General features: G+C 70.4%; 79 protein-coding genes and 1 pseudogene. 46 read left to right on the top strand and 34 right to left on the bottom strand.

Annotated features, from left to right (window positions below):
* Positions 1-128: 128 nt before the first annotated feature.
* The 3 genes from ID574_RS49435 to ID574_RS49425 all read right to left on the bottom strand — a co-directional run bounded on the left by ID574_RS49435 (position 129) and on the right by ID574_RS49425 (position 3,179).
* Entirely contained in the window at positions 129-695 is a 567-nt protein-coding gene (locus tag ID574_RS49435) for a dihydrofolate reductase family protein (RefSeq protein ID WP_188196023.1), read from the bottom strand.
* Between the two features lie 167 nt (positions 696-862).
* On the bottom strand, positions 863-1,777 hold the full coding sequence (locus ID574_RS49430; RefSeq protein ID WP_188196022.1) for an SDR family oxidoreductase: 915 nt from the start codon (positions 1,775-1,777) through the stop codon (positions 863-865).
* A gap of 613 nt (positions 1,778-2,390) precedes the next feature.
* Positions 2,391-3,179: an ion transporter gene (locus ID574_RS49425; RefSeq protein WP_188196021.1), complete on the bottom strand. Its 789-nt coding sequence runs from the start codon at positions 3,177-3,179 to the stop codon at positions 2,391-2,393.
* A gap of 118 nt (positions 3,180-3,297) precedes the next feature.
* On the opposite strand from ID574_RS49425, the gene ID574_RS49420 reads away from it, so the two are divergent.
* Positions 3,298-3,615 (top strand): DUF4190 domain-containing protein, encoded by a 318-nt coding sequence (locus tag ID574_RS49420; RefSeq protein WP_188196020.1) that lies wholly within the window; start codon positions 3,298-3,300, stop codon positions 3,613-3,615.
* A gap of 155 nt (positions 3,616-3,770) precedes the next feature.
* On the opposite strand, the gene ID574_RS49415 is transcribed toward ID574_RS49420, so the two are convergent.
* Positions 3,771-5,129: a S8 family peptidase gene (locus ID574_RS49415; protein ID WP_188196019.1), complete on the bottom strand. Its 1,359-nt coding sequence runs from the start codon at positions 5,127-5,129 to the stop codon at positions 3,771-3,773.
* A gap of 187 nt (positions 5,130-5,316) precedes the next feature.
* Here ID574_RS49415 and ID574_RS62090 point away from each other — a divergent pair, with 187 nt between their 5' ends.
* The 3 genes from ID574_RS62090 (at position 5,317) to ID574_RS49400 (ending at position 10,172) form a co-directional block, all read left to right on the top strand.
* On the top strand, positions 5,317-7,353 hold the full coding sequence (locus tag ID574_RS62090; RefSeq protein ID WP_188196018.1) for a spermine/spermidine synthase domain-containing protein: 2,037 nt from the start codon (positions 5,317-5,319) through the stop codon (positions 7,351-7,353).
* Between the two features lie 223 nt (positions 7,354-7,576).
* Positions 7,577-8,905 carry a hypothetical protein gene (locus ID574_RS49405; protein WP_188196017.1) on the top strand — a complete coding sequence of 443 codons (1,329 nt, stop codon included), beginning with the start codon at positions 7,577-7,579 and terminating at the stop codon, positions 8,903-8,905.
* 79 nt (positions 8,906-8,984) lie between these two features.
* Positions 8,985-10,172 carry a cytochrome P450 family protein gene (locus ID574_RS49400; protein WP_223167875.1) on the top strand — a complete coding sequence of 396 codons (1,188 nt, stop codon included), beginning with the start codon at positions 8,985-8,987 and terminating at the stop codon, positions 10,170-10,172.
* A gap of 45 nt (positions 10,173-10,217) precedes the next feature.
* Here ID574_RS49400 and ID574_RS49395 read toward each other — a convergent pair whose 3' ends face one another.
* Together ID574_RS49395 and ID574_RS49390 are read right to left on the bottom strand one after the other, a co-directional pair.
* Positions 10,218-11,879 (bottom strand): LCP family protein, encoded by a 1,662-nt coding sequence (locus tag ID574_RS49395; RefSeq protein ID WP_223167874.1) that lies wholly within the window; start codon positions 11,877-11,879, stop codon positions 10,218-10,220.
* A 132-nt stretch (positions 11,880-12,011) separates the two neighbouring features.
* Positions 12,012-12,983 carry a neutral zinc metallopeptidase gene (locus tag ID574_RS49390; RefSeq protein ID WP_223167873.1) on the bottom strand — a complete coding sequence of 324 codons (972 nt, stop codon included), beginning with the start codon at positions 12,981-12,983 and terminating at the stop codon, positions 12,012-12,014.
* A gap of 577 nt (positions 12,984-13,560) precedes the next feature.
* On the opposite strand from ID574_RS49390, the gene ID574_RS49385 reads away from it, so the two are divergent.
* Positions 13,561-14,430 (top strand): LysR family transcriptional regulator, encoded by an 870-nt coding sequence (locus ID574_RS49385; RefSeq protein WP_188196015.1) that lies wholly within the window; start codon positions 13,561-13,563, stop codon positions 14,428-14,430.
* Between the two features lie 343 nt (positions 14,431-14,773).
* Here ID574_RS49385 and ID574_RS49380 read toward each other — a convergent pair whose 3' ends face one another.
* The gene (locus ID574_RS49380) at positions 14,774-16,120 is read right to left on the bottom strand and encodes a sensor histidine kinase (protein WP_188196014.1); all 1,347 of its coding nucleotides are present in this window, start codon (positions 16,118-16,120) and stop codon (positions 14,774-14,776) included.
* Entirely contained in the window at positions 16,113-16,787 is a 675-nt protein-coding gene (locus ID574_RS49375; protein WP_188196013.1) for a response regulator transcription factor, read from the bottom strand. The genes ID574_RS49380 and ID574_RS49375 overlap by 8 nt, the downstream gene beginning before the upstream one ends.
* Positions 16,788-16,914: 127 nt before the next feature.
* Between ID574_RS49375 and ID574_RS49370 the strand changes: the two genes are divergently transcribed.
* From ID574_RS49370 to ID574_RS49345, 6 genes are all read left to right on the top strand, one after another.
* Entirely contained in the window at positions 16,915-18,060 is a 1,146-nt protein-coding gene (locus ID574_RS49370) for a LolA family protein (protein WP_188196012.1), read from the top strand.
* Positions 18,057-19,046, top strand: coding sequence for an ABC transporter ATP-binding protein (locus tag ID574_RS49365; RefSeq protein WP_188196011.1), 990 nt, complete (start codon positions 18,057-18,059; stop codon positions 19,044-19,046). Before ID574_RS49370 ends, ID574_RS49365 begins: the two co-directional genes overlap by 4 nt.
* A complete protein-coding gene (locus tag ID574_RS49360; RefSeq protein WP_188196010.1) occupies positions 19,033-20,016 on the top strand; it encodes an ABC transporter permease in 984 nt (327 codons plus the stop codon). The genes ID574_RS49365 and ID574_RS49360 overlap by 14 nt, the downstream gene beginning before the upstream one ends.
* Before the next feature lie 147 nt (positions 20,017-20,163).
* Positions 20,164-20,979 (top strand): ABC transporter permease, encoded by an 816-nt coding sequence (locus tag ID574_RS49355; RefSeq protein ID WP_188196009.1) that lies wholly within the window; start codon positions 20,164-20,166, stop codon positions 20,977-20,979.
* The gene (locus ID574_RS49350; protein ID WP_188196008.1) at positions 20,972-21,760 is read left to right on the top strand and encodes an ABC transporter permease; all 789 of its coding nucleotides are present in this window, start codon (positions 20,972-20,974) and stop codon (positions 21,758-21,760) included. Before ID574_RS49355 ends, ID574_RS49350 begins: the two co-directional genes overlap by 8 nt.
* Before the next feature lies 1 nt (position 21,761).
* Positions 21,762-22,511 carry an ABC transporter ATP-binding protein gene (locus ID574_RS49345; RefSeq protein WP_188196007.1) on the top strand — a complete coding sequence of 250 codons (750 nt, stop codon included), beginning with the start codon at positions 21,762-21,764 and terminating at the stop codon, positions 22,509-22,511.
* Here ID574_RS49345 and ID574_RS49340 read toward each other — a convergent pair.
* Positions 22,505-22,972, bottom strand: coding sequence for a hypothetical protein (locus ID574_RS49340; RefSeq protein WP_223167872.1), 468 nt, complete (start codon positions 22,970-22,972; stop codon positions 22,505-22,507). The genes ID574_RS49345 and ID574_RS49340 overlap by 7 nt on opposite strands.
* Positions 22,973-23,102: 130 nt before the next feature.
* On the opposite strand from ID574_RS49340, the gene ID574_RS49335 reads away from it, so the two are divergent.
* Together ID574_RS49335 and ID574_RS49330 are read left to right on the top strand one after the other, a co-directional pair.
* The gene (locus tag ID574_RS49335; RefSeq protein ID WP_188196005.1) at positions 23,103-23,636 is read left to right on the top strand and encodes an MFS transporter; all 534 of its coding nucleotides are present in this window, start codon (positions 23,103-23,105) and stop codon (positions 23,634-23,636) included.
* A 46-nt stretch (positions 23,637-23,682) separates the two neighbouring features.
* A complete protein-coding gene (locus ID574_RS49330; RefSeq protein ID WP_188196004.1) occupies positions 23,683-24,417 on the top strand; it encodes a YcnI family copper-binding membrane protein in 735 nt (244 codons plus the stop codon).
* A 165-nt stretch (positions 24,418-24,582) separates the two neighbouring features.
* Here ID574_RS49330 and ID574_RS49325 read toward each other — a convergent pair whose 3' ends face one another.
* Positions 24,583-24,978 (bottom strand): DUF3052 domain-containing protein, encoded by a 396-nt coding sequence (locus ID574_RS49325; protein WP_188196003.1) that lies wholly within the window; start codon positions 24,976-24,978, stop codon positions 24,583-24,585.
* Positions 24,979-25,084: 106 nt separating this feature from the next.
* On the opposite strand from ID574_RS49325, the gene ID574_RS49320 reads away from it, so the two are divergent.
* The 5 genes from ID574_RS49320 to ID574_RS49300 all read left to right on the top strand — a co-directional run bounded on the left by ID574_RS49320 (position 25,085) and on the right by ID574_RS49300 (position 30,513).
* Positions 25,085-26,062 (top strand): alpha/beta hydrolase fold domain-containing protein, encoded by a 978-nt coding sequence (locus ID574_RS49320; protein ID WP_223167871.1) that lies wholly within the window; start codon positions 25,085-25,087, stop codon positions 26,060-26,062.
* Positions 26,063-26,152: 90 nt separating this feature from the next.
* Positions 26,153-26,989 carry a siderophore-interacting protein gene (locus tag ID574_RS49315; RefSeq protein WP_188196002.1) on the top strand — a complete coding sequence of 279 codons (837 nt, stop codon included), beginning with the start codon at positions 26,153-26,155 and terminating at the stop codon, positions 26,987-26,989.
* 53 nt (positions 26,990-27,042) lie between these two features.
* Positions 27,043-28,119 (top strand): sensor histidine kinase, encoded by a 1,077-nt coding sequence (locus ID574_RS49310; RefSeq protein ID WP_188196001.1) that lies wholly within the window; start codon positions 27,043-27,045, stop codon positions 28,117-28,119.
* A complete protein-coding gene (locus tag ID574_RS49305) occupies positions 28,116-28,784 on the top strand; it encodes a response regulator (protein WP_188196000.1) in 669 nt (222 codons plus the stop codon). Before ID574_RS49310 ends, ID574_RS49305 begins: the two co-directional genes overlap by 4 nt.
* Positions 28,785-28,992: 208 nt before the next feature.
* A complete protein-coding gene (locus ID574_RS49300) occupies positions 28,993-30,513 on the top strand; it encodes a protein kinase domain-containing protein (RefSeq protein ID WP_188195999.1) in 1,521 nt (506 codons plus the stop codon).
* Positions 30,514-30,765: 252 nt separating this feature from the next.
* Here ID574_RS49300 and ID574_RS63165 read toward each other — a convergent pair.
* From ID574_RS63165 to ID574_RS49285, 3 genes and pseudogenes are all read right to left on the bottom strand, one after another.
* Positions 30,766-31,860: pseudogene (locus ID574_RS63165) on the bottom strand (PP2C family protein-serine/threonine phosphatase); the annotation flags it as partial.
* Between the two features lie 203 nt (positions 31,861-32,063).
* Positions 32,064-33,404 (bottom strand): 6-phospho-beta-glucosidase, encoded by a 1,341-nt coding sequence (locus ID574_RS49290; RefSeq protein ID WP_188195998.1) that lies wholly within the window; start codon positions 33,402-33,404, stop codon positions 32,064-32,066.
* Complete coding sequence (locus tag ID574_RS49285; protein ID WP_188195997.1) at positions 33,401-34,159, bottom strand: DeoR/GlpR family DNA-binding transcription regulator; 759 nt, start codon at positions 34,157-34,159, stop codon at positions 33,401-33,403. Before ID574_RS49285 ends, ID574_RS49290 begins: the two co-directional genes overlap by 4 nt.
* A 133-nt stretch (positions 34,160-34,292) precedes the next feature.
* Between ID574_RS49285 and ID574_RS49280 the strand changes: the two genes are divergently transcribed.
* The 6 genes from ID574_RS49280 (at position 34,293) to ID574_RS49255 (ending at position 42,231) form a co-directional block, all read left to right on the top strand.
* The gene (locus ID574_RS49280) at positions 34,293-35,489 is read left to right on the top strand and encodes a carbohydrate kinase family protein (protein ID WP_223167870.1); all 1,197 of its coding nucleotides are present in this window, start codon (positions 34,293-34,295) and stop codon (positions 35,487-35,489) included.
* Positions 35,490-35,493: 4 nt separating this feature from the next.
* Positions 35,494-36,858: an extracellular solute-binding protein gene (locus tag ID574_RS49275; RefSeq protein WP_188195995.1), complete on the top strand. Its 1,365-nt coding sequence runs from the start codon at positions 35,494-35,496 to the stop codon at positions 36,856-36,858.
* 7 nt (positions 36,859-36,865) lie between these two features.
* On the top strand, positions 36,866-37,750 hold the full coding sequence (locus ID574_RS49270) for a carbohydrate ABC transporter permease (RefSeq protein ID WP_188195994.1): 885 nt from the start codon (positions 36,866-36,868) through the stop codon (positions 37,748-37,750).
* Positions 37,747-38,547 carry a carbohydrate ABC transporter permease gene (locus ID574_RS49265; protein WP_188195993.1) on the top strand — a complete coding sequence of 267 codons (801 nt, stop codon included), beginning with the start codon at positions 37,747-37,749 and terminating at the stop codon, positions 38,545-38,547. The genes ID574_RS49270 and ID574_RS49265 overlap by 4 nt, the downstream gene beginning before the upstream one ends.
* A gap of 15 nt (positions 38,548-38,562) precedes the next feature.
* On the top strand, positions 38,563-41,331 hold the full coding sequence (locus ID574_RS49260; protein ID WP_188195992.1) for a sugar-binding protein: 2,769 nt from the start codon (positions 38,563-38,565) through the stop codon (positions 41,329-41,331).
* A 441-nt stretch (positions 41,332-41,772) separates the two neighbouring features.
* Positions 41,773-42,231 (top strand): hypothetical protein, encoded by a 459-nt coding sequence (locus ID574_RS49255; protein ID WP_188195991.1) that lies wholly within the window; start codon positions 41,773-41,775, stop codon positions 42,229-42,231.
* A 915-nt stretch (positions 42,232-43,146) separates the two neighbouring features.
* Here the strand turns inward: ID574_RS49255 and ID574_RS49250 are convergent.
* Complete coding sequence (locus ID574_RS49250) at positions 43,147-44,826, bottom strand: TROVE domain-containing protein (RefSeq protein WP_188195990.1); 1,680 nt, start codon at positions 44,824-44,826, stop codon at positions 43,147-43,149.
* A gap of 998 nt (positions 44,827-45,824) precedes the next feature.
* Here ID574_RS49250 and ID574_RS49245 point away from each other — a divergent pair.
* Together ID574_RS49245 and ID574_RS49240 are read left to right on the top strand one after the other, a co-directional pair.
* The gene (locus ID574_RS49245; RefSeq protein ID WP_188195989.1) at positions 45,825-46,574 is read left to right on the top strand and encodes a hypothetical protein; all 750 of its coding nucleotides are present in this window, start codon (positions 45,825-45,827) and stop codon (positions 46,572-46,574) included.
* A gap of 243 nt (positions 46,575-46,817) precedes the next feature.
* Entirely contained in the window at positions 46,818-47,960 is a 1,143-nt protein-coding gene (locus tag ID574_RS49240; protein ID WP_188195988.1) for an NAD(P)/FAD-dependent oxidoreductase, read from the top strand.
* Between the two features lie 284 nt (positions 47,961-48,244).
* On the opposite strand, the gene ID574_RS49235 is transcribed toward ID574_RS49240, so the two are convergent.
* The 3 genes from ID574_RS49235 to aceA all read right to left on the bottom strand — a co-directional run bounded on the left by ID574_RS49235 (position 48,245) and on the right by aceA (position 52,521).
* Positions 48,245-50,365 carry a TerD family protein gene (locus ID574_RS49235; RefSeq protein ID WP_188195987.1) on the bottom strand — a complete coding sequence of 707 codons (2,121 nt, stop codon included), beginning with the start codon at positions 50,363-50,365 and terminating at the stop codon, positions 48,245-48,247.
* A gap of 97 nt (positions 50,366-50,462) precedes the next feature.
* The gene (locus ID574_RS49230; protein ID WP_188195986.1) at positions 50,463-50,990 is read right to left on the bottom strand and encodes an STM3941 family protein; all 528 of its coding nucleotides are present in this window, start codon (positions 50,988-50,990) and stop codon (positions 50,463-50,465) included.
* Positions 50,991-51,231: 241 nt separating this feature from the next.
* Complete coding sequence (gene aceA / locus ID574_RS49225) at positions 51,232-52,521, bottom strand: isocitrate lyase (RefSeq protein ID WP_188195985.1); 1,290 nt, start codon at positions 52,519-52,521, stop codon at positions 51,232-51,234.
* Positions 52,522-52,769: 248 nt separating this feature from the next.
* Here aceA and ID574_RS49220 point away from each other — a divergent pair, with 248 nt between their 5' ends.
* The 4 genes from ID574_RS49220 to ID574_RS49205 all read left to right on the top strand — a co-directional run bounded on the left by ID574_RS49220 (position 52,770) and on the right by ID574_RS49205 (position 56,860).
* Positions 52,770-54,242 carry a helix-turn-helix domain-containing protein gene (locus tag ID574_RS49220; protein ID WP_442939428.1) on the top strand — a complete coding sequence of 491 codons (1,473 nt, stop codon included), beginning with the start codon at positions 52,770-52,772 and terminating at the stop codon, positions 54,240-54,242.
* Positions 54,243-54,285: 43 nt separating this feature from the next.
* Positions 54,286-55,212 (top strand): glucosyl-3-phosphoglycerate synthase, encoded by a 927-nt coding sequence (locus ID574_RS49215; protein WP_188195984.1) that lies wholly within the window; start codon positions 54,286-54,288, stop codon positions 55,210-55,212.
* A gap of 92 nt (positions 55,213-55,304) precedes the next feature.
* Entirely contained in the window at positions 55,305-55,592 is a 288-nt protein-coding gene (locus ID574_RS49210; RefSeq protein ID WP_188195983.1) for a hypothetical protein, read from the top strand.
* A 59-nt stretch (positions 55,593-55,651) separates the two neighbouring features.
* The gene (locus ID574_RS49205; RefSeq protein ID WP_188195982.1) at positions 55,652-56,860 is read left to right on the top strand and encodes an acyl-CoA dehydrogenase family protein; all 1,209 of its coding nucleotides are present in this window, start codon (positions 55,652-55,654) and stop codon (positions 56,858-56,860) included.
* A gap of 518 nt (positions 56,861-57,378) precedes the next feature.
* Here the strand turns inward: ID574_RS49205 and ID574_RS62080 are convergent.
* Together ID574_RS62080 and ID574_RS49195 are read right to left on the bottom strand one after the other, a co-directional pair.
* Entirely contained in the window at positions 57,379-60,966 is a 3,588-nt protein-coding gene (locus tag ID574_RS62080; RefSeq protein ID WP_262496151.1) for a LamG-like jellyroll fold domain-containing protein, read from the bottom strand.
* 228 nt (positions 60,967-61,194) lie between these two features.
* Positions 61,195-62,211 carry a LacI family DNA-binding transcriptional regulator gene (locus ID574_RS49195; RefSeq protein ID WP_188195981.1) on the bottom strand — a complete coding sequence of 339 codons (1,017 nt, stop codon included), beginning with the start codon at positions 62,209-62,211 and terminating at the stop codon, positions 61,195-61,197.
* Positions 62,212-62,440: 229 nt separating this feature from the next.
* Here ID574_RS49195 and ID574_RS49190 point away from each other — a divergent pair, with 229 nt between their 5' ends.
* Genes ID574_RS49190 through ID574_RS49175 form a run of 4 tightly spaced genes read left to right on the top strand, consistent with a single transcriptional unit; the run spans position 62,441 to position 67,176 of the window.
* Complete coding sequence (locus ID574_RS49190; protein ID WP_188195980.1) at positions 62,441-63,718, top strand: sugar ABC transporter substrate-binding protein; 1,278 nt, start codon at positions 62,441-62,443, stop codon at positions 63,716-63,718.
* A gap of 4 nt (positions 63,719-63,722) precedes the next feature.
* A complete protein-coding gene (locus ID574_RS49185) occupies positions 63,723-64,685 on the top strand; it encodes a carbohydrate ABC transporter permease (protein ID WP_188195979.1) in 963 nt (320 codons plus the stop codon).
* Positions 64,682-65,488, top strand: a complete 807-nt coding sequence (locus ID574_RS49180; protein WP_188195978.1) for a carbohydrate ABC transporter permease — start codon at positions 64,682-64,684, stop codon at positions 65,486-65,488. Before ID574_RS49185 ends, ID574_RS49180 begins: the two co-directional genes overlap by 4 nt.
* A 17-nt stretch (positions 65,489-65,505) precedes the next feature.
* Positions 65,506-67,176 carry an amylo-alpha-1,6-glucosidase gene (locus tag ID574_RS49175; RefSeq protein ID WP_188195977.1) on the top strand — a complete coding sequence of 557 codons (1,671 nt, stop codon included), beginning with the start codon at positions 65,506-65,508 and terminating at the stop codon, positions 67,174-67,176.
* Between the two features lie 104 nt (positions 67,177-67,280).
* Here ID574_RS49175 and ID574_RS60930 read toward each other — a convergent pair whose 3' ends face one another.
* The 5 genes from ID574_RS60930 to ID574_RS49155 form a co-directional block, all read right to left on the bottom strand.
* Positions 67,281-68,060: an RICIN domain-containing protein gene (locus ID574_RS60930; protein WP_223167869.1), complete on the bottom strand. Its 780-nt coding sequence runs from the start codon at positions 68,058-68,060 to the stop codon at positions 67,281-67,283.
* A gap of 93 nt (positions 68,061-68,153) precedes the next feature.
* Positions 68,154-68,411, bottom strand: a complete 258-nt coding sequence (locus tag ID574_RS60925; protein ID WP_223167868.1) for a hypothetical protein — start codon at positions 68,409-68,411, stop codon at positions 68,154-68,156.
* Positions 68,412-68,856: 445 nt separating this feature from the next.
* Positions 68,857-69,078, bottom strand: coding sequence for a hypothetical protein (locus ID574_RS49165; protein ID WP_223167867.1), 222 nt, complete (start codon positions 69,076-69,078; stop codon positions 68,857-68,859).
* Positions 68,997-69,227, bottom strand: a complete 231-nt coding sequence (locus ID574_RS63160) for a transposase (protein WP_442939430.1) — start codon at positions 69,225-69,227, stop codon at positions 68,997-68,999. Before ID574_RS63160 ends, ID574_RS49165 begins: the two co-directional genes overlap by 82 nt.
* A 48-nt stretch (positions 69,228-69,275) precedes the next feature.
* On the bottom strand, positions 69,276-69,725 hold the full coding sequence (locus ID574_RS49155) for a hypothetical protein (RefSeq protein WP_188195976.1): 450 nt from the start codon (positions 69,723-69,725) through the stop codon (positions 69,276-69,278).
* A 488-nt stretch (positions 69,726-70,213) separates the two neighbouring features.
* On the opposite strand from ID574_RS49155, the gene ID574_RS49150 reads away from it, so the two are divergent.
* The gene (locus tag ID574_RS49150) at positions 70,214-70,759 is read left to right on the top strand and encodes a pyridoxamine 5'-phosphate oxidase family protein (protein WP_188195975.1); all 546 of its coding nucleotides are present in this window, start codon (positions 70,214-70,216) and stop codon (positions 70,757-70,759) included.
* Between the two features lie 96 nt (positions 70,760-70,855).
* On the opposite strand, the gene ID574_RS63155 is transcribed toward ID574_RS49150, so the two are convergent.
* The 3 genes from ID574_RS63155 to ID574_RS49135 are packed head-to-tail and all read right to left on the bottom strand — an operon-like array spanning position 70,856 to position 71,972.
* Entirely contained in the window at positions 70,856-70,990 is a 135-nt protein-coding gene (locus tag ID574_RS63155; RefSeq protein WP_223167878.1) for a sigma factor-like helix-turn-helix DNA-binding protein, read from the bottom strand.
* Positions 70,991-71,028: 38 nt separating this feature from the next.
* Entirely contained in the window at positions 71,029-71,550 is a 522-nt protein-coding gene (locus tag ID574_RS49140) for an ATP-binding protein (RefSeq protein ID WP_188195974.1), read from the bottom strand.
* Between the two features lie 50 nt (positions 71,551-71,600).
* Positions 71,601-71,972 (bottom strand): hypothetical protein, encoded by a 372-nt coding sequence (locus tag ID574_RS49135; protein ID WP_188195973.1) that lies wholly within the window; start codon positions 71,970-71,972, stop codon positions 71,601-71,603.
* Positions 71,973-72,187: 215 nt separating this feature from the next.
* Between ID574_RS49135 and ID574_RS49130 the strand changes: the two genes are divergently transcribed.
* From ID574_RS49130 to ID574_RS49115, 4 genes are all read left to right on the top strand, one after another.
* Positions 72,188-73,324: a CHAT domain-containing protein gene (locus tag ID574_RS49130; RefSeq protein WP_188195972.1), complete on the top strand. Its 1,137-nt coding sequence runs from the start codon at positions 72,188-72,190 to the stop codon at positions 73,322-73,324.
* Positions 73,325-73,639: 315 nt separating this feature from the next.
* Positions 73,640-76,954 carry a LamG-like jellyroll fold domain-containing protein gene (locus tag ID574_RS49125; RefSeq protein ID WP_188195971.1) on the top strand — a complete coding sequence of 1,105 codons (3,315 nt, stop codon included), beginning with the start codon at positions 73,640-73,642 and terminating at the stop codon, positions 76,952-76,954.
* An 89-nt stretch (positions 76,955-77,043) separates the two neighbouring features.
* The gene (locus ID574_RS49120) at positions 77,044-84,015 is read left to right on the top strand and encodes a polymorphic toxin-type HINT domain-containing protein (protein WP_188195970.1); all 6,972 of its coding nucleotides are present in this window, start codon (positions 77,044-77,046) and stop codon (positions 84,013-84,015) included.
* A gap of 181 nt (positions 84,016-84,196) precedes the next feature.
* Positions 84,197-84,367 carry a hypothetical protein gene (locus tag ID574_RS49115; protein WP_188195969.1) on the top strand — a complete coding sequence of 57 codons (171 nt, stop codon included), beginning with the start codon at positions 84,197-84,199 and terminating at the stop codon, positions 84,365-84,367.
* 71 nt (positions 84,368-84,438) lie between these two features.
* Here the strand turns inward: ID574_RS49115 and ID574_RS49110 are convergent, their stop codons facing one another.
* Positions 84,439-87,468 carry an AfsR/SARP family transcriptional regulator gene (locus ID574_RS49110; protein WP_188195968.1) on the bottom strand — a complete coding sequence of 1,010 codons (3,030 nt, stop codon included), beginning with the start codon at positions 87,466-87,468 and terminating at the stop codon, positions 84,439-84,441.
* Between the two features lie 478 nt (positions 87,469-87,946).
* Between ID574_RS49110 and ID574_RS49105 the strand changes: the two genes are divergently transcribed.
* Positions 87,947-88,135 carry a hypothetical protein gene (locus ID574_RS49105; protein ID WP_188195967.1) on the top strand — a complete coding sequence of 63 codons (189 nt, stop codon included), beginning with the start codon at positions 87,947-87,949 and terminating at the stop codon, positions 88,133-88,135.
* Positions 88,136-88,214: 79 nt separating this feature from the next.
* Positions 88,215-88,370 carry a hypothetical protein gene (locus tag ID574_RS49100; protein WP_188195966.1) on the top strand — a complete coding sequence of 52 codons (156 nt, stop codon included), beginning with the start codon at positions 88,215-88,217 and terminating at the stop codon, positions 88,368-88,370.
* 195 nt (positions 88,371-88,565) lie between these two features.
* Here the strand turns inward: ID574_RS49100 and ID574_RS49095 are convergent, their stop codons facing one another.
* Positions 88,566-89,729 carry an MFS transporter gene (locus ID574_RS49095; RefSeq protein WP_262496154.1) on the bottom strand — a complete coding sequence of 388 codons (1,164 nt, stop codon included), beginning with the start codon at positions 89,727-89,729 and terminating at the stop codon, positions 88,566-88,568.
* 39 nt (positions 89,730-89,768) lie between these two features.
* Entirely contained in the window at positions 89,769-90,962 is a 1,194-nt protein-coding gene (locus ID574_RS49090) for an MFS transporter (RefSeq protein WP_188195965.1), read from the bottom strand.
* Positions 90,963-91,108: 146 nt separating this feature from the next.
* Here ID574_RS49090 and ID574_RS49085 point away from each other — a divergent pair, with 146 nt between their 5' ends.
* From ID574_RS49085 to ID574_RS49070, 4 genes are read left to right on the top strand one after another with little or no spacing between them, the layout of a single operon-like run.
* Positions 91,109-91,390 (top strand): metal-sensitive transcriptional regulator, encoded by a 282-nt coding sequence (locus ID574_RS49085; RefSeq protein WP_188195964.1) that lies wholly within the window; start codon positions 91,109-91,111, stop codon positions 91,388-91,390.
* Between the two features lie 43 nt (positions 91,391-91,433).
* Complete coding sequence (locus ID574_RS49080; protein WP_188195963.1) at positions 91,434-91,643, top strand: heavy-metal-associated domain-containing protein; 210 nt, start codon at positions 91,434-91,436, stop codon at positions 91,641-91,643.
* A complete protein-coding gene (locus tag ID574_RS49075; RefSeq protein WP_188195962.1) occupies positions 91,640-92,641 on the top strand; it encodes a hypothetical protein in 1,002 nt (333 codons plus the stop codon). Before ID574_RS49080 ends, ID574_RS49075 begins: the two co-directional genes overlap by 4 nt.
* A gap of 23 nt (positions 92,642-92,664) precedes the next feature.
* Positions 92,665-94,884 (top strand): heavy metal translocating P-type ATPase, encoded by a 2,220-nt coding sequence (locus ID574_RS49070; RefSeq protein ID WP_188195961.1) that lies wholly within the window; start codon positions 92,665-92,667, stop codon positions 94,882-94,884.
* A 106-nt stretch (positions 94,885-94,990) separates the two neighbouring features.
* Here ID574_RS49070 and ID574_RS49065 read toward each other — a convergent pair whose 3' ends face one another.
* Both ID574_RS49065 and ID574_RS49060 read right to left on the bottom strand, forming a co-directional pair.
* Positions 94,991-95,521, bottom strand: a complete 531-nt coding sequence (locus tag ID574_RS49065; protein ID WP_223167866.1) for a hypothetical protein — start codon at positions 95,519-95,521, stop codon at positions 94,991-94,993.
* A complete protein-coding gene (locus ID574_RS49060) occupies positions 95,518-95,697 on the bottom strand; it encodes a hypothetical protein (protein ID WP_188195960.1) in 180 nt (59 codons plus the stop codon). The genes ID574_RS49065 and ID574_RS49060 overlap by 4 nt, the downstream gene beginning before the upstream one ends.
* 111 nt (positions 95,698-95,808) lie before the next feature.
* On the opposite strand from ID574_RS49060, the gene ID574_RS49055 reads away from it, so the two are divergent.
* A complete protein-coding gene (locus ID574_RS49055) occupies positions 95,809-96,381 on the top strand; it encodes a TetR/AcrR family transcriptional regulator (RefSeq protein WP_188195959.1) in 573 nt (190 codons plus the stop codon).
* On the opposite strand, the gene ID574_RS49050 is transcribed toward ID574_RS49055, so the two are convergent.
* Positions 96,374-98,746 (bottom strand): heavy metal translocating P-type ATPase, encoded by a 2,373-nt coding sequence (locus ID574_RS49050; protein ID WP_188195958.1) that lies wholly within the window; start codon positions 98,744-98,746, stop codon positions 96,374-96,376. The genes ID574_RS49055 and ID574_RS49050 overlap by 8 nt on opposite strands.
* A gap of 254 nt (positions 98,747-99,000) precedes the next feature.
* A complete protein-coding gene (locus tag ID574_RS49045; protein WP_188195957.1) occupies positions 99,001-99,879 on the bottom strand; it encodes a F510_1955 family glycosylhydrolase in 879 nt (292 codons plus the stop codon).
* Positions 99,880-100,263: the final 384 nt, after the last annotated feature.

Here is a 100,263-nt window from a genome sequence, read left to right as displayed (position 1 = left end):
GCGGACATGCCGATCAGCCGAGCCCGCTCAGCCTCAGTCAGATGGATCTCCACTGCCGTCGGTCCTGAATGCGCCATGTCCGCCAGCATATGAACTTAACCGACGGATTTCAGGCGTATGACACTAGGTCAACCCTGTGTGTACGTCGTCACAGTGGTCCCGGCCCCGAAGTGTCCTACGGTGACCCGGTCGAAGGTGTGCGGGTTGAACCCGCCGTTGAATAGTGGGATGCCGGCGCCGGTCACCACGGGGTAGCGCTTGAGGATCAGTTCGTCGATCTCGGGCAGCAGGCTCGCGGCGAGTACGCCGCCGCCGGAGATCCAGATGTCGCCGCCGTCCTGGGCCTTCAGTCGCCGGACGAGGGGCAGGGCGTGGTCGGAGAGTTCGACGCCTGGGCCGGCTGCGGCGAGCGTCGTGGAGACGACGAACTGGCGTAGATGGGACCACGGGCTGTCGGTGCCGCTGTTGAGGCCCATCTCGTAGGTGGCCCGGCCCATGAGGACGGTGTCGAAGCGCTTGTTGGGGGCGTCTTGCAGTCCGGCGGCTTCCCGGTACGCGGTCGGGACGGTTTCGGGATGGCGCTCGTTCATGGCGGCCATGAGGTCGAGGTTGACGGGGAAGAAATCGGCGGCCCCGTCGGGGGCCGCGATGAAACCGTCCAGGCTGACAGCGGCGTAGTAGACGAGCTTTCGCATTGATGTCCTCCACCCGTAGTACTCTACGCATAGTGGTATGAAGGTAGTACTTTGCTTGTAGTGGTGTCAAGCATGGACTTTCGATGCGGCAGAACCCTGAGCGGCGCGCGGCCATTTATCGGCGTACGGGGGCCGCGTGCACAGTCAAGTGCGGATGAGGTGCGGCCTCACCGGTAACCTGTCGCGTCTGCAGGCTGGCCCCGGTCCTGGACCTCGACCGCGTACCGCCAGTAGTCCGGCCGCGAGCCGTCCAGGTCGGTGAACCCGTACACGGCCGCGAGCTGCCCGCTGGACAGCGACTGCCCGCTCCAGCGCAGCACGTCCGGGTCCATGGCCAGGGCGGCGACCGCGCGGCCGACGTAGCGGGGCGTCTCCGACATCACGAAGTGCGGCTCGCGGGCGAGGGCGTCGCGCCAGTTCTCCTCGCCCACCCCGAACAGCTCCAGCATCATCTCTGACCTGATCCAGCCCGGCGTCAGCGTCACCGCCGCGCAGCCGTGCGGGCGCAGGTCCTGTGCCTGGGCGTAGCCGAGCCTGATCACCGCGCTCTTGGCGTGGTCGTAGAAGAAGGAGACGCGGTAGTTGTGGTCGTTGTACTCCTTGGTGCCGTCGGTCATCTCCACCACCAGCCCGCCCGGCCGCTTGATCAGCAGCGGGAGGGCGTAGTGGCTGGTGATGATGTGCGTCTCGACGGCGAGCCTGAGCAGGCGCAGTCCGCCGTCGAGGTCGTGCTCCCACAGCGGGGTGCCCCACTGGGCCAGATGCTCACCGCCCCAGATGTCGTTGACCAGCACGTCCAGCCGGCCGTGGTCGCGTTCGATCCGCTCGACGAGGGCGCGCACCTGCTCGCGCTCCAGATGGTCCACCCGGACGGCGATGCCCTCGCCGCCGGCCTCGTTCACCCGCTCCGCGGTCTCCTCGATGGTCTCCGGACGCCCGGACTCCGAGCGGTGCTCGCGGGTGGTCCTGCCGGTGACGTACACCGTCGCCCCCACCGCGCCCAGCTCCACCGCGATGCCTCGCCCGGCACCCCGCGTGCCCCCGGCCACCAACGCGACCTTGCCCTTCAACGTGTTGTGCATGGGTCCTTCCCCTTGTCCGCGGCCGCGTCTGGTAACGCTGATCGGTCAAATAGCACACCAGGGATAAGCGATCGAAGGGGTAATCAGCGTGAGGGTTGGCGAAGGCAATAAACCCCCTATCGCTCGCAGGTCAGGGACGTTCTTCTCCGGCGGTGATTGGACGATCTTTTCGCGGCTATTGAACGAGAGGGAGGTCGAGAAAGGTCCAACCGCGATGGAGAGGGGTACGTCCCGCAGGGTTCGAAAAATTTGTTCGGCCTGAGGTCCTGGTCGGTGAGCTCCCGCCGGCCCGGCGGTGCTGATGACGTCCATAACCCCCTGCCAGACTGTTGTCGTCGCCGGGGTCGGCCAAGCGTACTGCGACACGCACTCACACCAGCACATGGCGATTTCATTATCGCTTCACATCGGCGTCATCCCTGCTCATCTGGAAGAGAGAAGAGCCCGTCCTTAGCGTTGTGCTCACTCTCGCGCTCGTTTTTTCACGCCCGGTCACCGCTCGACGGCTGCCAAAGCGTCTTCCATGCGGGCAGCACGGCCCATCCGCGCCTCTCGGAAGGACATCTGTCGGCAGCGCGGGCCGCTGCGCGGTGCGGGTCCGCGGGCTAGGCTCTCAGCCGAGTGAGCCCGACCGGCGTAATTCCGCCACTTCTTTGCGCAGCTCGGCCAGCTCCTCCAGGATCCGCTCGGTGTGGGCCGTGGTGTCCTCGATCGCGGCCAGCTCCTGGGCGTTCTCCTCGTCCATGGCGCTGACCACGACGGCCATGAAGAGGTTCAGGATCACGAACGTGCACACCAGGATGAAGATCGTGAAGAAGATCCAGGCCGACGGGTGCCGGACCATCACCTCCCTGGCGATGTTGCCCCAGTCGTCGCCGGTCATCGTCTGGTAGAGCGTGAACAGCGAGGTCGGCAGGCTGCCGAAGCGGTCGGGGGAGGACTGGCCGTAGAGCTTGGTGGCCATGACCGCGGCCACGTACAGCACCAGGGCGAGCAGCACCACGATCGAGCTCATCCCCGGCATCGCCCGCAGCAGCGCCGACACCACCCGCCGCAGGCTCGGCACGACCGACAGCAGCCGCAGGGCCCGCAGGATGCGCAGCGAGCGCAGCACCGACAGGCCGCCCGTGGCGGGCGCGAAGGCGATGGCCACGATGAGGAAGTCGAAGATGTTCCACGGGTCGCGGAAGAACGACCAGCGCTCGACGTAGAGCTTGGCCGCCAGCTCGGCGGCGAAGATGTAGAGCGCGACGTGGTCGACCACGGTCAGCAGGGCGCCGTGGCGCTCGACGACGGACGGGAAGGTCTCCAGGCCCAGCGTGCCCGCGTTGATCAGGATGACGCCGACGATGAACCGCTGGAAACTCCGGTGGGCGATGATGGCTTGGGTGCGTTCGCGCACGAGGGCAGGCTCCTAGGGGGATCGATCAGGTGCCGTACCATGATGACGTAACATGATCAAGAGGGAGTCTGTGGTATAAATCCCACCTGACTGTCGGACGTGAGGGGGCTGCGCGATCATGTCGTATCCGAATTATGGTCCGCCGCACTACGGCCCGCAGTACACCCATCCCAACGGCACGACCATCCTCGTGCTCGGCATCCTCAGCCTCGTGGTGTGCGGCCTGCTCGGCCCGTTCGCGTGGTCGATGGGCAACAAGGCGCTGCGCGAGATCGACGAGAGCGGCTATCCCTACGAAAACCGCGGTTATGTCCAGGCCGGGCGCATCTGCGGCATCATCAGCACCGTCCTGCTCATCATCGGCTTCGCGTTCGTGATCCTCATGTTCGCCATTATGCTGATCACGGGCGGTCTGGCCGCCAGCAGCAGCTTCTAGCGTCCGCGGCGGAGGGGTGTGGCCGGTGCCCGTCCAGGCTCCGGCCACCGTGCGGGGCGATGGCCGGAGAGACCCCGGGCGGAGGGATCCCGCAGCCCTTCAGATCCTTTCCCCCGCAGGACCCCAGCCGGAGTGCGGAGGGGTGTCGCAGGGGATCAGGCGGCGGCCTTGGAACGGCGATCGAGGGCGGCGATGATGCCGGCCGGGTCCACCGTCCCGTAGCCGTAGTCGTAGTCGAAGCCCACCTCGCTCCGATCCTCCGCGGTCCTGCGCAGCAGCGCCCGCAGCTGGGCGGGCGACAGCTTGGCCGACGGCCACGCGGTGCGCACCGCCGCCACGAGCCCCGCCACCACCGGCGTCGCCGCGGAGGTCCCCGAGTCGGGGGCGCTCTCGCCGAACGCCTTCGACCCCAGGAAGTGCGTGTACGCGCACACGTCGGGCTTGCGCGCGGTCAGCCGCCCCGGCCCCTGCGAGGAGTAGCCCACCCGCTCCCCGTTGACGTCGATCCCGCCGATCGACAGGGCCTTGGGGTGGGAGTTCGCGCCCGCGATGGGCCGGTTGGGGTAGGCGCAGCGGCCGTCCGGGCACTCCCGCCCGCAGTTGCCCGCCGCGAACAGCACGTCGGCGCCCGCCCGGTCGAGCGAGGCCACCATCAGGTTGAACGGATGGGCGGCGTTGTCGGAGTAGTTGCCCGGATGCCCGACGGGGAAGTCCCACTCCGGCGAGAACGACCCCCACGAGTTGCTCACGACCAGCGCCCGCGACTCGGCCGGCTGGGCGTCCAGCACGGTACGCAGGTGCGCGAACGCGGACACCGCGTCCGACAGCAGCCCGTCGAGCGCCGAGCCGCCCGGCCGGGTGGACAGCAGCAGCGGGATGTCGATCAGCGAGGCCTGCGGGGCGGCGATGAGGGCGTCGAAGGCGCACATCGTCCCGTGGTCCACCTCGAACTCGCCCGGCTTGCCCGACACGCCCGGCGGGCTCCAGCACCGGTCGGCGTCGAGCGTGACGCCCCTGCCCAGCTGCCTGGCGGTGTGCGCGGCGTTGACGCCGGTGTCGAGCACGGCCAGCGCCACGCCGGCCCCGTCGAGGCCCTCGGCGTGCAGCCCGGCGACGTTCATGAGCCGCTCGACGTCGCGCCAGTCGCCGACCGGCGGATCGCCGCCGCAGGTGGGGGAGGACTCGATGACGGGGTCGGCGAAGATCCCGACCACGTCGGGCCGGAGCGAGGACAGCAGCGTGACCCTGGAGGCCAGCTCGTCGTCGGAGATCGTGCCCCGCACCAGCACGGAGGCGTCCTCGGCGGCCAGCGAGAAGTCGAGCGGCTGGTTGAGCGACAGGGGATCGCCGCCCACGGCGGGGACGGGGCGCGGCAGAGCCACGGGGACGAAGGCCGGGTCGAGCTCGACGCCCGGCAGTCCGTCGGCGACGTCGGCCGTGGTGGCCGTCTGGCCGGGGTCGGCCACCGCCGCGACCAGATCGGGGGAGGGACGGAGCTGGATCAGGACCCGCATGTGTCACCACCGAAAGGTTGTCTGGAGGGAACGAGCCTTCCAACATTCCTGCATCCACGGGTCAACCGTCCAGTGCATTCCAGCGGTTTTGACCTGCGAGAACACCCCAAACTACGCGAGGCGGACGACATTCGTTCTGGCCCGTCGGACTTCCTTGTTTTCGGTCCGTTCACTACGGTGAGGCAGCATGACGCTCCAGGCCCAGAAGCCGGTCGACGACGGAGAGAAAGCCCACTGGCTGGCGGTGCGGCCGAGGCTCATCCTCGCCAGTGCCTTCATGCTCTTCCTCGAGCTGGCGCTGATCCGGTGGACCGGATCCAACATCGTCCACCTCAGCTACTTCACGAACTTCGTGCTGCTCGGCTCGTTCCTGGGCATCGGGCTCGGGTTCCTACGCGTGGGGCGCTCGCGGCGGCAGCCGTTCTACTCGCCGCTCGTGCTCGCGATCCTGGTCGTCGTCGTGCTGACCTTCCCGGTGACCGTCGACCGCAACACCGAGGGCGTCCTGTACTGGACGAGCCTGTCCACCAGCGGGCCGCCCGCGTGGCTGATCCTGCCGGTGATCTTCTGTGCGGCCGCGCTGATCCTCATGGGCCCCGCCGAGCTCGTCGGCCGCTGCTTCCCCGAGCTGCCGCGCCTGGAGGCCTACCGCTACGACCTGATCGGCAGCCTCACCGGCATCGCGGCGTTCACGGCCCTGTCGTTCCTGAGCGCGCCGCCGGTGTTCTGGGGGATCATCGCCGCCGCCTGCTACGGCGTGCTGCTCGTGCCCAGGCCGCGCTCGCTCTACGTCGGGCTCGTGACCGTGCCGTCCCTGGCCGTCGTGGGGCTGCTGCTGGCCGAGACGCTGACCGCCGGCGCCATCTGGTCGCCGTACTACAAGGTCACCTTCAAAGCGCTCCAGCAGTTGGGCGTGCCCGTCACCGACATCGCCGTCAACGGCATCCCGCACCAGCAGGCCGTGCCCGCCTACGCCCGGCTGCAGTGGGAGCGCCAGTACGGGCTGCCGTACGAGCGGACCGCCAAACCCCCGAAGGACGTGCTCATCGTCGGCGCGGGCAGCGGCACCGACGTGGCGATCGCCCTGTCCAAGGGCGCGAACCGGGTCGACGCCGTCGAGATCGACCCCAAGCTTCGCGAGCTGGGCGAGTCGGTCCACCCCGACCGGCCGTACGACGACCCGCGCGTCACCACGCACATCACCGACGGCCGCGCCTTCCTGGAGCGCACCGGCGGCAAGTACGACCTGATCCTCTTCGCCCTGCCCGACTCGCTCACCCTCGTCTCCGGGGCCAGCTCGCTGCGGCTGGAGAGCTACCTGTTCACCGAGGAGGCCATGCGGGCCGCCCGCGACCACCTCAAGCCGGGCGGCACGTTCTCGATGTACAACTACTACCGCGAGAGCTGGCTCGTCGACCGCCTGGCCTCGACCATGCAGCAGGCCTTCGGCCACAAGCCCTGCGTCGACGTCGTCAGCACCGCCGGCCAGCAGGCCGTGATCACCGCCGGCCTGGCCGTGTCCGACCAGCGCTGCGCCTCCGAATGGCCCGGCGCGGCCCCCGGCACCCCGCAGCCCGCCGACGACGACCGGCCCTTCCTCTACCTGCACGACGCCACGATCCCGCCGATCTACCTCATCACGCTCAGCCTGATCCTCATCGTCAGCCTCCTCGCCGTGCGCGTCGTGGCGGGCCCGTACCAGCGGATGCGTCCCTACGCCGACCTGTTCCTGCTGGGCGTGGCGTTCATGCTGCTGGAGACCAAGAGCGTGACCGGCTTCGCGCTGCTGTTCGGCACCACGTGGGTGGTCAACGCGATCGTCTTCGCCGGCGTCCTGGTCGCGGTCCTCGCCGCCGTCGAGGTCACCCGCCGCTTCCGCACCCCGCCGCTGCCGGTCATGTACGGGGTGCTGTTCGCAGGACTGCTGCTGGCCTGGCTGGTGCCGAACGAGTGGCTGCTGTCGCTGCCGCTGCCCCTGCGCGCGGTGGCCGCCGTGACGGTGGCGTTCCTGCCGATCTTCGCCGCGAACGTCGTCTTCGCCAAACGCTTCGCCGACACCGCCGACGCGACCACCTCCTTCGGCGCCAACCTGCTGGGCGCGATGGTGGGCGGCTGCCTCGAATACGTGGCCCTGGTGATCGGCTACAAGGGCCTGCTCGCCGTCGCCGCCCTGCTGTACCTCGGCGCTTTGGCGCTGCTGCCCCGCAGACGCGCGCTCGTGTGACGCCAGAGACGGAGAAATGGCCGTGACCCGCGGCATGGCGAGTGGTCAGGTTAATTGTCTCCATCGCGGGTTGATTTGTCGGAGGATGCGAGGTGAGCTGGAGATATCGGCATGCCGCCATCGCATGGATCGTTGAATCCGAAAAGGGAAAGCGGCCTTTTCGAAAGGAGGCTTGAGTATCGGGGGTGACGTCCGGTAAACCCGCGAGAAAAGGTGAATAATCATGGCGACGCAAAGGGCGGCCCGGATCGACGTCGAGCGTGTCCTGCGGGAGGAGCCGGCGCCCGCCGGCCGCGCGGATCAGGTCGCCCAGGTCCTCCCCAGGGGAATGCTGTTCACGACACCGGAACCGGGAACGGCGGGGCCGGCACCCGTGCCCGACACCCAATGGGCGCTCACCTCCGCCTGGCCCTATCAGGGACGGACCGCCACGGGGACCGCCGCCGTCCACTACGGCTCGGGCCACGACCGCCTCGTCCGGCCGATGATCATCGCTGACGGATTGGGGCACGGGCCCAGCGACCTTCCCGCGCTGTGGCGCCGGCTCGACGCCCCCTACCCGCCCCGCCAGCACCGCCTGCTCGACCAGCTGCTCGACCAGGGCATCGACGTCGTGCTGCTGGGCTTCGCCGCCCGGCACACCCACATCCAGGTCAACGCCGGCGTGGCGGCGGCGTGCGTCCGCCGGGCCGTCGCCGAGCGGGCCGGCGACGCGCCGCTGACCGTCGCCGGCGTCGGCGTCGGCGGACTGATCACCAGGTACGCGCTAGCCGCGATGGAGCACCGCGGCGAGGACCACCAGACGGCGACGTACCTGTCCTACGACTCGCCGCACAACGGCGCGTGGATCCCGCTCATCCTGCAGCAGCTCGCGTACTTCGTCCAGAGCCTGGCCCCGGCCGGGCAGGCCGGCCTGATCCGCAGCCCCGCCGCCCAGCAGGTGCTGTGGGCGTGGGTCGAGAGCGGCCACTACTCGGGACCCGTCGCCACCGCCAGTCCGCTGCGCGTGGCGTTCCTGGAGGACCTGCGGCGCGTCGGCTGGTTCCCGGCCCGGCCGCGCAAGCTCGGGGTGGCCAACGGGGCCGCCGACGGCACCGGCAGGAACGTGCCGCCCGACGAGGTCGCGTTCGAGTGGAAGGCGCTGGACGGCCTCGTCGGGGCGACCGTCCGCACCCAGGCGGATCGCGGCGTCAACCGGCTGGTCGGTGGCATGCGGGCGGTGCCGATGTGGGAGAGCAGGAGCTACACCAGCGACGTCCCGGCGTTCGACGGCGCACCGGGCGGGACGCTTCCTTCGTACGGGATGGTCGCCGACAGACTCGGCGCGCCGATCGAGAGCCGCTACCGCTCGGCCTGCTTCGTCCCTTCCGTGAGCGCCGTCGCCCTCCAGTACGACCCGGTGGAGTGGCCGGTGGATCTCTACACCGACATCACGTCCCTGTCGCCCGAGCAGAGCCAGCTCGACGACTACCACTGCGACTCCCACAACAGCGAGCACGGCCAGGTGACCGCCACGCTGGCCGAGTGGATCCTGGGGCAGGTCGGGAAATAGGGCCGGCACGGGCCGGGTGCGAGGGGTGCGCCACGAGGCATCCCTCGCACCCCCAGGGGGAACGCGGTAGGACGGGAGCATGCTCGACGACGAACGGATGCTCGCCGATCCCTACCCGGCCTACGCCGGCCTGCGCGAGTCGGGCGGGCTGCGGCGCGTCGACCTCCGCAGCGGGCTGTACGGATGGCTCGTGACCCGCTACGACGACGCCCGCGCCGCGCTCGCCGACCCCAGGCTCAGCAAGGACCCGCGCAACGCGCCGCCCGACTGGCAGGAGGCGGGACGCGGCCGGCCGCTGGAGGACCGCTCCGGGCTGGGCACCCACCTGCTCACCACCGACCCGCCCGAGCACACCCGGCTGCGGCGCCTGGTCTCCCGCTATTTCACGCCGGGCCGGCTGGACGCCCTGCGGCCGGGGATCGAACGACGGGTGGACGCGCTGCTCGACGGCCTCCCGAAGGGCGCCGAGGTGAATCTGATCGCGGACTTCGCCTCGCCGCTGCAGCTCGCCGCCCTCTGCGACGTGCTCGGCGTGCCCGCGGCCGACCGCACGGACTTCCAGCGGTGGACGACGGCCGTCGTCTCCTCCGACGAGGACGGCGAGGCCCGGCCGGAGGCGCTGGGGCTGCTGGGCGCGTACGTCGGGGAGCTGGTCGAGGCCAAGCGGCGCGTGCCCGGGGACGACGTCATCAGCGCGATCACGGCCGCGGCCGATGACGGGGAGCGGCTGAGCGAGCCCGAGCTGATGGCGATGATCTTCCTGCTGCTGGTGGCCGGGTACGAGACGACGGTCGGGCTCGTCGGGCTGGGCGTCTACACGCTGCTCCGGCACCCCGACCAGCTCCGGCTGCTGCGCGAGCGTCCCGGGCTCCTCGACGGCGCCGTGGAGGAGCTCCTGCGCTACGACAGCCCCGTCGAGCGGGCCACCTGGCGGTTCGCCACCGAGCCGATGGAGATCGGCGGCGTGCCGGTGCCGGCCGGGCGGCCGATCCTGGTGGCGCTGGGGGCGGCGAACCGGGATCCCGGGCGCTTCCCCGAGCCGGACCGGCTCGACATCACCCGGGAGGACGCCGCCGGCCATCTCAGCTTCGGTCACGGGCCGCACTACTGCCTCGGCGCCATGCTGGCCCGGCTCACCGGCCGGGCCGCCCTGGGCGGGGTCGTCCGCCGCCTGCCGGGGCTGGCCCTGGCCGTGCCGCCGGAGCGGCTGCGCTGGCGGGCCAGCCTGACCGTCAGGGGCCCGCAGCGGCTCCCTGTCGTGGTCTGACGGTCTCGCCGGCGTCCCGGCGGCCCAGTGTGACGACGGTCGCCGCTAGAGGCCGCAGAGCTCGTCGAGGGACTTGGCGCCGCCCTTGTCGGTGTTGCGGGTCGGCGTCTGGGTGGGCGAGGCCGCGCGGGTCTTCGTCGGCGTCGCCCCCGTGACGCTGGGGGAGGCGCTGACGCCGGCCGTCTGGGCCTGCTTGCGCGGGCGCATCGAGTCGTTGATCGCCTTCTTCGCCGCCTGGCGGATCTTCGCCCAGTCCGCGCTGCCCGGCCAGAACTCCGGCGGCACGAACTGCAGGCTCGTGATCTTGGCGTCCTTGACCTTGACGGCCACCTGCACGAGGGGCTGCACGAGCGGCTCCGGGATGTTCGTGGAGGCCATGCGCTTGGCCGCGCCGGCGATCTTGCCGAAGTTCGTCAGGATGACGGTGGGTGTGGCCTGCTGGGCGAAGGCGCCGATGACGCAGCGCTGGCGGCCCATACGGGAGAAGTCGTCGCTGTTCACGCGGGAGCGGCCGTACCAGAGGGCCTGCTCGCCGGTCAGCTTGCGGTAGCCCGCCTTGATCGTGCCCGCGGTGCCGTACAGACCGCCCCACTTGATGTCCTGCTCGACACGGATCTTCAGGCCGCCGATGGCGTCGACCAGCGCCGCGAAGCCGTACATGTTGATCAAAGCGTAGTAGTCGATCTTCAGGCCGAGGGTGTGGCCGATGGCGTCCATCAGGGCGCGCGGGCCCTTGTTCTTGCCGCCCATGATGTCCGGGTGGTCGTTGGCGTACTGCCAGACCTCGTTGAGCAGGCCGCCGTTCGGCAGCTCGGCCATGAAGCCGTTGGGGAACTGCCGGGCCAGCGGCGAGGAGGGCGGGAAACGCACGTGCTGGAGGTTGCGCGGCAGGCTGAACAGGACCGTGTTGCCGGTCTTGATGTCCACGCTCGCCACCGTCATGCTGTCGGTCCGCATGCCGGTGCGGTTGCCCGCCGCGTCGCCGCCGACCAGCAGGAAGTTCACCCGGGTCCGGCCTCCCCACGGGTCCGCGGCGTTCTGGGCGATGGGCGGGACGTCGGAGTCAGGCGCGGAGGGGAAGACCGCCTGGATCGCGCCCCGGGCGGTCCCCACGGTCTGGGCGACCAGCGCGAACGGCGACATGACCGCCACGCACAGCACGCCCACCACGATGCCGGTCACCACCTGGCCCTGCTGGTTCAGCCGGTTCGGGCCGAGGACCACGTAGGAGACGACCATCAGCGCGAACCAGGCGAGGCCGAGCACCGAGGCGACGACCATCACCGTGATCATCATGCTGGAGTCGGCGAAGGCGGTGAGGCTCTCCAGGAGGTTCGCCCGGGTCAGGGCGAAGGCCAGGGCGCCGAGCAGGATCACCGCGTACACGATGACGAGGGTCATCCCGGTACGGCGATGCCCGGCCCGCAGGTGTGCGGCGCCGGGCACGATGGCGGACAGGGCGGTCCAGCCGAGTACGGATGCGGTCGTGAGCGGTTTGGCGAAGCGTGGGGCGCGGGGGCCGCGCCCGCCGGGGCGGGACGGGCGGGAGCCGGGCGCGCCGGAGCCGGACGGGCGGGACTCGGACGGCCGGGACTCGGACGGGCGGGAGCCGGATGCGCCGGAGCCGCCCGATGCCGGACGCGGGCGGCGCGAGGGGCGCTTTTTCCTGCCTCCTGGCACGGCATCGACCCCATCGCGCTTGCTCACACCGGCTCCTTCACATGCCTACCAGGCAAAACCGTCGTTGCCCCCCGTTGGGCACAAGATTGCCAGGATTCTAGTCCCCATATATGGACATCCGAGACATGTACTCAACATGAGATGAACACCACGTGCATTTCAGGAGGTCGTTGAGGACGGCGCCATCCACGTGTTGCACTGGTACGCCTTGCTCCGCTCCCACCCCTGGCGGAACCAGCGGTAGTTGTTCTGGGGCGAGCCGTGGTCGCGAGGATAGCCCGGGTAGTCGCCCACCTGGCCGTAGAACGAGAACAGCCGCGCGCGGTTGGCCGTGTTCACCGGGTACGACGCCGCCACCGACCGCATCCACATCGCGCCGAAGCAGGTGGCCTGCAACTCCAGCCGCCGGCTCAGCGCCAGCTTGCCGCTCTGGCTGGAGGACTCCAGCGTGCTGCTCCACCAGGAGTTCATCAGGCCCGTGACGTTCTGGACGTGGTGGCCGTACTCGTGGGCCATCATGCTGATGATGCCGCCGTGCCAGGAGATGATGTCCCCGTAGCCGCGGGAGTTGCCGTTGCCGCTCGCCATGGCCGACGTGGAGGCGTAGATCGTGCTGTTGCGGGGGCAATAGTACGGCACCATGCCGCCCGGATGCGGGTAGTCGCCGCACGCGCCCCTGCCGCGCCTGGCCGCGATGGCATAGCCGGGCGGCCGGAACGGGATGCCCTGCTTCTGCAGGATCGGCCCCCAGGCCCGGTCCATGCACCGGCCGGTCTTCAGGATCAGCGCCTTGAGCTGGGAGTGGTTGTAGATGCTGACGTTGCCGGCCGGGCAGTTCAGCCGCGGCAGTGCGCCCGCCCGGTAGACGGTGTTGTTCTTCAGGCTCGTGTTGACCTGTCTCTGCGGTGTGACCGTCTCGGGCTCCTCGCGCTCCTCCTGCGTCGGCTCGCGGGTTGGCCGCGTCCTCGTCGGGAAGGGCTCGGGCTCGTCGGTGTCGTACGTCGGGATCGCGACCGGATTCGTCGTCTCCGACCTCGTCGCGCTCTTGAGCATCGCCGCCCCCACGACGATCAGCACGAACAACGCCGCCATCGACCCGAACACGATGCCGAGCACCCCGACGACGCCCATGCCGGACTTCCTGCGCGGCGGCGGCTGGTGCCAATGCCGCGGCGGCATCGGCGGCGGCGGTGGTGGCGGTGGCGGCGGGGGAGGAGGAAACGGCTGCCGGTACTGATGGCCGTACGGTGGAGGCGGCGGCGGGACCTCGGGCTCGAACTTGCGCGTGCGCCCGTCACGAGGACCGCCCGGCGGGTACGGCTGGCCCTGCGGGGGATAGACCGGCCCCTGAGGCGGAACGCCTTGGGGGTGGGGAGCCGGGGGGTACGGGCTCCCGCCCTGAGGCTGCGGCCGGCGGTGACCCGGTGGCGGCCAGGGCAAGGAAGGTGGCCTGTGTGGCTGTCCTGGCCCTTGTGGCGGGGGTGGATATTGCCCGTTCCCTGTCACCGTGTCGCCCCCTTCACCCGGTTGTCTGGAATGACTAGCTTTGTGCCGCGACTTGACGGACCCTTGGCAAATTTGGGGCAAAAGCATACTGATTTATCACCCGTCACGGATGTAGCAGCACTCGGTTACAGTCCGAAATCATTCGAGGTGATCTGCGTTATCTCCCGGTCCGCGGACCGGGTGGTGTCCTAGCTTCTTTGGCATGAATCTCCAGCAGCTCCGCTATGTGGTCGCGACTGCGGAGCACCGCACCATGACCGATGCGGCCAGGTCGCTGTACATCGCGCAGCCTGCGCTTTCCCGCGCGATCCGCGATCTCGAGCGAGAGCTCGGCATGACCCTGTTCGCCCGTTCCGGCCGTGGCGTCGTCGTCACCGCGCAGGGCCGGCGGGTGGTCAAGCTGGCTAGGGAGGCGCTTGACGCCGTCCACGAGATCGAGGGCCTGGCCAACCACGGCGGCGTCACCGAGGCGGAGCTCCGCATCGCCGCGACGCCCAGCCTCGAGCCCGGACTCGCGGGGCGGCTATTGCCCGCCTACGCGGCCGAGCACCCCGGTGTGCGCGTTCAGATCGTGCGTTGCGACGGCCGCGAGGGCGTCGTCACCGCGATCCGGGATCAGCGAGCCGATCTCGGGCTCACCGATCTGCCCGTGCCCGCCGACCTCATCACCCACCCGCTCGAGCGCCAGGAGATCGTGCTGATCTCCCCGCCCGGGCTCGACCTTCCCAACCCGGTGCCCATGGGCAAGCTGCACGGCATGCGCCTGGCGCTGCCGGCCCGCGGCAGCACCCGGCGCAGGGAGCTCGACGCGATGTTCGGCAAGTACGCCGTCACCCCGACGGTCGTGCTCGAAACCGACGAGCGCAACGGCTGGCTCAACGCGGTCCGCGCCGGCCAGGCCTCACTCCTGTGGTACCGCGGCATGGCCGAGCAGGCCGCCCGCGCGGGCCTGGTGGTGCGCTCGCTCGAACCCGCCGTGCGCCGGGTCATCGCCGTCGTGCACGCCCGCCGCCGCCTGCCGCTGATCGCCCAGGACTTCCTGGCCACCGCCGAAAAGGGGACAGCCGCCTGACCACTTTTCGGAACGCTCCATCTCCGTTATCCGCCTCCAACCAACCCCCCGAACCCACTGACGCATTTTGGGCCCGGACCAACCGAGCCCGAGGGGCCCGGCGCCGAAGCCGTGCCCCTGAGGGCCGCCACGATATGAGCCCCCCGCTCAGCCCCTGATCCTCCCCCGGCGACGAGCGTCGCCACGCTCGCCGCGTTCGCCGCGGGACAGATCTCCAGCTGGACAGCAGCCCCTTGACGGCGATCTCCAGCCCAGCACGCGCCACACTCGTGGGTGCCGCGCGCCTCGGGCCCCCGATCCGCCGGCGAGGGAGGCGGTCGCCTGTTCGCGGCGACCGCCGGTTTCAGCGGGACACCGGCAGCCGCACCACGGCCCGCAGGCCCGGCGCGGCGTCCTCCAGGGCGACCGTGCCGCCGTGCGCGCGCACGGTCTCCCGCACGATGGCCAGGCCCAGCCCGGCGCCGCCCTCGTCGCGGCTGCGCCCGGAGTCGAGCCTGGTGAAGCGGTTGAACACGCGCTCGCGGTCCTGCTCGGGAATGCCGGGGCCGTCGTCGGTGACCGTCAGGACGCCGTCGGCGGTCAGCGCCACCTCGACCTTGGAGGTGGTGTGGCGTACCGCGTTGTCCATGAGGTTCGTCAGCACCCGGCTGAGGTCGAGGGCGTCGCCGCGGACCATGACCGGGTCGCACACGGTCAGCCGGGCCTCGCCGTACCGGTCGACGGTCTGGCGCACGACCTCGTCGAGGTCGACCGGCTCGCTCCTGGCGGGGACGCCGCCGCGCTCGTCCAGCCTGGCCAGCGCCAGCAGGTCCTCGGCCAGCCTGGACAGGCGCATCGCGTCCTCCAGGACGCCCTCGGCGGTCTCGATCCAGTCCTGGCCGTCGGGGTGGCCGAGCGCCACCTCCAGCTGCAGCCGGATGCTGGCGAGGGGGCTGCGCAGCTCGTGCGCGGCGTCGGAGACCAGCGCCCGCTGGCGCTGCTCGGCCTCCTCCAGCCGGGCCAGCATGCCGTTGAGCGTGGTGGCCAGCGAGTGCACCTCGTCCCGCGACTGCGGCACCGGCAGCCGGCGCGAGCGCGCGGTGTGCGTGATGTCGGCCGCGCCCTTGCGCAGCGCCGCGATGGGGTGCAGGGTCCGGCCGATCATGATCCAGCTGGCCACGGCCAGCAGCACGACCAGCGCGGGCGTGCCGACCAGCAGGACCCGCCCGGCCGTGGCGAGGCTGGTCTGGATCTCGGTGATGGGCCTGGCCGCGATCACGGTCTGCCCGCGGTCCGCGCTGAGCACGACCACCCGCAGGAAGCCGGGGATCGCGTACGGCCGCCCGTCCAGCACCCTGGCCCGCCCCTCGCGCAGCGCCTCGGCCCTGGCCGGGGCGTCCAGCAGCGGCACCAGCCGGTCGGTCCCGTACGTGACGTGCGTGATCCGCCCGCTGGCGTCGATGACCTGCACGATCGTGCCGTCGTGCGTGGAGATCGGGCTGGTCAGCGTGCCGGCGTCGGCCGCCACCCGCACGGCGTCGGCCTGCCGTCTGGTGCTCTCGTCCACGGTGTCCATCAGGGCCCGGTCGAGGACGCTGAGCAGCACCGACGCCGACAGCGCGAGGGCGAGGGCGAGCACAGCGGCGGCCGCCACCGTGAGACGGAAACGCAGCCCCTGGCGCCGCCACCACACGAGCGGGGAGTCAGCCACCGTCGCCCGCCAGCCGGTAGCCCGCGCCGCGCACGGTCTGCAGCGCGTTCCTGCCGAACGGGGCGTCGATCTTACGGCGCAGGTAGCCGACGTACACCTCGACCACGTTGGGGTCGGTGTCGAAGGTGTCCCACACGTGCTCCAGGATCTCCGACTTCGACACCACTTCGTCGCGCCTGCGCATGAGGTACTCCAGCAGCGCGAACTCCCGCGGCGTCAGCTCGACCGAGGTCCCGTCCCGCTCCACCTTGCGCCGCGCCGGGTCCAGCGACAGGTCGCCGGCCACGAGCACCGAGGGCCGCCGTCCCGCGTCGCGCCGCAGCAGCGCCCGCAGCCTGGCCACCAGCACCACGTACGAGAACGGCTTGGTCAGGTAGTCGTCGGCGCCCAGGTCGAGCCCGTCGGCCATGTCGTACTCGCCGTCCTTGGCCGACAACATGAGGATCGGCACCCAGTTCTCCTCCGCCCGCAGCTGCTTGCACACGTTGTAGCCCGACAGCCTGGGCAGCATGATGTCGAGCACCACGACGTCGTAGTCGCCGTGCCGGGCCGCGTGCAGCCCCTCCTCGCCGTCGTGGGCGAGGTCCACGGCGAAGCCCTCAGCCTGGAGCCCCCGCTGCAACGCGGCGGCCATCCGCCGCTCGTCCTCGACGACAAGTACTCTCATGTGCTGATTCTCCCGTCCTGTCCCTGAGATCGCGCTGAGAAGACTGAGAGGCGTCTCAGACTGTCTCAGGTCCGCCTAAGGATGCACGACGCAGGCTGTGTGCATCGACATACCGTTAAGGAGTGAGATGCGCAGAGGCACGTTCGTGAGGTGGGGGGTTCCGATCGCGGCCGCGGCCGTGATCGGGGGAGCGATCGGCGCCGGCCCCGTCATAGCCGCGGTGAGCGGCGATCCCGTGCTGCCGGAGCGCTCGGCCGAGCAACTGCTCGCCGACGCCGCGGCCGCGACCAGCAAGTCGCAGGGCATCGCGCCGATGTCCGGCACGGTGCAGCAGACGGCGTCGCTCGGCCTGCCGGCACTGCCGCAGACCGGGGGCGGGAGCGCCACGTCGCCGCTCAGCCTGCTGTCCGGCTCGCACGAGGTGAAGGTCTGGTACGGCGGCGACGAGAAGTTCCGCGTGGCCATGCCGACCCAGCTGAACGAGACCAACCTGGTCGTGAACGGCGACCAGGCCTGGTACTGGGACAGCGCCACCAACACCGCGACGAAGCTGACGATCAAGGCCGGGGACGGGCAGAAGCCGGTCACGCCGACGCCGCAGCCGACCGACCTGACGCCGCAGCAGGCGGCGCAGCGGGTGCTGTCCGAGGTCGACGAGCACACGACCGTCCGGGTGATCAACACGGCCGAGGTGGCGGGCCGGCCGGCCTACCAGCTGGTGCTGGCGCCCAAGGCGGAGGGCTCGCTGGTGCAGGAGGTACGCATCGCGCTCGACGGCGAGACGTACGTGCCGCTCCAGGTGCAGCTGTTCGCCAAGGGGTCGGCGGAGCCGGCGTACCAGGTGGGCTTCACCCAGGTGACGTTCACCCAGCCGGCGGCCGAGAACTTCACCTTCACCCCGCCCCCGGGCGCGAAGGTGGAGGAGGCGACGCTCGGCGAGGACGGCGAGAAGGCCGAGGAGCGCGCCGAGCACGCCGCCGGCGTGGCCGACAAGGTCAAGGTCGTCGGCGAGGGCTGGGCGCGGGTGGCCGTCGTGCCGTTCAAGCTGTCGGACCTCCAGGCCCAGGCGCAGTCCCAGGACGGGTCCGACGAGGGCAACGCGGCCGCGATGTTCGACACCGTGCTCAAGTCCGCCACCCCGGTGAGCGGCACGTGGGGCTCCGGCAAGCTGATCAAGACCAAGCTCGTCACCGCCCTGCTGACCGACGACGGCCGCCTTCTGGTCGGCGCGGTCACGCCCGAGGAGATCACCAAGGCGGCGGGCGTCAAGTGACCGCCGTCACGCAGGAAGCGGGGGCGCCCTTCGGGGCGGCCCCGCCCTCGGGGGACTCCGAGGCCGCTTCTGAAGCCATCGTCACGCGCGGTTTGACCAAGCGCTTCCGCGGCGGCCAGGTCGCGGTGGACGCGCTGGACCTGGCCGTGCCGCGCGGCTCGGTGTTCGGCTTCCTCGGGCCCAACGGCTCGGGCAAGACCACCACCATCCGCATGCTGCTCGGCCTGGTCGCGCCCACGGCGGGGGAGTACTCCGTACTCGGCCTGCCGCCCGCGCACGCCCTGCCCCGGGTGGGGGCGCTGGTGGAAGGGCCGGCGTTCTACCCGTACCTGTCCGGCGCGGCCAACCTCATGCGCTTCGACGCCGCCGACCCGACCGCGCAGCGTGCCACCGCCAAGCGGCGCATCGGCGAGGCGCTCGAGCGCGTGGGCCTGTCGGCGGCCGCGGGCAAGCGCTACCGTAACTACTCCCTCGGCATGCGCCAGCGCCTGGCCATCGCGGCCGCCCTGCTGGGGCCGCGCGAACTGCTCATCCTGGACGAACCGACCAACGGGCTCGACCCCCAGGGCACCCGCGAGGTGCGCGCGTTGGTCAGGGAGATCGCCGCCGACGGCACCACCGTCTTCGTCTCGTCCCATCTGCTGGGCGAGGTCGAGCAGATGTGCACGCACGCGGCGATCATGCGTACCGGCAAGCTCGTCGCACAGGGCACGATCGCCTCGCTGAGCAGCGGCCGCGTCGCCCGCGTCAAGGTGGAGACGCCGGACGCGGCCGACGCCGCGCGTGTGCTCGGCACGCTGGGCCTTGCCGATGTGCGGGCCGGCGACGGGGAGGTGACCGCCGAGCTGGGCGGGCACGCCCCCGAGGAGATCAACGCCGCTCTGGTGGGGCAGGGTGTGGCCGTACGGGGGCTGGCGGTCGAACGGCCGAGCCTCGAAGACGTGTTCGTGGGGCTGACCGGGGAGGGATTCGATGTCGACGGCTGACACCGACATCGGCGCGGGAGCTCCGCTCCCTTCGCCGGCGGAGAGCCGGCGCACGCCGGGGCTGGTGCCGGTGGCGGAGACCATGCGCACCGCCGAACGGCACGCGCCCGAGATCATCGCCTCGCCCGAGCCTCCGCCCGCCAGAGGCACGTGGGCGTTCTGGCGGCTGCTCGGCTCGGAGCTGGGGCTGACGTTCCGCCGGCCGCGTAACCTGGAGCTGCTGGCCGTGCTCGGCGCCGTGCCGATCCTCATCGGCGTCGGGTTGAAGCTCGCCGCCGGCTCCGCCGACGACCCGGAGATGGGTGGCATCCTGCAGGACGTCGCGGGCAACAGCCTGATGCTGACGTTCATGTCGTTCTCCTTCCTCGTCCTGCTGCTGATGCCGGTGGCGATCAGCGTGGTCGCGGGCGACTCGATCGCGGGGGAGGCGGGCACGGGGACGCTGCGCTACCTGCTGGCCGCGCCGGCGGGGCGCACGCGGCTGCTCGGCGTGAAATACCTGAACGCGGTCGTCTTCGCCTACGCGGCGACGGTCGTGGTGGCGCTGTCGGCGCTGCTGACCGGGCTGATCCTGTTCCCCGGCGGGTCCGTGACGCTGTTGTCCGGCACCACCGTCTCGATGGCGGACGGGCTGCTGCGCATCCTCATCACGGTCGGGTACGTGGGCGCGGGCATGGCGGCGCTGGCCGCCGTCGCGCTGGCGCTGTCGACGTTCACCGAAGTGGCCATCGGGGCCATCGCCGGGACCATGGTGCTGGTCATCGTCTGCCAGGTGGTGCGCGCGATCCCGGACCTCGCACCGATCTTGCCGTACCTGCTGCCGACGAGGTTCACCGACTTCGACGCGGTGCTGCGCAGCCCGATCGACACGGCGTCGCTGCGGGACGGGCTGCTGACGTTCGGGGCGTACATCGCGTTGTTCGGCTCGATCGCCTGGGCCCGCTTCTCCGGCAAGGACATCACCTCCTGACGCCCTGACCTCCGGCCCGAGCGCCGCCCGCGTCCGCGGGGCGGCGCTCGCCGCGTTTATGGCGTTGCGGACGGCCGCGCCGCCGACGGATAATTCCATGCTTTCCGTCGGCAGACCCGTGTGCGGGTCCGGACACGGCGCGTAGCCATGTCCTCACACATCCGGAGGTGCAAAACCATACCGCTTTATGCCCGGCTCGTCCGGTACGGCTTCCGCAAGCACGCCACCTACGTCTGGGCAGCGCTCGCCGGCGCGTTCACCAACAGCGTGTTCGGCGTCCTGCGCGCCTACATCCTCATCGCCCTGTGGCAGGCCCGCCCCGGGCTGGCCGGCTACGACATCGCCGACGCCATCACCTACTGCTTCATCACCCAGGCGTTCATCGGGCCGATGCAGCTGTTCGGCGGCGGCCTCGGCCTCCCCGAGCGCATCCGCAGCGGCGACATCGCGCTCGACCTGGTCCGCCCGGCCTCGCTCCAGCTCTGGTCGCTGGCGGAGGACCTGGGCAGGGCCGCCTACCTGTTCGTGGTCCGCGGCCTGCCGCCGATGCTGCTCGGCGCGGCGTTGTTCGGCATCGTCGTGCCCGCCGATCCCGGCCGGTGGGCGGCGTTCCTGAGCGGGTTCGCGCTCGGGGTGCTGGTCAGCTTCGGCTGGCGCTACCTGATCGCGCTGTCGGTCTGCTGGCTGGTCGACGATCGGGGCGTCGCGGTGCTGTCGCTGGTCCTGTCGACCTTCTTCTCCGGGTTGATGCTGCCCCTCCACATCTTCCCGGGCTGGCTCGGCGACCTGGCCGCCGCGCTGCCGTGGGCCGCCATGGTCCAGATGCCCACCGACCTCTACCTCGGCAAGGCCCCGGTCCTGGAGACGTTCGCCCTCCAGGCGTTCTGGGCGGCGGTCCTGCTCGGGCTCGGCGCGCTCGCCACCAGGGCGATCCGCCACAAGGTGGTGATCCAGGGTGGTTAGGACCTACTTCCTGCTGGCCTGGACCTGGACCCGCGCCGCCGCGGCCTACCCCGTGTCGTTCTGGCTGATGACCCTGGGCGGCATCGTCATCGCCAGCCTCGACGTGGCCGTCATCCTGGTCATCTTCGCCAACACGACCACGCTCGCCGGGTTCTCCCGCGAGGAGGTCCTCTTCCTCTACGGCACCTCGAGCGTCTCCTTCACCGTCTGCGACCTTTTCGTCAGCAACATCGACCGGGTGAGCCAGCACATCAAGGCCGGCACGCTCGACACGTTCCTGATCAGGCCGGTCAGCGCGTGGATCCAGCTCGCCACCGACCGTTTCACCCCCAACCGGGCGGGGCGGGTCCTCCAGGCGAGCGTGGTGCTCGGCTACTCCATCGCCGCGCTCGACCTCGACTGGCGGCGCGCCTGGATGATCCCCGTCATGGTGATCACGGGCATGGTCATCTTCACCGCGCTGTGGACGCTGGCCGGGGCGCTGCAGTTCGTGCTGACCGACGCGCCGGAGGTGAGCAGCTCCTTCACCTACGGCAGTCAGCAGCTCAGCCAGTACCCGCTCGCCATCTACGGCCGCGACCTGGTCAGGGGAGTCACGTACGTCCTCCCGCTGGCCTTCATCAACTGGCAGCCCGGCCTGTACGTGCTGGGCGAGGACGATCCCTTCGGCACACCGGAGTTCATGAGGTTCCTCGGGCCGGCCGCCGCGCTGGTCCTGGCCCTGCTGGCCGCGCTGGCCTGGCGTCAGGGCATCAGGCACTACCGATCAACGGGGAGTTAGGATGATCGAGCTCGACCGGGCGGGACGCTCGTTCAAGGTGAAGAGAAACGTCGTCCACGCCGTCCGCGACCTGTCGTTCACCGTGTCGGCAGGGGAGTTCGTCGGCTACCTCGGGCCCAACGGCGCGGGCAAGTCCACCACGATCAAGATGCTGTGCGGCATCCTCACACCCACCTCCGGCCGGGTGCGCGTGGCCGGGCTGGACCCGTCGCGCCGGCGCACCGCGCTCGCGCGACGGATCGGGGTGGTGTTCGGGCAGCGCACCACGTTGTGGTGGGACCTGCCGCTGGCCGACAGCTTCGAGCTGATCCGGCTGCTCTACAAGGTCGACCGCGTCGCGTTCACGTCCCGGCTCGCCGAGCTGACCGAGACGCTCGACCTCGGCGGGTTCCTGCGCACGCCGGTGCGGCAGCTCAGCCTGGGGCAGCGTATGCGCGGCGACCTGGCCGCCGCGCTGCTGCACGCGCCCGACGTGCTGGTGCTGGACGAGCCCACGATCGGGCTCGACGTGGTGAGCAAGGCCGGCATCCGGGACTTCCTGCGACGCCTCAACGCCGAGCAGGGCACCACCGTGCTGCTGACCACGCACGACCTCGGCGACATCGAACGCCTGTGCCGCCGCGTGATGCTCATCGACCACGGGCGGCTGTCATTCGACGGGACACTGGAGGAGTTGATGGCCACGGCCCCCGACCAGTCCACGATCGAGGATGTCGTCACCCGCCTCTACACGGGCAGCACCGCTCAGTAGTAGTTGCTGCTCTCGGGCGCGGCCTCGTAGTCCTCGTCCATGTCGTCGCGCTGGCGCGACCAGCGCGACGGCATCAGCACCGGGATGAACAGCGCCACGCCCATCAGCGCGAACACGCCCGTCGTCAGCAGGGTCCTGGCGCCTTGGCCGGCCTCCCTGATGATCTGGTTCACCGACGGCTCGGCCGGGATGAGGGACAGCGCCCGGTTCATGTCGAGCGCGTAGACGACCGTCCACGCCAGCAGGACCATGGACGGCACGAACGTCGCGAGGGGTGAGATCCTGCCCGCCACCACGAGCCCGAAGACGAGGCCGACCGCGGCCATCGCCCCGAGTGCGATCCACATCTTCTGGCTGTCCGGCGGGGTCGCCGCCGCGTTGCCGACAGCTTGCTGCACGGCCCAGCCCCCGCCTCCGAGCACGGCCACCGTCACCACGAGCCCGACGAGCAATCCAGCCAAGTGCCGCAACGTTCTCACCTCTATGTCAACGTAATCGGCACGACACTAGCGACAAAGCTGTTTGAGTTACCAGGCATTGTGCATTCGAGGTCTCATCTGACCCTGCCCCGTGAGACGATGTGGCACACCCATGCGTGCGCAACTCCCCCTCCGGCTCGCGCGGACGGCGGCCTTCTCCGCCGTCTGCGTGACCCTCGCCGCGCTCGCCCACCTGCTGGGCGGCGGCTCGGGGCCCGAGCCGTGGGCCGCGGGGCTCGGGCTGGCCGTGGTGGCCGGGCTCGGGCTGGCGCTGTGCGGCAGGGAGCGCTCGCCGGCGACGATCAACGTCGTGCTCGTCGTGGCGCAGCTCGGGCTGCACGAGCTGTTCGCGGGCGAGCAGACGGCCTACGTCTCCGTCCATGGGCACGGGGAGGGGCTGGCGGTCAACGCCGGCATGCTGGCCGCCCACCTGACGGCCACCGTCGTCACGGGTCTGTGGCTGGCACGCGGCGAAGGCGCGCTCTGGGCGCTGCTGCGCCGCCTCGGCCGTCGGTTCACGCTGCTGATCGCCGTCGCGGCGCCCGCCGTGCGGCCGTTCGCGCCGATCGTCTTCACCCGGGTCGTCCCGCTCCAGCCGGGGTTCCGGCACTGTCTGGCCAGGCGCGGTCCTCCACTTCCCGCCTGACCTTCTGACACCTCTTCTCTTTTCATCAGCCAAGTGGAGTTTCGCCATGTCCTTCGTACGCCGAGCCGCGACCGTGCTCGCCGCCACCGCCGCCCTCACCGCCGGGCTGGCTCTGCCCGCGCTGGCCCACGTCACCATCCAGCCGGGCACCGCCGAGCAGGGCGGGTTCACCAAGGTCGCCTTCCGGGTCCCGAACGAGCGCGACAACGCCTCGACCACCAAGATCGAGGTCACCTTCCCCGCCGACCACCCGCTGGCGTTCGTGTCGGTCAAGCCGTTGCCCGGGTGGGAGGTGAAGGTGACGGAGGGCAAGCTGCCGACGCCGGTCAAGACCGAGTACGGCGAGCTGGAGGAGGCCGTCACCAAGGTCGTCTGGTCGGGAGGCAAGATCAACCCGGGTGAGTTCCAGGAGTTCGAGGTGTCCATGGGGCAGTTGCCCAAGGACACGGATCAGCTGCTGTTCCCGACGAAGCAGACGTACTCGAACGGTGAGGTCGTCGACTGGTCGGAGGCACCGAAGGCGGACGGGACGGAGCCCGAGCACCCTGCCCCGTTGCTCAAGCTCGTGCCCGCCGCCTCCTCCTCGTCCCACGGATCGGCCACCACCACCACCGCCCCCGCCGCTGCTTCCGCCTCCGGCTCGCCGACGGTCGGCACGCCGGTCGCCGACTCGTCGGCATCTGACGGCACCGCCCGTCTGCTGGGCGGCGCGGGCCTGGCGGTGGGCGCCATCGGCGTCGTCATCGCCGCACTCGCCCTCCGCCGCCGCCCCACCACCTGACGTCCGGCTGTCCGCCGGCCACGCCTGGCACCCGGGCGCTCGTCACTCGGGCGCCCGGCGCACCCAGAGGCGTCCGGTCCCGCATAGGACGGCTCCTGTAGTGGATCGGCCTGCGGGGCCGCCGGACCCGTCCCCGCCGGCCGGACGGCCCCTGCGCGTGTGGGGTCAGCGGTCGGTGAGGCGGTAGACGAAGCGGAGGCCCGACCAGGTGGCGTCGATGGCGGCGACCTTGTTGTCGACGAGGCCCATGGACAGGCCGTAGTCCCGGATCGGGTTCTCCGACAGGTCCGTGGGGATCTTGCTCGAGCGCTTGGGCCAGCACACCCAGAGACCGCCGTTCTTGGCCAGGCAGGCCTTTGCGACGGGGAAGGCGTCGTGCAGCGCGGCGAAGTCCGGGCAGAAGACCAGGATGACGTCGTACGGCTCCCCGTCCGCCGTCCGGTGCACCTCCGCTTCGGGTTCTCCCAGGTCGAGGCCGTCCGGGGCGGCGAGCGCCAGCACCCGGTGCCCGGGCTTGACGCCGAGCTTGCGGGGGAGCGGAGTCCCCGAATATCCGGACATGTCCACCAGCGTGACACAACGCCGAAATGTCCGTGTAAGCGAGGAGATACTTACTAGCCGGTAGGAACCTCCTTAAAGGGGAAGGAGATCCTTCGGAGGCTCTTTTATGCAGATCGACGGGGATGTGGTTCCCGGATACCCCTTGAGCTGGCAGGCCCGCGTGCTGACAGGTCTGATGCGCGGGACGTTGAAGCCGGCGTCCACGCTCTTGATGCGCCATCCGCTCGCTCTGGTCGGCGCGGCGCGCCTCGGCGAGGTCACGCGCCTGGTCCAGGTGCCCCAACCGGCGCACGTCTCGATCGTGCCGGAGGTGTTATCGGACTGCGGCGGCGAGTGGGTGCGCGCCGGGCAGGGGCTCGACGAGAGCAAGGCGGTGCTGTACTTCCACGGCGGAGGGTACTTCGCGTGCTCGCCGCGTACGCACCGGTCCATCACGTGGCGGCTGTCGGTGGCGGCCAGGCGGCCGGTCCTGGCGCTCGACTATCGCCAGGGCCCGGTGTACAAGCTGGCGGACTCGCTGGCCGACGCCCTGGACGCGTACGACTGCCTGCTGCGGCGCGGCCACGCGCCCGAGGACGTCATCGTCGCGGGCGACTCCGCCGGCGGCCACCTGACGCTGGCCACCCTGCTGGCGCTGCGGGAGCGGGGGAGGCCGCTGCCGGCCGCCGCGATCTGCCTGTCGCCCTGGGCGGACCTGACCGACATTCCGCGCCGCGCGAACCGATGGCAGGACCCTCTCCTCCCGGCCGGCCGGGTACGGTGGCTGGCGCGCCGGTGGACGTCGGGCCTGGACCCGCGCGATCCGCTGGTCTCGCCGGTGTACGGGGACTTCACGGGGCTGCCACCGCTCATGATCCTGACGGGGTCCACCGAGGTGCTGCGTGACGAGGCGCGGCGGGTGGCCGAGCGGGCGCGGCGCGCCGGGGTGGCGGTACGGTACGAAGAATGGCGGTGTATGCCCCACGTCTTCCCGATTCTGGCCGACCTGTTGCCCGAGGCGCGGCTGGCGTTCCGGCACATGGCGGAGTTCCTGGCCGCGGTGGGCGCCGGCCCCGTGGCCATGGACGACGCGGCGGCGGCCTGATTCGGCGAAGATCCCCACCCCACTGGCAACGCGCGCCTCGCACCGTGTAAGGTTAGGTATACCTAACTTCGTCAGGGGGGACAGTTCTTCATGGCTGACAAGCCCGCGGATCATCACCGTGGCGTCGTCCTGCGGACCGAGCGGCTCTCGCCGCACATGATCCGGATCGTGGTCGGCGGCGACGGGCTGGCCGACTTCGCCATCTCCGGCCTGACCGACCACTACGTGAAGATCGTCTTCCCCTACGAGGGCGTCGACTATCCCGAGCCGTTCAGCGTGAAGGCCTGCCGCGAGACCATGCCGCGCGAGCTGTGGCCGCGGCTGCGCACGTACACCGTGCGAGCCTGGGACCCGGACGCCCGCGAGCTGACGCTCGACTTCGTCGTCCACGGCGACGAGGGCTTGGCCGGGCCGTGGGCCGAGCGGGCGAAGCCCGGTGACGTCGTGCTGATGCTGGGCCCCGGCGGCGGCTACGCGCCGGACCCCGAGGCGGACTGGCACCTCCTGGTGGGAGACGAGAGCGCGCTGCCGGCCATCGCGGCCTCGCTGGAGGCGCTCCCGGAGGGGGCGCTCGCGCACGTCCTGGTAGAGGTGGACGGGCCGCAGGACGAGCTGAAGCTCGGCACGGCCGCCGACGCGCGGATCTCCTGGCTGTATCGCGACGGGCGGCCCGTGGGCGAGCTGCTGGTCGCGGCGGTACGCGGGCTGGAGTTCCCGGAAGGTGACGTGCACGCGTTCGTGCACGGCGAGGCGGGCTTCATCAAGCAGCTGCGCCGCCACCTGCGCATCGAGCGGGGCATCAGCCTGGACCGGCTGTCGATCTCCGGCTACTGGCGGGCCGGGGTCGACGACGAGGGCTGGCGCGCGGTCAAGAAGGACTGGAACCGCGAGGTCGAGGCCGAAGAGGCCGCCGTTATCAGCGCCTGACCCCATCGGGCGACGCGGACGCGGAGGACCGGTCCCGTCATTAAGCTGAACCCATGGCGCTCTCGTGGCGGCCGCGCGGCGCGGTGGCGGACGTCCTCGTGGCGCTGGCCGTCGCCGCCGTCCTGGCCCTCTACCCCCTGGTGAGCCGCACCGACCTCACGCCCATGTGGCCGTACGGCCATCTGCTGCTCCTCCTGGCCCCCGCCGCGTTGCTGTGGCGCCGCCGCCATCCGGTGCCCGTGCTGCTCCTCGAGATGGCCCTGACCTCCCTCTACTTCGCCAACGGCTACCCCGAGGTCCCGATCTACGTGGCCTGCATCGTGGCCCTCTACACGGTCGCCGACCGGACCCACCCGCTGATCGCGGTGGCCTGCGGGGCGCTGGTGGTGGCCGGGGCCGTCTGGCAGGAGCTCAGGTCGGCCATGTCGCCCGAGGACATCCTCATGATCACGGGCTGGCTGCTCATGGTGATCGCCTTCGGCGCCGCCGCCCGCAACCGCCGCGCCTACCTGGTGGTGGCGGAGCGGCGCGCGGTGATCGAGGAACGGCTGCGCATCGCCAGGGACGTGCACGACGCGGTGGGGCACGCGATGTCGCTGATCAACGTCCAGGCCGGGGCCGCGCTGCACCGGATCGCCGACCGGCCGGAGAAGGCGCGTGAGGCGCTGGCGGCTATCAAGCAGGCCAGCGCCGAGGCCCTGCGGGAGCTGCGGGCCACGGTGGGCGAGCTGCGCCAGGATCCCGGGCTCGGCGAGCTCGGACGGCTGGTGGACAACGCGCGCCGGGCCGGGCTGGAGGTCCGCTTACGGCAGCCGCGGGAGGTGCGCCTGCGGCCCGAGGTGGATCTGGCGGCGTACCGGATCGTCCAGGAGGCGCTCACCAACACCGCGCGGCACGCCGGCGCCACCCACGTCCGCGTCGAGCTGGCCGTGGCCGGCGGAGAGCTGACGATCGACGTCGAGGACGACGGCGCCAACGCGTCCGGCGGGACGGAGGGCAGCGGCCTCACGGGCATGGCCGAGCGGGTGGCGCGGCTGGGCGGCACCCTGGAGTACGGCCCGCTCGACGGCGGGGGCTTCCGGGTGCGGGCAACGCTGCCGGCCGGCGACGACCGCGCGGGACGCCGATGATCAGCGTGTTGCTGGCCGACGACCAGCGGCTGGTGCGGGCCGGGTTCCGGCTCATGCTGGAGGGCGAGCCGGACCTGCGCGTGATCGGCGAGGCCGGCGACGGCCAGGAGGCGGTGCGCCTGGCCCTCGCGGAACCGCCGGACGTGGTGCTCATGGACGTGCGCATGCCGGTGCTCGACGGCATCCAGGCCACCCGCCGCATCGTCACCGACCCCGCCCTGGCGGGGGTGAAGGTGGTCATCCTCACGACGTTCGACATGGACGAGTACGTCTACGGCGCGCTCCGCGCCGGGGCCAGCGGCTTCCTGCTCAAGGACACCGAGCCGATGGAGCTGATCCACGCCGTCCGGGTGGCCGCCAGAGGAGACGCGCTCATCGCGCCGGCCGTCACCAGGCGGCTGATCGCCGAGTTCGCCGGGCGGGTGACCCGGCCGGTGCCCGAGCTGACCGGGCTGACCGAGCGCGAGCGGGAGGTGCTCGGCCTGGTCGCGTCCGGGCTGTCCAACGAGGAGATCGCCGACCGGCTCGTGCTCAGCCACGCCACGGTGAAGACGCACGTCAGCCGCATCCTCGGCAAGCTCGGCGCCCGCGACCGGGCGCAGCTCGTGGTGGTGGCGTACGAGTCGGGGCTGGTGACGCCGCGCTGGGTCCGCGGTGACCTCTAGCTGCGAGGCACAAAAGAGGCGAAACACCACTTCAGGCCATCTGATCACACCATTTACTTACTCTCGGGGAACGACCGCCTTACCTCTAATACCCCTTATGTAAGACACGCGGAAAGGCCCCGCGGATCCGGTCACAGTGTGCTTGCCGTGTCCAGATCAAGGAGAGGCGAACCGGATGGCGCGTGGGGAGAGCGGCATGCCACCTGGCGTGCGACCGCTTACGGTGGGCGACCCGGTCATCATCGGCCGATATCTTCTCCTCGGCCGCCTCGGCACGGGCGGGATGGGAGTGGTCTATCTGGCCGAACACCCTCAGGGTGGCCTGGTCGCGCTCAAGACACCGCATGCGGTGCATCTCAACGATGCCACGCTCCGGGCTCGCTTCGCTGAGGAAGTGGCTTTCTCGCGAAGATTGGTGCCCTTCTGCACGGCGGCGGTCGTGGAGGACGGCACCGACAAGGACCGCCCGTACCTGGTCACGGAGTACATCCCCGGCCCGGCCCTCTCGCAGGTCGTCATGGCCAACGGGCCGCTCACACCCGACCTGGCCTACGGCGTGGCGCTCGGCGTCGCCGCGGCGCTGGTGGCCGTGCACGAGGCGGGACTCGTGCACCGGGACCTCAAGCCCGGCAACGTGCTGCTGTCCACGGACGGACCGCGGGTCATCGACTTCGGCATCGCCCGCGACGTCGACACGCTCGCCGCGCACACGCAGGCCGGGCAGGTCATGGGCAGCCCCGGCTGGGTGGCGCCGGAGCGGCTGACGGGCGGTCCGGCGCTGCCCGCGTCGGACGTGTTCGCGTGGGGGTGCCTGGTGGCCTTCGCGGCGTCGGGGCACCACCCGTTCGGCGGCGGGGAGCCGGACGTGTTCACCAGGCGCGTCCTGCTCGATCCGCCGCGCCTGGACGGCGTGCCCGCCATGCTGCGGCCCGCCGCCGAGGCGGCGCTGGCCAAGGACCCCGCCGACCGGCCCAAGGCCGCCGACCTGCTGCGGGCGCTGCTGGCCGCGGGCGGCGTCGGCGACCCCTGGGACCTGCGGCAGGCGGTGGCGGAGGTGCTCGGGGAGATCTGGACGCCCGTGCCGTACCCGCCCGGCGGAGGGCTGGTACGCCTCGCGTCGCCGCCCTCCGCCGGGCCGGAGTCCGGCACCGCCCCGCGGCGCAAGAGCAGGGCAAAGGCGGGGGCGCATCTGTCGCACGCCAGCTTCGCGGCCCTGGCCACCGTGTCCATCGCGGCGGTCACGGTGATCGTGGCCTCGGGCACGGACGCGACGAGGATGGGCGGCGGCTCCCTGCTGCCCGGCAACCCGCCCGCCGTCCAGCCCCAGGGCAGCGCCGACTCCACCATCCGGCCGTCCGCCACCCCGGGCCGCGTCCTGCCGCCCACCACGCGGGCGGCGACCGTGGCGCCCGTCACGTCCACGCCGACGGTCTTCGTCACGCACACCCGTACGAAGGACCCGGTCGCCGTCCTGAGCCCCTCGGCCGACCGCGGCAAGGACACGTCCCGGCCGTCGAGTTCGAGCGGCCCCGGCGATTCGGACGGGCCCGATCCCGGCGACTGCGCGAACCCGATGGGCCGCGGACGCGGCAACGCGGCGGCCCGCCGCGACTGCCCGCAACCGTCCGGTTCTATCAGCACGATCCCCCAGGAGGGCCCCGGCGAGTCCCCGCCGCCCTCCACGTCCGCAACCGCCGGCCCGACGGGGACGGCCTCCGCCCCGTCCTGACCGGGCCCGGCGAGTCCCCGGCTGATCCGCCCGGGGGTCACCGCAGGCCACGTTTCGCGTGATCGCCTCTCCTGTGCCTCTTGACGTCGATGTGGCTCGTCGATCATGCGGGAGAACGTGTCCAGGGCCGGGGCGCACGTCCCGCGTGCGGTCCGATCCAGGCGGCGGGTGTCCTGGCGCGTCGACGCCTAACAGGCGGACCATCAGCAGCGCGATGTCGTCGCGGGCGCCGCTGCTGACGCCCAGGCGTGCCAGCAGGGCGTCGGCGAGGCGCTCCGGGCCGAGCCTGTGGAACCGGGCGAGCGCGTCGGTCAGATGGGCCAGGCCGACGTCGATGTCCTCGCCGCGGCGCTCGATGAGACCGTCGGTGTAGAGGACGAGGGTGCTGCCGCCCGTGTAGGACAGCTCGGCCTGGGGACGGTCGACGTGCTCGGAGCGGGCGCCCAGCGGAGGGTCGGTGGCCTGGTCCAGGAGCGTGCAGGAGCCGTCCGCGTGAAGCAGGACGGGCGGCAGATGGCCGGCGCTGCTGTAGCTGATACGGTGTCCTCTCGTGTCGATCATGGCCTGGACGGCCGTGGTGTTCAGCGCTTCCTCGAGCGAACGCGCGTACAGGCAGAGCACGTCCAGCGCCGGCGCCGGGTGCTGTACGGCGCGGATCGCGGCGCTCAGCGCGCTGCGCAGCATCCCCATGACCGCGGCGGCCTCGAGGCCGTGGCCGACGACGTCGCCGACCGCGACGGCGAAGCGGCCGTCCGGCAGGTCGACGACGTCGTACCAGTCGCCGCAGACGTTCAGCGTTCCCACGGCCGGCAGGTAACGCACCGCGATGTCCGGGTGGAGCTCCAGGTCGGGGGCGCGGAGCATGGCTTCCTGCAGGGCGAGCGCGACCCGGCGTTCACGGGCGTGGGCGTGGCGGAGCTCCTCGTTCAGCCGATGCAGTTCCTGCGCCCTGGCGTACAGCTCCGCCTCCATCGCCTCCTCGGGCCTCGTCGAGCCGCGGACCGCGGGGCGGCCGGATCGGATGAACTCGGTCACGTCCTCCACCCGATGGATGATCCACACCACCGTCCCGTCCGGCGCGAGGACGGGCGTGTTGATCGGGGACCACCAGCGCTCCTCGAAGACCCCGGGGCGGCCGGCGACGGGGATGTCGTACTTCTGCAGCACCATCGTGTCCGGTTCGCGGTAGGCGAGCACACGGTGCAGCGACGCGCTCAGGTTCCTCACCCCGCTGGCGTGGGGGTCGTCGGGGTTGTCCGGGAAGGCGTCGAAGATGTGCCGTCCGATCAGATCGTCGGAGGTACGGCCGGTCGCGCGCAGATAGGCCCGGTTGACGTCGGCGATCACCAGATCAGGGCCCAGGACCAGGCAGGGGCTCGGCGTGGCGGCGAACAGCGCCGCGTAGTCGATCCGCGGCCTGATCGGCGTCTGCGTGCCCGGCCCGCGAGCCCGGACGAACTGGCCCACGCCATCCACTCTACGAGGTGTCCTGCCTGTTCACCATGGGTGGAGCAGGTCCATGGACGGTGTACCGGCCGCCCGGCGAAGGGTCAGCCCGCGATCACGGCGGCCAGCTCGGGGATGCGGGCGCGGTAGCCGTCGAGCAGGGCTCGGGCCGTCGTCACCGAGTCCACCAGCGGGTGCAGGGCGAAGGCCTCGACCGCGAGGCGGGCCGAGCCGGTCAGCGCGGCCTCGATGGCGGTCTGCTCCACCGCCTTGACCTGCTGGACCAGGCCCAGGAGACGGCCGGGCAGGGGACGGGTGGCCAGGGGGCGGACGCCCGCGCCGCCGACCGCGCACGGGATCTCCACGACCGCGTCCTCCGGCAGGCCGGGCACGGACGAGCCGTTGCGCACGTTGAGGATCATGGTGGCGGGCTCCCCGCGGGCGATCGCGGCCATGAGGGCGAGCGCGATGCCCTCGTACCCGCCCGCCTCCAGGTCGGTGGCGTCCCGCTCGCCGGCCTCGGCGGCCCCGCGGGCCTCGGCCATGTACGTCGCGTCGCGCTGCCGGCGCGCCCGGCGCCACTCCGCGAGCGCGTCGCCGGGCCGCGCCCGGACGGCGGCGTAGAAGGCCTCCTGCTGGTCCAGCAGGGTCTCCCCGCGCGTCCGGCCCGAGATCGCGGCGACCGCCTCCCGGGTGAAGTAGTAGTAATACAGGTATTCGTTGGGCAGCGCCCCCAGCGTGCGCACCCATTCGGCGCCGAAGACCCGGGCCTCCTCGACCTGCCGCAGCGCCGCGTCGTCGGCCAGCAGCCCGGGCAGCACGTCCTCCCCTTCATGGACGAGGCCGCGCAGCCAGCCCAGGTGGTTGAGCCCCACGTAGTCGGGCGACACGCGGGCCGGGTCGAGCCCGAGCGCGGCTGCGGCCCGCCGGATCAGCCCGATCGGCGAATCGCAGATGCCGATCACGCGGTCGCCGAGCACCCGCCGCATGGCCTCGGTGATCATGCCGGCCGGGTTGGTGAAGTTGATGACCCAGGCGCGGGGCGCGAGCGCGGCCACCCGCTCGGCCACGCGCACCGCGACCGGGACGGTGCGCAGCCCGTACGAGATGCCGCCGGGCCCGGCGGTCTCCTGGCCGAGCAGCCCCAGCTCCAGCGCCACCCGCTCGTCGGCGACGCGGCCAGCCAGGCCGCCGACGCGGACGGCGGAGAAGACGAAGTCGGCCTCGCGCAGCGCGGCGTCCAGCTCGGTGGTGGTGCGCACGACCGGCGGGTCGTCGTGGCCCGCGGCGAGCCGGCGCAGCACGTGACCGATGGCCTCCAGCCGCTCGGCCGACACGTCGTACAGCACCACCTCCCGCACGCGCTGCTTGGCGGAATCACGCAGGAGCGCACCGTACACGAGCGGCACCCGGAAGCCGCCTCCCCCGATAACGGCCAGTCTCATGTGAGCAGCACCTCTGCTCCCGCCGCCGCGCAGTTGCGCAGCGTCGCCTCGTCGGCGCCCTCGTTGGTGACGATCACGTCGATGTCCTCGGGCCCGCACACCCGCAGCGCGCCCGTGCCGGGGAACTTGTGCCGGTCCACGAGCAGCACCACCTGCCGCGCCGCCGCGATCATGGCGCGTTTGAGCGGCACCTCGGCCAGCGTGGTGTCGACGAGCTGCCCGTCCGGCCGCACGCCGCTGGCCCCCAGGAACACGCGGTCGGCCACCACCTGGCTCAGCGCCGCCTCGGTCAGCACCCCGACCAGCGAGTGGTAGGGCCTGCGCACCATGCCGCCCAGCAGCAGCAGCTCGACCTCCGGGTCGGAGCGCAGCACGTCGAGCACGGCCAGGCTGGAGGTGACGACGGTGACGCGGCGGCCGCGCAACCGCCGGGCCAGCCGCATGGTGGTGGTGCCGATGTCGAGCAGGATCACGTCGCCGTCGCGGACGAGCGCGGCGGCGCGGGCCGCCACGGCCTCCTTGTCCTGCTCGTCCACCGCCTCCACCTCGGCGAAGGGCCGGGCGTCGTCGGCGTCCACACTGGCCAGGGCGCCGCCGCGGACGCGCCGCAGGGTGCCGTCGCGGTCGAGCACCTCGAGGTCCCTGCGGATGGTCGACGGGCTCACGCCGAGCTGGCTGGCGAGATCGCGGACGCTGGTGGCGCCTGAGAGCCGGACGCGGCGCATGATCTCGGCATGCCTGAGGCGCTGAAGCACGGCGCGAGTGTATCAGTCAAATTCGCGCATGAGTAAGCATCTTGCTCCAAATACTCGCGTAAAATACTTGAACCGCGCGAGTAAACGTGCAAGATTGCGCACATCCCGGTGTGTCGAGGGAGGACCCATTCCCGTGTCTGTCCAGGCATATGACCCGTACGACCCACTGGCCGGTGAGCGGACCCCGGAGGGCCCGCAGTTCGACGTGTTCCTGGCCGGCACGGTCTTCCTGGACATCATCTTCACCGGCCTGCCCGCGATGCCCGAGGCGGGCACCGAGATCTGGGCCGAGGGCATGGGCTCGTGCCCGGGCGGCATCGCCAACCTGGCCATCGCGACCAGCCGCCTCGGCCTGCGCACGTCGCTGGCGGCCGCCTTCGGCGACGACGACTACGGCGACTTCTGCTGGCGCACGCTGGAGGAGCAGGAGTCGGTCGACCTGTCCCGATCGCGGCGCTTCGAGCACTGGCACTCGCCGGTGACCGTCTCCATGGCGGTCGACCGCGACCGGAGCATGGTGACGCACGGCCACCCCGCGCCCATGCCGGCCTCCGAGCTGATCGGCAAACCGCCCCGCTCCCGAGCCGTGATCGTGACGCTCTCCGCCGAAGAGCCGCTGGGCACGGCCGGCAGCGCCTGCAACTGGGCCGAGCTGGCGCACCGCGACGGCGCCCTGCTCTTCGCCGACGTGGGCTGGGACCCGTCAGGCGACTGGTCGCCCGCCGTGCTCGACCAGCTGTCCATCTGCCACGCGTTCCTGCCGAACGCGGCCGAGGCCATGGCCTACACCCGCACCGACACGCCGCGCGACGCGCTGTACGCGATCGCCGACCGGGTGCCCCTCGCGGTGGTGACCGACGGCGCCAACGGCGCCATGGCCATCGACTCCACCACGGGCGAGGAGGCGTTCGTCCCCGCGCCGCGCGTGACGGCGCTCGACCCGACGGGCGCCGGCGACGTGTTCGGCGCCGGCTTCGTGCTCGGCACGCTGTGCCGGTGGCCGCTGGCCGACCGGCTGGCCTTCGCCGAGGTGTGCGCGGCCCTGGCGGTGCAGCAGTTCGGCGGCTCGCTGGCCGCGCCGGGCTGGGGCGACATCGCCGACTGGTGGCACGAGGTGCGCGAGGCGGCCGGCCACAGCGGCGCCTACGGCAGCTCGCTGGCCCGCCGCTACGCCTTCCTCGACCGCCTGGTGCCCACCGTCCCGGTCGGCGCGGTGCGCCGCGCGGCCGCCACCATCGCCCGCTACGCCGACGTCGGCATGGGCTCCCGCACGACCCCTGCCGAGGACGAGGACCCGGACACGCCTCGCGTGCCTCTGCAAAAGGAGTGACACCATGATCCCCCCGACGCGACACCGGACCCTCGCCGCGCTGGCCGCCGGCGTCCTGGCCCTGGCCGCGTGCGCGCCCGGCTCCTCGGCGCCGCCCACGACGCCCGCCCCGTCGCCGGCCGCCGTGCGCACCGACCCCTCCGCCCTCGGCAACGTCACGCTCACCGTCTGGGACCAGGAGGTGCGCGGCGGGCAGGCGGCCCAGATGAAGCAGCTCAACGACGCCTTCCAGGCCAAATACCCCAATATCAAGCTCAACCGGGTGTCGCGCTCCTTCGACGACCTCAACACCACGCTGCGGCTGGCGCTGAGCGGCAACGAGCCGCCCGACGTGGTGGAGGCCAACAACGGCCGCTCGGCTATGGGCGCGTTCGTCAAGGCCGGCCAGCTCCTGCCGCTGGACGCGTACGCCGACGCGTACGGGTGGAAACAGCGCTACCCGGAGTCGGTGCTGCGCTACTCGCGCTACAGCGCCGACGGCAAGCTGTTCGGCGACGGCAACCTGTACGGCCTGCCGCAGGTCGGCGAGGTCGTCGGCATCTTCTACAACCGCGCCAAGCTCTCCAAGCTCGGCATCGAGCCGCCGAAGACCTGGTCCGACTTCGAGGCGGCGCTGGCCACGGCCAAGGCCGCCGGCGAGGTGCCGCTGCAACTGGGCAACCTCGACAAGTGGCCGGCCATCCACGTGTTCGGCACCGTCCAGGGCCGTCACGTCCCGCCCGGCCAGATCAGCACGCTGGCCTTCGGCCGCAAGGGCGCCTCGTGGAACACGACCGAGAACACCACGGCCGCCGAGCAGCTCGTCGGCTGGGTCGGCAAGGGCTACTTCCCCAAGGGCTTCAACGGGCAGGGGTACGATCCGGCCTGGCAGGCGTTCGGCAAAGGCCAGGGCGTCTTCATGATCGCCGGCACCTGGCTCCTCGCCGACCTGCAGAAGGCCCTGGGCAACGACCTCGGGTTCATGCTGCCGCCGGGCACCACGGCCGACGCGCCGCCGGTCGCGACGGGCGGCACCGGGCTGCCGTTCGCGATCACCTCCAAGAGCCGCAACCCGGACGCGGCGGCGGCGTACATCAACTTCATCACCAGCCCCGACGCCATGAAGGTGCTCACCGACACCGGCAACCTGCCCATTGCCGAGACCGGGCAGCAGAAGGTGCCGGCCGGGCCGCAGCAGGAGGTCTTCTCCGCCTTCGGCACGGTGACGGCGAAGAACGGGCTGGTGCCGTACCTCGACTACGCCACCCCGACGTTCGCCGACACGCTGGGGGCGGCGCTGCAGGACCTGCTGGCCGAGAAGGCGGCGCCGCAGGAGTTCCTGGCCACGCTGGAGAAGGACTACAAGACGTTCGCCGAGAGCAACGGATGACCTGCCGATGACCGGAGCCCGGCCTCCCGGGGAGCCGCGCCGCGTCGCCTACCTCTACCTGCTGCCGGCCTTCGCCGTCTACGCGGCGTTCCTGCTCTATCCGATCGGCCGCGCGGTGCAGATCTCGCTGTACGACTGGGACGGGCTGACGCTCGGCCGGTGGGCCGGGCTGGACAACTACGTCGCGATCGTCGCCGACGAGGGGCTGCGGGCCGCCTTCGGCCACGCGCTGGTCCTCATCGTCTTCTACGCGCTGATCCCGCTGGCCATCGGCCTGATGCTGGCCGCGGTGCTCAACCACGCCAAGGTGCGCGGCCTCGGCTTCTTCCGCACGGTGGTGTTCCTGCCGCAGGTGGTCGCCATGGTCGTGGTGGCGGTGGCCTGGCGGCGCGTGTACGCCCCGGACGGGACGCTCAACACGCTGCTCGGCGCGCTCGGGCTCGACTCGCTGACGCGGGGCTGGCTCGGCGACTACACCTTCGCGCTCCCCGCGGTCGGGGTGGTGGGCACGTGGTTCGAGACCGGCCTGGTGACCGTGCTGCTGCTGGCCGGGATGAGCCGCATCCCGGCCGAGCTGTACGAGGCGGCGCGGCTGGACGGCGCGGGCGCGGTCAGGGAGTTCTTCGCGGTCACGCTGCCGTCGGTGCGCGGCGAGATCGCGGTCGCCCTGACGCTGACGGTGATCGCCGCCCTGCGGACGTTCGACCTGGTGTACGTCACGACGCGGGGCGGGCCCGGCACCTCCACGTCCGTGCCGTCGTACGAGGTCTACCACCGGGCCTTCGGGCTCAGCCAGGTCGGCTCGGCGGCGGCGATCGGCATCACGCTGACCGTCATCATCTTCGCGGTCTCGTTCGGGATCAACCGGTTCGCGGACAGGAGGATCACGTGATCTCGCGTGGGGAGCGGGTGGCCAACTACGTCATCCTGTCGGTGTTCGCCGCGTTCGCGCTCTTCCCCATCGTGACGATCCTGTCCGCCGCGCTGGGGCCCGCCGACAGCGGCGGCACGGCGGGGCTCGGGAACTTCGCGGCCGCGTGGGAGATCGGCAGGTTCGGCACCTACCTGCGCAGCAGCCTGGCCGTGTCGGCGTTCGTCGTGGTCGTCAGCGTGCTGCTGTCGATCATGAGCGGGTACGCGTTCGGCACCATGCGCTTCCGCGGCCAGTCGGTGCTGTTCTACCTGTTCATGCTCGGGATCATGATGCCGAGCGAGGCCGTCGCGGTGCCGCTCTACTTCGACCTGCGCGCGCTCGGCCTGATCGATACCTTCTGGTCGATCGCGCTGCCGCAGGTGGCGCTGTCGGTGGCGTTCGGGACGTTCTGGATGCGGGCCTACTTCCGTGCCGCCAACCGGGCGATCGTCGAGGCCGCGCGCATCGACGGCGCGTCGACCTGGCGCATCCTGTGGCAGGTGCTGGTGCCGCCGGCCCGGCCCGCGGTCGTCACGCTGACCGTGCTGGTCTTCATGTGGACGTGGAACGAGTTCCTCATCCCGCTGATCATGGTGACCAGCGAGTCGCTGCGCACCGCGCCGCTGGGGTTGGCCTTCTTCCAGGGCCAGTACACCTCCGGCTTCACGCTCCTCGCGGCCGGGTCGGTCATCGTGGCGACCCCGGTCGTGATCTTCTACTTGTTCCTCCAGCGACACTTCGTCCGCGGGCTGCTCCAAGGGGCGGTCCGCGAGTAGACCTCCGGAGGGTTCATGCGACTTCTGATGGCCGCCCTGCTGATGCTGGGACCCGCCGTGCCTGCCACGGCCGAGGCCGAGGCCGCGGCGGCGCCCGTGGACCTCGACGCGCTGTTCGTCGGCGCGCACCCCGACGACGAGGCGTCCACCCTGTCCACGCTGGGTCAGTGGAAGGAGGACCACGACGTCCGCACCGGCGTCGTCACCGTCACCCGGGGCGAGGGCGGCGGCAACGCCGTCGGCCCCGAGGAGGGACCGGCGCTCGGGCTGCTGCGCGAGGCCGAGGAGCGGACGGCGGTCGCCAAGGCCGGCGTCCGCGAGGTGTTCAACCTGGACGACGTCGACTTCTACTACACGGTGAGCGCACCGCTGACCGACCAGGTGTGGGGCGGCGACACCCTGGAGAAGGTCGTCCGCGTCGTCCGCCAGACCCGGCCCGAGATCCTGCTGACCATGGACCCGGCGCCGACCCCTGGCAACCACGGCAACCACCAGGAGGCCGCGCGGCTGGCCATCGAGGCGTTCTACGCCGCCGCCGACCCCAAGGCGTTCCCCGAGCAGATCACCCGCGAGGGCCTGCGGCCCTTCGCCCCCGCCCGGCTCCTCACCGGCGGCGGACGCGGCACCTCCCGGACCGGGCCGTCGTGCGCCTCCTCCTTCCAGCCCGCCAACCCGGCGCAGAACGTGTACGGCGTGTGGAGCGGGCGCACCTCCGCCGCTCAGGGCGGCCGGACGTGGGCGGCGATCGAGCGGGACGCCCAGCGCACGTACGCCTCGCAGGGCTGGGCCGTCTTCCCCGACGTGCCGTCCGACCCGAACCAGCTCGGCTGCGACTTCTTCACCCAGGTGGACGCGCGGGTGCCGTTCCCGGAGCCGGGCGGCCCGGCCGCCGCGGCGCCCACGGCGATCCTCGACGGGGCGCTGACCCGGGCGAGCGGGGCCGTGCCCCTCGGGACCCAGCTCGGCCTGCGGACCGGCACGTTCGACGTCCGGGCAGGGACGGCCTTCACCGTCGACGTGACCGCGACCGCCCGGGAGCCGCTGGGCCACTCCTCCGTGGCGCTGCGCGTGCCCGACGGCTGGACCGTCAAGGGCTCCGGCGACCTGGGACGGGTCGCCGCCGGGAAGCGGGCCTCCGCCACGTTCACGGTGACGCCGGCCGCCGGCGCGGCGGGCCGGACCAGGATCGGGGCCGTGCTGACCACCGAGCGCGGACGCGGCTACACCGACCGGCAGGTCGAGGCCGGTCCGCCGGTGCGCGGCGGGCAGGAGCTGCTTCCCCAGGTCGCCCAGTACGAGAAATGGGTGGCCGACGTGGGCGTGCCGCAGCTGCGCGGCCTGGTCACGCCCGTGCTGACGCTGCCGTCCGGCGGCTCCCGGCAGGTCGGCGTCGTGGTGACCAACGTGAGCGACACGACCCGCTCCGGCACCGTACGCGTGGACCTGCCCGCCGGGTTCGCCGCCGACCGGACCGAGGCCGCGTACGGCGACCTCGCCCCCGGGGCCTCGGCCACGGTGCCGTTCACCGTCACCAACACCGACACCTCGCTGAAGACCTCCAACGAGGGCGGCGACTACGTCTACACCGTCACCGTGGACGGCACGGTCACCGGCCGGCCCGCCCTGGAGCTCGTCCCGGCGACCGCGATCCCGCGCGCCGCCACGGCGCCGGCCGTCGACGGGGACGACGCCGAGTACCCGGGCCCCGCGCTCGCCCTCTCCCGCCGGTGGGAGGGGGCCGCGTGCTCGTCGGCCGCCGACTGCTCGGGCACGGCCAGGCTCGCCTGGCACGACGACACGCTGTACGTGGCGGTGCGGGTGAAGGACGACGTGCTCGGCACGCCTCTGGCCGCCTCCGACTGCAAGCGGCACTGGCGTACCGACGCGGTGGAGATCACCCTCGATCCGCGCGGCACGTCCGAGAACACCTCCACCACCTTCAAGGTGGCGGTGCTGCCGGTGACGGCCGACTCTGATGTCGCCGGGTCCGCGGCCGACTCTGATGTCGCCGGGTCCGCGGCCGACTCTGATGTCGCCGGGTCCGCGGCCGACTCTGATGTCGCCGGGTCCGCGGCCGACTCTGATGTCGCCGGGTCCGCGACACCGGGCCCGCCGTGCGCCCTGCGCGACGCCGACAACCGCCAGGGCCCCGCCACGGGCGTGCGGATCGCCTCGAAGCCCGCCTCCGGCGAGTACACGGTGGAGCTGGCCATCCCGCTGGAGCAACTGCCCGGCACCGTCGACCCCGAGCACCTCGGCCTCAACATCCTCGTGTACGACTCCGACACCCAGGACAAGACCGGCCAGACCCGGATCGGGTGGTCGACGTGGGGCGGCGTGCAGGGCGACCCGTACCGGTGGGGCATCGCGACCCTGCCCGGCTACCGTCCCCCCGCCGACCGGCCGGTCCCGGATCCGGTGATCCCCGACACCGCACTGTCCAGCCTGGACTCGCCGCAGTCGCTGGAACAGGCCGTCCGCATCCACCTCCCGCTGGCCGGCGGACCGGCGGCGAAGCCGTCGGAGAGTGGCCGGGTCGTCTCGGCGACGCGCGCCGGGGACGCGGTGCGGGTGTCGCTCCACGCCCGTGCCGCAGGAAAGGCGCACCTTTTCGTCCGCGACGCCCAGGGGACGGCGGGCGGCCGCGTGGTCACGGTGCCCGGCGCGGGCACGACGACCGTGACCGTCCCCCTGACCCGCGCCCTGGCCGCGTCCGCGACGGTGGCGGCGGGATGGGAGGCGTCCGCCGGCGGGACGACGGCGTCCCAGGTGGCGGTGCGCTGAACTGCTGAAGGGCTACCTAGCTCCTGGGAAATGTCCAGCGCACGGTGTTTCCCCATCGACGAGCACGGTCCCGCATGCCGCCGCTGCACCGACAAGGCGTCCCCACGTATGCCAAGACGATGGCAAGCACAACGTCCGCAGAAATGTCCGGTTGCTGTCCTGGGTTTGTCTCGCTCGATGAGCGACCATCTCTCAGTAGAGGAAAGTCGTCCCGTCGTAAGCACCAGACACCCGAAGCCCCACAGTGCTATGACACCGTGACCAACGCCGCCACGACCGCCACCGGGCACCGTGGACCGCGGCACTGACAATGATCATCCGCCTCGCCGATCCCTACGTCGGACCAGCGACGCGACGAGTGACATGGGCGATTCGTAGCCGACACCAAGCCGCTACTTGGTTCGCTCGTGACCCGAGGATTCGCACCAGGAAAGAGGCTCCATGCGCTCGACATTCAGGAAGCTTTATCTGGTCACAGCGGCGGTCATCATGATGATGTCGCCGATCACGACCGGCACGGCGTACGCCGCAGAAACGGCATACAACGTGAGGACTCAATGGCTGGCGGAATGGGCGTTGAGTTCGATGCCCATGGACATGGTGCGCCGCGAGATCTGGCTGGAGGGAGACAGAGGCAATTACGGCTGGTTCACTTATGTCAATCCTCCCGCCGAGGTCTATGTCGGCGCCCCGTGCGAGACCTACACCGGGCCCATCATCGAGGGGACGTATATTTGGACCTCGCAGATCTGGCCTGGGAGGCCCTGGGATGGATGGTATAGGATCGACAGCTATCTCTCCCACAAGACCGCCGGCGTGGCATATGGAATCATCTGCAATTTCCGGATACCTTCCGACGGCAATTACACGTGGGGCAGCGCTCTCGATCCGCACTTCTGACGGTCTGCTCGGCTGCTCGCGGAGACGACCGCGTCGTGGGCGTTCATCCGCCCGGTCGTGACCGCGCCCATTCAAACGTAGAAGGGCCCGGGGGCGGCTTGTGGTGTCTCCGGGCCCTTCTCCGTGCCCCCTCCGGCTATGCGGGCCTGCAGTATTTCGCCCTGCCGTCTTCGAGCCCCCTGCTCCATCCCAGCATGTAACCATCGGCGTAACCGACTCCGTAGGCACCCGGCGGCCAATTCGGCCAACTCGGGATGTCGGCACAGTGCTCCCGGGCCCGTGTCTCTCCTTCTTGGTACCCCTCAGAGAGCCCTTTGGCATAGCCCTTCTGGTAAGGAGACGAGTCGTCTGGCGGCGATATCGCCCAGGCGATTTGCGCCTCCGAGGTCGGGCCGACCGCGGCCGGCGCCCCGACGGGCAGCGCGACGGCGGCAAACAATGCCGATCCGACGATGATTGACTGCGTGGTGCGACGCACAGGCGTCTCCTCTCATCGGTGATGTCGCATCAAAGCGACTACTCGGGAGAGCTGAAGAATTATCTCTCAGGGGATGAACGGGTCTCTATCAGCTCTCACCTTGAGAAGGAGCCTCCGGCCCTATGAATGACTGTTGGGGAGTCACCAGTGACGCCGGAATCCGTGGTCTTCGATACGTTCTCCCTTCCACTCTATGACATGGTCGCCGACAATCCTCAAGCCTTCTGGACTCAAAAACTGCGCCATCTCCGCCAAACGACTCCCGCGGCGACGGCGTCAAGGCGGGTCAAAGTGTCGCTCTGCACAAGCCATCAGAACGGGACTCGAAATCTGGCGCCGTACGATGCCCGCGGACTCGCCGCCACGCGGTCAGCCTGCCGCCACACCAAGGCGCCCCATCTCTCGTCAGAGACATGGGGCGCTTTCGGGGAGGCTCCCTACCTGCGGATGAAGCCGTTGACGATCAGCGGCAGCGAGGCGTCCAGGCCGGCCACGTTCAGCACGCCCTCGTCCTGCGGGTCGCCGATCGAGTAGCCCGCGGCGGTCATCGCGGCCACGATGACGCGGGTGCCGGGGGCCACCGTGCGCCGGTAGGCGGCCAGCGCCTGCGTGGCGTGCATCCGGCCCGCCCACGTCTCGTTGTCGGTGAAGAGGACGATGCCGTCCACCGCCATGCGCTGCTCGCGTGCCCACTGGAACGGCAGCGACAGGTCGGTGCCGCCGCCGGACGGCTGCCAGGAGGCGATCTCGCGCAGGTTGGTACGCGGGGTCACCTTGGAGGCGTGGACGCTGGTGTCCACGTCGATGACGTGGACGTTCCCGCGCTCGATCCTGGCCAGCATGACGGCCATCGCGCAGCCGACCTCGTACGCCGAGCCGATCGGCGAGCCGCCCACCCTGACGACGCCGCCCGACCAGCGGCCCGACATCGAGCCGGAGAAGTCGACGGCGACGAGGAGCCGCCGGCCGGTGGGCTCGACGGCGCCGAACGTCAGCTCGTACGTCTCCTCCAGCGCGTCCAGGATCGCCGGGACCGGCGCCCACGTCTGGGCGTCGGCGCGCGGGTTGGGCTGGGCGCGGCCGGAGCCGTACACGCGCAGGGCGAGGAAGGCGTCCATGGGGTGGATGCGGGCCTTCAGCAGCGCGTCGCGGTCGGTGAGCCGGGCGACGGCACGCCGGGTGGCGTCGTTCGCCGGCTGCAAGGTGCCGATGCGGGTCATGCGGGCCAGGTTGCGCAGCAGCGCGGTCATGCCGATCGTGTCGACCAGCGCGTCCCACACTGCAGGCTCGCGCAGCATGGCGTCGGGCAGGAACTCCCACGGCACCTTGCGCTCGGTCACGACGCTGACGGCCTCGCGCGGGGTGGTGACGGCCTTGGCGGTCAGGAACCGGTCCACCGACGCCAGCGACTCACGTGCCTGTCCGTCGGGGACGTTGCCGGCGATCCAGCCGAACAGCCGTGCCCGCTCGGGGCCGTCGGCCTTGGGGTGGGCGATGCGCAGGACGTCCCGCAGGTCGAACGCCTCGCCCTGCGGGGTCTTGCGCTGGCGGGCCTTGCACACCTTGAACGCGACGTCGTCCGCGCTGCCGGCCAGGAACCAGGAGGCGAGCGCGGTGCGCAGGGACCGGCCGATGACCGGGGCGGTGCCGCGGGCGGTCGGCTTGCCGCCGAGGTTCTTGTAGTAGCCGAAGAACTGGGCGAGATGATCGGTGGTGCGGGCCACCGCCGGCAGGGCCGCCTTGGCGGCCTGGCGGGTGGCCGGGTCGCCCTTGGCGTAGCAGGCGGCCAGCGCGAACAGTGCCGGGCGCTGCTTGGGTGCGCGGGGTGGGCGCGCGGTGGAGATGCTGGTGAGCAGGCTCACGACGCGCGGGCCGTCCTCGATGATCGCCTGGAACAGCACGCCGGCGTTCTCGGCCGTCAGCCGGTCCTCCGACACGTAGTAGGTGCCGCCGGTGGTGCCCAGGATGAGGAAGTCCTCCAGCTTGCGCCACAGGTCCTTGGCGAACGCGTAGCCGCCCGCGGCGTTCTGCACCTGGTCGGTACGGCCAGGCAGCGGCCGCGTCTGGGGCGTGGCGTGAGCGGAAATGCTCGCGAGGGGATCGCGGTTGCGGGCCATGGATTGCCTCCTCTGGTTCGACCCGCCCAGGTGGCGGATGTGTGGGGGAGGGGAGGGCGGATGTGGGGACGCCGACCGGCCATAAAGCGTGCTACCGGCTACACCACAGGTCGCACGGGGCGATCCGCCGGGATTCGAACCCGGACCACTCACTCCCGAAGCGATAACCGACCGGCTTCGACCCGCCCTCCCCACGCTCGCCGGCCCTGCCGGGGACACGGATGTGGGGCTCCGGCCGGGCGCCCAGCCGACCTGGGCATTCTGGCCCATGGGGTGGGCCAGAAAGGAGTCGAACCTTTTGGTAACCGACCAGATTCGACCCGTGCCTTCACCGAACCGCACCGGCGACCGCCGAGCCGGGAGCGGGTACGGATGTGAAAGCGGCACCGGATGTGATCTTTTTTGCAGAAAGAGATAACCGACGCCATTCGACCCGTACCTGCTCCGAGCCCAACGGATCAGGATCTGGAGTGGATCAACGATTTGAACCGTAGCACGGCCTTCCCAGAGGAGAGCAACCTATTTACGTGTGCCAATAGGCCTGACCATGGACCTCGACCCGCTTGCAGGCGATGCTTTGGCCGGAGTATGCGCACGCGACGCGCGACCATCTACCAGATCGGGATCTTCGCCGGTGCCCTTCCGCCGCCGGTTGCACCGGGGGTGCGGAGAGCGCCACCCGCCATGTCGCCGTGTGTGCTTCTGCGTGCTGGGAGGCGCGGCCAGAGGCCGAATATCGGTGCTGACCGGCACAATCCATCTTGATCTCAGACCCGATTTCACAGCAGGATGGCCTGGCCGTGAACGCCAGGAGACGCGTTTCACGAAGGGTCGCGGGGGTGGAACGGTCGGTGAATGCACGGGGTTTCACACGGGCGTTAGCGACGGTTTTCGTCGGCGTACTGGTGTTGAGTGTCATCACGGCCCAGGATTCGCCGCGAACCGAGCGCTCTGCTGTGGAGACGATGGATTGCGTCAGATTTAGCCGTGTCGTTCTCATGGGATTCGCCGTCGCCAATCCCGACTACTCCACGCAGTTCACGCTGACCCCCGCCGAGGAATGCCGGCGCTCCAGACCGCTCGAGGACGAAGTCACGTCGTTCGACGGCTCCCTGAGGATCGGCGTCGGGCCGCGGATCGCGAGCACGTGGCCGCACGATGCGCCGATGGTGTTGACGGAGTTCCGGCAGGACGTGTCGGGTTGGCTGCACGTGCCGAAGCCGGTGCCCTGGTACCTGACCGAGCTTCTCGCCACGGTCGGGGACGCGAACGTGAAGTCGGGTAGTCACCGGACGGCCCGCCTGCTGAAGGGCATGAGCTCGCTCAGGCACAGCGTGCACGCGGTGGTCGAATTGAAAGAGCCGTTGCCCGAAGAGCAGGCGGGAGAGATATATGGCGTTCAGAAGAACGAGGTCCTGCTGCTTTCTCCCGGACGCGGCGAGAAGCCGATCGGGTGGCCTTACGTCTTCCCCGGGGTGATCGGCGCTTTCGACGCGTACGAGGATGTGGAGGGCCCGTCGAGGGTCGCCGAATTCCGGCGGTGGGTGTCGTTGTTGCGGGAGGAGGACGAGCCCGCACTTGAAGAGGTCGGGCTCGATCTGGCGGAGTTGCGCCTCGCGGCGGGCGAGGGGCTGGTGCACGGGTTCACCGTCATCAACACCCCGGACGTCGTCCGGCATCTGGCGAAGGATCCGCAGGTGCGCTCTGTGCAGGTGGTCGAAATCGTTCCTGCCGAATCGGACGCGTGACCATCCCCAACCTAAACGCTTCTCGGCGACGAACGCGTTGAACGTGCCGGCTGTTCGTTTCCCCAGTCCGCGAGATTCCCTTTGAGATCCGGCTAAAGGCACGTCCGGTGCGGGCGACCTTGCGTCCACCGGCCGCAGCACGTGCATATCCACGGTTCCGAGTGTGACGATGCTGTCGAGGTACGGAGCGGGTCGTGTGCAAACGGTCCTGCGGATGGGCCGTCGCCCCTACCGTCGCAGGATATGCAGACAGTGGATGTACTCGTCGTGGGCGCGGGCCTGGCCGGCCTGCGCACAGCCCGCCTGCTCGCGCGACGGCAATTGAAGGTGATGGTGGTCGACCGCCGCAGGTCGCTGTCGACGGGCATCCGCACGACCGGGATCTTCGTGCGTCGCACCCTCGATCACTTCGGCCTGCCGGACCACCTGCTCGGCCCTGGCGTACGGGACGTGCTGCTGTATCCGCCATCACGGCGGGCGCCCATCCGGCTCACCAGTGACCGGGACGAGTACCGCGTGGCCGACATGGCGGCGATCTACGAGCACGCGCACCGCGCAGCGGAGTCGGCCGGGGCGCGGGTCCTCCTGGGGGTGCGGTACGTCGACTCGTCGATGGGCTTCGTACGGCTCGCGGGTGCGGAACCGGTGACGGCCCGGTTCATCGTCGGCGCGGACGGCGCCCGCTCCCATGTGGCCCGTGATCTCGGCCTCGACGTCAACCGGCGCTTCCTCATCGGTGCCGAGATCGTCCACCCGGTCGCGTCGGGCACGACCACCCCGGCGTTCCACTGCGTGCTTGACCCCAGGGTCGCTCCCGGGTACCTGGGGTGGGTCATCGACGACGGCCGGTATGCGCATGTCGGCGTCGCGGGATACCCGGACGCGATGCGCACCGGCATCCGCCACCTGCTGGACGACTTCGCCGCGGACGCGCCCGGCCGCGCGGCACCGACCGGTCCGGTCGAGCGTCGAGGTGGTCCCATCCCGGTCGGCGGCGTGCTGCGACGGCTGGCGTGTCCCGCCGGGCTGCTCGTCGGAGACGCGGCGGGCGCGGTGTCACCGCTGACAGCCGGCGGATTGGACCCTTGCCTGCGTATGTCGGAACTGGCCGCCGCGGTCGCCGCCGAGTACCTGCGTACCGGCGACCAGCGGGTGTTGAGCCGGTACGACGGGAACGCGTTGCGGAGCCGGTTCCGAGGCCGGCTGTTGCTGCGCCGCCTGTTCGCCGGCATCCGATCTCCCGCCGCGGCAGAGGCGGCGGTGGCCGTGCTGCGCAGTCGTGCCGGTCGGGCCCTGGCGGCGCGGATCCTGTTCGGCGACAGCTCGTTTCCCGATGTCAACCCACGGCTCCCGGACCCGGCGATCGACAGGCCGGCTGGCCTGTGACGGGCCGGGCGCAAGGTCTGAGTCATGGACGCTGGCGCAGCCTGGCCAGGCCACCACTTGATCGAGAAGCCCCTGCTACGGCAGTGGAGCGGCGACCGGCCATGAGGGAGGCTCGGGGACTAGAGCCAGCAGGCCCGGGTGGAGGGCCTGCCTGGATTCGAACCAGGAGAAGGAAGCCCTCGAATGGCCTCATGACCAGCAGGCGAGGAAAGCGGGAAGGCTAGAGATTCTTTTTCAAAGATGAGAAGGAAGCCCTCCCATGGCCTCGCGATCTCTACCGTATATCAGGCGGGGATCAGTTCGTGCAGCGTTGCCGGCGTGTACATCCGCGCCCCTTCAGGGAGGTCAGCCGGCGCCTCCAACCCGATGTAGGTGGTGTGACCGCCCGGCGCCCCCTTCGCACGCAGCCGGTCGACCACGTAGCGGACGCGCAGATAGTCGCGTTCCACGATCGAACGCACCAGCAGCGACGCGGTGACCCGGTTGCCCTCCACCTGGTTGAAGTACAGATGCCCCTTCAGGTAGAGGTGCAGCCACTTCACCCGCCATCCGCCGTCGTCCCCGCGCAGGAACACGAGCGGCAGCGCGATCCGGCCGGAGCCGCGCAGGTCGGACTTCATCCGCACGGTACGCGGCTCGAACGGCCTGCCCTTCTGCGCGGCGTCCCTCGTCATGTACCCGAAGAACGCCTCCGCCGCCTCGTCGAACGGTTCCCCGGCGTAGATGTTCACCTGCGGAATGATGATGGGCTGGGTGGCTTCAGCCAGCCGGATGTCGATGAACTCCGACGCGCCGTCGGTGGCGTCGGTGAGGTCGCCGGAGTACTCGGCGAAGCCGTTGCTGTAGTTCGTCCACGACACATGAACCGGGTCGCCGTAGGAGGCGTCCAGCATGAGCGCCGACAGGTCGTAGTCGGTGCGCCGCTCGGCCTGCCGCCAGTACACGAAGAACCGCAGCAGCTCGCCGTCCACCGCCGACAGCGACCCGCGCGGCAGCATGCCGAGCCCCGGCACGACGGCCTTGCCCGACAGCGGCAGCGCGACGTCGAGCACGTCGGGATCGACGATCAGCTCACCGGGGTCGGGCAGACGGCGGGTGATCTCCTCGTCCAGGACGGCCAGCGCCCGCGACAGGACCTGCTCCTCCAGCGGCGAGCGGGAGTCCGGGGTCGCCCAGGCCCGGCCGTGCCGGTTCGTGAAAACACGGCCGGCGGCGGGGGAGAGCCGGTTCTGCAGATGCTCGCGCAGCGACAGCAGGACGCGGCCGGAGGCGCCCGCTGCCGCCCTTTCCGCCGCGTCCAGCACAACCGACGCCGACTGGCCGGTACGCAGCAGGTGGTCGAGGCGGCGCAGCAGAGCACCCGGCGCGTTCTCCAGCAACTTCACGGCCTCGCCGGCACGCCCCGCCACCAGGGCGGCCTCCACCCGGCCGTCCAAGCTCACAGCCGCGCGAACACCCCTGGCCACCTCGAAGACGCGGGCGGCCGCGGGGAACTGCGGATACTCGTGCGGATGCAGCCGCTCGCCGAGCCGCTTCCACTGCTCCCGATGCCGCGGCACGTCGCCCAGCTTGGCCGGCGTCGCCACCCTGTCCAACGCCTGCAGGAGCGCGCGGCGCTCGGCCCGCCGGAACGAGCGGAACCTCGTCGGCGTCGCCAGCGTGACATCGCCGCCGGACAAGCCGCACGCCAGCCGGAGCACGTCGGTCACCGTGTCCACCAGCAGCGGCCGCCCAGCGGCCAGCCGCACCTCGTTGACGATCGCACGGTTCTCACGCACCGGGATGCGCTCCGGCTCGTCGGCGCAGAACGCCGCCAGCGTGCGCAGCGCCGTCAGGTCCTCGGCAGCCGGCGGTACCTCAGAGCCCGCCAGGGAGAAATACAGTGCCCGGGCCTCCGATTCCAGGCTGCCGCCCAGCTCCAGCACCGTCACCCGGTCCCCGGCCAGCGGGATCAACTCGGCGTGCGCCGCCAGCAGGTCGGCGTAGGTGTGCTGATAGCGGCCGTACCGCGGCAGCTCCAGGAGGTTGAGCACCGGCGAATGAAACTGGACACGCTCAGCGGCGACCGGGTCGAGCAACGCCTCGCGCAACAGACCGACCCAGAATTCCACCGTGTCGGGCACGTTGCGTGGGAAGTCGAGGAAGTAGGCGTTGTGCTGCACGTGGTCACCCACGAGCTCGCGAACGGCGGCCAGAACCCGTACGCCGAGATCGACCACGGTCTCCCCGCGCAACCTCGCCAACCGCTCAAGCAGGGCCGCCGAGCACTTGAAACCGACGCTCAGCAGCGCAGCGTCGAGCTGGCGTGCGGCCACCTCTCCCCAGTTCGGGTGGGAGCCGACGGGGGCGTCGCCGATGGGGACACGCAGCCGACGGGCGATGACGAGGGTTTCAAGATTGTCCACGAGCGCACCTTATAGCCGGAACGTCCTCCCACGCTGTCCCGTACCGGGCGAGGCGGTGAAGGACGCGCTGCGCCGCTGCGTGGCCGAGGGACCATCGTCAAGATGGGTGAGGGATATGAGGCTCCCGGCCCTGCTCTTGGGGGCGCGAGCGCTCCACGGCGAGGAGGAGATCCTGGAAGGAGGGCTCAAGACCGACAGTTGGGATGGCGGGCATTCTATTCGGCCAGTAGAGTAGCCTCGCCATTGGTCGAAGGAAGCGCTCCTTGTCGCCTCGCGACATGTCCAACCTGAGATGGCCGACCTGTCTGGTCCATGTGACCCTGAGGTCTTTGATGTGCTCCCAGGGAATTGGTTCACGCGAGAGCCGGAGGTCGTGGATTCCCTTCTCATCGACCCGGATGACGACCGAGTTTCCGAGGAACAGCCTGCGTGTCCACGCGACCAGGGCCAGCAGGAAGAACAACGCGCATACCCAGCCTACGATCCTCGTCACCCACGGGTCGTAGCGCTCCACCTCAATGAACCCCAGCGCGAGGACACCCCCTAAGACCACGAACGCCAGGCTACCGAGCACCAGCAGGACGGTTTTCGGTAACGATTGCCGCCATTCACTGATTTCTCCCATGGGAGAAGACTGGAGGTCTGCCGGGCCAGCGTCAAGATCCCGGTACTGCGCCGATCGCAGTGAAATCGTGACCGGCGACCCCTGATCATTGAGCGCTCTTGGCTCGCTCGATTGCGATGGCTTTGTCCTGACATATGCGGCTGGAAAGAGGCGGGCCGCGCCAGCGCTGGGGGAGCTGGCGCGGCCCGTTCGCCGGGGAACCATCCCATGCCCTGGAGGTGGCCGGCGAGATCAGGGAGAACTAGTGGTTGAACTGCTCTTCCTCGGTCGAGCCGCGCAGCGCGGTGGTCGAGGAGTCCGGCGCGACGGCCGTGGAGACCAGGTCGAAGTAGCCGGTGCCGACCTCGCGCTGGTGGCGGGTCGCGGTGTAGCCCCGCGACTCGGCGGCGAACTCGGCCTCCTGGAGTTCGACGTACGCCGTCATGCCGTCCGACGCGTAGCCGGAGGCCAGGTCGAACATGGAGTAGTTCAGCGAGTGGAACCCGGCGAGGGTGATGAACTGGAACTTGTACCCCATGTGCCCCAGCTCCCGCTGGAACTTGGCGATCGTCGAGTCGTCCAGGTGCTTCTTCCAGTTGAACGAGGGCGAGCAGTTGTAGGCGAGCATCTGGTCCGGGTACTCGGCCTTGATCGCCTCGGCGAACTCGCGCGCCACGTCCAGATCCGGCGTGCCGGTCTCCATCCACAGCAGGTCGGAGTACGGCGCGTACGCCAGGCCGCGCGCGATGCACGCCTGGATGCCGTTCCTGACCCGGTAGAAGCCCTCGGCGGTGCGCTCGCCGGTGGTGAACTGCTGGTCGCGCGGGTCCACGTCGCTGGTCAGGAGCGTCGCGGCCTGGGCGTCGGTCCGCGCGATGATCAGTGAAGGGACGCCGCAGACGTCGGCGGCGAGGCGGGCGGCGTTGAGGGTCTTGATGTGCTGGCCGGTCGGGATCAGCACCTTGCCGCCCAGGTGGCCGCACTTCTTCTCGGAGGCGAGCTGGTCCTCCCAGTGCACGCCCGCGGCGCCGGCCGCGATCATGCCCTTCATCAGCTCGAACGCGTTCAGCACGCCGCCGAACCCGGCCTCGGCGTCGGCCACGATCGGCGCCAGCCAGTGCGGCGCCTCGTCCGCGATGCCCTCCGACCAGGTGATCTGGTCGGCGCGCAGCAGCGCGTTGTTGATGCGGCGCACGACGGCGGGCACGGAGTTGGCCGGATACAGGCTCTGGTCCGGGTACGTCTGCCCGCCCAGGTTCGCGTCCGCGGCGACCTGCCAGCCGGACAGGTAGATGGCCTTCAGCCCGGCCTTCACCTGCTGAACGGCCTGGTTGCCGGTCAGCGCGCCGAGGGCGTTGACGTAGTCCTCGGTGTGCAGCAGGTTCCACAGGCGCTCGGCGCCGAGCCGGGCGAGCGTGTGCTCCTCCTGGACGCTGCCGCGCAACCTGATCACGTCCTCGGCGCTGTAGGTGCGCTCGATGCCCTCCCAACGGGGGTCGTTGTCCCATTCGTCCCGCAGCTGCTCAGCGGCTCCCTTGAGGCGATCGATCATGTTCACTCCTTTGTCGTCCCCTGGGTGCTTACGCCGAGTCTCTGCCCTTGGAGGCGGCCTCAATAGGAGGAATCATGGAGAAGATTCGTAGAAATTTCCGTTTTGGACATTACTGGCGGGTATTCAAGGCAGAAGAAATCGCGAGTTTTACCGTTGGACTAGACCAATCGCCGCACCTGGGAACCAGGGCGGCAAGGCGAGCGCCGGAAGGCTAGAAGATGGAGCGTTTTTCTGTCTAAGATGCCCGCATGGCGTCCTTGCTAGGCGAAGAACCGCTGTCTTTGACGCAGGAGCTTGATCTCATCGCGTTTGGCCAGCGCCTGCGCCACCTGCGCAAACAACGCGGCCTCACCCTCTCCGACCTGGGCTCGCGCGTCGGCCGGGCGCCCAGCCAGCTGTCGTTGCTGGAGAACGGCAAGCGCGAGCCCAAGCTGTCCCTGCTCAAGGGGCTGGCCTCCGCGCTCGGCGTGCCCGTCGAGGAGCTGCTGCGCCGCCAGCCGCCCAACCGCCGCGCCCAGCTCGAGATCGCCCTGGAGGAGGCGCAGCGCGACCCCGTCTACGCAGGCCTCGGCCTGCCGCGGCTGAAGGTCTCCGCGCGCGTGCCCAACGACGTGCTGGAGCACATTCTCGGCCTGTACGGCGAGCTGCGCGCCCGCCAGGCCCGCGGCACCGCCACCCCCGAGGAGGCCAGGGTGGCCAACGCCGAGCTGCGGCGCAGGCAGCGCGAGGTGGGCAACTACTTCCCGGAGATCGAGGAGGCCGCCGCCAAGGCCCTCGACGCGGTCGGCTACCGCACCGGCGCGCTGTCGCAGAGCACCATCCAGGGCCTGGTCACGCACTTCGGCTATACCGTGCACACCGCGCAGGACCTGCCGCGTTCCGTACGCTCCATCACCGACCTGCGCAACCGCCGCATCTACGTCAAGCACGAGCAGCTCGGCATGCACACCCCGCGCACGATCCTGCTCCAGACGCTCGGCCACCTCGCGCTCGGCCACGACAAGCCCCGCGACTTCGCCGACTTCCTGCGCCAGCGCACCGAGGCCAACTACTTCGCCGCCGCGGTCCTCGTGCCCGAGAGGGCCGCCGCGCCTTACCTGCAGGAGGCCAAGGCCGAGCGGGCGCTGTCGGTGGAGGACCTACGGGACGTGTTCGCGGTGTCGTACGAGATGGCCGCCCACCGCTTCACCAACCTCGCCACCCATCACCTGGGCCTCGTCTGTCACTTCGTGCGCAACGACGCCGGCGGCATCATCTACAAGGCGTACGAGAACGACGGCATCGAATTCCCGGCCGACGAGCAGGGCGCCATCGAGGGGCAGCGGATGTGCCTGCAGTGGTCGGGGCGGCAGGTTTTCGCCTCGCCCGACCGGTTCTCGGTGTATTACCAGTATTCCGACTCGCCCACCGGCACCTACTTCTGCGTCGCGCACGTCGACCCGTCGCGCGAGCGGGACTTCGCCATCACGCTGGGCGTGCCGTACAAGGAGTCGCGGTGGTTCCGGGGCAGGGAGACCACCAACCGCACCAAATCCAACTGCCCCAACGGCGACTGCTGCCGCCGCCCGCCCGCCGAGCTGGCCGAGCGCTGGGAGGGATACGCCTGGCCGTCGGCCCGCGCCAACTCCCACGTCCTGGCCGCGCTGCCGCCGGGGTCGTTCCCCGGTGTGGACGAGGCGGACGTGTACACCTTCCTGGAGCGCCACGCGCACAGCACATAACCTGACATTTGGGGCATATAGGGGGATCGGGGGGAGGTGTCGCATGCTGCGAGAAGTGAGCGGATGGTTGCGGCGCCGCACTTCGTCCGCCGGGGACTGGCCGGTCCGGGACCTGGTGGCCGCCAAGGGGGACGCCACGGTGAGCGTGGTGCTCCCGGCCCGCGACGAGCGAGAGACCATCGGCGAGATCGTGGGGGTCATCCGGCACGAGCTGGACGGGCTCGTCGACGAGATCGTGGTCATCGACTCGCGCTCCTGCGACGACACCGCGCGGGTGGCCGCGCGCGCCGGGGCCAGGGTGCACGCCCAGGACGAGATCCTGCCGCAGCTCGAACCGCTGGACGGCAAGGGTGAGGCGCTGTGGAAGTCGCTGGCCGTCACGTACGGTGACGTGCTGGCGTTCGTTGACGCCGATATCCGGAAATTTCGTTCTTCGTTGGTATGCGGGGTGCTCGGGCCGTTGCTCGCGGACCCCAGCGTCGTCTACGTCAAGGGCTGCTACGACCGCCCGCTGAACGGCGCTCCCAACGGCGGCGGCCGCGTCACCGAGCTGGTCGCCCGCCCGCTCATCAACCTGCACTGGCCGCAGCTCGCCGGTTTCGTGCAACCCCTGGCGGGGGAGTACGCCGGCCGCCGCTCGGCCCTCGAGCGCGTGCCGTTCCTGACGGGGTACGGCGTCGAGCTCGGCCTGCTCATCGACCTGCTCGACCTGGCCGGGCTGGACGCGTTCGCGCAGGTGGACCTGGGCTCGCGCGAGCACGCCCCGCAGTCCACCGAGGCGCTGGGCGGCATGGCGGCCCAGATCATGCTGGCCGCCTGGTCCCGCCTGGAACGCCAGGGCAAGATCCAGGCCTTCCACGAGCCGTCCGCATGCCTCGCGCAGTTCCGGCGCGGCCTGACAGGGCACGATGTCATGAGCCGCGACGTGCGGATCTCGGAACGTCCACCCATGATCACCGTACCGGCCTGAACCGCCGCTGATCGCCGTACCGGCCCGAGCCGCGAGCGGCGCTCGCTCCAGCGGCGGCTCCAACCCCCACCGGGTAGGGAAGGAGCATCGCCATGGTCACCACGGATTTCCTGACGGCGGCCCGCGCCGAGGCGCTGTTCGGCAGCGACCTGCCCACCGGCTCCGCGCCGAGCGGACCCGAGGTCACCGCCGCCATCCGCCGCGCCGTCAGGACGCACGGCGGCACGCGCGGCTGCGCGGTGGCGCTCGCCGGCGAGTACGGCGACCACCCGGAGACGGCCGCGCCCCGCATGCGCTGGGCGCTGCAGGTGGTGCGGACCGTGTACGCGCGGTCGCCCAAAGGAACGAGAAACGTCGCCCCTCCGGACGTTCCTGTGTGAGCTACCGATCGGTAAGGTGTTACCACCGGTAACCCCTGGATCGGAGGAGCGTGCGGCGTATGAGCGGGTTCTGCCCGGAGCTCAGTGACGAGGTCATCGAGGTACGCGACTGGGTCCACGCGTTCGCCCGCGACGTGATCCGCCCCGCCGGCGCCGAATGGGACGAACGCGAGGAGACCCCCTGGCCGGTCATCCAGGAGGCCGCCAAGATCGGCCTGTACTCCCTGGACTTCTTCGCCACGCAGTGGTTCGAGGAGAGCGGGCTGGGGCTGCCGGTGGCGTTCGAGGAGATCTTCTGGGGCGACGCGGGCATCGGCCTGTCCATCGTCGGCACCGGCCTGGCCGCCGCCGCCCTGTCGTCGAACGGCACCCCCGAGCAGATGGGAGAGTGGCTCCCGCAGATGTTCGGCACCGAGAACGACGTCAAGCTGGGCGCCTTCTGCGCCTCCGAGCCCGACGCCGGCTCCGACGTCGGCGCCATCCGCACCCGCGCCGTCCACGACCGGGGCGACTGGGTGCTGAACGGCGTCAAGACCTGGGCCACGAACGGCGGCATCGCCAACGTCCACGTGGTCGTCGCCTCCGTCGACCCGTCGCTCGGCACCCGCGGCCAGGCCTCCTTCGTCATCCCCCCTGGCACGCCAGGCCTGTCCATGGGTCAGAAGTTCCGCAAGCACGGCATCCGCGCCTCGCACACGGCCGAGGTGATCCTGGACGACGTCCGCGTGCCCGGCTCCTGCCTGCTCGGCGGCAAGGAGAAACTGGAGGCCCGGCTGGCCCGCGTACGCAACGGCGAACGGGCCGGCGAGCAGGCGGCGATGCGCACGTTCGAGACCACCCGCCCGTCGGTCGCCGCCATGGCCGTGGGCATCGCCCGCGCGGCCTTCGAGTACGCCAGGGACTACGCCCGCGAGCGGGAGCAGTTCGGCCGCAAGATCGGCGAGAACCAGGCGATCGCCTTCCTCCTCGCCGACATGGCCACCCGCGTGGACGTCGCCCGCCTCCTGACCTGGCGAGCCGCCTGGATGGCCCGCAACGGCAGGCAGTTCGAGCAGGCGGAGGGCTCGATGTCGAAGCTGGTGGCAGGGGAGACGGCGGTGTGGGTGACGGAGCAGGCGATCCAGATCCTCGGCGGGGCGGGGTACACGAGGGAGCATCCGGTGGAGCGCTTCCATCGGGACGCCAAGATCTACACCATTTTCGAGGGGACATCGGAGATCCAGCGGTTGATCATCGGCCGTGCGGTCACTGGCCTGCAGGTTCGCTGAAAATGTCCGATCTTCGAAGCATGTTTTGGAGATCGATCAGCGTCCTGTTCCGTCCCTGTTCCGTCAGAGTAAGCGTGCGGTCTCGGAAGAAGATCGTTTGACGTGCCGCCTTCTGCTACGGAGAGCGACAATGATCTTCTGGTACGGAGACGTGCGACGTACGACCGCTGGGGCAGGAAGGTGCGTCTGCGTAGATCGATCGATCAAGGTCGAGCGCGTGAGGCCGCTGTTGACGCCGATGCGGCCTCGCTCGAGTGAGACACCGCTGTGGAGGGCCCGACTTGAACCGCATTTGAGACGGCCCTCGACGGGTCCCCGTCCGGTGTAGAGGAGAGGAGGACAAGAACCCATGCCGGAGTCGGCGAACCACAGCCCGACTTGCTCAGCCCCGATCCGGCCGGCTCCTGCCCACCCGCGTGCTGCTCGTCCTCTCTGGTCTGACCGCCCTCGGACTCAACGTCGCCAGCCATTCGCGCACGGCCAGATCGACAGGGCGGCAGTCGACGCGGCACCGCCGCTTACTTCGAGCGGAGCAGGATGTCGGGGAAGGTGTCGGAGATGTAGGAGTCGCCGTCGAAGTTTGGCGGTTCCTGTGCAGCGAAGGCGATGGTGTTGGCTCCCTTCTTCAGCTGGACCGGGATGGTCAGCTCCCAGAAGTTGTCGGCGTGGAAGGAGTGGGGGAACCAGGCGCGCTGGGGCTGGGCGCCGTTGATGGAGACCTCGGCGTGGCGGGCCAGTGGGTCGGGGTTGTAGTGGGAGGCGGGGGACTGTTCGGGGTTGGAGTAGCGGATGGTCAGGGCGTAGGTGCCGTCCTTGGGGGCGGTGACGTCGAAGGTGAGGGTGTTGGCGTTGCCGGGGGTGCCGCCGATGTCGGTGACGGCCTTGCCGCCGCTGGCCAACGGGTAGGCGGTGACCTTGGCGGTGCCGGCGATGCGGGCGGCTTCGGCTTCGTACCAGGTGGGTGTGAGGGTGCCATCGGTGTCGGCGACGCGGAGGCTGTCCAGGCGGAGCTTGCCGGACTGCCCGGTGAGGGTGATCTTGTTGATGCCGCCGGCGAGGAACGCCTTGACCGTGGTGTCGGCGTTGACGCCGGTGAGGCGGTGGCCGTTGACGTCGAGCCAAGCGCGGCCGCCGCCGAGGGTGTCGATGGTGAGGGTGGATTCGCCGTCGTCGGGGGAGTAGACCCAGAAGGTTGCGGTCTGATCCTTGCTGATGGTGGTGTGGCCGGGGCCGGAGACCTTCCTGCGGCTGTAGTCAGTACGGGCGCCCTTGAGGGTGGCGTACTCGGCCTCGTAGATGGTCTCGTCCGCCGCGGGGTTGGCGAGGGAGAGGTCGATCTTGTCGATGAGGGCGTCGCCCTTGGTGGCACGGGTACCGTCCAGGCTGCGCGCGGCCAGGGTGATCATGTGCTCGCCCTTGCTGAGCGCGACCTTGGTGTCGGCGTGGTCCCAGACCACCCACTTGTATCCCAAGGGGAGGTGCAGCTCCTGCTCTGCGCCGCCGTCGACGCGGAGGAAGACGTTGGTGGGGCCCTGCTCACGCACGGCGTCGAAGGTGTTGAGGGAGTTGGCGAAGACCGACAGGTCGTACGTGCCGTCCTGCGGCGCCGAGACCTTGAAGTCGAGCGCCAGAGTGGAGCCGGTGCGCAGGCCGCCGACGTTGTAGCCACCGGAGGTGTAGAACTTGGCGACGTTCGAAGGTGAGCCTTCGGGGCCGTTGCGGTAGTAGGGCGTGCCGGTGCGGGCCGCATGCTCGGCCTCGTACGTCGCCTGCCAGAGCTTGGTCGCCTGGGCGGGAGAGGTGGTGTCGCCTCCCGGGGTGAGGATGATCTGGTACGCCGACGCCTCCCTGAGCTGGGGCAGCGTGCCGCCGAAGGCGAACGTCACGGAGCGGTCCCGCACTGGCAGATCCAGCTCGGCGAGGACCTCGGGCTGGGCGGAGTCGCCGAGCTGGCCGGTCCACGGGATCTCTTGGACCAGCGCATGCGCGGTCTCGCCGAACAGGGCGGCGTCCACGTTGTCGAACCTGATGTCGACCTTGCCGGACGTGCCGCCGAACAGGGCGCGGGCCTGCGCCTTGGCCTTGTCGAGGGTGGCGACGCCCTGGAGGGTGTAGCTGACGTCGGGACGCGGCGGGGTGACCTTGACCGTGTTGCCGGACATCTGGCCGTAGGCGTTGAGCAGCCACCACTGGCCGTTGCCCCGGTTCGCCTGCACGGCCGAGTCGGACAGGTTGCCGTCGATGTTCCAGTACGCGATGTCGGCGTCGACCTTGGACTCCTCGATGGCCGAGGCCCATTGGATCATCTGGCCGGGCACCGAGGTGTGGTAGTTGTAGGCGTACTCGTTGAGGTTGATCGGCAGTTGCTTGCCCTCATACGGGGTGCCCGCGAACGCGGCCTTCTCCCAGCCGCGATACTTCGCCACGTTGCTGCGGATGCGCGCGGGGTCGCCGAGCTCGTGCCAGGTGACGACGTCGGGGACGGCCTTCGCCGCGACGGTGTGCCGCAGGAAGCCCTCCACCTGGGAATACAGCACGCTCGTGTTGGGCCCGGCGATGCGGGCGTCCGGCATCTTGCCCTTGATGAGCGCGTATACCTCGTCCCACGCCTTGAAGTAGTACTGCGGGTCGCTGAGCCAGCTGATCCGGTTGTAGCTCCACTCGCCGGTGCCGAACATGTTGCCCTCGGGCTCGTTGAACGGCACGAAGACGATGTTGTCCTGATATTTCGGGTCGAGCGTGAGGACCTGGTCGACCTGCTTTGCGATCTTCGCCTTGAAGTCGTTCAGCCTGGCCTCGGGGGTGTTGCCCGGCCACTGGTAGGGGAAGCCGCGGTAGATGTCGGTCATGTAGATGTACACGTCGCCGTCCGTGGCGTCGGCCAGGGGCTTGACCACTTCGAGGGCGTCGGCGCCCGGGTGCTGGGGGCCGTCCTGCGCCTTGGTGGACACCGTGCGCAGGTTGATGCCTTCGAGGAGGTTGCTGGTGGGCACGCCCTCGCCGTACACGCCGTACAACGTGCCGGACGCGCCGCCGTGGAAGGCGCCGGTCTCGGCGCCGAGGTCGATGGCCAGTTGGTTGGCGGTGACGCGGACGGTGGCCTGGACAGGGGTGCCGTGCGCGGTGCCCTTGACAGTGAATTGGCCGACCTTGGCGTACTGCGCCGGATCGACGGCGTCCCAGGTGATCGGGACGGCGCGGCGGATGCCGTCGGAGAACTGCGCGACGGCGGTCTTCGGGAGGTCCGGAGCCACGTCCCTGAACGTGGTCACGTCGAAGGAGGTCTGCTCGACCTTCGTCAACGTGGCCAGGCGGTCGCCGGCCAGATCGGCGACCTGCTCGGCGGTCATGGCGGCGTCGTACACGCGGAAGTCGTCCAGGGCGCCTGCCAGGAAGGGATGCCCGTTCCAGAACGGCTTGCAGAGGAAGCCGGAGGTGGTGCTCCCGTCGGCGTGCATGACCGCGGCCAGGTCGATCGCGGCCGCGGTGCTGCCGATGGCCGCGCCGTTGACGTAGTAGGTGATGGTCTTGCCGTCGATCGTGGTGACGAGGTTGACCCACTGGCCGGCCGGCAGCTTCTGCGTGCCGGGCACCCCTACTTCGGCGGTGCCGTTGACCGGCTTGATGGACGAGCGTGTGGTCGCGTCGCCGGCATAGGACGGAGTGACGAAGGTCGCGGTCGCGGCGTCCTTGCCGAGGTTGTAGACCCACTGGAAGTCGGGGCCACCGGCCCACTTCAACCAGGTCGAGATGGTCATGGCGGACCGGCCGCGGAACAGGCCGTTCGGGATGGTCACGTACGGCGCCGTGGCCGAGCCGGTCGCGCCACCGGGCAGGGACAATGCCTGCGTGCCGTCGGCGCCGGTGGCCGTGGTGGCCGAGCCGGGGTTGACCAGGGTGCCGTCGAGGCCGGAGGGGGAGCGGTCGGTGACGGTGCCGGCGGACAGGCCGCCTTCGAAGTCGTAGTGGAGCACGAGGTTCGGGGCTTCCGCCTGGGCGGCGGGTGCGGGTGAAGCGATGATCGGGATTACGGTCAGCGCGAGTGAGGCGGCGAGGAGGGCGTGGGGCACACGCATGTGTGCCCGCCGGGACAAGGGTTCAGCCATGCGCCTTTCCCATTTCGGGGAGTGCTGAAGGGAGTCGAATCGATTCGCCGAACCGATTCGACTGGACCTTAAGTGCCCCCTGATGCGATGGTCAAGAGCGAGAAACGTGCGTGACACGTCGCCGCCATGTTGCCGTCATGCGAGCCGCAGTCCTGGAAGCAGGCGTGCACGTGCGAGAGTGCCGCCGCCCTCGGCTCGAGCGACCTGCGGATCTACGAGCCCATGTGGTCAGGCGCGTGGCCGGGCGGGCCCGGTGGTGCCGCGCAGCGAGATCGGCGGGGCGACCAGGAGGTGGCGGTGCGGGGTCTCCGGGTCGGCGATGCGCTGGATGAGCAGCTCGACGGCGTGGGCTCCCAGCTCGTCGGCGGGGACGTCGGCGGCGGTGAGCGGCGGGTGCAGGTTCTCGGCCCAGTGCTGGGCCGCGACGCCGGCGATGGAGAAGTCGCCGGGCACGCTCAGCCCCGCTTCGGCGAGCGCGCGGTACATGCCGGACACCGCCGCCTCGTTGATGGTGGCGATGGCGGTCAGCTCAGGATGCTGGGCGAGGAGTTGCTCCACGCAGGACTGACCGGCCTGCGGGTCATCGCCGCAGCAGGCCTGCACGCCGTGCAGGCCGCGTTCGGCGACGGCGCGGGCGAAGCCGTCCTGCGCGCGGTGGCCGGGGCCGTATCCGGCGGCGACCAGTTCGGCGTTGCGGTTGACCAGCGCCAGGTGCCGGTGGCCGAGGTCGGCCAGGTGGTGGACGCAGTTGGCGATGAGCGTCTCGTAGTCGATGTCCACCCAGGACATCTCCTGCGGGCGGCGGGTACGGCCGATGCCGACGAACGGCAGGCCGCTGCCGAGCAGCCGGGCGACCCGGTCGTCCTCCAGGCGGATCTCCATGAGGACGACGCCGTCCACGCGCCGGCCGGTGACCACGCGCTCGAAGGAGCGGTCGTGCTCGCCGCCCGAGGGCGACAGCAGGACGTCCAGGTCGGCGCGGGCGGTGGCGTCGACCACGCTGGCGACGAAGCCGAGCTGCATGTCGGTCAGCCGCCGGCCGGCGGGCGGTATGACCAGGCCGATCGTGCGGGTGCGGCCCTCCTTCAGCGCCCTGGCCGAGGCGTTGGGCCGGTAGCCCAGCTCGTCGATGACGGTCTGGATGCGGCGCTTGGTCTCCTCCGACACCGGGCGCTTGCCGGTGAGCGCGTACGAGACGGTGCTGCGCGACACGCCCGCCCGCTTGGCGATCTCTCCGATGTTCACCCGTGCTCCTCGTCCGAATCCGCCGGTCGGCGACCATCGTAGGTCGAACCGGTTCATGCGAGGTACCGACCCCGGTTCCGTGGCGAAGACGTGTCGGTTGCCGCAAGGCTCGCCCCGGCCATTGACGCGCAGGATGAAGCGGGCCTATCTTCGGTCGAACCGATTCGGCGAACCGATTCGACTTCAAAGGGAAACAGCCGCGTAACGCCTGTCTGCGGAGGTCAGATCAATGAGATCAGCGGCAAGGAGCCGGCGTACGGCCGGCGTGAGCCTGGCGGTCCTGGCCGCCGTGGGCGGGCTCGCCGCCTGCGGCTCGTCACCGTCCGGCGGCGACGGCGGCTCGACGAGTGCGAGCAAGGCCGCCGGGGGCGGCACGTACACGATCTGGGACCCCTACCCCCAGTACGACAAGAGCTCGGATTGGGTGAAGCTCCTGGAGACGTGCGGCACCCAGGCCGGTGTGAAGGTCGAGCGGACCGGCTACGACACCAGCGACCTGACCAACAAGGCCCTGCTGGCCGCCCAGCAGGGCAACTCGCCGGACGTGCTCATCGTGGACAACCCCGTGGTCTCGACGCTGGCGGAGGCCGGGGTCCTGACCACCACGGAGGAGAACAAGCTCGATGTCTCCGCGATCGCGCCGAACCTGCTGGCCGCCGGGCAGAGCGGCGGCAAGACCTACGGCGTCCCGATCGGCGCCAACACCCTCGCCCTGTACTACAACAAGGAGGTCCTGAAGAAGGCCGGCGTGGACGTCGCCTCCGTCAAGGACTGGGCGTCGCTGACCGCGGCGCTGGAGAAGGTGAAGGCGTCCGGCAAGAAGGGCATCACGTTCTCGGCGATCGGCACCGAGGAGGGCAGTTTCCAGTTCCTGCCCTGGTTCTGGGGCTCCGGCGCGAACCTCACCAAGCTCGACTCGCCCGAGGGCGTGTCCGCGGTGGCGCTGTGGACGGACTGGCTGAAGAAGGGGTATGCCCCCAACTCCGTCATCAACAACACCCAGACCACGAGCTGGCAGGAGTTCGCCGGCGGCGACTACGCCTTCGCCGAGAACGGCACCTGGCAGCTCGCCAACGCCAAGAAGGCCGGCTTCGACTACGGCATCATCCCCATCCCGGGCAAGGACGGCGGCACCGCGCCCGCCCCGACCGGCGGTGAGTTCGTCAGCATCCCGGTGCAGTCCGACACCGCCCGCTACGCCACCTCCCAGAAGCTCGTGACGTGCCTGACCAGCACCGACAATTCGCTCACCACGACCACCACCCTGTCCTACATCGCGCCCACAGAGGCGGTGCAGGCCAAGCAGGTGGCGGCCACACCCGATCTGCAGGTGTGGGTGGATGCGGTCAAGGCCGCCAAGGGCCGCACCAGCGACGACCTGGGCACGAAATACCCGAAGATCTCCGAACCGATGTGGGGCGCGGTGCAGGCGGCGCTGAGCGGCTCGAAGTCGCCGCAGGACGCCATGGCGGCGGCCCAGTCCGCGGCGGCGAGCGCGACCCAGTAGCGGCATGAGCCACCTCACGCAGACGGCGGTGCGTCCCGCCCGCGGCTCCGCCCCGGCACGGGGGCGGCGCCACCGGGCGGCACGCACCAGATCCGGGCAGTGGGCGGCGTGGGCGTTTCTCGCCCCAGTCGTGCTCTACCTGCTCATGTTCTACGCCTATCCGCTCTATCGCAACGTCGAGCTGAGCTTGCGCAAGTACACGGTGCGCTCGTTCGTGCAGGGCGACGCGCCGTTCGCCTGGTTCGACAACTACGCCAAGGTCTTCGGCGACGCGACGTTCGGGCCCGCGCTGGGGCACACGGTGGTGTTCACGCTGGTGTCACTGGTCTTCCAGTTCGGCATCGGGCTCGCGCTGGCGTTGTTCTTCGTCAAGCACTTCCGGCTGTCGGCCACGTTGCGGGCGCTGTTCCTGGTGCCGTGGCTGTTGCCGCTCATCGTGTCGGCCTCGACCTGGTCGTGGATGCTCAACAGCGACTCAGGCGTGGTCAACGCGGCGCTGAGCTGGTTCGGAGTGGGGCCGATCAACTGGCTGACCTCGCCGGACTGGTCGCTGTGGTCGGTGATCATCGCCAACATCTGGATCGGCGTCCCGTTCAACCTGGTGGTGTTGTACTCCGGGTTGCAGGCGATCCCCGCGGCCGTGTACGAAGCCGCCGCGCTGGACGGGGCGGGCGCCTGGCAGAGGTTCTGGAAGGTGACCTTCCCGCTGCTGCGCCCGGTCTCGGCGATCACCATCCTGCTCGGTCTGGTCTACACGCTGAAGGTGTTCGACATCATCTGGATCATGACCAAGGGCGGGCCGAGTGGGTCGTCGACCACGTTCGCCACCTGGTCCTACCGGCTCGGCTTCGGCAACCTGGTGCCCTCCTTCGGGCCCGGCGCGGCCGTGGGCAACCTGCTGATCGTGATGGCGCTGGTCTTCGGGCTGATCTACATCCGCGTGCAGCGAAGGCAGGCACTGGCATGAGGCACTGGAAGACCGCGGTCGGGCTGGTGCTGACCGGCGTGATGCTGTTCCCGGTCTACTGGATGATCAACGTGTCCTTCACCCGGGACACCGACATGCGCAAGAGCCCGCCGAACTGGTTCCCGATCGACGGCACGCTGGAGGGCTACCGGGCGGTGCTGGACCAGCAGCTTCCCTACCTGGGCGTGAGCCTGGTGGTCGGCCTGGGCACGGTGGCGCTGACGCTGCTGCTCGCGACGCCGGCCGCGTACTCGCTGGCCAAGCTGCGCCCGCGAGGTGGCGGGGTGCTGAGTTTCGTGCTGCTGATGGCGCAGATGATCCCCGGGATCATCATGGCGATGGGCTTCTACGCCATCTTCCTCAGCGCCGGCGTGCTCAACACCGTTCCCGGGCTCATCGTGGCCGACTCCACCCTCGCCGTGCCGTTCGCGGTGCTGATCCTCACCACGTTCATGTCCGGCATCCCCGAAGAGCTGCTGCAGGCCGCCCGCACCGACGGCGCCGGCGTGGTGCGCACGTTCATCTCGATCGTGCTGCCCGTCAGCCGCAACTCCCTCATCACGGTGTCGCTGTTCGCGTTCCTGTGGGCGTGGTCGGACTTCATCTTCGCCAGCACCCTCGACCAGGGCGGCGACCACCAGCCGATCACCCTCGGCATCTACCACTACATCGGCAACAACAACCAGGAGTGGAACGCCATCATGGCCACCGCCGTGATCGCCTCCATCCCGGCCACCATCCTGCTTGTCGTCGCCCAGCGCTACGTCGCCGCCGGCGTCACCGCGGGCGCCGTCAAAGATTGAGAAGGGACCCTCGCTTCATGACCGTCGCCGCCTCCGGCCCGGTGTTCTCCCTGCGGGACATCCCGTTCAGCTACCACGGATCGTGGTTCGGCTTCTCGCCCGTGGTGGCGGAAAGTACCTACGCGCAGGACGTGCACCTGGTCTCGCACCAGACCGGCATGCACCCCATCCTGCGGCTGATCCCCACCGCCGAGGCCACGATCACGGCCACCCCGCACCAGCTCACCTGGAACCACGGCGGGGGCCGGATCGACCTGGCCTACGAGAGCGTCGACACGGTACGCGTGCGCGGCCGCGGTCTCGGGCTGCGCGTGCTGGCCGCCGACCCGGTGCTGACGCCGTTCAGCGGCCCGTACTTCTACCAGGACCCCGTCGACGGATCGTACGTCTTCACCGTCTACCAGACCGGCCGCCGCTACCGGATCACCCTCCTCAGCGGACAGGCCGAGCACCTCGGCGCACAGGCGCTGCGCACCGCCGAACGCGGCGTCGTCCTGAGCGGCGAGTGGGAGATCGCCATCGAGGAGTACGAGACCGCCCGCACCCCCTACACCGGCACTGACCCCTTCGAGCAGGTGGTCAAGGCCGCGCGGGCCGAGTTCGACGCGTTCACCGCCGCGGTCGCGCCCTGGCGCAGCGACCGAACACCCGCCGCCGAACTGGCCGCCTACGTGCTGTGGTCGGCCACCGTCCGCCCGGCCGGGTTCATCACCCGGCCCGCCGTGCTCATGTCCAAGCACTGGATGGACAAGGTGTGGAGCTGGGACCACTGCTTCAACGCCATCGCCCTCGCCGACGGCCTGCCCGAGCTGGCCTGGGACCAGTACCGCCTCCCCTTCGACCACCAGGACGCCGCCGGCGCCCTGCCCGACTCCGTCACCCACTCGGAGATCCTCTACAACTTCGTCAAACCGCCCATCCACGGCTGGGCCCTGCGCCACCTGCCTGCCGCGCCCGACCCGGCCGAAACCCGTCGGGCGCTGGAACGCTGGACCACGTTCTGGCTGGAGGCCCGGCGCGTGCCCGGCCGGGAGCTGCCGCACTACCAGCACGGCAATGACAGCGGCTGGGACAACGCCACCACCTTCGACCCCGAGCGCGTCGTGGAGACCGCCGACCTGGCCGCCTTCCTCGTCCTGCAGATGCGCGAGCTCGCCCGCATGGCCACCGACCCGGGAGCGGCCGCCCGGTGGACGGAAGAGGCCGATCGGATGCGCGACGCCTTGCTCGCCGAACTGTGGGACGGCGAACGGTTCGTCGCCCGCAGCGCCCATTCGACACGGACCTGGCCCAGCTCCAGCTTGCTCGACCTCATGCCGATCGTGCTCGGCGACGAACTGCCCGAACCTGTCCGCGCCGCCCTGGCCGCCGGCATCGAGCAGCACCTGACCGCATTCGGACCCGCCACCGAACTGCCTGCTTCCGAGCACTACCAGGACGACGGCTACTGGCGCGGCCCGATCTGGGCGCCCTCGACCGTCCTCATCGAAGACGGCCTACGCCGCGCCGGATACACCGGCCTCGCCGACGAGATCAGCGCTCGCTTCCGCATGCTGTGCGAGAAGTCCGGCTTCGCCGAGAACTTCGACGCCCGCACCGGCGAGGGGCTGCGCGACCGCGCCTACACCTGGACGGCCAGCGCTTACCTCATCCTCGCCGCCGCCCACGAACGGCGAAGCAGCACCTGATTCCGCTGTGGACAGGAGAACCAGGGTCTGCCTGACGTAGTGTGTGGCGCACCGGGACGGCGATGCGCCACACACGCTGCGGAAGGGTGCCGAGAACGGCGCCGTCAACGGCCCCAGAGCCGCCAGGTTTGGTTGAGCGGACTGGCTTGGCCTGCCGGGTTGCAGGTCCACTGGTGGATGGGAGCCCTGGGGACGGTCGAGATGGTGCTGACGTCGACGCACTTGCCGCTGTGGCGGGCGACGAGCTGGTAGTCCCGGGGATCGTTGCCCCCATAGGTCACCTTGCGCAGGATGAACTGCTGGTTCTGCGCCCCACTCGTGCAGGTCCACTGGCGTATCGGCGCGCCGTCGGCCGTGGACGACGCGCTCACCTCCAGGCACTTGCCGCTCTGCTGGTTGATCAGCGTGTAGGCGCCGGCCACGCCGGCGACCGGCCCGAAATTCCACAGCTGCTGATCGCCGCCCTCGCAGTAGAACTGCTGCTGCACGTTGCCATCGGCGGTGCTGAGATTGGTGTTGTCCAGGCACTGCTGGGAGTGTTGCGCGACCGCCACGGTCTGGAAGCCGCCGTCCGATGGCGGCAGCAGCGTGACGGTGAACGTCTCGTCAGCGTTGGTGTGCGGCAGGTTCAGCGTGGTCCCGTTGCCCGACAGCGTCAGGACCGTGTTCTGGACGGTGATCGGCCCCTGGACCGCACCGCCGCCGTTGTACGGGATGCGCTGCACGACCGCGCGGACCTGGTTGTTCTGCACGATGCCGCTGGTCGCGTCGAGCCGCCGGAGATTGACGGCGATGTTGCCGGTCGTCCCGCCGCCGCCCACCAGCACCTTGGCCACGCCGGTCGCCCTGGTGGCGAACGCGTCGTAGGACACGCTCGGGGTCACGGACACGATCTGGCCGGTCTGGGAGGCATAGAAGCGGTAGACCCACCATTCGCCCTTGGGCAGGTGCTGGCCGGCGCTGTGCGGACCAGCAGGTTACCCAGATCGTTTGTCGCCCGGAAAGCGCGAGATCGGGTAGCCGTCCGCTCCCCACAGGTCGTGCGGGAGGATGATGAACTGGCCGCCGAGCGCGATCGTACGACGGGCCTGGGCCAGCGTTGCGTTCCACCTTCGCTCGTAGGCGCCGGCCACCCATCCGCCGGGTGAGCCGAGCTGGGCGCCACCGGCGCGCATGTAGCGGAACTTCACGTCGCGGTAGAAGTGGTCTGCCGGCCCGGATGCGTTCTCCGTCATGCCATAGATCCACCCGGACGCGCGGTAGGTCGGGGTGCCGCCGGCTACGGCGAAGTCGACGCTGATGGATTCGTCCGCGGCGTGCGCCGGCGTGGGATGGTCGGGACGACGGCGATGAGCATCCCGACCAGGATTCGGGCGACGGAGATAAGCCGTCTGCTGGGCGGCTGTCGGGTGGTCGTCATCATGGTGGCTCCTTCGGAAGCTGGGGGTGAGGGAGGCAGAAGGACCACGAACGCGTGACATCGGTGAACCGATTCGAGCGCCTGAAGAGACGTGCAACCTGCCTTGAACGTATGATCGCCTGAAGCGAGGTGGCAGTTGACGAATCGATTCGACCGAATCGGAGATCTCTTGACGGAGACGTGTCAACGGCATGTCGGCGGTACGACTTTCGGGTTGCGCGGCGAGTTCGCCTCGGCCGGAAGCGTAGATCGCTGTTTGGTCACGTGCCGTTCGTGACCGGTGCCTGCCACAGCGCGACGATCGCGTCGATCAGACCGTTGGCGGTGGCGTCCCAGGTGGGCCGGAAGGTGGGGCCGCCTTCGGCAAGGGCCCGTTCCCGCTCGACGCACATCTGCACGATCAGGTGGCGTGCCATGGTGGCGCGTTCGAGGAGGATCTCGGCGGGCAGCCTTCTCGGAAATTCAGAGGCGAGCGGCGCCAACCATTCCGGCCACGGTCGCGACTCGTGGCGCGGCCTCGGCGATCACCGGGTCGCCGGGCCTCCTCCAGCAGCCGGGCCCAGGTGCCGTCTTCTTCCCAGCGTTTGAACCGCTCGTAGCAGGCCTGCCAGGGCCCATACCGCTCGGGGATGTCCCGTTGATCGTTTGTCAGACGCTCCCTAGCGCCGGCGGGTGCGGGTCACGTCTCATCGGAGCCGATTGCGGCGTTCAGCGCGCGCAGGGCGTCATCGTATTGGCGACGGGCGAACTGGAACGGACCGAATGCCGTGTAGTCGCGGGTCTTGCGATGGGGTTGCTCGAAGGAGTCCCAGATCACGAGGTCGGCCGTCGCGGTGATGCGGGCCATGAGAGGCCAGCATCCCCACTCGCCGCATTCACACCCGAGAACGGGTGTCTTTGGCCCCACCGCGTTGGTGGACCGTCCGAGGAAGTGGTCCTGCATCGGGCCGAACCGGAAGAACTGCGGGATCAGACCGCCGTAGGCGTCGCCTGCGGGCTGCATCCCGGCCGCGATCTCGAACCCATCGATCAACTCGGTGAGTGGTGCCCCGTCGATGCGGGGGACGATCACGAGCGCGCCGCCGTCGCCACGGTGCCGGCAGTCGAACCGGATCTCATTGCTGGTCATCCAGTGATTGTCTCAGCGAAGCCGTTCCCTCCTCCCGGATTACTACTGTGAGTGATCGCGCAGTGTGTGCTTACATGAGGGCTTAGACGCCGGTCTGTTCCGTCGCTGTTCCGTCAGAGGATGAAAGGAAGCGCGTGACGCTGCAGAACGACGTCATGTAAAATGCCAGGTCAGCGGCTTGATCGCGCTGTTGGGCTGTTGGTACTGGTGGCGAGAGGGATTCCCCAAGATTTCCACCATTTTCGCGGGGACATCGGAGATCCAGCGGTTGATCATCGGCCGTGCCGTCACCGGCCTGCAGGTCCGATGAAGATGTCCCATTCTCCGGCCACGCTGCTGGAGATCCGTCACGGCTGTGTTCCGTCTGTGTTCGCCCAAAGGCGAGTGGTGACATCGATGGGAGATCAGCGGCACTACCCGCCCGGGCCTGAGCCCCGCCGTGCCGGGCCGCGTAGCCTTCGTCACAAGAGGACGGAAAGGAGTTCCGCATGACGCCGAAGCAGCCCAAGACCGAGCTCGACGCCCGCTACAGCTCCGCGCTGAACCCGCGCCCGGGCGCGGAGAACGTCACCGCCACCGACTGGGCCGAGGTCCAGCGCCGGCTGCGGGCCGCCGAGGTCTTCTGGATCACCACGGTCCGGCCGGACGGCCGGCTGCACGTCACGCCGCTGATCGCCGCCTGGCACGACGGGGCGCTGCATTTCAGCACCGGGGCGGGCGAGCAGAAGGCGAAGAACCTGGCCGGCAATGCCCACTGCGCACTCACCACAGGGCACAACTCACTCTCCGAAGGCCTCGACATCGTGATCGAGGGCACGGCGGAGCGAGTGACGGATCCGGCACGGCAGGAAGAGGTCATCGCCGCGTTCGAGGCGCAGTACGGGGACCACATCACCTCGCCGGAGGGGACCTTCTACGGCTTCGGCGACAGCATCCGCAAGGGCAACGACCTGCTGTTCGCGGTGGCACCCGGCACGGCGTACAGCTTCGGGCACGACAGCCAGGTGTTCAGCCACACCCGCTACACCTTCTAGCGGGCCCGTGCACAAGGAAGCCCCCGGCCGCCAGGGGGAAGGCGTGCCAGGGGCCGTCTGTGAGGGGCGGGCACAAGCCCCGCCCGGGATCCGGGATTACGCCGCGGGCTCGGAGCCCGGATCGCGGGTGGGCTTCTTCAGCTCGACCAGCGCCTGCTTCTCGATCTGGCGGATGCGCCCGCGCCTCAGGCCGTGCTGCTCGCCGGCCTCCGCGAGCGTGCGCGAAAGGATCTGAAGAGGCGGTTCCTTTTGCCGGCCCGCTTGCGAACCTATCCTCGCACCAGCATGCGACGATCACCGTTTCGCCGGGCGCGGTAGTGAAAACGCAGGTGCAACCGGGAGATGCCGTCGCTGTCGTCGAAGCTGATCTCGTCACACAGCCGGCGCATCAGCCAGAACGCGACTCCTCGGCCGGTGAGCGGGTCGGGGTCGGGATCGACGGTCAAGTACGCCATGGTCAACACGCCGGTCGCGTCCACGATTTCCAGGCTCACCCCGCCCGGGTCGCTCCAGGCGATCAACGTGCCGCTTCCGCCGTGTTCCAGCACCTTGGTCGCGGCCTCGCTCGCCGCGATCACCAGATCGGTCAGCCGCCCACCGGTCAGGCCGGCACCAGTGCCGAAGGCCCGTACAGCTGCCCGCAAGGTGACGAGGTCGTCCGTGATCGGCCATTCCAACCGGAACCCCGAGGTCACGTCGATCGCCACCTTTCCGCCGTTAGCGACATCGTTGGGCAAACTTCTGCCCCGCTGGCGACGTGACACACATTCCCGGCCGGTGATCTGCGGCAATACCGAGGGGCGACGGGATCTAGGACATCGCCCCGACCGCCGAGCACACCTCACCCTTGAGCCCGTTCCCGGCGTGCTGCGCGGGGTCGGCTTGCCGTTGGGCCGCTGGTTCGGCTCCGAGGCGAGCCTGGAGCATTCCGGCGGACACGCGTGACTGCGGCCGATGTCCGGCCGTCCCCGAGAACCCACCAGCCTGGCCGACTGCGCAGGACGCGTCGGCCTGCGATCTGCGACGAGGCTTTGGCGGCGGGCCAGACCCGCCGCGCACCCGTCGCCAGCTCGCGCAGGCCACCGGCCGCGCCGTCCGGATGCCGGCGCAGGAAGGCGCCGAACTCGATGACGCCCCAGCCGAGCAGCACCAGGCCCAGCACGGCTTCCACGGCGCAGACAGCCGCGAGCGCGAAGACGATGTAAGTGATCACTGCGACGGCTCCATGCGACGCCTACCAGGCGTTATCGATGGGTTCACTGGCCCAAGTCTAGATTCGCCACTCGCGCCGTTCCGGCCATTCCCCGGCGGGCAGAGCGGATCTTTGCCACGCTCATCAAGATCCTTTGCTTGGCGAGGGTTTACCGGCCTGCGACGTCCCATGAACAGGTCGATGAGCGCTTGAACAGGAACGGTGCTCTGGCTGGGGTGACGCAGGTGCCGGCGCAGCGCGGCGGACGGCTAGATCCCGCACTCGCCGCGGAGACGCGCGAGCACTTGGCGGCCACGGCCAAGCTCCGCTACGAGCGTGAGCCGTCGGATGAGCACCTCGACGCGGCCCTCGCGGCGGCCAGGCAGGCTCAGGACGGCGGCCGGGTGGCCGAGCTGCTGCTGGAGTTGTACGCCGAACGCGGCGACGTCCGGGCCGCACGGGAAGCGCTGACCCATTACCGCCGCGCGCTTTCCGAGGCGCCCAGAGTGGAACGTCCAGAGGCGCGGCTGCGGCTGGCGATCGCCCTGTGCTCGGTGTCGGAGGGCGAGGACTTTCCCGAGGCGCTGGAGGAGTCCGTCGCGTTGTTACGACAGAACCTGCGGGTACGCGGCCTCGACCCGAAGCTCAGAACCGTGAACGCCTCGTTGTTCGACCAGATCATGGACGCCGAGCAGGGCCTGCCCAGCGAGGTCGAGATAATTTTCAACCCGGCTTACCTCGAACCTCCGGCCAGACCGGACGGACAGTCCTCGGCTAGAGAGGAGCCTCCCGCCAGCGAGACCACCCGGCTTCGCCGACTCTACGAGCGCAACGGCGACCTGCCGACCCTGGCGGAGGCGGGCCGCAGGGCTCTCGACGTGCCGAAGGGCACACCTGCCTGGCGCGGCGCGGCCACCGAACTGGCCGTCGCACTGTCCCCGACCTACGCGACCACCCGGAATCAGGCGGTGTTCGACGAGAGCCGGGATCTGTTCCAGGCCGCGCTGACCGGGGGACGGCTGATGCTGGCCGGCGAGGAGCCGCTGGCGGTGGCCGACATCGCGCGGTTGAACGTTCCGGAGGGGCGGATGGCATTCCTGTCGGCCTGCGGGACGGCTCAAGGCAGCATCACGATCCTCGACCAGGCGATCCACATTTGCTCGGCGTTCCAGCTGGCCGGATACTCCGATGTGATCGGAACGCTCTGGCCGGTGGCGGACGGGGTGGCGTACGGGCTGACGGAGGACGTTTACACCAGGCTGAGCGCGGGCGAGATCCCCGCACTCGCGCTGCACCACGCGGTCCGTGAGACCCGTGACCGCTTCCCCTGCAGTCCCTGGTTGTGGGCCGCGTTCGCCCATTACGGACCCTGAGGACTTCATGGGCGTACTTGCCCTCTGGCACGAATTGCCTTGAGTGACTCTGCCGGGAATCTTGGTGGGCTCGGGTCATCGGCCCCTGCTGCCTCGGCGGAAACCGGTGTAACCACCGTGAAACCGCACCTTCCTACGGTCATCTCCATCAACGTCTGACAGCGCCGGCAGGCGATGTCGAAGTCACCATGCGAGGTTGAGGTGGCCGTCCGCGCCCGCTTTCCTAGGAACCGTTCTCCAAAGATCCGATTCCCGGGGAGCCGCTATCCAGAAGTCCGTTCCCCGAGAGGGGCGGCGGGGCGGCGCCCCTCGCTCATGGCAGCGCTGACCGCGGCCGTCGTGCTCGCCGCCCTCCTCACGGGCCTGCCCCGCGCGGCGGCGGCCGGGGCGGCGCCCCCGTCCGTCGTGGGGGACGAGGCGACGGCGCTGGCGGTGGCCGCCAAGACGGGGCAGCCGGTGGAGATCGGTGCGGAGCGCACAGAGACCCGGCAGGTGTTCGCCCAGCCCGACGGCACCCAGCGGCTGATCACTTCCGCCCGCCCGGTACGCGTCCGGCAGGGGGACGCCTGGGTGGACGCCCGGCCGGACCTGGCCCGGCGGGAGGACGGCACGGTGGGCCCGGTGGCCGCGGCCGTCGAGCTGGCCTTCTCCGGCGGTGGCCCGGGGCCACTCGTGCGGATCGCCGAGAACGGCGCCGCGCTCTCCTACACCTGGCCCGCCCCGCTGCCTGCGCCCGCGCTGAGCGGCGCCACCGCGACCTACCCGGACGTGATTCCCGGCGTCGACCTCAAGCTCACCGCCGACGTCGACGGTTTCTCCCAGGTGCTCGTGGTCAAGACCGCCGAGGCGGCGGGCCGGTCGGAGCTGGCCGAGCTGCGCCTGGCCGTACGAGCTGAGCGCGGCACCCTGACGGCCGACGCGACGGGCAACCTCACGCTGGTAGGCGACGACGGCTCGGTACGGTTCCACGGCAACGCCCCGCAGATGTGGGACTCCTCCGGGCCGGCCGAGGAAGCCGGCGACCGGCTCTCCGGACCGCATGCGGGCGATGCCATCGGCGCCGTCGGCACCCGACTCGACGACGGCGCCCTCACCCTCACTCCGGACCCGGAGTTCCTGCGCGACCCCCGCCTGACGTTCCCGCTGTACATCGACCCGCCCATGCACGGTGCCGGGCGGCTGGCGTTCGCCTACGTCTCCAAGCACTTCAGCGGCACCAAGTTCTACGGCACCAGTGACTACGCGAAGGTCGGGTACTACAACGACCCGACGGTGCCGTCCGGCCCCACCGTCGACACCTACCGGTCGTTCTTCCGGATGAACACCGCACCCGTCAACGGCAAGCACATCATCTCGGCCACATTCCGCACCTACGAGGTGCACGCGTGGTCGTGCTCGGCCCGGCCCGTCGAGCTCTGGCTCACCGGCGCCATCGGCACCGGCACCACCTGGAACGCGCAGCCGTCGTGGAAGCGCAGGATCGCCTCGGTGAACGTGGCCAAGGGCTACAACTCCGGCTGCGACGACGGCGGCGTCGACTTCAACGCGACGTCGGCGGTGGTGGAGGCGGCGGCCAACAGGTGGCCCAACCTCACCCTGGGCCTGCGCGCCGCGAACGAGTCGGACAAGTTCGGCTGGAAGAAGTTCCGCAACAACCCCACCCTGGAGATCACCTACAACACCACGCCGAACGTCCCCGACCAGCTCTCCGCCGACGTGGGGCCGAGCGCCGGCGTGCCGTGCAGGAGCGGTACGGCGGCGCCGTACATCACCACCGCCACCCCGATCCTGCGCGCCCGGGTCAGCGACGCCGACGCCGGCAAGGGGCAGACCGTGCGTGCCCACTTCGAATGGTGGGCCACCGGCGGCTCCAAACTCGGCGAGCGGTACAGCGCCTACGTCGCCTCCGGCACGCCGGTGACGGCACCCGTGCCCGCCCTGGCCGACGGCGCGCGCCTCTCCTGGCGGGTACGCGCCCAGGACGGCGTCGCCACTAGCGGGAGCAGTGGCTGGAGCGCCTGGTGCGACCTGATCGTCGACAAGTCCCGGCCGTCCTCCACTCCCGGTGTGACCTCCGCCGACTACCCCGAGACCCCCGAGGGCGAGGACCCCGTGCCGTCCGGCGGGGTCGGACGCATGGGCGTCTTCACGTTCACCCCCGGCCCTACGGACACCGACATCGGCGGCTACCTCTACGCCCTGAACGACGACGAGCCCCGCACCGCGACCGCGGTGACGGCCGGCGCGGACGGCAGGGCCACCGCCAAGGTGACCCCCTCCCGGGACCTGCTGAACACGCTGTACGTGTGGAGCCGCGACAAGGCGGGCCACATCGGCCCGTTCAAGCGGTACGAGTTCAGCGTGCGGTACGGCACCGCCCCCGTAGCGCACTGGAAGCTCGACGAGGGAACCGGCACCACCGCCTACGACTCCTCGGGCAACGAACACCACGCCGCCCTGACCGACGGCCCATCCTGGACCCCCGGACGGGCCGAAGGGGCGGTGTCGATGAACGGCGGCGGAGCCCGTCTCATACCGCGGAACGGCACCGGGATCATCCGCACCGACCGCAACTTCAGCGTCGCGGCGTGGGTGCGGCTCACCGACAAGAGCGACTACCGGACCATCCTCAGCCAGGACGGCACCCACCGCAGCGGCTTCTACCTGCAGTACAACCTGGAGGCGGACCGCTGGGCGCTGACGATGACCTCCGCCGACGCGGCGAGCGTCACCTACCACGTGGCCCGGTCGCAGGCGCCGCCCCAGCTCGGCGTCTGGACGCACCTCGCCGCCACCTTCGACGCCGCCACAGGCCGGATCCGGCTCTACGTCGACGGACGCCCCCAGCCGGAGACGGCCGTCCAGACGACCCCCTGGAACGCCTCCGGCACGCTCATCATCGGCAGGGCGCTGAACTTCACCAACAAGTGGGCGGGCGACACCGACGACATCCGGGTCTACGACAGGGTGGTCTACGACAAGGAGATCGCCGCTCTCTCCAACCGGCCGGTCGTCCTGGAAGGCCATTGGAAGCTGGACGAGACCTCGGGGACCGCAGTCGCCGACTCCTCGGGCAAGGGCCGCGCCGGGACCGCGAACTCCGGGGTGAGCTGGGCCGACGGCTGGATCGACGGCGCCGCGCAGTTCGCCTCCGGGGGCAACGTCGTCACCTCCGGGCCGGTCGTGCGCACCGACCGCAGCTTCACCGTCGCCGCCTGGCTGCGGCTCGGCGAGAAGAACGACTGGCGCACCGCGGTCAGCCAGGACGGCGCCACCCGCAGTGGCTTCTACTTCCAGTACAACAAGACCCTCGACTGCTGGGCGATGATCATGGAGGCGGGCGACGCCGCCGGCCAGACCCAGTACATCGCGCGCTCCCACGAACCAGCCGAGGTCGGCGAGTGGACGCATCTCGCCGCCACCTACGACGTCGCCACCGGCCGGATCCAGCTCTACGTCAACGGCAACCCGGAGGGATCGGCGGTACGCCCCCAGGCGTGGAACGCGGGCGGCCGACTGGCCATCGGCCGGGGGCTGGGCGCCAACCCTTGGGTCGGCCAGATCGACGACGTGCGCGTCTACACCGGGCTGCTCCTCGTCGATGAGATCCGCGACCTGGCCGAGCAGTAGCCGCCCGCCGTCCCCGTACCTCCCTCAGCACCCTTCCCGAACCGTCCGGGGAGGCGTCCCCCCGCCTCCCCGGGCACCGAGAGGTCGCCATGGACCACACCCCGTTACGCCGGAGCAGACGGCGGATCCGCAGCACGTCGTTCCTCGCGCTCGGCTCCCTGATCGTCACCTTTCTCGTCGCCCTCTCGCCCGCGGCGGCCGCGGCCGACCGCTGGGACCCGCCGGAACCTCAGGAGGACCGCATGGTGGAGGGGACATCGGTACCGGTCCGGGACAAACCCGCCGACCCCGCGGAGAAGGCCGCCTCAGGGAACGACGCGGCCGTGGCCTGGCCCGGTCCCGGGGCCGCCGAGGCCGACCTCACACCCGCCGGGGCGGCACGCCAGGAGGCCGCAGGGGAGCGACCGGCCCTGGTCGAGCTCTCGGGCCTGCCCGTGCGGGTCGGTCCGGCGACGGGCACAGGGGCACCGTCGCCGGACCCCGCCCAGGCACGGAGCCCGTCGCAGAGCCCGTCGCAGAGCGCGTCCGGGCAGCAGCCTTCGCCGAGTCCGGAGCAGAGTCCCGGGCAGAACCCGGCCACGTCGCAGGAAGCCGGGTCCGAGGCGGTGCCGCGGCGGGTCCGGGTCGAGATCCTGGAACGGGCCGACCGGGAGCCGGCCGCGGCCGACGAGGTGCGGCTGCGGGTCACCCGGGCCGACGGCGCCGGCGAGGCCGCGCCCGTGACGCTGCGGTTCGACTACTCGGCCTTCCGGCACGCCTACGGCGGCGACTGGGCGGCACGGCTGCGGCTGGTCGAGCTGCCGGCCTGCGCGCTGACAGGCACACCGGGGGTGGGCGACTGCCCGGCCCCGCGTCCGCTGGCCACGACGAACGACGTGGAACACGCCACCCTGACGGCCGATGTCGCCGCAGCGCCCACCACAGCGCCCACCACTGGGGGCACGGGCGCCCGCGCAGCCGCCGCGGCGAGCGGCCTGTACGCCGTCGCCGCCGCGCCTTCTGGCGCGACCGGGAACTTCACCGCCAGCACTCTCGCACCGACCGCGAAGTGGCAGGTCAGCGCACAGACTGGGGACTTCTCCTGGTCGTATCCGCTGCGCACGCCGCCGTCGCTGGGCGGGCCCACCCCGCAGCTCGCGCTGACGTACTCGGCGGGCAGCGTGGACGGCCGCACCGCCTCCACCAACAACCAGCCCAGCTGGGTGGGAGAGGGGTTCGACTTCACCCCGGGCGGGTTCATCGAGCGCAAGTACAAGTCCTGCAACGACGACGGCGTCACGCCCAAGACCGGTGAGCAGTGCTGGGCAGGGGAGAACGCCACGCTGATGCTGGGCGGCAGCGCCACCGAGCTCGTACGCGACTCCGCGAGCGGGGCCTGGCGGCCCAAGAACGACGACGGTTCGCGGGTGGAGAAGCTGACCGGGGCCGCCAACGGCGACGGCGGCGGTGACCATGACAAGGGTGAGCACTGGAAGGTCACCGCCCCGGACGGCACTCAGTACTTCTTCGGGCTGAACCGGCTCCCCGGCTGGTCGGACGGCAAGCGGGAGACCAGATCGGCGTGGACGACGCCGGTGTTCGGCGACGACTCGGGCGAGCCGTGCAACCGCACCGCCTTCGCCGACTCGTGGTGCCGGCAGGCATACCGATGGAACCTCGACCACGTGATCGACACCCGCGGCAACACGATGAGCTACTTCTACGCCCAGGAAACCAACCACTACGGGCGCAACGTCAAGGCAGCTGATGAGACGCCGTACGCAGCTGGCGGCTACCTGGAGCGGATCGAGTACGGCCAGCGCGCCGGGCAGATCTACACCGCCCCGGCCACTGCACGCGTGGAGTTCACCGTCGCCGAACGCTGCCTGCCCACCTCCGCCTTCGACTGCGCCCCGGCCAAGCTGACCCCGGCCAACGCCGCCCACTGGCCGGACGTGCCCGCCGACCAGCTCTGCGCCGCCGGGGCCGACTGCACGAACTTCGCGCCGACGTTCTTCACCCGTAAACGGCTGAGCAAGGTCACCACCCAGGTGTGGAACGGCACGGCTTACGAACCCGTCGACTCCTGGACGCTCACGCACACCTTCCCCAAGCCCGGCGACAACATGAACGCCGCGCTGTGGCTGGAGAGGATCCAGCACACCGGACACGTGGGCGGCAGCGCGAGCACCCCGGCGGTCGACTTCGACGGGGTGGAGATGCCCAACCGGGTCGACGGGCTCGAGGGCATCGCCCCGATGATGAAGTGGCGCATCCGCAGCGTGAACAACGAGACCGGCGGGCGGCTCACGGTCAACTACTCCGGGCCGGAGTGCACCCGCGCCGCGCTGGCCCAGGCGCACGCCAACGGCAAGCGGTGCTTCCCGACCTACTGGTCGCCCGAGGGCGCGACCGACCCGTACCTGGACTGGTTCCACAAGTACGTCGCCACCCAGGTGCTGGAGGCCGACCTCACCGGCGGCTCCCCGATCGTGCAGACCGACTACGCCTATCTCGGCAGCCCCGCCTGGGCCTACGACGACCAGGAACTGGTGCCGCACGAGAGGCGCACCTGGTCGCAGTGGCGCGGCTACGAGAAGGTGCAGGTCACCAAGGGCGACAGCCGCGACCAGCGGACCGCGACCGAGCACTTGTTCTTCCGCGGCATGCACGGCGACAGGCAGCCCTCCGGGACGCGCAGCGCGCAGGTCACCGACTCCGAAGGGGCCAAGGTCGACGACCACTGGAGGCTGGCCGGTTTCGAACGCGAGACCCGCTACCTCCACGGCCCCGGTGGAGCCGAGCAGTCCGGCACCATCAACGACCCCTGGCTGCACGGCCCCACCGCGAGCGGCGGCGGCGACCAGGCGTACAAGCTCGACACCGCCAAGGTGCGCGGCCGCACCAAGATCAGCACAGGGGCCTGGCGGCGCACCGAGACCCGCCGCGCCTTCGACTCCTACGGCGTCCTCACCGAACTCGGCGACCTGGGCGACATCGCCACCCCCGACGACGACCGATGCACCCGCTACAGCTACGCCCGCAACACCACGGCCTGGATCCTCACCCTGCCCAGCCGCACCGAGACGGTGGCGGTGGCCTGTACGGAAACGCCCACGCGGCCAGGTGACGTCATCGGCGACGGCCGGATGTTCTACGACGGCGCTACCACCCACGGCGCCGCCCCGAGCAAGGGGGACCTGACCCGGGTCGAGGAACTGGAGTCCTACGACAACGGGCAGCCGCGGTACGTGACGGTGTCGCGCAGTGTCTACGACGCCTACGGCCGGATCACAGAGGTCTACGACGCCGCCGATCAGAAGACCACCACCGCATACTCCCCGGCGGCCGGCGGGCCGGTGACCAAGGTCACCACGACCAACCCTCTCGGCCACACCGAGACCACCTGGCTGAAACCCGCCTGGGGGGCGATGTCGGCGCAGGAGGACGCCAACGGCCGCCGCACCGAGCTGGCCTACGACCCGCTGGGACGGCTGTCGAAGGTGTGGCTGCCGGGTCGCTCCACCGCCGAGGAGCCCAACGGAGAGTTCTCCTACACCGTGCGCACCAACGGCCCCGTCGCCGTGACCACCAAGACCCTGCGCGACGACGGCACCTACACCACAGGCCACGAGCTGTACGACGGGCTGCTGCGGCTGCGGCAGACCCAGCTGCCGGCGCACGGCGGGGGCCGGCTGCTCGCCGACACCGTCTACAACACCCTCGGCCAGGTCGCCAAGAAGAACGACCTCTACGCCAACGCCGATCCGCCCTCCACCGCGATCCTCGGGGTGGCCGACAGCGCGGTGCCCGCCCAGAAGGTCTACGCCTACGACGGGCTGGGCCGCACCACCGCCGAGGTGTTCAAGGTGGTGGGCGCGGAGAAGTGGCGCACCACCACCGCCTACCACGGCGACCGGGTGGACGTGGACCCGCCGCGTGGGGGGACGCCCACCAGCGCGATCCTGGACGGCCGCGGCCGGACCGTGGAGCTGCGCCAGTACAAGGGCGACGCGCCCACCGGCGAATACGACGCCACCAAGTACACGTACGGGAAGAACGGGGAGGAGGAGACCGTCACCGACTCCGCGGGCAACGTGTGGAGGACCCACTACGACCTGCGCAACCGCGTGTCCAAGACCGAGGACCCCGACAAGGGGACCACCGGCTACACCTACGACGCGCTCGGCCAGGTCGCCTCCACCACCGACGCCCGCGGCCGCACCCTGGCCTACGTCTACGACAAGCTGGGGCGGCGCACCGCCATGCACGAGGGCTCCGCCTCGGGACCGAAGCTGGCCGGCTGGACCTACGACACGCTTCCCGACGGCACCCAGGCGAAGGGCCTCCCGGTCGCCTCCACGCGCTACTCCGGCGGCCAGGCCTACACCGTCAGGGTCGACGCGTACGACGTCCGGTACCGCCCGACGGCGATCAGCTACGTGATCCCCTCCGCCGCGGAGGGCGCACTGGGCGGCACCTACCAGTTCAAGACCCGCTACAACCTCGACGGCACCGTGCAGTCGGTGACCCACCCCGCCGCCGGGAACCTGCCGGCCGAGACCGTGCGCACCACCTACAGCGAGCTGGGCCTGCCCGTGCAGACCCGCTCCAGCCTGGCCACCTACGTGAGCGACACGCTGTACAGCAAACGGGGCGAGCCGCTGCAGGAGCGCTGGGGCGCCGAGGGCGCACGGGTGCTGCACGACTACACCTACGAGGAGGGTACCCGGCGGGTGCTGCGCCACCTGACCGACAGGGAGACCACGAGCCAGGTGCGGCAGGCCGACCTCCGCTACACCTACGACGAGGCCGGCAGCATCACCAAGATCGCCGACACGCCGCCCGCCGGCAACGCCCCCTCGGACGTGCAGTGCTTCACCTACGACCACCTGCGGCGGCTGAGCGAGGCGTGGACCGCCACCGACGGCTGCGCCTCGAAGCCGGCCACGAACGTGATCGGAGGAGCGGCCCCGTATTGGCACACATATGAGTACGACAAGACGGGCGGGAGGACCAAGGAGACACGGCACGCCTTCGGCGGCGCCACCGTCGACACCACCGTGGAGTACGAGTACCCGGCCGCCGGCCGGCCGCACCCGCACGCGTTGACGCAGGCCACCACGACCGGTCCTGGCGGCACCCGGCTCGACACGTACTCCCACGACGCCGCCGGCAACATGGAGGTGCGCAAGCTCGGCTCGGCCGAGCAGCGGCTGGAGTGGGACTCCGAAGGCCGGCTCACGAAGGTCACCGAGGGCGGCAAGGCCACCGCGTTCCTCTACGACGCCGACGGCAACCGGCTCATCCGCCGCGACCCCGCCGGCACCACCCTCTACCTCGCCGGCATGGAGCTGCGGATGGCCGCCGGCGCCACCGCGGCGACCGCCGTCCGCTATTACGGGCACGGTGCGGAACCCGTCGCGGTCAGGACGGACGACCAGCGCCTCACCTGGCTGGTGCCCGACCACAACGGCACCGCGCAGATGGCCGTCGACGCCACGTCCCTGCAGGTCACCCGCAGGCGGTTCGACCCGTTCGGCAACCCGCGCGGGACGATGCCCGCCTCGTGGCCCGCCGAGCGCGGCTTCGTCGGCGGCACGACCGATGCCTCGATCGGGCTCACCCACCTCGGCGCCCGCGAGTACGACGCCTCTACCGGCCGCTTCATCTCGGTCGACCCGGTCATCGACCCGTCGGATCCGCAGAACCTCAACGGCTACGCCTACAGCGCCAACAACCCGGTCACGTTCACCGATCCGTCCGGCATGCGGGAGGTGTGCGGCATGTACCCCGGCGAATGCGACGACACGCCGGACAGCCCCAGCCCCGGCGGCGGTTCGTCGGGCGGTGGCAATACTCCTCCGAAGCCCCCGGCGGGGGGTCCCAGCGGCGGCGACCAGGACGAGGCAAAGCGGACGCTCAAGAAGAGCTGGATGGACGTCGCGATCGAGACCGGCGGCAAGCTGATCCTCGACATCATCGGCTTCACCGACGTCCGCGACTGCCTCGGCGGCAGCATCGGCGCCTGCGCCTCGGCCGTCGTCGGCATCGTCCCCTGGGGCAAGATCGCCAAGACGCTCAAGGCGGCGTACCGGGCCGCGAAGGCGGTGCTCGCCTGGTACGAACGCGTCAAGTGGGCGCGCAGGGTGATGCGTGAGGCAGACGAAGCCGCCGCCGCGGCCGCCAAGTACCAGGACGACCTGGCCAAGTGGCAGAAGGCCCAGGAGGCGGCGAACGCCGCCAAGAAGGCGGAGGCCGGCCCCGCGGGCGGCGGCGCCAGGCCGGGCGGCGGCGGGAAGTCCGGGCCGAAGACGCCCACGACACGGGAACGCGGGACCTCCTGCGCCAACAGCTTCGTTCCCGGCACCGCGGTGCTGATGGCCGACGGAACGCGCCGGCCGATCGAGGAGGTCGGGGTCGGCGACAAGGTGCTCGCCACCGACCCCGAGACCGGGGAGAGCTCCACCCGCCCGGTCGTCGCCACGATCATCGGCGACGGCGACAAGCGCCTGGTGGAGATCACCGTCGACACCGACGGAGCGAAGGGCGATGACACCGGTGTCGTCGTCGCCACCCACAACCATCCGTTCTGGGTTGATGACAAGGGCCGCTGGATCGAAGCCGCCGATCTTCGGACCGGTGACATAGTGCTGACCTCCGAAGCCGCCAGACTCTCCGTGATCAGTCTGCACGAGCGGATCGCGGGCCAGCGGGTCCACAACCTCACGGTCGACGGCGTCCACACCTACTACGTGACCGCCGGCGACGCCGACGTCCTCGTTCACAACTGTCCGAGTGGCCGCTCTCCCTACAGAGGCGTCGTCAAGCGAAACGCTGACGGAGAAATCGATCGTGAATCGGTTGCGCAAGCGGTGGATCCGCATCGTCCCAGGACCCTTACCGCCACCATCGGCACAGCGCCGTTTCCCGCGAAGGTGATCCCAGATCAACTCAACGGGGAACGCATGCTTTTCCCCACCGTGGCCATCGATGAGATTCCCAAGGATGTCAAGGGGTGGAGGAAGTACACCTACCGAGCGCTGAGGATCTTTGGCCCCTTCTTCAAACGAAGCGACTAGCAGTCGGCAAGATTCCCGAGAAACGCTGGAAGGGGTGGCTGTTCAACTTTGCGAGTGCTCTGGGAGATGTCCAGAGGCGCCTGGGCGGTTAGGCTCTGACCCTCTGATCAGCGGGGCTGGGCGAGCCTCAGAAGGCGGAGCCCTCGTGGCAAGCACACAAGACTCAACGGGAGGAAATCGAGTGAAGAAGATCAAATCGCTGGCGCTGGCGCTGGTCATGGCGGCGGGGATGTGGGGGGCGACGGCGGCGACGACGGACGGCGGCTTCCCCTTCCCCATCAAGAAACTGCCGTGTGATCCGGGCCCCGGCGACGGCTGCGACAGCCACTGGACGGCGCCGCCCGAGGTGTGAGGAATGAGGCGCCGTGAGCGCCTGACGGCGGGCGCGGGCCGAGGGTCCGCGTCCCGCTGCCGGGGCCGCCGTCAGAGCGGCTGCGGGGGAGGGGTCGGCTCGGCGTCGAGGGCGTGGAGCGCTTGCAGGGCCCTGCCGTGCCAGACGGACATGCCGATTTCGGAGAACCCGCGGGCCGCCTCCCGCAGCAGCGCGTGCGCCGATTCCAGGTCGTGCCGTTCGACGGCGTGGCGGCCCGCCGCCAGCCGGGCGCGGGCCGCCACGAACGGCTCTCCGACCTCCGTGGCCAGGGCCAGGGCCGCGTCGAGCAGTCCCTCCGCTCCGTCGAGGTCCCCTGCCAGCAGCCGCGCCTCGCCCGTGCCCAGCAGCCCGTGAGCCTGGCCGATCCGGTCGCCTGCCTTCAGGGACGCCGTGGTCACCTGCCGGTAGACGGCCTCGGCCTGCGTCGCCCGGCCCTCGCCGAGATACAGGGCTCCCATGCGGTTGAGGATCTGCGCGGCCCCGCGTTCATCCCCGAGCTCCCGGTAGACGGCCAGACCCGTCTCGAGCAGTGGAGCGGCCCGGCCAGGGCGGTCGTGCTCGATGTGGATTTGGGCGATGCTGCCCAGCACATGCGCTTCCGCGTGCCGGTCGCCCACCTCGCGCAGCATCGCCAGCGCGCGCTCGTAGCGGCCCAGCGCGGCGTCCGCGCGTCCCTCGACCCGCTCGATGAGCGCCGCATTGCGCAGCGTCAGCGCCTGTCCGTGCCGGTCGCCCATCGACTCGAACAGCGGAAGCGCGGCCTCGAAGTGCGGCCGGGCCTCGCCGTGACGCTGCCGGAAGATGGCCAGCGTGCCCAGCGAGTGCCGCATCGCCGCCTCGCCGCGCACGTCCCCGGCGCCGATCGCGGCCGCCAGCGCGGTCTCCGAGGTGCGGCGCCAGTCGTCGAACAACCCCTGGGCCTCGAACAGAGTGACCGCAGTCATCGCCAGATCCCAGCACGTCTCGCTCAGCCCGAGCCGGGCCGCCTGCTCCACCGCGGTGACCAGGCCGAGCCGCTCGCTGCGCAGCCAGGCCATCGGATCGGCGAGGAGACGCTGGGACGTGGCCTCGCCGACGTCCCAGCGGGGGCCGCTGCCGTGCAGCACCGTGTAGTCGCCGCCGTACCGGCGCCTGTGTGCCTGCTCGGCCAACGCGAGATACGCCCCGGTCAGCCGGGTCAGCGCCGCCTCGGCCGCGCCCGGCGGCTCGTCGGCCGCCCCGCGTTCCCTGGCGTGCAGCCGCACCAGGTCGTGCATGCGGTAGCGGGCCTCCCCGACGTGGTCCACGCCCGCGTACTCCACCAGTTGTGCGTCGAGCAGCCTCTCCAGCACGTCCTCGGCCTCGCGGGACCCGGTGCCGAGCAGCGCCGCGGCCACCCAGCCGGCGAAGTCGGGGGCCTCCACCAGCCCGAGGCGGCGGAACAGCGCGCGGACCGGCTCGGCGAGCCCCGAGTAGCCCAGCGCGAGGCTGGCCCGTACCGAAAGCGAACCGTGGGTGAGCTCGTTGAGGCGATCGTGCTCGGCGGCGAGCCTGGACAGGAGCCGGTCGGCCGGCCAGTGCGGCCGCGCGGCCAGCCGGGCGCCCGCGATCCGCAGCGCCAGCGGCAGGTGCCCGCACAGCTCGGCCAGCCTGGCCGCGGTCGTCCCCTCGGCGTCCAGCCCGTCTCTCCCGGTGATCGTGTTCAGCAGTCGCACAGCGGCGTCGGTGCCCAGGACGCCGAGGGCGAGCCGGTGTGCCCCGGGCAGCGCCGTCAGCCCGGCGCGACTGGTGACGATCGCCGCGCAGCCCGCGCCCGCCGGGATGAGCTGTTCGGCCTGCGCCTCGTCGGCGGCGTCGTCCAGGATCACCAGGACCCGCCGGTCGGACAGCCGGGCGCGGAACATCTCGGCCCGCTCGTCGGTCGTGTCGGGGATCGCCGTGCCGGGCATGCCGAGCGCGCGCAGGAACCTGGCCAGCGCGTCGCGCGGGTCGACCGGCCGTGGCCCGGCGCCGCGCAGGTTCACGTACAGACGGCCGTCAGGGAAGTCGTCCCGCGCCTCGTGGGCGGCCCGTACGGCCAGAGCGGTCTTGCCCACGCCGGGCATGCCGGAAATCCCGCAGATCACCGGCGCGAGGACCGGCTGGGAACGCAGCACAGCGAGGATCTCGGCCAGCTCGCGGTCACGCCCGGTGAGGTCGCCTACGACGGCGGGCAGCAGGTGCGGCACGGGCTCCGGACGCGGCCTGGCGGGCCGCGCGGTGCCGCCGGTCGCCGCTCCGGCCTCCCGCCGCGCCGCCGCGGACGGGAATCCGCCGACGTGTAAGCCTCCGTAGGGTGAGGACGCCCTAGGCGCGGTCAGGGCGACGTCGGGCTCGCCGCGCAGCATCGCGCTCTCCAGGGCGCGCAGCTGCGGGCCTGGTTCGAGCCCGAGCTCCCGCGCCAGCAGGGTGCGGGTGCGCCGGTAGATGTCGAGGGCCTCCGGCCGCTGGCCTGACCGGTACAGCGCCAGCATCAGGCGGGCCGCGGTGGCCTCGGCCAGGGGGTCCTCGGCGAGCAGCGCCGTCAGCGCGGGGATTTGGTCGGCGTGCTCGCCCATCGCGAACCCGGCGTCGGCGCGGTCGGAGACGGCGCGCCTGCGGTCCTGGTCGAGCCTGGCGGCGGCCTCGGCGAGCGGAGCCGCTTCATCGAGGCCGGCGAAGGCGGGGCCCCGCCACAGCGCGAGCGCCTCGTCCAGCAGGGCGGCCGCCCCAACCGCGTCGCCTCCGCGGAGCGCCCTGCCGCCCCGCCCGGCCAGCTCCGCGAAGTGCCAGACGTCCACCTCGTCGGCGCGGGCGGCCAGCATGTAGCCAGAGTGGTCGTGCCGGATCCTGGCGGGGTCGCCCAGGGCCCTGCGCAGCCTGTGCACCAGCACCTGCAGGTTCTTGCGGGAGCGCGGCCCGAGCGGTTCCTGCCACAGGGCGTCCGCCAGCGTCTCGGCGGAGACGGCGTGTCCCGGCCTGGAGATGAGCAGCGCCAAGAGGATCCGCTGGCGCATCGAGGGCAGCGGCACGGAGCCGTCGTCCGCGATGACCGTCATCTGGCCGAGTAAGTGGAATTTCATCGACGCTCCGAGGCACTGGCAGAGCTTTTGATCTTGGGGTTCCGCCATCGGCAGGACGGTCCGCGCGTTCTCCCGGTTGACGGCTTCTCGGACGTTTCACCGTAAGGCGGATGCTCTTCCCTGCAAAGCTTTTGATCTCATTGTCAGCCAGGATCTCCCGATCGCGGCTGCGTTCTGCCCGTCACGAGATGATCAGGTAGTGCTTGGCCGGGGTGCCGGCCGAACCGTCCGGTCTGGTGTCACGCCCGCGAGCGTGCACTCGAACCCTCCCTGCCAAAATAGACAGAGGCAGCAAACAGGCATGAAACTCTGTGCTGAGGGTGGGGAAGGAGACATCCTTCGTGGGGGCAAGCAAGCCGGATCCGGAGATCCCCGCCCCTCAAGTGCGCGAACGAGGGCGTCCGCGCAGCTACTCCGCCGCCTACAAGGCCCGGATTCTGGAGGAGTACGACCAGCTCGACAAGGCCGGCAAGGTGCGTTGCTGCGCCGGGAGGGCTTGTATTCGTCGCTGATCTCCAGCTGGCGCACGGCGCGGGATCATGGCGCGGAGCAGGCGCTGGCCCGTCCGGTCGGCCGGCCGAAGGCCGATCCGCGGGACAAGCAGATCGAGAGTCTGCAGGCGGAGGTCGAGCGGCTGCGCGCCGAGCTCGGCAAGACCGTCAGGTGATCGAGGTGCAGGGAAAGCTCTTCGCGCTGCTGGATCAGCTCGCCACCGGCAGCGAGACCTCGACGCCTCGGGGCGAGCAGTGAACCAGCTCCTGCAGGTCTCCCAGGTCGAGGCGATCGAGCACCGCACCCCGCTGCTCGGGCGGCGCAAGGCATGCCAGGCGGCCGGGGTTTCGCAGGCCACCTGGTACCGCAAGAACCGCCAAGGCCCCGCCCCGCCCAGCCGCTGCGCGTAAGCCGCACCCGGCCGCGCTGTCGCGGGCCGAACGCGAGCGCGTGCGCGCCGTGCTGAATGAGCGGTTCGCCGATGCCGCGCCGGCCACGGCCTACTTCACGCTGCTGGATGAGGGCACCTATCTGGCGTCGGGTGAGCCGTCGTAGGCGATGAGAATGGGCGTGGACATGGGGATTCTCCTCTCGCATATGGAGTGTCAGCCGCGGGAGGCGGTGATTTCGTCGGCGGGGGCGGAGGTGTGCGAGCGCAGGGTTCCTGCGGCGAGTAGGGCACCCACCAGGGCGATGGCGGCGGCTCCGACGAAGGCGGCGGAGAAGCCGCTGGTCAGGGCGGGGAGGTTGCCGAGTTGGGCGGCGCCGTTGGCGGTGGCGATGGCGGTCATGGCGGCTAGGCCGAGGGCGGAGCCGATCTGGTAGCTGGTGTTGACGATGCCGGAGGCGAGGCCGCCTTCTTCGGGGCGTGCGGAGGAGATGGCGGTGCCGAGGGTCGGGATGAAGGCCAGCGACATGCCGAGGGCGGCGATGAGGCTGGCGGGCAGGACGTCGGTGGCGAAGCTGCCGTCGGGGCGGATGAATGCCAGCCAGGCCATGCCGGTGGTGAGCAGGATGAGGCCGGTGAGGGTCGTGGTCTTGGGGCCGAAGCGGTTGATGGTGCGGGGGGCCAGGACGATCATGCCGATCATGATGAGGATGGTCATGGGGAGCAGGGCGGCGCCGCTGGGGAAGGCGCTGTAGCCGAGGACTTGCTGCAGGTAGAGGTTGAGGAAGAACCACATCGGGATCCAGGCGCCGCCGAGCAGGAGTTGGGTGAGGTTGGCGGCGGCGAGGTTGGGGGTGCGGAAGATGGACAGTCGCATCAGCGGCTCGCGGCGGTGGGCCTGGATGGCGACGAATCCGGCCAGCAGTGCCGCTGCACCGGCCAGAACCAGCCAGGTGTGCGCGGAGCTCCAGCCGGCCTCCGGCGCGCGCACGATGGCGTAGACGGCGGCGGCCAGTCCGGCGGTGACGGTGAGCGCGCCGGTGATGTCGATGGAGCCGCGCTGGGTGGGGGCGGCGGGCATCAGCGCCCTGTTGGCGAACAGGGCGATGAGGGCGATGGGGATGTTGATGTGGAAGACCCAGGGCCAGCTCAGGTATTCGGTGATCACGCCGCCGAGGAACACCCCGGCGGTGCCGCCGGCGGGGGCGGCGGCGCCGTACAAGGCCATGGCTTTGGTGAGCTCCTTGGGGTCGTGGCCGAACAGCATCATGAGCAGGGTGAGCGCTGACGGGGCGATCAGAGCCGCCCCGGCGCCCTGGATGAGGCGACCGGCCAGCTCGACCCACACCTCGGGGGCGATGCCGGCCGCGAACGAGCCGATGAGCAGGATCAGCCAGCGGATACGGTCCAGGGGTATCTGTCAAGTGCGGTCGGCCTCGCGGTATCGCCACAACACGCCCAGAGCGATCGCCGCCGCCGGGATGACCAGCGCGAACCCGACGACCATCCCGGCGCCGAGTCCTGCGATCTCCTGGAGCCACCCCAGCGCCACGTACAACACGCCCGACGCGGCGACCGACATGCCGAGGACCATGCCCGCCGCGGTCGCCGGCGCGTCCGGTGCGAGGTCCTGCGCGATGACGACGTTGATCGGGCTGCTGATGTACAGGAGCACACCCGCCAGGATGGCGGCGACGAAGTACGGCACGCCGCCCGGCTCGAACTCGATCACGGCGATCAGCGGGATGCCTGCGGCGGCCAGCGAGCCGACGAGCGTCGTACGGCGGCCCAGCCGCGGTGCGAGCACGCCGCCGAGCAGCGAGCCCATCCCTGCCGCCAGCGAGAACGCGGCCAGCGTCCATCCGATCAACGCGTCATCGGTGGCCAGGCCGTGCTGGCGCACCAGCCAGAGGGGCAGCGAACTGGTGAAGGTGACGAAGGCGACGCTCGCCAGGCTGGAGGCGAGCGTGAGCCCGCCGATGGGCCCGCGGAGCAGCCGAAGCTGAATGAGCGTCCGCAGAGGGCGGTGGCCATGCGGCTCCCACTCGGGCAGTAGGGCGAAGACCAGGACGGCGAGCAGGATGCCCGGCACCATCAGCCAGGGGGTGACGGCCACGCCGAACGCCGACACCACGGCGAGGATCAGCACCGGGCCCAGGGCGAACCCGATCATTCCACCGGCTGTGAACAGCCCTACGCCGAGCACCCGGTTCGGCACGGTGGGGCCGCCCGCGATCGCCGTGCCCACGGGATGTAGCGCGGCCGAGCCCATGCCGCCGATGACCAGCAGGGTGAAAACGGCCGCCAAGGCGGGCGCGACGCCGATCAGGCTGAGGAACAACGAGGCCAGCAGCACGCCCACCGCCCCCACCAGGCGCAAGCTGCGATCTTCCGCTACCGCGCCGAAGAAGGGCTGGGTGACCGAGGACGAGATCGAATAGACGGCGACGATCAGGGCCAGCAAGGCCGGCCCGAGCTGGAATCGCGCTTGCAGCGTTGGCAGCAGGGCGCCCAGCATCGCGGTGATCGCGTCGTTGACGAGATGGACGGTGGCGAGGAAGACGGCGAGTGACGTCCCGCCGAGCACGCCTGGTCTGCGGATCACGTGTGGCATGTCGAGCTCCTCGGATTCGTGATGGATAGCTGCATCCGGGTGCCGGCGGCGTCGGGCAAGCTGCCGTGAAAACGCACCCGGCTTTCCAGGAATACCATAGGGGGGTATAGTGTTGCCATGGGTGACGAACCCGAGGGAGGACTGACATGCCCGGATATACCGCCACCAAGCAGGACCACGCGGTGAGACTGCGCCGCATCGAAGGCCAGATCCGTGGCCTGCAGCGCATGGTCGAAGACGACAAGTACTGCATCGACATCCTGACTCAGGTGTCGGCGGCGACCAGCGCGCTGCGGTCGTTCTCCCTGTCGCTCCTGGAAGAACATCTGGCCCACTGCGTCGCGGAGGCCACCCTGAAGGGCGGCCCGGAGGCGGCCGCCAAGGTCAAGGAAGCCTCCGACGCCATCGCCAGAGTCGTCCGTTCCTGACCCGTATTGACCTGCATTGATCCGGATTGAAGGAGAGATCGCTATGAGCACCGCCACCTACACCGTCAAGGGCATGACCTGCGGCCACTGCGTCAGCTCGGTCAAGGAAGAGGTCAGCGAAGTGGCCGGCGTCACCAACGTCGAGGTGGACCTGGCCACCGGCCTGCTGACCGTGGACAGCGACGCCCCCGTCGACCCGGCGAAGATCGTTGCCGCGGTCGAGGAGGCCGGATACGAAGTGGCGAACTCATGAACACCGCGGCCAAGCTAGGCTCTTACGTCCTGGGGCTCGCCGTCGTCTTCGGCGGCGCCCTGGGCGCGGGCAAGGCGGTGGGGCCGGTCGGGACACCCCCGCCAGAGGACCACGCCGCCATGACGACCATGGCGACGCCCACTGCAGGGCCCACGGCGAGCGCGGGACACGGGGAGCACGCCACCGAGCAGGCGAAGAACGATACCCCCGGAGGGCTTCGAGTGTCCGAGAACGGCTACACCCTCAACCCGCTCACCGACGCGATCAAGCCCGGCGAGCCGACCGACTTCCGCTTCACCGTCACAGGCCCCGACAACAAGCCGGTCACTGACTACGAGGTCGAGCACGACAAGAAGCTGCATCTCATCGTCGTCTCCCGCGACCTCGGCAGTTTCCGTCACGTTCACCCCGAGATGACGCCCGACGGCGTCTGGTCGGTCAAACTGACGCTGCCGGGCGCCGGGGCGTACCGTGCCTTCGCCGACTTCGCGCCCACGGGTGGTAGCGCCCTGACCCTGGGCGCCGACCTGGCGGTGGCGGGCGACTACAAGCCGCAGGCGCTTGCGCAGGCCACCCGTACCGCGACGGTCGACGGCTACACCGTCACCCTGGACGGCGAGCTGACCCCCGGGCAGTCCAGCAGGCTCACCCTCAAGGTCAGCAAGGATGGCAAGCCGGTCACCGACCTGCAGCCCTACCTCGGCGCCTACGGCCACCTGGTGGCCCTGCGCGCCAGAGACCTGGCCTACCTGCACGTCCACCCGGACGGCGAGCCAGGCGACGGCAAGACCAAGGCCGGGCCCGAGATCGTCTTCTACGCCGAGGTGCCCAGCACCGGCGACTACCGGCTCTTCCTCGACTTCCAGCACGACGGCGAGGTCCGCACCGCCGACTTCACCCTCGGTGCGGGTGACCGGCCGGCGGTCCCGACGCCCATCCCCACATCCACGCCGACACCCACACCCAGTGGGCACGGTGACGATGGCCACAGCCACTGAGCGAGAGAGAAAGGAGAACGCTGATGTCCCAGGTCACCGATGACCGGCAGAACGCGGTCGAGCTCTCGATCGGCGGCATGACCTGCGCCTCGTGCGCCAACCGCATCGAGCGCAAGCTCAACAAGATGGACGGCGTGACCGCGACGGTCAACTACGCCACCGAGAAGGCGAAGGTCACCTTCGGCGAAGGCGTCGACCCCCAGCAGCTCATCGCCGAGGTGGAGAAGGCCGGCTACACCGCCGCGCTGCCCGCCCCGCCCAAGACGGAGGCCGAGGCGGCCGAGCGGGAACCGGAGGACGAGCTCCAGCCCCTTCGCCAACGCCTGATCACCTCTGTGGTGCTGGCCGTGCCCGTGATCGCCATGGCGATGATCCCGCCGTTGCAGTTCACCAACTGGCAGTGGCTGTCACTCGTGCTGGCCGCACCGGTGGTGGTGTACGCGGGCTGGCCGTTCCACAAGGCGGCCTGGACCAACCTGCGGCACGGCGCCGCCACGATGGACACGCTGATCTCGATCGGCACCATCGCCGCGCTCGGCTGGTCGCTGTGGGCCCTGTTCTTCGGCACCGCCGGCACACCCGGGATGACGCACCCGTTCGCGTTCACCATCGAACGCACCGACGGCTCCGGCAACATCTACCTGGAGGCTGCCGCTGGGGTCACGGCGTTCATCCTGGCCGGCCGCTACTTCGAGGCCCGCTCCAAGCGGCGCGCCGGGGCGGCGTTGCGAGCCCTGCTGGAACTGGGCGCCAAGGACGTGGAGCTGGCCGACGGCCGCCGCGTCCCCGTCGAGCAGCTCAAGGTGGGCGACCGGTTCGTCGTCCGGCCCGGCGAGAAGATCGCCACCGACGGCGTCGTCGAGGAAGGCACCTCGGCGGTGGACGCCTCGATGCTGACCGGCGAGTCCGTGCCGGTCGAGGTGCGGCCGGGCGATGGGGTGACCGGTGCGACGGTGAACGCGGGCGGCCGCCTGATCGTCCGCGCCACCCGGGTCGGCGCCGACACCCAGCTGGCGCAGATGGCCAAGCTGGTGGAGGAGGCACAGACCGGCAAAGCCGCGGTACAGCGGCTGGCCGACCGCATCTCCGGCATCTTCGTGCCGATCGTGATCGCCCTGGCGCTCGGCACGCTGGGCTTCTGGCTGGGCACCGGCGACGGCGTGGGAGCCGCCTTCACGGCCGCGGTGGCAGTGCTGATCATCGCCTGCCCGTGCGCGCTGGGTCTGGCCACGCCGACCGCGCTGCTGGTGGGCACCGGCCGGGGCGCCCGGCTGGGCATCCTGATCAAGGGGCCGGAGGTGCTGGAGTCCACCCGGAAGATCGACACGGTCGTGTTGGACAAGACCGGCACCGTCACCGAAGGCAAGATGACCCTGGTCGACGTGCACGTGGCCGAGGGGGAGAGCCGGGAGGAGGTGCTGCGCCTGGCGGGCGCGCTGGAGCACGCCTCCGAGCACCCGATCGCTCAGGCCATCGCCCGGGCCGCCGGCTCCGACGCCACCGTCGAGGACTTCGCCAACGTCGAGGGGCTCGGCGTGCAGGGCATCGTGGACGGCCACGCGGTCCTGGTCGGCCGGCCCCGGCTGCTGGAGGAGTGGTCCCAGCACCTGCCCGCCGACCTGGAACGGGACCTCCACGAGGCCCAGGCCAAGGGCCGCACCGCGGTCGCCGTCGGCTGGGACGGCAAGGCCCGCGCCGTGCTGGTGGTGGCCGACGTGGTCAAGCCGACCAGCAAGGAGGCCATCGCACAGCTGCGGGCCCTCGGGTTGACGCCGGTGCTGCTGACCGGTGACAACGAGGTGGTGGCCAAGACGGTGGCCGCCGAGGTGGGCATCGACGAGGTGATCGCCGAGGTGCTGCCCGCTGACAAGGTCGACGTCGTCAAGGGACTCCAGAGCGAGGGCAGGGTCGTGGCCATGGTGGGCGACGGCGTCAACGACGCCGCCGCGCTCGCCCAGGCCGACCTGGGCCTCGCGATGGGCACCGGCACTGACGCCGCGATCGAGGCGAGCGACCTCACCTTGGTCCGGGGTGACCTGCGCGTGGCCGCCGACGCCATCCGGCTCTCCCGCCGCACGCTCAGCACGATCAAGGGCAACCTGTTCTGGGCCTTCGCCTACAACGTGGCCGCCCTGCCGCTGGCCGCTCTCGGCCTGCTCAACCCGATGATCGCGGGAGCTGCGATGGCGTTCTCCAGCGTGTTCGTGGTGAGCAACAGCCTGCGGCTACGCCGCTTCAAGTAGAACCATTCGGGATGGCTCCGGGCGGACACCGGCTCGGAGCCATCCGCATGAGAGGCTGAACACGCTCGACCTTGGGGACTCGTGGCGGCGGCGATCGCCGTGCAGCTCATGGCGCGGGCGCTGCGGCGTTGGATGCGGTGGGCCGTGCCCTGATCGCGTATGGCGTGCGGCCCCGCGGCTTGTACACCGCCAGCACGGTGGCCACCAGCAGCAAAACCAGTGCCAGCACGGCATGAAGCAGAACGGAGGGGCTCCTCAGCAGGCCTGATGCGGAGCTTGGCGCCGATGCCACGCGTGCCAGGTAGGCGAGCGTCTCGGTGTACATCAGCAGTACCGCGACAGCGCCGATGTTGATCAGGAGCTTGAACAGGACCCAGTAGTGCCGGAACAGCCCCCACGCGGTTCCGAGGGACTGGACGAGTCCCGTGAGAAGTGACGCGACCGCCAGCGGGATGAGGGTGTACCAGGAGGCCGGCTCCATCACCAGGTAGACCGCCCGCACCGTCTGGGCGTCCTGGCTGGTCAGGCCCATGACGGCGAGCGCCATGAAGACGAAGACCGCGCCGAGCCAGCCCATGGACGAGGTGATGTGGGTGGTGAGGACCAGCTTGCGGAGGGCAGGCGCCATCGTCCTCATGAGTTCATGAGGCCGGCGACGGCCGAGCCCGCAGCGAAGTGGCGGCCAGGTCCATGGCCGCCGGTGAGCATCAGGACGACGAACAGCAGGACCAGGACGGCCGCGATGATCCCCGCCACCTTCGCCCAGCGTGGCGTGCCGGCATCGTCGTCGGTTCGGTCGTGTACGTCTGCCATGTGACTGTCCTCCACGGTCGGCGGGCACGGTGTGCGGACCCATGCTTTACAAAACACTGTGTCTCCGTCAATACATCGCGTATTGACTCTGTCGTGCCGTATGCTCAAGGCGTGCCGAGACTGTGGAGCGAGACGATCGAGGCGCATCGCCGTGACATACGCGACGCGATCCTCAACCACACGTCGGCGCTCGTGGCCGAGCACGGGCTACGAGCGGTCACCATGTCCCAGATCGCGGAGAAGACCGGCATCGGTCGCGCGACGCTGTACAAATACTTCCCGGACGTCGAATCGATCCTGCTGGCCTGGCACGAACGGCAGATCGCCGCCCACCTCGAGCATCTCGCCGGAGTCCGCGACCAGGCGCGCGGCGCCGAAGCGCGGCTTCGAGCCGTGCTGGAGGCCTACGCCCTCATCACTCAGCGCTCTCGCGGACACGGCGACAACGCGCTCGTGTCGTTCCTGCACCGCGACGAGAGGGTCGCCCGAGCCCAGCGGCAGCTCCACGACATGATCCGGGACCTCCTGGCGGAAGGCGCGCGAGCCGGCGCTTTCCGCGACGACGTCGCACCGGAAGAACTCACCACCTACTGCCTGCACGCCATTTCAGCAGCCGGCGAACTGCCCTCCGAGGACGCCGCCCGCCGTCTCGTCACGGTCATCCTGACCGGACTTCTCACGTAGCGGGCAGACGCAGTCGTTTGAGCGCCAGGGCGTTGACGGCGACGATGACGCTGGACCCCGACATCGACAGCGCGGCGATCTCAGGCCGGAGTACGAGCCCGAACGCCGGCTCGAAAACCCCGGCGGCGATGGGCAGCGCCAGCGCGTTGTAGCCGATCGCCCAGCCGAGGTTCTGCCGCATCTTGCGCAGCGTGCCACGGCCGATCCGCAGTGCCGTGGGCACGTCCAGAGGATCCGAGCGCATCAGCACGACGTCGGCCGTCTCGATGGCCACGTCCGTGCCGGCCCCGATGGCGATGCCCAGATCGGCCTGGGCGAGAGCCGGGGCGTCGTTGACGCCGTCTCCCACCATGGCGACCTTGCGTCCGTCTCGCTGAAGCTCGGCGACCTTGGCCGCCTTGTCTCCCGGCAGCACCTCGGCGATCACGGTGTCGATGCCGAGCTGCTGGGCGATGCGTTCCGCGGTGGCGGCGTTGTCCCCGGTGAGCATGACCACCTCGACGCCGAGCTCGTGCAGGGCCGCCACTGCCGCCGGTGAGGTTTCGCGAGCCGCGTCCGCGATGCCGATGACCCCGGCCGCCGTGCCGTCGACACCGACCATGACGGCGGTACGTCCGCCCTCCGCCAGTTCCTGTCTCCTGCTCGCCATCTTCCCGAGCGCCACGCCTTCGCGCTCCAGCAGCCGCCGGTTGCCGACCACCACCTTGTGCCCGCCCACCTCGGCGATGGCGCCATGGCCGGGAACGTTCTCAAACCGCCCGGCTCTCATCGCATCCAGGCCAAGACCGCCGGCATGCCGGACGATCGCCTCCGCCAGCGGATGCTCCGACTCCCGCTCCACGGCCGCGACCAGACGCAGCAGTTCCTCCTCCGCCACGATGTCGCCGGCCACGACATCGGTGACCTCCGGCTCGCCCTTCGTCAACGTGCCGGTCTTGTCCATCACCACGACCTGGATGCGGGCGGACGTCTCCAGCGCCATCGCGTTCTTGAACAGCACCCCGCGCCTGGCCCCCAGCCCGGTACCGACCATGATCGCCGTCGGCGTGGCCAGACCGAGCGCATCCGGGCAGGTGATGACGACGACCGTGATGGCGAACAGGATCGCGACACCGACCGGCCGACCGGCCAGGAGCAGCCAGACCGCGAACGTCAGACCGCCCCCGATCAAGGCGACCAGGACCAGCCAGAACGCCGCCCGATCAGCCAGCCGTTGCCCCGGCGCCTTGGAGTTCTGAGCCTGCTGGACCAGCTGGACGATCTGTGCCAGGGCGGTGTCCGCGCCGACCTTGGTGGCACGCACCCGCAGCGTGCCGTTCCGGTTGATGGTCGCGCCGATGACCGCCGAGCCGACCTCTTTGTGCACCGGCAGGCTCTCGCCGGTGACCATCGACTCGTCCACCTCACTCTGGCCCTCCTCGACCGTTGCGTCGACCGGGATCTTCGAGCCAGGACGTACCAGCAGCAGGTCGCCGACCGTCACCTCGGCCGTCGGCACCTCGACCGTCTGGCTGCCGCGAATGACGGTCGCCTTCGGCGGCGCCAGGTCGAGCAGGGCGCGGATGGCGTCGTTGGCGCCACCCCGTGCCCGCATCTCGAACCAGTGGCCCAGCAGCACGAAAGCGGCCAGCACGGTCGCGGCCTCGTAGAACACCTCACCGCCGCCACCGGTGAGGGTCACGATCAGGGAGTAGAGCCAGCCCGCGCCCACCGCGACGGCCACCAGCACCATCATGTCCAGCGTCCGTGCTCGAAGCGCGCGTACCGCTCCGTCGAAGAAGATCCAGCACGAGTAGAAGATCACGGGCAGGCTGAGCAGCAGCGCCCACACGTCCTGGCGAAGCCCGAACGGGACAGGCAGGTCCAGCCCGAACACCTCGGTGCCGATCGGCGACCATGACACGATGGGGATGGAGAAGAGCGCGGCGACCAGGAAGCGGTTGCGCATGTCGGCCACCATCGCGGCCATGGACATCCCGGCATGCCCCATCTCCTCGTGCGGTGAAGCCTCTTCTTGCACGTGAGCCGCATGGTCCGGGTGCGCGGTCTCGATCGGCGCTGCACCCGGCGGGTCGGGTTCGGCCATGGGATCGCAGATGTGGGAGGGCACCGACTGCCCGGCACAGTGGTACCCGCACTCGATCACCCATGTGCGCAACTCGGCGAGAGAGGTCCGGCGCGGGTCGAAACTCACCGTCGCCGTCTGGGCAACGGGGTTGGCTTCCACGTGCAGCACACCGGGGCGGCGGCTCAGCGTGGCCACGACGACGTTCTGTTCGGAGGCCCACTGCAGCCCGCTGACGTCGAGGACCGCGGTGCTGCGTTCCTTGCCGTCGTCTTGGTGAGCCCGGGTGTGGTCGCTCATGGGCTGTTCCCCTTCACACGAAGCCGCCTGCTTCACGATGGGTCGTCGTAGATCTCGTCTTGGCTAGGGACCTCCCTACCCCCTCGACATGGTGAATACCGGGGAGAATCGCTACTACGGCCACGCTGCCGGGCGCCGTCCTGATCATCAGGCGGTCCAGGATGCGGCCGTCCGCGTAGTCCTCCTCGGCGGGTGGGCGGCATCGCAGGACAAGCGGCAGGCATCGGAGTTTGGCCGCCTAGCGGGGCGAAGGCTCAGCTTGAGGCGCGGAATGCGGTGGCGAAGGTCTTCCCGCCGTCCTTCGACTCCAGCACCGTCCCGCCCTCCAGGGCGGCCAGCAGGCGCCGGCGATCCACGGCCGTGAACGCGACCGCCTGGCCGGGGAGTGCGGCGGCGGCCGACCAGGTCTTGCCGCCGTCCTGGCTGGTGTGAACCTTGCCGTCGGCTCCCGGCCCCACCAGCCACCCGCCGGAGAGGACGTCCACATGGCTGAGCAGGGGCGCTTTCGCCACGTCGGTGAAGTTCACCCCGCCGTCTTCGCTCACCTTCAACCCGTCGGGCGTCGTCGCGTACACGCGCGAGGGCTTGTCGGAGCCGGCGCCGAGGTCGATCACCTTCTCCGCGGTGCCCTGCGTCCAGGTGGCGCCGCCGTCGAGGCTTCGCCAGACCTTCGACGTCTGGCTGTCGAAGGCGTAGAGGCTGTCGCCGGCGGGCTGGATGGAGTGGAAATCGGCGGAGCCGTGCTCCGAGATCGTCTTCCAGGTGGCCCCCGAGTCCGTCGACTTGATGAGGCCGAGGTGCGGAGGGAGCCCGGGTGAGACGTCCTCGGCGGACGGGTGTCCGCTGGCCAGGAAGGTCTTCGGCCCGACGATCGTGAAGCCCATGTGATCCTGGTCGCGGTCGGCCACCCGGGTGAGGGTCGTCGGGGACGTGACCTTGAACAGCCCGTAGTGCCCAGCGACGTAGAGGACGCCGTCGGCCGGATCGACGCCGAGTCCGTGAACGTGGCCTACGCCCAGGTCCGGCTCAGCCGCTCCGCCGGGCTCCGGCGACGCCTGGCCACAGGCTGCCAGGGCTGCGGCCAGCACGACTCCTGCGGCGCCTGTACACAGCCGCCGGCCTGCATACCTCATGGCGCGAGTCTACAACCGGCTACTACCACTCTTCGTAGAAGGTATGGAGAGTGATGAGGAAGGAATGGCATTGGTGGGCGAGAAACGCGCCCACGCCCGGTGCTGCGGCCAGGAGGGCGGGACCGGCGAGCAGTGCCGCCACCGTCGAGAGATCCCGTGAGGCGTTCGCGCCGGTCGAGCGGCGCCTGGGGGGCGGAGCATCCGGCGGACGCGGGTGAGAGCTGTCTCTCCGCCCGCGCCCCCTCGACCAGGCGGGTGACCTCGACTTGCGCCTGCTCGAATGCCTGCTGATGGGCGAGCACGGCGGCGACCTGCTCGGGGGCCAGTGAGCGCAGCGCGCCGGTGGTGATGACGGCGTGCCCGTTGCGGCCGGGCAGGCAGTAC

This window comes from Nonomuraea sp. SYSU D8015 (genome assembly GCF_008065375.1).
Lineage (GTDB): Bacteria > Actinomycetota > Actinomycetes > Streptosporangiales > Streptosporangiaceae > Nonomuraea.
This window is presented reverse-complemented; position numbering and strand designations above follow the sequence as displayed.

Bases quoted from the DNA above. Each gene is read 5' to 3' on its own strand.
- ID574_RS49290 (WP_188195998.1), bottom strand. From the start codon at position 33,404: ATGAGACTGGCCGTTATCGGGGGAGGCGGCTTCCGGGTGCCGCTCGTG.
- ID574_RS49310 (WP_188196001.1), top strand. From the start codon at position 27,043: ATGGCGCTCTCGTGGCGGCCGCGCGGCGCGGTGGCGGACGTCCTCGTG.
- ID574_RS49210 (WP_188195983.1), top strand. From the start codon at position 55,305: ATGGTCACCACGGATTTCCTGACGGCGGCCCGCGCCGAGGCGCTGTTC.
- ID574_RS49315 (WP_188196002.1), top strand. From the start codon at position 26,153: ATGGCTGACAAGCCCGCGGATCATCACCGTGGCGTCGTCCTGCGGACC.
- ID574_RS49430 (WP_188196022.1), bottom strand. From the start codon at position 1,777: ATGCACAACACGTTGAAGGGCAAGGTCGCGTTGGTGGCCGGGGGCACG.
- ID574_RS49215 (WP_188195984.1), top strand. From the start codon at position 54,286: ATGCTGCGAGAAGTGAGCGGATGGTTGCGGCGCCGCACTTCGTCCGCC.
- ID574_RS49330 (WP_188196004.1), top strand. From the start codon at position 23,683: ATGTCCTTCGTACGCCGAGCCGCGACCGTGCTCGCCGCCACCGCCGCC.
- ID574_RS49205 (WP_188195982.1), top strand. From the start codon at position 55,652: ATGAGCGGGTTCTGCCCGGAGCTCAGTGACGAGGTCATCGAGGTACGC.
- ID574_RS49275 (WP_188195995.1), top strand. From the start codon at position 35,494: ATGATCCCCCCGACGCGACACCGGACCCTCGCCGCGCTGGCCGCCGGC.
- ID574_RS49050 (WP_188195958.1), bottom strand. From the start codon at position 98,746: ATGAGCGACCACACCCGGGCTCACCAAGACGACGGCAAGGAACGCAGC.
- ID574_RS49190 (WP_188195980.1), top strand. From the start codon at position 62,441: ATGAGATCAGCGGCAAGGAGCCGGCGTACGGCCGGCGTGAGCCTGGCG.
- ID574_RS62090 (WP_188196018.1), top strand. From the start codon at position 5,317: ATGACGCTCCAGGCCCAGAAGCCGGTCGACGACGGAGAGAAAGCCCAC.
- ID574_RS49230 (WP_188195986.1), bottom strand. From the start codon at position 50,990: ATGGGAGAAATCAGTGAATGGCGGCAATCGTTACCGAAAACCGTCCTG.
- ID574_RS49345 (WP_188196007.1), top strand. From the start codon at position 21,762: ATGATCGAGCTCGACCGGGCGGGACGCTCGTTCAAGGTGAAGAGAAAC.
- ID574_RS49180 (WP_188195978.1), top strand. From the start codon at position 64,682: ATGAGGCACTGGAAGACCGCGGTCGGGCTGGTGCTGACCGGCGTGATG.
- ID574_RS49420 (WP_188196020.1), top strand. From the start codon at position 3,298: ATGTCGTATCCGAATTATGGTCCGCCGCACTACGGCCCGCAGTACACC.
- ID574_RS49435 (WP_188196023.1), bottom strand. From the start codon at position 695: ATGCGAAAGCTCGTCTACTACGCCGCTGTCAGCCTGGACGGTTTCATC.
- ID574_RS49065 (WP_223167866.1), bottom strand. From the start codon at position 95,521: ATGAGGACGATGGCGCCTGCCCTCCGCAAGCTGGTCCTCACCACCCAC.
- ID574_RS49370 (WP_188196012.1), top strand. From the start codon at position 16,915: ATGCGCAGAGGCACGTTCGTGAGGTGGGGGGTTCCGATCGCGGCCGCG.
- ID574_RS49070 (WP_188195961.1), top strand. From the start codon at position 92,665: ATGTCCCAGGTCACCGATGACCGGCAGAACGCGGTCGAGCTCTCGATC.
- ID574_RS49060 (WP_188195960.1), bottom strand. From the start codon at position 95,697: ATGGCAGACGTACACGACCGAACCGACGACGATGCCGGCACGCCACGC.
- aceA (WP_188195985.1), bottom strand. From the start codon at position 52,521: ATGATCGATCGCCTCAAGGGAGCCGCTGAGCAGCTGCGGGACGAATGG.
- ID574_RS49120 (WP_188195970.1), top strand. From the start codon at position 77,044: ATGGACCACACCCCGTTACGCCGGAGCAGACGGCGGATCCGCAGCACG.
- ID574_RS49415 (WP_188196019.1), bottom strand. From the start codon at position 5,129: ATGCGGGTCCTGATCCAGCTCCGTCCCTCCCCCGATCTGGTCGCGGCG.
- ID574_RS49150 (WP_188195975.1), top strand. From the start codon at position 70,214: ATGACGCCGAAGCAGCCCAAGACCGAGCTCGACGCCCGCTACAGCTCC.
- ID574_RS49255 (WP_188195991.1), top strand. From the start codon at position 41,773: ATGCGCTCGACATTCAGGAAGCTTTATCTGGTCACAGCGGCGGTCATC.
- ID574_RS49125 (WP_188195971.1), top strand. From the start codon at position 73,640: ATGGCAGCGCTGACCGCGGCCGTCGTGCTCGCCGCCCTCCTCACGGGC.
- ID574_RS49375 (WP_188196013.1), bottom strand. From the start codon at position 16,787: ATGAGAGTACTTGTCGTCGAGGACGAGCGGCGGATGGCCGCCGCGTTG.
- ID574_RS49080 (WP_188195963.1), top strand. From the start codon at position 91,434: ATGAGCACCGCCACCTACACCGTCAAGGGCATGACCTGCGGCCACTGC.
- ID574_RS49390 (WP_223167873.1), bottom strand. From the start codon at position 12,983: ATGGGCGTCGTCGGGGTGCTCGGCATCGTGTTCGGGTCGATGGCGGCG.
- ID574_RS49400 (WP_223167875.1), top strand. From the start codon at position 8,985: ATGCTCGACGACGAACGGATGCTCGCCGATCCCTACCCGGCCTACGCC.
- ID574_RS49075 (WP_188195962.1), top strand. From the start codon at position 91,640: ATGAACACCGCGGCCAAGCTAGGCTCTTACGTCCTGGGGCTCGCCGTC.
- ID574_RS49250 (WP_188195990.1), bottom strand. From the start codon at position 44,826: ATGGCCCGCAACCGCGATCCCCTCGCGAGCATTTCCGCTCACGCCACG.
- ID574_RS49045 (WP_188195957.1), bottom strand. From the start codon at position 99,879: ATGAGGTATGCAGGCCGGCGGCTGTGTACAGGCGCCGCAGGAGTCGTG.
- ID574_RS49360 (WP_188196010.1), top strand. From the start codon at position 19,033: ATGTCGACGGCTGACACCGACATCGGCGCGGGAGCTCCGCTCCCTTCG.
- ID574_RS49325 (WP_188196003.1), bottom strand. From the start codon at position 24,978: ATGTCCGGATATTCGGGGACTCCGCTCCCCCGCAAGCTCGGCGTCAAG.
- ID574_RS49245 (WP_188195989.1), top strand. From the start codon at position 45,825: ATGGGATTCGCCGTCGCCAATCCCGACTACTCCACGCAGTTCACGCTG.
- ID574_RS49090 (WP_188195965.1), bottom strand. From the start codon at position 90,962: ATGCCACACGTGATCCGCAGACCAGGCGTGCTCGGCGGGACGTCACTC.
- ID574_RS49260 (WP_188195992.1), top strand. From the start codon at position 38,563: ATGCGACTTCTGATGGCCGCCCTGCTGATGCTGGGACCCGCCGTGCCT.
- ID574_RS49155 (WP_188195976.1), bottom strand. From the start codon at position 69,725: ATGACCAGCAATGAGATCCGGTTCGACTGCCGGCACCGTGGCGACGGC.
- ID574_RS49240 (WP_188195988.1), top strand. From the start codon at position 46,818: ATGCAGACAGTGGATGTACTCGTCGTGGGCGCGGGCCTGGCCGGCCTG.
- ID574_RS49185 (WP_188195979.1), top strand. From the start codon at position 63,723: ATGAGCCACCTCACGCAGACGGCGGTGCGTCCCGCCCGCGGCTCCGCC.
- ID574_RS49110 (WP_188195968.1), bottom strand. From the start codon at position 87,468: ATGAAATTCCACTTACTCGGCCAGATGACGGTCATCGCGGACGACGGC.
- ID574_RS49305 (WP_188196000.1), top strand. From the start codon at position 28,116: ATGATCAGCGTGTTGCTGGCCGACGACCAGCGGCTGGTGCGGGCCGGG.
- ID574_RS49405 (WP_188196017.1), top strand. From the start codon at position 7,577: ATGGCGACGCAAAGGGCGGCCCGGATCGACGTCGAGCGTGTCCTGCGG.
- ID574_RS49175 (WP_188195977.1), top strand. From the start codon at position 65,506: ATGACCGTCGCCGCCTCCGGCCCGGTGTTCTCCCTGCGGGACATCCCG.
- ID574_RS62080 (WP_262496151.1), bottom strand. From the start codon at position 60,966: ATGGCTGAACCCTTGTCCCGGCGGGCACACATGCGTGTGCCCCACGCC.
- ID574_RS49320 (WP_223167871.1), top strand. From the start codon at position 25,085: ATGCAGATCGACGGGGATGTGGTTCCCGGATACCCCTTGAGCTGGCAG.
- ID574_RS49355 (WP_188196009.1), top strand. From the start codon at position 20,164: ATGTCCTCACACATCCGGAGGTGCAAAACCATACCGCTTTATGCCCGG.
- ID574_RS49335 (WP_188196005.1), top strand. From the start codon at position 23,103: ATGCGTGCGCAACTCCCCCTCCGGCTCGCGCGGACGGCGGCCTTCTCC.
- ID574_RS49085 (WP_188195964.1), top strand. From the start codon at position 91,109: ATGCCCGGATATACCGCCACCAAGCAGGACCACGCGGTGAGACTGCGC.
- ID574_RS49270 (WP_188195994.1), top strand. From the start codon at position 36,866: ATGACCGGAGCCCGGCCTCCCGGGGAGCCGCGCCGCGTCGCCTACCTC.
- ID574_RS49220 (WP_442939428.1), top strand. From the start codon at position 52,770: ATGGCGTCCTTGCTAGGCGAAGAACCGCTGTCTTTGACGCAGGAGCTT.
- ID574_RS49385 (WP_188196015.1), top strand. From the start codon at position 13,561: ATGAATCTCCAGCAGCTCCGCTATGTGGTCGCGACTGCGGAGCACCGC.
- ID574_RS60925 (WP_223167868.1), bottom strand. From the start codon at position 68,411: ATGACGGAGAACGCATCCGGGCCGGCAGACCACTTCTACCGCGACGTG.